The organism is Mesorhizobium sp. M0833 (assembly GCF_040319905.1).
Taxonomy (GTDB): domain Bacteria; phylum Pseudomonadota; class Alphaproteobacteria; order Rhizobiales; family Rhizobiaceae; genus Mesorhizobium.
This window is the reverse complement of record NZ_JAMYOQ010000013.1, coordinates 1-115,343: the sequence shown is the minus strand read 5'-3', so window position 1 is coordinate 115,343 and position 115,343 is coordinate 1. Positions and strand designations below refer to the sequence as shown.

The 115,343-nt window shown below is 61.4% G+C and carries 101 protein-coding genes and 4 pseudogenes (1 of these 105 running past the window's edge); 38 read left to right on the top strand and 67 right to left on the bottom strand.

Annotated elements, in window-relative coordinates; translation table 11 throughout:
• A protein-coding gene (locus NKH98_RS16980) for a TIGR02281 family clan AA aspartic protease (RefSeq protein ID WP_352801607.1) crosses the window boundary here: on the top strand, positions 1 to 159 show its final stretch. 546 nt of this gene lie to the left of the window's left edge; only the last 159 of its 705 coding nucleotides appear in the window; the start codon falls outside the window, past its left edge; the stop codon is at positions 157 to 159.
• Positions 160 to 165: 6 nt separating this feature from the next.
• On the opposite strand, the gene dusA is transcribed toward NKH98_RS16980, so the two are convergent.
• Positions 166 to 1,161 (bottom strand): tRNA dihydrouridine(20/20a) synthase DusA, encoded by a 996-nt coding sequence (gene dusA, locus NKH98_RS16975; protein ID WP_352801609.1) that lies wholly within the window; start codon positions 1,159 to 1,161, stop codon positions 166 to 168.
• 115 nt (positions 1,162 to 1,276) lie between these two features.
• On the opposite strand from dusA, the gene NKH98_RS16970 reads away from it, so the two are divergent.
• From NKH98_RS16970 to NKH98_RS16955, 4 genes are all read left to right on the top strand, one after another.
• A complete protein-coding gene (locus tag NKH98_RS16970; protein WP_352899941.1) occupies positions 1,277 to 2,338 on the top strand; it encodes a tyrosine-type recombinase/integrase in 1,062 nt (353 codons plus the stop codon).
• 413 nt (positions 2,339 to 2,751) lie between these two features.
• Positions 2,752 to 3,858 (top strand): anti-phage 6A-MBL system MBL-fold protein, encoded by a 1,107-nt coding sequence (mblB, locus tag NKH98_RS16965; protein ID WP_352899939.1) that lies wholly within the window; start codon positions 2,752 to 2,754, stop codon positions 3,856 to 3,858.
• Positions 3,855 to 6,062 (top strand): anti-phage 6A-MBL system cap2_3 protein, encoded by a 2,208-nt coding sequence (gene cap2-3, locus NKH98_RS16960; RefSeq protein ID WP_352899936.1) that lies wholly within the window; start codon positions 3,855 to 3,857, stop codon positions 6,060 to 6,062. Before mblB ends, cap2-3 begins: the two co-directional genes overlap by 4 nt.
• The gene (locus NKH98_RS16955) at positions 6,049 to 7,260 is read left to right on the top strand and encodes a patatin-like phospholipase family protein (protein WP_352899934.1); all 1,212 of its coding nucleotides are present in this window, start codon (positions 6,049 to 6,051) and stop codon (positions 7,258 to 7,260) included. The genes cap2-3 and NKH98_RS16955 overlap by 14 nt, the downstream gene beginning before the upstream one ends.
• Before the next feature lie 166 nt (positions 7,261 to 7,426).
• On the opposite strand, the gene NKH98_RS16950 is transcribed toward NKH98_RS16955, so the two are convergent.
• Entirely contained in the window at positions 7,427 to 10,330 is a 2,904-nt protein-coding gene (locus tag NKH98_RS16950; protein ID WP_352899931.1) for an SEC-C metal-binding domain-containing protein, read from the bottom strand.
• A 14-nt stretch (positions 10,331 to 10,344) separates the two neighbouring features.
• Positions 10,345 to 10,938: a hypothetical protein gene (locus NKH98_RS16945; RefSeq protein WP_352899928.1), complete on the bottom strand. Its 594-nt coding sequence runs from the start codon at positions 10,936 to 10,938 to the stop codon at positions 10,345 to 10,347.
• 985 nt (positions 10,939 to 11,923) lie between these two features.
• Here NKH98_RS16945 and NKH98_RS16940 point away from each other — a divergent pair.
• Both NKH98_RS16940 and NKH98_RS16935 read left to right on the top strand, forming a co-directional pair.
• A pseudogene (locus NKH98_RS16940) lies at positions 11,924 to 12,430 on the top strand (transposase); the annotation flags it as partial.
• A 68-nt stretch (positions 12,431 to 12,498) separates the two neighbouring features.
• Entirely contained in the window at positions 12,499 to 12,942 is a 444-nt protein-coding gene (locus NKH98_RS16935) for a hypothetical protein (RefSeq protein ID WP_352899926.1), read from the top strand.
• Between the two features lie 49 nt (positions 12,943 to 12,991).
• Here NKH98_RS16935 and NKH98_RS16930 read toward each other — a convergent pair whose 3' ends face one another.
• Together NKH98_RS16930 and NKH98_RS16925 are read right to left on the bottom strand one after the other, a co-directional pair.
• Positions 12,992 to 13,513, bottom strand: a complete 522-nt coding sequence (locus NKH98_RS16930; protein ID WP_352899924.1) for a helix-turn-helix domain-containing protein — start codon at positions 13,511 to 13,513, stop codon at positions 12,992 to 12,994.
• Positions 13,514 to 13,620: 107 nt separating this feature from the next.
• Positions 13,621 to 14,199 carry a hypothetical protein gene (locus NKH98_RS16925; protein WP_352899921.1) on the bottom strand — a complete coding sequence of 193 codons (579 nt, stop codon included), beginning with the start codon at positions 14,197 to 14,199 and terminating at the stop codon, positions 13,621 to 13,623.
• Positions 14,200 to 14,869: 670 nt separating this feature from the next.
• Between NKH98_RS16925 and NKH98_RS16920 the strand changes: the two genes are divergently transcribed.
• A complete protein-coding gene (locus NKH98_RS16920) occupies positions 14,870 to 17,104 on the top strand; it encodes an adenylate/guanylate cyclase domain-containing protein (protein ID WP_352899919.1) in 2,235 nt (744 codons plus the stop codon).
• Between the two features lie 1,570 nt (positions 17,105 to 18,674).
• Here NKH98_RS16920 and NKH98_RS16915 read toward each other — a convergent pair.
• Both NKH98_RS16915 and NKH98_RS16910 read right to left on the bottom strand, forming a co-directional pair.
• Positions 18,675 to 19,763, bottom strand: coding sequence for an IS110 family RNA-guided transposase (locus tag NKH98_RS16915; protein WP_352899917.1), 1,089 nt, complete (start codon positions 19,761 to 19,763; stop codon positions 18,675 to 18,677).
• A gap of 415 nt (positions 19,764 to 20,178) precedes the next feature.
• Entirely contained in the window at positions 20,179 to 20,427 is a 249-nt protein-coding gene (locus NKH98_RS16910) for a DUF736 family protein (RefSeq protein ID WP_352900013.1), read from the bottom strand.
• A gap of 304 nt (positions 20,428 to 20,731) precedes the next feature.
• Here NKH98_RS16910 and NKH98_RS16905 point away from each other — a divergent pair.
• Positions 20,732 to 20,947, top strand: a pseudogene (locus NKH98_RS16905) (MucR family transcriptional regulator); the annotation flags it as partial.
• Between the two features lie 159 nt (positions 20,948 to 21,106).
• Here NKH98_RS16905 and NKH98_RS16900 read toward each other — a convergent pair.
• Positions 21,107 to 21,418, bottom strand: a complete 312-nt coding sequence (locus NKH98_RS16900; protein WP_352850563.1) for a DUF736 domain-containing protein — start codon at positions 21,416 to 21,418, stop codon at positions 21,107 to 21,109.
• A gap of 904 nt (positions 21,419 to 22,322) precedes the next feature.
• Between NKH98_RS16900 and NKH98_RS16895 the strand changes: the two genes are divergently transcribed.
• Positions 22,323 to 24,539, top strand: a complete 2,217-nt coding sequence (locus NKH98_RS16895; protein ID WP_352899915.1) for an adenylate/guanylate cyclase domain-containing protein — start codon at positions 22,323 to 22,325, stop codon at positions 24,537 to 24,539.
• Between the two features lie 6 nt (positions 24,540 to 24,545).
• Here the strand turns inward: NKH98_RS16895 and NKH98_RS16890 are convergent, their stop codons facing one another.
• The 4 genes from NKH98_RS16890 to NKH98_RS16875 form a co-directional block, all read right to left on the bottom strand.
• Complete coding sequence (locus NKH98_RS16890) at positions 24,546 to 24,986, bottom strand: YHS domain-containing (seleno)protein (protein ID WP_352899913.1); 441 nt, start codon at positions 24,984 to 24,986, stop codon at positions 24,546 to 24,548.
• Positions 24,987 to 25,011: 25 nt separating this feature from the next.
• On the bottom strand, positions 25,012 to 25,566 hold the full coding sequence (locus NKH98_RS16885) for an ankyrin repeat domain-containing protein (protein WP_352899911.1): 555 nt from the start codon (positions 25,564 to 25,566) through the stop codon (positions 25,012 to 25,014).
• Positions 25,567 to 26,146: 580 nt separating this feature from the next.
• On the bottom strand, positions 26,147 to 28,075 hold the full coding sequence (locus tag NKH98_RS16880) for an adenylate/guanylate cyclase domain-containing protein (RefSeq protein WP_352899909.1): 1,929 nt from the start codon (positions 28,073 to 28,075) through the stop codon (positions 26,147 to 26,149).
• A 1,362-nt stretch (positions 28,076 to 29,437) separates the two neighbouring features.
• The gene (locus tag NKH98_RS16875) at positions 29,438 to 29,590 is read right to left on the bottom strand and encodes a hypothetical protein (protein ID WP_352900019.1); all 153 of its coding nucleotides are present in this window, start codon (positions 29,588 to 29,590) and stop codon (positions 29,438 to 29,440) included.
• A 6-nt stretch (positions 29,591 to 29,596) separates the two neighbouring features.
• On the opposite strand from NKH98_RS16875, the pseudogene NKH98_RS16870 reads away from it, so the two are divergent.
• Positions 29,597 to 29,774: pseudogene (locus tag NKH98_RS16870) on the top strand (ATP-binding cassette domain-containing protein); the annotation flags it as partial.
• 552 nt (positions 29,775 to 30,326) lie between these two features.
• Here NKH98_RS16870 and NKH98_RS16865 read toward each other — a convergent pair.
• From NKH98_RS16865 to NKH98_RS16850, 4 genes are all read right to left on the bottom strand, one after another.
• The gene (locus tag NKH98_RS16865; protein ID WP_352899907.1) at positions 30,327 to 31,364 is read right to left on the bottom strand and encodes a phosphatidylglycerol lysyltransferase domain-containing protein; all 1,038 of its coding nucleotides are present in this window, start codon (positions 31,362 to 31,364) and stop codon (positions 30,327 to 30,329) included.
• Positions 31,365 to 31,590: 226 nt separating this feature from the next.
• Positions 31,591 to 32,313 carry a glycosyltransferase gene (locus NKH98_RS16860; RefSeq protein WP_254817270.1) on the bottom strand — a complete coding sequence of 241 codons (723 nt, stop codon included), beginning with the start codon at positions 32,311 to 32,313 and terminating at the stop codon, positions 31,591 to 31,593.
• A gap of 108 nt (positions 32,314 to 32,421) precedes the next feature.
• The gene (locus NKH98_RS16855) at positions 32,422 to 33,195 is read right to left on the bottom strand and encodes a glycosyltransferase family 2 protein (protein WP_352899905.1); all 774 of its coding nucleotides are present in this window, start codon (positions 33,193 to 33,195) and stop codon (positions 32,422 to 32,424) included.
• Between the two features lie 113 nt (positions 33,196 to 33,308).
• A complete protein-coding gene (locus NKH98_RS16850) occupies positions 33,309 to 34,472 on the bottom strand; it encodes a glycosyltransferase family 4 protein (RefSeq protein ID WP_352899904.1) in 1,164 nt (387 codons plus the stop codon).
• Between the two features lie 225 nt (positions 34,473 to 34,697).
• Here NKH98_RS16850 and NKH98_RS16845 point away from each other — a divergent pair, with 225 nt between their 5' ends.
• Entirely contained in the window at positions 34,698 to 35,678 is a 981-nt protein-coding gene (locus NKH98_RS16845) for a glycosyltransferase family 2 protein (protein ID WP_352645679.1), read from the top strand.
• A 29-nt stretch (positions 35,679 to 35,707) separates the two neighbouring features.
• Here the strand turns inward: NKH98_RS16845 and NKH98_RS16840 are convergent, their stop codons facing one another.
• The 10 genes from NKH98_RS16840 to NKH98_RS16795 all read right to left on the bottom strand — a co-directional run bounded on the left by NKH98_RS16840 (position 35,708) and on the right by NKH98_RS16795 (position 45,067).
• The gene (locus NKH98_RS16840; RefSeq protein WP_352899902.1) at positions 35,708 to 36,403 is read right to left on the bottom strand and encodes a sulfotransferase family protein; all 696 of its coding nucleotides are present in this window, start codon (positions 36,401 to 36,403) and stop codon (positions 35,708 to 35,710) included.
• A gap of 14 nt (positions 36,404 to 36,417) precedes the next feature.
• On the bottom strand, positions 36,418 to 37,197 hold the full coding sequence (locus NKH98_RS16835; protein ID WP_352899901.1) for a sulfotransferase domain-containing protein: 780 nt from the start codon (positions 37,195 to 37,197) through the stop codon (positions 36,418 to 36,420).
• A 301-nt stretch (positions 37,198 to 37,498) separates the two neighbouring features.
• Positions 37,499 to 38,677 (bottom strand): glycosyltransferase family 9 protein, encoded by a 1,179-nt coding sequence (locus NKH98_RS16830; RefSeq protein WP_352899898.1) that lies wholly within the window; start codon positions 38,675 to 38,677, stop codon positions 37,499 to 37,501.
• Complete coding sequence (locus NKH98_RS16825) at positions 38,667 to 39,851, bottom strand: glycosyltransferase family 9 protein (protein ID WP_352899896.1); 1,185 nt, start codon at positions 39,849 to 39,851, stop codon at positions 38,667 to 38,669. Before NKH98_RS16825 ends, NKH98_RS16830 begins: the two co-directional genes overlap by 11 nt.
• A 9-nt stretch (positions 39,852 to 39,860) precedes the next feature.
• The gene (locus NKH98_RS16820; protein ID WP_352899895.1) at positions 39,861 to 41,042 is read right to left on the bottom strand and encodes a glycosyltransferase family 9 protein; all 1,182 of its coding nucleotides are present in this window, start codon (positions 41,040 to 41,042) and stop codon (positions 39,861 to 39,863) included.
• 6 nt (positions 41,043 to 41,048) lie between these two features.
• Positions 41,049 to 42,836 carry an ABC transporter ATP-binding protein gene (locus NKH98_RS16815; protein WP_352899894.1) on the bottom strand — a complete coding sequence of 596 codons (1,788 nt, stop codon included), beginning with the start codon at positions 42,834 to 42,836 and terminating at the stop codon, positions 41,049 to 41,051.
• 236 nt (positions 42,837 to 43,072) lie between these two features.
• Positions 43,073 to 43,615, bottom strand: a complete 543-nt coding sequence (locus NKH98_RS16810; RefSeq protein WP_254817280.1) for a class I SAM-dependent methyltransferase — start codon at positions 43,613 to 43,615, stop codon at positions 43,073 to 43,075.
• Between the two features lie 427 nt (positions 43,616 to 44,042).
• Entirely contained in the window at positions 44,043 to 44,228 is a 186-nt protein-coding gene (locus tag NKH98_RS16805) for a DUF6894 family protein (RefSeq protein WP_502894267.1), read from the bottom strand.
• Positions 44,229 to 44,412: 184 nt separating this feature from the next.
• The gene (locus NKH98_RS16800) at positions 44,413 to 44,637 is read right to left on the bottom strand and encodes a hypothetical protein (protein WP_254817282.1); all 225 of its coding nucleotides are present in this window, start codon (positions 44,635 to 44,637) and stop codon (positions 44,413 to 44,415) included.
• A gap of 262 nt (positions 44,638 to 44,899) precedes the next feature.
• On the bottom strand, positions 44,900 to 45,067 hold the full coding sequence (locus NKH98_RS16795) for a hypothetical protein (protein ID WP_254817283.1): 168 nt from the start codon (positions 45,065 to 45,067) through the stop codon (positions 44,900 to 44,902).
• A 198-nt stretch (positions 45,068 to 45,265) separates the two neighbouring features.
• Here NKH98_RS16795 and NKH98_RS16790 point away from each other — a divergent pair, with 198 nt between their 5' ends.
• Entirely contained in the window at positions 45,266 to 45,862 is a 597-nt protein-coding gene (locus NKH98_RS16790) for a hypothetical protein (RefSeq protein ID WP_254817284.1), read from the top strand.
• Positions 45,863 to 46,103: 241 nt separating this feature from the next.
• Here NKH98_RS16790 and NKH98_RS16785 read toward each other — a convergent pair whose 3' ends face one another.
• Positions 46,104 to 46,406: a DUF982 domain-containing protein gene (locus NKH98_RS16785; protein ID WP_254817285.1), complete on the bottom strand. Its 303-nt coding sequence runs from the start codon at positions 46,404 to 46,406 to the stop codon at positions 46,104 to 46,106.
• Positions 46,407 to 46,660: 254 nt separating this feature from the next.
• Between NKH98_RS16785 and NKH98_RS16780 the strand changes: the two genes are divergently transcribed.
• The 5 genes from NKH98_RS16780 to NKH98_RS16760 all read left to right on the top strand — a co-directional run bounded on the left by NKH98_RS16780 (position 46,661) and on the right by NKH98_RS16760 (position 54,315).
• Positions 46,661 to 47,722 carry a glycosyltransferase family 4 protein gene (locus tag NKH98_RS16780; protein ID WP_352899892.1) on the top strand — a complete coding sequence of 354 codons (1,062 nt, stop codon included), beginning with the start codon at positions 46,661 to 46,663 and terminating at the stop codon, positions 47,720 to 47,722.
• Between the two features lie 48 nt (positions 47,723 to 47,770).
• A complete protein-coding gene (locus NKH98_RS16775; protein WP_352478897.1) occupies positions 47,771 to 49,933 on the top strand; it encodes an amylo-alpha-1,6-glucosidase in 2,163 nt (720 codons plus the stop codon).
• Between the two features lie 176 nt (positions 49,934 to 50,109).
• Complete coding sequence (locus NKH98_RS16770) at positions 50,110 to 51,891, top strand: alpha,alpha-trehalose-phosphate synthase (UDP-forming) (protein ID WP_352806680.1); 1,782 nt, start codon at positions 50,110 to 50,112, stop codon at positions 51,889 to 51,891.
• Positions 51,888 to 52,730, top strand: coding sequence for a trehalose-phosphatase (otsB, locus tag NKH98_RS16765; RefSeq protein WP_352899891.1), 843 nt, complete (start codon positions 51,888 to 51,890; stop codon positions 52,728 to 52,730). Before NKH98_RS16770 ends, otsB begins: the two co-directional genes overlap by 4 nt.
• Before the next feature lie 127 nt (positions 52,731 to 52,857).
• Entirely contained in the window at positions 52,858 to 54,315 is a 1,458-nt protein-coding gene (locus NKH98_RS16760; protein ID WP_352899889.1) for an NCS1 family nucleobase:cation symporter-1, read from the top strand.
• A 29-nt stretch (positions 54,316 to 54,344) separates the two neighbouring features.
• Here NKH98_RS16760 and NKH98_RS16755 read toward each other — a convergent pair whose 3' ends face one another.
• The 5 genes from NKH98_RS16755 to tpiA form a co-directional block, all read right to left on the bottom strand.
• Positions 54,345 to 54,884 carry a DUF1697 domain-containing protein gene (locus NKH98_RS16755; protein WP_352899888.1) on the bottom strand — a complete coding sequence of 180 codons (540 nt, stop codon included), beginning with the start codon at positions 54,882 to 54,884 and terminating at the stop codon, positions 54,345 to 54,347.
• An 11-nt stretch (positions 54,885 to 54,895) separates the two neighbouring features.
• Positions 54,896 to 56,524, bottom strand: coding sequence for a CTP synthase (gene pyrG / locus NKH98_RS16750; RefSeq protein ID WP_254817292.1), 1,629 nt, complete (start codon positions 56,522 to 56,524; stop codon positions 54,896 to 54,898).
• A gap of 147 nt (positions 56,525 to 56,671) precedes the next feature.
• Positions 56,672 to 57,787, bottom strand: coding sequence for a L,D-transpeptidase (locus NKH98_RS16745; RefSeq protein WP_352688346.1), 1,116 nt, complete (start codon positions 57,785 to 57,787; stop codon positions 56,672 to 56,674).
• Between the two features lie 199 nt (positions 57,788 to 57,986).
• Positions 57,987 to 58,439: a preprotein translocase subunit SecG gene (secG, locus tag NKH98_RS16740; protein WP_352815646.1), complete on the bottom strand. Its 453-nt coding sequence runs from the start codon at positions 58,437 to 58,439 to the stop codon at positions 57,987 to 57,989.
• Positions 58,440 to 58,601: 162 nt separating this feature from the next.
• Entirely contained in the window at positions 58,602 to 59,369 is a 768-nt protein-coding gene (gene tpiA / locus NKH98_RS16735; RefSeq protein WP_352507308.1) for a triose-phosphate isomerase, read from the bottom strand.
• Between the two features lie 141 nt (positions 59,370 to 59,510).
• On the opposite strand from tpiA, the gene NKH98_RS16730 reads away from it, so the two are divergent.
• From NKH98_RS16730 to NKH98_RS16710, 5 genes are read left to right on the top strand one after another with little or no spacing between them, the layout of a single operon-like run.
• On the top strand, positions 59,511 to 61,403 hold the full coding sequence (locus NKH98_RS16730) for a SurA N-terminal domain-containing protein (RefSeq protein WP_352899886.1): 1,893 nt from the start codon (positions 59,511 to 59,513) through the stop codon (positions 61,401 to 61,403).
• Complete coding sequence (gene trpD / locus NKH98_RS16725; RefSeq protein ID WP_352507310.1) at positions 61,400 to 62,410, top strand: anthranilate phosphoribosyltransferase; 1,011 nt, start codon at positions 61,400 to 61,402, stop codon at positions 62,408 to 62,410. The genes NKH98_RS16730 and trpD overlap by 4 nt, the downstream gene beginning before the upstream one ends.
• Before the next feature lie 4 nt (positions 62,411 to 62,414).
• Positions 62,415 to 63,227, top strand: coding sequence for an indole-3-glycerol phosphate synthase TrpC (gene trpC, locus NKH98_RS16720; RefSeq protein ID WP_352645657.1), 813 nt, complete (start codon positions 62,415 to 62,417; stop codon positions 63,225 to 63,227).
• A 1-nt stretch (position 63,228) separates the two neighbouring features.
• The gene (gene moaC, locus NKH98_RS16715; protein ID WP_352899884.1) at positions 63,229 to 63,729 is read left to right on the top strand and encodes a cyclic pyranopterin monophosphate synthase MoaC; all 501 of its coding nucleotides are present in this window, start codon (positions 63,229 to 63,231) and stop codon (positions 63,727 to 63,729) included.
• Complete coding sequence (locus tag NKH98_RS16710) at positions 63,729 to 64,934, top strand: molybdopterin molybdotransferase MoeA (protein WP_352899882.1); 1,206 nt, start codon at positions 63,729 to 63,731, stop codon at positions 64,932 to 64,934. Before moaC ends, NKH98_RS16710 begins: the two co-directional genes overlap by 1 nt.
• A gap of 7 nt (positions 64,935 to 64,941) precedes the next feature.
• Here the strand turns inward: NKH98_RS16710 and NKH98_RS16705 are convergent, their stop codons facing one another.
• Both NKH98_RS16705 and kynU read right to left on the bottom strand, forming a co-directional pair.
• On the bottom strand, positions 64,942 to 65,772 hold the full coding sequence (locus tag NKH98_RS16705; protein ID WP_352806655.1) for a hormone-sensitive lipase: 831 nt from the start codon (positions 65,770 to 65,772) through the stop codon (positions 64,942 to 64,944).
• Between the two features lie 96 nt (positions 65,773 to 65,868).
• Complete coding sequence (gene kynU / locus NKH98_RS16700; protein ID WP_352899880.1) at positions 65,869 to 67,116, bottom strand: kynureninase; 1,248 nt, start codon at positions 67,114 to 67,116, stop codon at positions 65,869 to 65,871.
• Between the two features lie 447 nt (positions 67,117 to 67,563).
• Between kynU and lexA the strand changes: the two genes are divergently transcribed.
• Complete coding sequence (gene lexA, locus NKH98_RS16695) at positions 67,564 to 68,298, top strand: transcriptional repressor LexA (protein WP_023674949.1); 735 nt, start codon at positions 67,564 to 67,566, stop codon at positions 68,296 to 68,298.
• Here lexA and NKH98_RS16690 read toward each other — a convergent pair.
• Entirely contained in the window at positions 68,292 to 70,757 is a 2,466-nt protein-coding gene (locus NKH98_RS16690; RefSeq protein ID WP_352899877.1) for a ComEC/Rec2 family competence protein, read from the bottom strand. The genes lexA and NKH98_RS16690 overlap by 7 nt on opposite strands.
• Before the next feature lie 96 nt (positions 70,758 to 70,853).
• On the opposite strand from NKH98_RS16690, the gene gltX reads away from it, so the two are divergent.
• Both gltX and gltA read left to right on the top strand, forming a co-directional pair.
• Complete coding sequence (gltX, locus tag NKH98_RS16685) at positions 70,854 to 72,275, top strand: glutamate--tRNA ligase (protein ID WP_352899875.1); 1,422 nt, start codon at positions 70,854 to 70,856, stop codon at positions 72,273 to 72,275.
• A gap of 179 nt (positions 72,276 to 72,454) precedes the next feature.
• A complete protein-coding gene (gltA, locus tag NKH98_RS16680) occupies positions 72,455 to 73,783 on the top strand; it encodes a citrate synthase (RefSeq protein WP_254817305.1) in 1,329 nt (442 codons plus the stop codon).
• Between the two features lie 59 nt (positions 73,784 to 73,842).
• On the opposite strand, the gene lpxB is transcribed toward gltA, so the two are convergent.
• The 16 genes from lpxB to NKH98_RS16600 form a co-directional block, all read right to left on the bottom strand.
• Positions 73,843 to 75,024, bottom strand: coding sequence for a lipid-A-disaccharide synthase (lpxB, locus tag NKH98_RS16675; RefSeq protein WP_352899873.1), 1,182 nt, complete (start codon positions 75,022 to 75,024; stop codon positions 73,843 to 73,845).
• Positions 75,014 to 75,916, bottom strand: a complete 903-nt coding sequence (locus NKH98_RS16670) for an LpxI family protein (protein WP_502894266.1) — start codon at positions 75,914 to 75,916, stop codon at positions 75,014 to 75,016. The genes lpxB and NKH98_RS16670 overlap by 11 nt, the downstream gene beginning before the upstream one ends.
• 6 nt (positions 75,917 to 75,922) lie before the next feature.
• Entirely contained in the window at positions 75,923 to 76,756 is an 834-nt protein-coding gene (gene lpxA, locus NKH98_RS16665; protein WP_352899872.1) for an acyl-ACP--UDP-N-acetylglucosamine O-acyltransferase, read from the bottom strand.
• A 13-nt stretch (positions 76,757 to 76,769) separates the two neighbouring features.
• Positions 76,770 to 77,234, bottom strand: a complete 465-nt coding sequence (gene fabZ, locus NKH98_RS16660) for a 3-hydroxyacyl-ACP dehydratase FabZ (protein WP_023674942.1) — start codon at positions 77,232 to 77,234, stop codon at positions 76,770 to 76,772.
• Positions 77,227 to 78,285, bottom strand: coding sequence for a UDP-3-O-(3-hydroxymyristoyl)glucosamine N-acyltransferase (lpxD, locus tag NKH98_RS16655; protein WP_352899870.1), 1,059 nt, complete (start codon positions 78,283 to 78,285; stop codon positions 77,227 to 77,229). The genes fabZ and lpxD overlap by 8 nt, the downstream gene beginning before the upstream one ends.
• Positions 78,286 to 78,464: 179 nt before the next feature.
• Complete coding sequence (bamA, locus tag NKH98_RS16650) at positions 78,465 to 80,816, bottom strand: outer membrane protein assembly factor BamA (RefSeq protein ID WP_352478917.1); 2,352 nt, start codon at positions 80,814 to 80,816, stop codon at positions 78,465 to 78,467.
• A 217-nt stretch (positions 80,817 to 81,033) separates the two neighbouring features.
• Positions 81,034 to 82,176, bottom strand: a complete 1,143-nt coding sequence (rseP, locus tag NKH98_RS16645; protein ID WP_352899869.1) for an RIP metalloprotease RseP — start codon at positions 82,174 to 82,176, stop codon at positions 81,034 to 81,036.
• Positions 82,177 to 82,280: 104 nt separating this feature from the next.
• A complete protein-coding gene (locus tag NKH98_RS16640) occupies positions 82,281 to 83,114 on the bottom strand; it encodes a phosphatidate cytidylyltransferase (RefSeq protein ID WP_352899868.1) in 834 nt (277 codons plus the stop codon).
• A 3-nt stretch (positions 83,115 to 83,117) separates the two neighbouring features.
• Entirely contained in the window at positions 83,118 to 83,840 is a 723-nt protein-coding gene (locus tag NKH98_RS16635; RefSeq protein WP_352899867.1) for an isoprenyl transferase, read from the bottom strand.
• Between the two features lie 32 nt (positions 83,841 to 83,872).
• Positions 83,873 to 84,427 carry a ribosome recycling factor gene (gene frr / locus NKH98_RS16630; RefSeq protein ID WP_084640965.1) on the bottom strand — a complete coding sequence of 185 codons (555 nt, stop codon included), beginning with the start codon at positions 84,425 to 84,427 and terminating at the stop codon, positions 83,873 to 83,875.
• A 96-nt stretch (positions 84,428 to 84,523) separates the two neighbouring features.
• On the bottom strand, positions 84,524 to 85,246 hold the full coding sequence (gene pyrH, locus NKH98_RS16625; RefSeq protein ID WP_023674934.1) for a UMP kinase: 723 nt from the start codon (positions 85,244 to 85,246) through the stop codon (positions 84,524 to 84,526).
• A 410-nt stretch (positions 85,247 to 85,656) separates the two neighbouring features.
• On the bottom strand, positions 85,657 to 86,580 hold the full coding sequence (gene tsf / locus NKH98_RS16620; protein WP_352471655.1) for a translation elongation factor Ts: 924 nt from the start codon (positions 86,578 to 86,580) through the stop codon (positions 85,657 to 85,659).
• A gap of 119 nt (positions 86,581 to 86,699) precedes the next feature.
• Positions 86,700 to 87,497, bottom strand: a complete 798-nt coding sequence (gene rpsB, locus NKH98_RS16615; protein WP_031211288.1) for a 30S ribosomal protein S2 — start codon at positions 87,495 to 87,497, stop codon at positions 86,700 to 86,702.
• A 204-nt stretch (positions 87,498 to 87,701) separates the two neighbouring features.
• Positions 87,702 to 87,980: a DUF4031 domain-containing protein gene (locus NKH98_RS16610; RefSeq protein ID WP_352899866.1), complete on the bottom strand. Its 279-nt coding sequence runs from the start codon at positions 87,978 to 87,980 to the stop codon at positions 87,702 to 87,704.
• A gap of 43 nt (positions 87,981 to 88,023) precedes the next feature.
• Positions 88,024 to 89,322, bottom strand: a complete 1,299-nt coding sequence (locus tag NKH98_RS16605; RefSeq protein ID WP_352899863.1) for a lysophospholipid acyltransferase family protein — start codon at positions 89,320 to 89,322, stop codon at positions 88,024 to 88,026.
• Positions 89,323 to 89,456: 134 nt separating this feature from the next.
• Positions 89,457 to 90,284 carry a cell envelope integrity EipB family protein gene (locus NKH98_RS16600; protein ID WP_352807070.1) on the bottom strand — a complete coding sequence of 276 codons (828 nt, stop codon included), beginning with the start codon at positions 90,282 to 90,284 and terminating at the stop codon, positions 89,457 to 89,459.
• 138 nt (positions 90,285 to 90,422) lie between these two features.
• On the opposite strand from NKH98_RS16600, the gene NKH98_RS16595 reads away from it, so the two are divergent.
• From NKH98_RS16595 to NKH98_RS16580, 4 genes are all read left to right on the top strand, one after another.
• Positions 90,423 to 90,887: a RidA family protein gene (locus tag NKH98_RS16595; protein ID WP_352898938.1), complete on the top strand. Its 465-nt coding sequence runs from the start codon at positions 90,423 to 90,425 to the stop codon at positions 90,885 to 90,887.
• 14 nt (positions 90,888 to 90,901) lie between these two features.
• Positions 90,902 to 91,630 carry a glycerophosphodiester phosphodiesterase gene (locus NKH98_RS16590; protein WP_352898941.1) on the top strand — a complete coding sequence of 243 codons (729 nt, stop codon included), beginning with the start codon at positions 90,902 to 90,904 and terminating at the stop codon, positions 91,628 to 91,630.
• A gap of 40 nt (positions 91,631 to 91,670) precedes the next feature.
• Complete coding sequence (locus NKH98_RS16585; protein ID WP_352898942.1) at positions 91,671 to 92,885, top strand: GNAT family N-acetyltransferase; 1,215 nt, start codon at positions 91,671 to 91,673, stop codon at positions 92,883 to 92,885.
• Between the two features lie 119 nt (positions 92,886 to 93,004).
• Positions 93,005 to 93,436, top strand: a complete 432-nt coding sequence (locus NKH98_RS16580; RefSeq protein WP_352478928.1) for an HIT family protein — start codon at positions 93,005 to 93,007, stop codon at positions 93,434 to 93,436.
• 94 nt (positions 93,437 to 93,530) lie between these two features.
• Here NKH98_RS16580 and clpA read toward each other — a convergent pair whose 3' ends face one another.
• The 3 genes from clpA to NKH98_RS16565 all read right to left on the bottom strand — a co-directional run bounded on the left by clpA (position 93,531) and on the right by NKH98_RS16565 (position 96,935).
• On the bottom strand, positions 93,531 to 95,999 hold the full coding sequence (gene clpA, locus NKH98_RS16575) for an ATP-dependent Clp protease ATP-binding subunit ClpA (protein WP_023674922.1): 2,469 nt from the start codon (positions 95,997 to 95,999) through the stop codon (positions 93,531 to 93,533).
• Positions 96,000 to 96,005: 6 nt separating this feature from the next.
• A complete protein-coding gene (gene clpS, locus NKH98_RS16570; RefSeq protein WP_023717744.1) occupies positions 96,006 to 96,332 on the bottom strand; it encodes an ATP-dependent Clp protease adapter ClpS in 327 nt (108 codons plus the stop codon).
• 273 nt (positions 96,333 to 96,605) lie between these two features.
• Positions 96,606 to 96,935 carry a phasin family protein gene (locus NKH98_RS16565; protein WP_023674920.1) on the bottom strand — a complete coding sequence of 110 codons (330 nt, stop codon included), beginning with the start codon at positions 96,933 to 96,935 and terminating at the stop codon, positions 96,606 to 96,608.
• Between the two features lie 300 nt (positions 96,936 to 97,235).
• On the opposite strand from NKH98_RS16565, the gene NKH98_RS16560 reads away from it, so the two are divergent.
• Positions 97,236 to 98,624 carry an SPOR domain-containing protein gene (locus NKH98_RS16560; RefSeq protein WP_352899860.1) on the top strand — a complete coding sequence of 463 codons (1,389 nt, stop codon included), beginning with the start codon at positions 97,236 to 97,238 and terminating at the stop codon, positions 98,622 to 98,624.
• Between the two features lie 48 nt (positions 98,625 to 98,672).
• Here NKH98_RS16560 and NKH98_RS16555 read toward each other — a convergent pair whose 3' ends face one another.
• The 4 genes from NKH98_RS16555 to NKH98_RS16540 all read right to left on the bottom strand — a co-directional run bounded on the left by NKH98_RS16555 (position 98,673) and on the right by NKH98_RS16540 (position 102,153).
• Complete coding sequence (locus NKH98_RS16555; RefSeq protein ID WP_352899858.1) at positions 98,673 to 99,371, bottom strand: DnaJ domain-containing protein; 699 nt, start codon at positions 99,369 to 99,371, stop codon at positions 98,673 to 98,675.
• Complete coding sequence (locus NKH98_RS16550) at positions 99,371 to 100,102, bottom strand: vWA domain-containing protein (RefSeq protein WP_352899857.1); 732 nt, start codon at positions 100,100 to 100,102, stop codon at positions 99,371 to 99,373. The genes NKH98_RS16555 and NKH98_RS16550 overlap by 1 nt, the downstream gene beginning before the upstream one ends.
• Before the next feature lie 123 nt (positions 100,103 to 100,225).
• Positions 100,226 to 100,663 carry a DUF1489 family protein gene (locus tag NKH98_RS16545; RefSeq protein ID WP_352899854.1) on the bottom strand — a complete coding sequence of 146 codons (438 nt, stop codon included), beginning with the start codon at positions 100,661 to 100,663 and terminating at the stop codon, positions 100,226 to 100,228.
• Positions 100,664 to 100,749: 86 nt separating this feature from the next.
• On the bottom strand, positions 100,750 to 102,153 hold the full coding sequence (locus tag NKH98_RS16540; protein WP_352899853.1) for an L-serine ammonia-lyase: 1,404 nt from the start codon (positions 102,151 to 102,153) through the stop codon (positions 100,750 to 100,752).
• A 170-nt stretch (positions 102,154 to 102,323) separates the two neighbouring features.
• Here NKH98_RS16540 and NKH98_RS16535 point away from each other — a divergent pair, with 170 nt between their 5' ends.
• A complete protein-coding gene (locus NKH98_RS16535) occupies positions 102,324 to 103,067 on the top strand; it encodes a DUF599 domain-containing protein (RefSeq protein ID WP_352899851.1) in 744 nt (247 codons plus the stop codon).
• Here NKH98_RS16535 and NKH98_RS16530 read toward each other — a convergent pair.
• The 6 genes from NKH98_RS16530 to NKH98_RS16505 all read right to left on the bottom strand — a co-directional run bounded on the left by NKH98_RS16530 (position 103,016) and on the right by NKH98_RS16505 (position 107,381).
• On the bottom strand, positions 103,016 to 103,810 hold the full coding sequence (locus tag NKH98_RS16530) for a YdcF family protein (RefSeq protein ID WP_352899849.1): 795 nt from the start codon (positions 103,808 to 103,810) through the stop codon (positions 103,016 to 103,018). The genes NKH98_RS16535 and NKH98_RS16530 overlap by 52 nt on opposite strands.
• Before the next feature lie 28 nt (positions 103,811 to 103,838).
• Positions 103,839 to 105,404: an amidase gene (locus NKH98_RS16525; RefSeq protein ID WP_352899847.1), complete on the bottom strand. Its 1,566-nt coding sequence runs from the start codon at positions 105,402 to 105,404 to the stop codon at positions 103,839 to 103,841.
• A complete protein-coding gene (locus tag NKH98_RS16520) occupies positions 105,404 to 105,862 on the bottom strand; it encodes a GNAT family N-acetyltransferase (protein WP_352899846.1) in 459 nt (152 codons plus the stop codon). Before NKH98_RS16520 ends, NKH98_RS16525 begins: the two co-directional genes overlap by 1 nt.
• A 7-nt stretch (positions 105,863 to 105,869) precedes the next feature.
• Entirely contained in the window at positions 105,870 to 106,157 is a 288-nt protein-coding gene (gatC, locus tag NKH98_RS16515; RefSeq protein WP_352899843.1) for an Asp-tRNA(Asn)/Glu-tRNA(Gln) amidotransferase subunit GatC, read from the bottom strand.
• 76 nt (positions 106,158 to 106,233) lie between these two features.
• Positions 106,234 to 106,650 carry a hypothetical protein gene (locus tag NKH98_RS16510; protein WP_352478939.1) on the bottom strand — a complete coding sequence of 139 codons (417 nt, stop codon included), beginning with the start codon at positions 106,648 to 106,650 and terminating at the stop codon, positions 106,234 to 106,236.
• A gap of 23 nt (positions 106,651 to 106,673) precedes the next feature.
• Positions 106,674 to 107,381, bottom strand: a complete 708-nt coding sequence (locus NKH98_RS16505) for a metal-dependent hydrolase (RefSeq protein ID WP_352899841.1) — start codon at positions 107,379 to 107,381, stop codon at positions 106,674 to 106,676.
• A 116-nt stretch (positions 107,382 to 107,497) separates the two neighbouring features.
• Between NKH98_RS16505 and ruvX the strand changes: the two genes are divergently transcribed.
• Positions 107,498 to 107,983: a Holliday junction resolvase RuvX gene (gene ruvX, locus NKH98_RS16500; protein WP_352899838.1), complete on the top strand. Its 486-nt coding sequence runs from the start codon at positions 107,498 to 107,500 to the stop codon at positions 107,981 to 107,983.
• Here the strand turns inward: ruvX and NKH98_RS16495 are convergent.
• The 3 genes from NKH98_RS16495 to NKH98_RS16485 form a co-directional block, all read right to left on the bottom strand.
• Entirely contained in the window at positions 107,950 to 108,261 is a 312-nt protein-coding gene (locus NKH98_RS16495) for a DUF6105 family protein (RefSeq protein WP_352899836.1), read from the bottom strand. The genes ruvX and NKH98_RS16495 overlap by 34 nt on opposite strands.
• Positions 108,261 to 108,815 (bottom strand): hypothetical protein, encoded by a 555-nt coding sequence (locus NKH98_RS16490; RefSeq protein WP_352899833.1) that lies wholly within the window; start codon positions 108,813 to 108,815, stop codon positions 108,261 to 108,263. The genes NKH98_RS16495 and NKH98_RS16490 overlap by 1 nt, the downstream gene beginning before the upstream one ends.
• A 158-nt stretch (positions 108,816 to 108,973) precedes the next feature.
• Positions 108,974 to 110,602 (bottom strand): DNA alkylation response protein, encoded by a 1,629-nt coding sequence (locus NKH98_RS16485; protein WP_352508461.1) that lies wholly within the window; start codon positions 110,600 to 110,602, stop codon positions 108,974 to 108,976.
• Positions 110,603 to 110,757: 155 nt separating this feature from the next.
• Here NKH98_RS16485 and NKH98_RS16480 point away from each other — a divergent pair, with 155 nt between their 5' ends.
• The 5 genes and pseudogenes from NKH98_RS16480 to NKH98_RS16460 all read left to right on the top strand — a co-directional run bounded on the left by NKH98_RS16480 (position 110,758) and on the right by NKH98_RS16460 (position 115,211).
• Positions 110,758 to 111,723: an aspartate carbamoyltransferase catalytic subunit gene (locus NKH98_RS16480; protein ID WP_352688303.1), complete on the top strand. Its 966-nt coding sequence runs from the start codon at positions 110,758 to 110,760 to the stop codon at positions 111,721 to 111,723.
• Positions 111,720 to 113,006 carry a dihydroorotase gene (locus NKH98_RS16475; RefSeq protein WP_352899831.1) on the top strand — a complete coding sequence of 429 codons (1,287 nt, stop codon included), beginning with the start codon at positions 111,720 to 111,722 and terminating at the stop codon, positions 113,004 to 113,006. The genes NKH98_RS16480 and NKH98_RS16475 overlap by 4 nt, the downstream gene beginning before the upstream one ends.
• A 57-nt stretch (positions 113,007 to 113,063) precedes the next feature.
• A complete protein-coding gene (gene plsY, locus NKH98_RS16470; protein ID WP_352899829.1) occupies positions 113,064 to 113,651 on the top strand; it encodes a glycerol-3-phosphate 1-O-acyltransferase PlsY in 588 nt (195 codons plus the stop codon).
• Positions 113,648 to 114,770 (top strand): annotated as a pseudogene (dprA, locus tag NKH98_RS16465) (DNA-processing protein DprA). The gene plsY and the pseudogene dprA overlap by 4 nt, the downstream one beginning before the upstream one ends.
• Before the next feature lie 45 nt (positions 114,771 to 114,815).
• Positions 114,816 to 115,211, top strand: a complete 396-nt coding sequence (locus NKH98_RS16460; protein ID WP_352508456.1) for a hypothetical protein — start codon at positions 114,816 to 114,818, stop codon at positions 115,209 to 115,211.
• Positions 115,212 to 115,343 lie beyond the last annotated feature (132 nt).

Below are 115,343 nucleotides of genomic sequence, written 5' to 3'. Positions count from 1 at the left end.
CGAAGCGACGAACTGTCGATCGGCGGCATCGTGCGCAAGGACATGCCCATCATGATCGCCGCACCCGGCACCCTCGGTCAGAGCCTGCTCGGCATGAATTTCATTAGCTCGCTGTCGGGTTTCGACGTGCGCGGCGACCGCATGATCTTGCGGGATTGAGTTCGCTCAGGCCGCCTCTGCGGTCCTGCCGAAATCGACCTCGGCGAAGGCTGACTTCAGCACCTCCGGTCCGGCACCCGGCCGTGTCGCCTCGGTGGAGAGGATCTGCCGGTAGCGGCGTGCACCGGGCAGGCCGTGAAACAGCCCGACCATGTGCCGGGTGACATGCCCGAGCCGTCCACCCTGTTCGATATGGCGTGCCGCATAGTTCGCCATGGCGTCGATCAGCGCGGCAAAGTCGAACGACTCAGCCGTGCTGCCGTAAAACGCGGCATCGATGCCGGTCAGTATCCCTGGCGTGTGATAGGCGGCGCGGCCGAGCATGGCGCCATCGACATGGTCGAGATGCGTCAGCGCCTCTGCGAGAGATTGAATGCCCCCGTTGATGCCGATGAATTTGTTTTGTTTTCTGGCTTTCAGCCGATAGACGCGGTCATAGTCGAGCGGTGGGATGTCACGATTTTCCTTTGGGCTCAGTCCTTCCAGCCAGGCCTTGCGGGCGTGCACCCACAGCGCGTCGGCGCCGGTCGCGAAAACACCATCGGCCAATGCATCGAGCGCCGGTTCCGGATCCTGCTCATCGACGCCGATGCGGCACTTGACGGTAACCGGTATTTTCACCGCCGCCTTCATCGCCGCAACGCAATCTGCGACGAGCACAGGCGCCTTCATCAGGCAGGCTCCGAAGGTGCCCGACTGGACGCGGTCGGACGGGCAGCCGACATTGAGGTTGATTTCATCATAGCCGAAGGCTTCGCCGATGCGCGCCGCCTCGGCCAGCTTTCCCGGATCGGCGCCGCCGAGTTGCAGCGCCACCGGATGTTCGCTGTCGTCGAAGCCAAGCAGGCGCTCGCGTGCGCCGTGGATGACCGCATCGGCCACCACCATCTCGGTGTAGAGCAGCGCCTCGCGCGTCAGCTGGCGATGGAAGAACCGACAGTGCCGGTCCGTCCAGTCCATCATCGGGGCCACGGCCACTCTATGATCTTGATTTTTCAGCATTTTTTCTTTAACATCAAATCGTTACAACCTGCCGAGTGCACACGAATTTACGCCAGAATACGACCCTTTTCGCCACGTTTTGATCTCTCAGTGCACACGGAGCGCACACGAAAAAATGGCCACCTATACAAAGCTCTCCTCCGGTTCCTGGCGTGTGCAAGTCCGTCGCAAAGGTCGCTACGTCAGCGAGACCTTCCTGCGCCGAGACGACGCACGCCGCTGGGCGACCGAAACCGAGCGCCAAGTCGATCGCGGTGAGACGCCGACTAAGTCCCGCATAGCGCGCCTTAAGACTTTCGGCGAACTCATCGACCTTCATATCGACGACATGTGCGATGTAGGCAAGTCCCCTCGCCGCTCCAAGGCCGCAGCGCTGGATATGCTCCAAAGACATCTGGGGAAGTGCAGCATCGCGGCCCTCGATCGCGAACGGCTCATTCGTTTTGGTCGTGACCGGGCCGCACAAGGTGCTGGACCGATGACGCTCGGTATAGACATCGGCTTTATAAAACTTGTCCTGTCTCATGCTGCAGCCGTCCACGGCCTACCCGTCAAGGTGGAACCCATCGATCTCGCGCGTTTGGCACTTAAGCGCCTCGGTCTTGTCGGCAAGGGGTGTGAGCGCGACAGGCGGCCCACCCAGGATGAACTCGATAGGCTAATCGCACACTTCGATTCAAACCCTCTTCAGAAAGCGCCGGTTGGCCGGATCATACGTTTCGCCGTTGCAACCGCGATGCGTCAGGAGGAAATTTGCAAGGCGCGTTGGTCCGATCTGGAGTCTCGCACGCGGATGCTTCTCATCCGCGACCGGAAAGACCCACGCAACAAAAAGGGCAACAATCAGCGCATACGGCTATTTGCAGCAACTGGATACGATGCGTGGGCCATTGTTGAGGAGCAGCGCGCAAAGCGAAGCAATGACGATGATCGAATTTTCCCGTTCAATCATAGATCAGTCGGGACGGCCTTCCGCCGAGGGTGCTCGGACCTAGGCATCCACGACCTTCATTTTCATGATTTGCGCCACGAAGGCACGAGCCGCCTATTCGAAGCTGGGTTCACAATCGAACAAGTAGCGCTGGTTACAGGACACAAGGATTGGAAGATGCTGCGACGCTACACACATCTAAAGCCCGAGATGCTTCATACTATCCACGCTGCGAAGGCTGCATAATTGAGGTGCGAGGGGCGGCATCAATAGCTGGGCCACCCTCAGCGCAGTGTGCGCGCAACCACGGCAGTGCTTCGAAGGAGCGGCGGTTTTGGAGACCGAATAGCCTTTGCGCATCTCATTGTTTAATAAATGGTATTTGGCATTTTTTGGGATGTTGTGCAAGGATTTGTGTAACGGAAGCTGGCTTTTCAGCCGAACTTTTGGTGCTTCTCATTCACTTTTCGCACCGTGAACGGTGGGATCAGGTGGAATAGGCTCCGTAGGCCGGGTAGCTTCCCCTGAGAAAGCGACAGGCAGCTAAAGTGTCGACTACGGCAGTTTCTGCACAGTAGAATTACGAAAGAAAAGGACTTCGACATTTGTTCCTGCTATGTTCGCTACTCCCCACCCAATTTTTGAGGTCATAGAAAGCAATGCATACTGTTCGTTTTTTCCCGATAGGCAACGCGGACTGTTGCTTCATCCAACTTGAAAATGGGCGTACCGCACTTTTCGATTTTGCGGACATGCGCAATCCTGATGACGCGGCTGACAAACGCTGTGACTTGGAGAAGGAGTTGCGCGAGTGCCTAGGCGACAAAAAAGAGATCGATGTGGTCGCCTTTACGCACCTTGATACTGACCACACCAAGCGCGCCAAAGAAGTATTCCATCTGAACCATGCTGATAAGTACCAAGGCGACGGTCGGATTCGGATCAAGACGCTGTGGGTGCCTGCAGCCGCTGTTCTCGAGGTGGGGGTCGAAGGTGAGGCGCGGACCTTGCGTGCGGAAGCCCGCCATCGGTTCCTTGAGGGTGAAGGTGTGCGGGTGTTTTCGCGCCCTGATCCCTTGAACCAGTTTTTGCTTGATCGGGACATTGACCCTGCGAAACGCAGAAATCTAATTAGTGACGCGGGGACGCTGTGCCCAGAGTTCAACCTCGACGCAGACGGGGTCGAGTTCTTTGTCCACTCTCCCTTTGCCGAGCATTGTGAAGGTGACCTGATCATACGGAACTCCTCCGCTCTCTTTATGCAGGCCACCTTCCGGGTAGCGGAACGCCTGACTCGTCTCATCCTGTCGGCGGACGTCGAACACGGTACGATCGACGACATTGTGCGCATTACGCAATTCCATGGTCACGATGACCGGCTGTTGTGGGATATCAACAACGTGCCTCACCACACCAGTTATAAGTCATTGGCTGATGACAAGGGTGACGGTGAGACGGTGCCGGTAGACCGGTTAAAGTGGCTTTATGGAACTCAAGGCGCCGAAAAGTGCCTGCTGATTTCGACTAGCTCTGTCATACCCGAAACAGATACCACGCAGCCGCCACATAGGGAGGCAGCAGCCTACTATGAAAGCGTCGCCCAAGCCAAGGACGGCCAATATCTGGTGACAATGGAACATCCGACCGCTTTAAACCCCAAGCCCCTGGTCATCGAAATTGGCGGCAGCGGATATATCATCAAGAAAACGGCGGGCGGTTCGGCAACCATTATAAGCAGTGCGGCCCCCCGGGCCGGAGGAGCATGACGGTTTTGAAGTCGGCCAGAGCTCGCGCGATCGTCGCCTATCTGGCAGCCCATGACTATCCCTATGCCCGCCTGGAGAACGTTGAAACGGGCTCCAGCCATGATCTGATCGATCTGGTGGTCGAACCGGAATTGCCCCAAGACCGAGCCGTGGCAATCATTGATGCGGAGCCTATCCGCCTCAGCGTCCCTGTAGACGATTCCGCCTCTCCCTACGTGTTTTCTCGGCGAGCCGACTTCCCACACGATCAGGTGCACACAAACGCCGCACCAGATTCGAACGGAATCTGTCTTTGCATATGGGAAGAGAATTGGGCAGACCTCCGCCGCGGGCTCACGGCGCAGGCGCTTATTGAGCGCATCCGCAATTGGTTCACACGTATGGCAACGAATACCTTGCACCAGGAAGGGCAGGCGCTGGAGCCATTGCTGCGGGCCACCACGAACAGCCTCATTTTGCCTGCAGCCACTTTACCCACGAATTTGGCCGTTTGGAGTGCGGACAAGTACAACGGTCAGTGGACAATCCTACTGGGGCCGCCGACGGCGAAGTCGCGAGAAGAGCAGTTCGAGATTTCCGTATTGCCGATCACGTTCCCTCCACAGGTTCAAGGTGCCCTGCACCAAGCACCGCAAACCCTCAGTGAGCTTATTGAATTTGCGGCGGCCCACGGTGTCCCTGATTCTCTTACCCAAATTAGGAGTTGGCTATTGCAGCCGGAGCAGCTTCAGCGAGCTGACAAACGCCACCTGCTGTTGATGTTGAAAATCCCAAAACTCAAGCAGGTCGGCGGCGAGGTTGAGGCCTGGGAAGTCCGGGCTTTCATGCCTGACGAAAAACTCTCAGAGCTGGGTGAGCTCTTGGGAAGTACCTATTTCCAGCGAGGTACAGTCGTCGCACGAATCCCTGCCGGTGCAGCTGGCGATCTCAGCAAAACCTATCTGGATCAATGGCGTGTAATTCGGAGACTCGACCGTGCAGCCGCACGCCTTTTTGCTGCGTCACCAACAGGAAAGGACCGGCGCTTGGTGGCAATTGGCGCTGGTGCGATTGGGTCAAATGTCGTCGTCGGCACGACGCGCGCCGGGATCGGTATATGGACGATTATAGACGACGATATTGTGCTTCCCCACAACACCGTACGTCAGTTTCAAGACAACCGTGCCGTGGGGGTTGGCAAGGCCCTGGCCCTAGCGCTTGATGCGAATTGTATTCTGGCTGACCATGACTCCGCGAACGAGATTAGGGCCAATATCCTTGATCCCGGAGAACTGGGTGCAGAGATCGACGAAAAATTTGAACAGGCCGATTTGGTCGTAGACTTCAGCGCATCACCGGCTGTCCTTGGGTATGTAGCGGACCACGGTCGGGTTCAGCGCGCCGTAAGTTGCTTTTTCAATCCCTCAGGCAGCGATCTTGTCATTTTGGCGGAGGATCCGGGGCGAGCCTTGCACCTGGATGAGATTGAGGCGCAATATTTCTTGGCAGTCGCCAGCGATGACCGCCTGCAGGGGCATTTAAGCGGCGGTCGCCTCGACTTTATTCGCTACGCCAATGCGTGCCAGGATTTGTCCCGTCCTCTCCCACCTTGGCAGGTACAGACACTGACTGGCCTTGCAGGGGGGCAGTTGATCGGCTTATTCGAACGGTCGGTTGCTTCATCTCAAGTCTGGCGCCTTGATCCTCAGAATGGCGCGGTTGCGCCGGTTAACCTAGAACTTTCAGGCGTCGAGCGTCACACCATTGAGGATTGGCGCTTTACGATTAGTCACTTCGCCCTCAATGAGATGCAACGGCTTCGTGGTGAAGCGGCTCCCAATGAAACCGGCGGAATTCTGATTGGCACCTTTGATCTGAGCCGGCGCATTGTACACATTGTTGCTGCGCTGAGAGCTCCGCCCGATAGTGCCCAGTCCCCCACCTATTTCATCCGTGGAGCAAAGGACCTGAAGCCTATGGTCGACCGCCTTGGCGTCGCTAGTGCAGGAAATCTTGGTTACGTTGGAGAATGGCATAGCCATCCTGACGGCACCGCAGTGCGGCCCAGCAACGACGATGAACAGGTTTTTGCGCATCTCGCCAAGCACATGGGCCCTTCCGGCGGCCCATTTCTTATGGCGATATGTGGGAGGAAGGAATTCTGGTTCAGACTGGGAGCCGACGGGCGTACGTGTGGCGAAGCTGTGACACATGGTAGAGCCTAGTACGAGTACGGCTACCAGCGATGCAAACCAGCCTGAAAGGGTAGCGCTAGCCCTGTCTGGCGGTGGTGCACGCGCCATGGCGTTTCATCTCGGCTGTTTGCGAGCCTTGCATTCCTCAGGTGTTCTGGGACGAATCGAGGTTATTTCATCCGTATCCGGCGGCAGCGTGCTAGCCGCGCTTTATTGCCATCATAAGGGCGATTTTTCTGACTTTGAAAAGACCGTCAGGCAGGTTCTGGCGAGAGGTTTCTCACGGCCTGCGATCTTCAAAATGTTTGCTACATTGGAGGGTGTCAAGGCAGCGCTGCATTTCGTGCCAATTGCGCTGATCCAATTTTGCAGGCTTTTGATCCGGGTTCTCTTGTCACTTCTGCCTATACCGGCGCGAGTGCGGCTGTATCTTAGTAAGTGGCTCCGTTCGCCATTGTTCCGGCGTAAGGCAAGCCGGACTACGATTTTGAGACGAGTCCTATCCGAAGACGTCTTCAATAAAGAGACACTGGCCGACTTACGAACTGATCGCCCAAAACTCATTATCGTAGCTTGTGAGCTTCAGACGAAATCAGCTTTCTATTTTGCGCGCGACAGTGTCGGGTCTTGGCGGCTTGGCAGGGGACAGCCGCATGGAATCGAGATTGCTCATGCCGTCGCAGCTTCCGCTGCATTTCCCGTCCTTCTGCCCGCCCTCGACGAGTATCTGATGTTAGAAAAAAACGGCGTATCGAGCTCTCAGCGGGTAATCCTGACGGACGGCGGTGTCTACGATAATCTTGGCCTAGCGCCGCTGTGGCCGGACCGCGATCCCGCCATCAGCCTTCATGCTGGAAAGTTTGACACCATCATTGCTTGCCGTGCGGGCTACGGTCTTGATCTTTCTCCTCCGTCGATGCTCTGGCCATCTCGTATGATCGCAGTGTTGGGGAGCATCCACGGTCGTGCCCAAAATCTTGCGATGAACCGCCTTTTTGACCTGAAGAAAGGCGGGACGTTAAAGGGCTTCATCATTCCCTATCTCGGCCAATCTGACGATAAATTGGCATTTCCCCCTGTAGATCTCGTGACGGCAAAAATGGCTGCGAGCTACCCCACGGATTTCTCTGCGATGCCGGTCGAATGGATTGATCGGCTGTCGAAGCGAGGGGAGCAACTGACATTGGCCCTGCTACAGGAGCATTTGCCACGCCTTTTGAAGGTTTGAAGAACTTTTTTGTGGTGCCTCGCCAAGGCGTTCTTCCAAGGTGGAACCAGCATCAATCAGCCGATGCCGGCGGCGCTTTCGACGGCCAGTCTGGCGGTTGCGAGCTTGGATATCCGATATCCACCTCAACGGGCGAAGCCACTCTCAAGAAACCAGCAGCGATCTATTAAGTGAGCCGCCCATGGCACCGTTTGTACTTTTCGCCTGATCCACATGGGCATCGTTCGTTACGACCTACCTTCCGCACTGATGCAGGGCCCCGCACAGTTGGAACGCCCCCGTTGCTCTTCAGCATTGCCGCGGCTTGCTCCAAGGCGCCCGGTGGCGGGACCCACTTGGGTGGCGGCCCGAATGCACGAAGATTTCTGATCAACTCCCTTTGATGGGCCAGTTCCTTTTGTACCAGTGGCTTAAGCCCAGGCTCGTAAGGATCAAGCCGGGCCATTTCTGCCTCTGCATCATCAAATCGGCCGCAATATGCCAAGACCACGGCGTAGTGCGAGCGAACGGTGATAAGGTAATCCGCCAACTTCCATTGCTGAAGTTGCGGCAGAACAATCGACTCCATGATGTTTAATGCGCCGTCAAAATCCCGGCGACCGAGAAACTGGTCGACAAGATCCTGCGCAACACGGAACATTGAGTTCGGCGCATGTGCCAGATCGTAGAACTTCAGGGCATGAATTCTTGCAAAGGGCAAAGGCTTGCCCTGTGCATCTGTTGCCTTGGCTAGAACGTCGAGGGAATCCGCGAGATGCTTGATGTCGTCAATATCCGCACCCTTTTTCAACATCTTGGCCAGGTCCGGCGCATTGTTGCCTATGACCAGTGCGGGCGTTAGCCCGATGAGATCATAGTATTCTCCCACCAAAGGCTCAACCCGCTCGGCGGCCGCCGTCGGCTCTCCAAGTGCGAGTTCCGCACAGGCAATATTGTATGAAAAGATGCGTCGATGCGCGGCGGGCAGTTCTTCGACGATTGGGGTTAGGCTTGCTATCAGGCGCACTGCCCCCCGACGATCACCATCTTTCGCCAAGAAGTTCATGCGCTTCATGCCCACACGAAGCCGCTCTTCTGCGCCGAGATCATGAGTCGTGATTAACGCGTCCATCTGATCGAGCCAAACGGCCGCCCGATCCGATTCGGCTTTCATGTCTGCAAAGGCCAAAGCATCGAGAGCCTTGATGCGCTGGTCTGGAGGAACTGTTGCATCCTGGGCACCGTGCTCAAGATAGGCTTCAACCTCGGGCCAGACGCCCATCTCGTGAAACAGTTCTTCCGTCGCCATCTCGACCAGTAGGTCGAGCCGACCAACCTCACCGGTGAGCCGCAAGAACAAAGAGAGCCTCGCCGGGCTCCAGCTCGCCGGAAGGCTTTCCTGGATTACTGCTCTTAGTGCCTCCTGACGCGCCCTCATCGGCTCCGCACCGTGCAGACCGAGCCGCCCCTTGCCGACGACACGGGCCGCATCATGCAGCTTGATCTTGTCGCCAGCGAAGGCCTGCAACAGACCCTGGCTCAGGAGATGGCGAAGAGCCTGCGAGAAGATCGAACGTTCTGGCCCCCGGGCTGCGGCGACATATGAACCAGCTTCAACACGCGTGATGGGCACATCACAAAGACTGAGCAGATCCGCGACCTCGGCCGCGGCGGCCGGCAACCGTTCAAAGACGCGGCCAAGAATATGTTCTTGCACCATCTCTCGGGTGTGGGTTGAGCGCGCCAAGTCTGCACAAAGGCGCTTCACCGAACCCTCGTAGTCGGATCCCGCCACAGACAGAGCATTGAGGACGAAAAGCGGGAGGCCACCCGTCAAGTCGATCAAGTGCTGATAATCCGCCGCATCGCCATGAGATCCTGCTTCATGCGCGGCAGTAGCAACGGTATCAGGCGCCCACCCTGATAGATTTTCGCGTGGAACGCCGACAATCGCTTCGATCGCAGCGACTTCACCCTCCGGCCGGCCAAGAAGTACGAAACGAAGATCCTTGCCCGCTTGAATCACACCGATCAGGTCGTCAGCGGTCAGTTTATGGACATTGTCTAGGGCGACCGTTACGACCTCCCCGCGTTCATTCATGCGACGAGAGAGAAGCTGCAGGATTTCGCGGCCAGAAGCCCCAGGAAGAAAGATCTCGCCAAGGCCCTGCCCGCCTCCGAGCACCCGCCCAGCGACCTCGCGCGCGACGGCATTGGCCAGAGCCGCGCCTGGCAGGTCAGCAACGTCGAGATAGACCAGAGGATTTGGAGCATGCTGGGCGGCTTGTGCCAGCCATGACGTTTTGCCTGAGCCCGAATAGCCAACGATCAGGCGGACGCGTTCGCCCGTTGAGAGAACCGGTTCATCCTGTTGCACCCGATAGGGGACCGGCGGCACCGGCAGATCCTGCAATTGCAGCACCAACTGCTCAAAAAGGGCCGGAAGGTCCGGTACAGCAAACACATGGTCGAGCGTCGCCCTTTCTCCCGTGGCCGCCAGCGTCACAAGCCCAGCCAACTTCCAGACAAGGGTCTCGGGCGCCAGGGTTGCAAACGGCAAGGTTTCTGCCAGTCCACAAGTTGCCTGGACTGCTTCCATCAAAGAGGGTTGCGGGACAGGAAGGATCCGCCTGGCCGGTTCGGCCACCGGCCAGTCGATGGTTACGTCCGCGGGCCAATCGCCTGCAGCAAGCCTTTCCAACAAAGGGCCGTTTGGCTCCGCATTGCAGACGATGACGAAACGCGCAGTGCCGTCACGCTCTCCTCTGGCATGGGCCGCACGCAACTCCGCAAATCGCGCCATGGCGCTCTCGATATCATCCCAGGCAAGGGCTACCTTCCGGTGCTTCAACTGGACATAGATACGGGTGCCGTCGAGTTGGACCTCGACATCTTCGTCGCTTTCGACGGAAACGGTCTGCGCCTTCAACGTTGCAGCCGACAACAAGCATTGAGCGGCGTAAAGGTGCTGGAAAAGGAAGCCACGATGCACAGCTTCAATTCGCCCCAGCTGCGCGGGATCCAGAACGCTGGCTTCGGCTCGCGTTGACTGCGTCAAGGGCGGCGCGTCCTCCCCGTTTACAGCGTCCATTGCAGCTTCCATTTTCATTGTGCGACTAGAAACGGGACCAGCACGTTGCCCATGCCTCGCCGGATTTCGATGCAGTCCTCGCAGAGGCGCAGGGATGGCACTCCTGGCATGGTCTCCGCGCCATTGACCAACCGATAGTCCAGGGTTGGTTGGTCGCCACATGATGAGCAGACAGTCGCCTCGCCCTCCCTTTCGACGGAGTTACGGGACAGCGCCGCCAGGGTTGGTTCGATGCGGTCAACAATCGAGTACCAAAGGGCGCTATGAGGCTCGATCTGTTCCATATGTCGTTTCAGGTCATCTGGATAGTGTTTGGACAGCCATGTGTAGGCGACTTCCCGGCGCATCTGGTCGTTCCGAACCAGGGTATCATAAAGCTCTACCTCCAGCCGAAGCGACTCGCGCGGGTATTGGACATGCAAGGCACGCAACAGAACGAGATTGACAGCAAAACGGATCTTGCCGCTGTAGGCCTCCCTGACTGTGCCGATGCAATAATCCCTCAGATCCTCGGACGACCCGGAAAATCTTGTCGATGAGGCCCGGAACGTAGCGCCAGGGGTGCAAATCAAATTCCGTTCGCCACAAATCAAGGTAACCGCTCTCATGAAGGGCAGCTGCTATAATTGGGTCTGCATCAGGCCTCTTGACGAGCAGCGAATGGAGATCGTTGAAGTTCTCCACGCCCGGATCAACAGAACGCGTGGCATCAAGCACAGCATTTTGCGCGCGATGCGTAGCGCTGATGGGATTGTCGCGTGCTCTCGACCATTCCAGTTCCTCCGCAGACACCGTCTCTGTCGAGACCGGCACCTCCACCAGCAAGGGGCTACGCCGTAGATCTTCCGGGGAGCAATAGTCGGGGTCCGGGACAAGATCGATGCCGGCCCTCTTATAGACCCTCGCGACCAGACGGGAGCAGAACTGGCGGTTCGACCTCGGTTTACGCACTCCCCCACTGATCGGATGGCCTCTGGCAGGGAATACCGCGCACCGATTTCGGCGCGGGCATAGTCGATAACATTCGACAGGATTTCAGGAGCAACCGGCTCCTTCAGGCGGAAGTGAAACACCTTTTCGTCGTCCTCGAACAGCTCGCGCTGCAGATTCCGCGCTTGGACGCCATCCATCGTTGAGTCGATGAAAGAGCCATGCTGTACGCAAATCATCGCGTGGGACACGATGCCGTGTGTCGCGATGCGGATCGCTTTGCTAGTGCTTGGTCGAGCCGTGAACAGAATGTCTCCCGGCTCCACACTATCGATCTTGATGCGTTTCATACTCTCCTTCCAACCTACACTGCTTGGAATCCCGTTACATGAAAGCTACATGGAGGCAATCGACTTGAATTATAGGCGATGTAACTATTTGAAAAACATGGTGCCGGCAGAGAGGATCGAACTCCCGACCTTCGGTTTACAAAACTTGTTTGTGCAGAGGCGGGTCGTGTCCCATCAGGTGGTGTAGGTAAGGGTTATGAAGCCGCTCGCGAGCGCGCCGTTAGTAGCGCTGTAGCGAGCGAGCGGCCTGTCGGTGGTCACTTTCCGGTAGGGTTTGGTTGTTGACGCCAACCCATTTCGGAAGGAACCACCGATGACCGAAGACATGATGAACCTGCGCGCGCTCGTGGAGAAGACCCCCGATGCCGATCTGCTGCGCGAGATGATCGGCTTTGCCGCCGAGCGGCTGATGGAGCTGGAAGTGGGTGCCGCCACGGGCGCCGGCTATGGCGAGAAGACCCCGCTGCGGACCGCCCAGCGCAATGGCTACCGCGACAGGGACTGGGAAACGCGAGCGGGAACCGTCGAACTTCGCATTCCCAAGCTTAGGAAGGGGTCCTACTTCCCGGGCGTGCTCGAACCGCGCCGCATGGCTGAGAAGGCGCTGACGGCCGTCATCCAGGAGGCCTACGTGCAAGGCATCTCGACCCGCTCGGTCGACGACCTGGTTAAGGCGATAGGCATGAGCGGCATCTCCAAGAGCCAGGTGTCGCGGCTGTGCGAAGAGATCGACGGCAAGGTGAACGCCTTCCTCGAACGGCCGATCGAGGGTGACTGGCCGTATCTTTGGATCGATGCGACTTATCTCAAGGTTCGTCGCGACTACCAGGTGTGGGCTTGGGGCGGCGGGTGTTGATGTCCCTGCTACCTGACGCAAAAACCTAGGGAATGACAATCCGAAAAAAGGCAACCCGTCTTCAGCTGCCGCCGATTGTTGCAGGCGAATGGCGTGGTGAGATCGTGGGCTCAGCCAACATCAGTTTTGGCCAGGTCGTCCAGCCAGGCCCGCCGCGCCAATCAGTCGAGTTCACCTATGTCATACTGGCCGCCTCGCTCATCATGCCGAATGCAGCATTCAGATGGCCTGGCGTCGTCATGATCATGGCCCCGACTCCCATGAAGACAGAACATCCCGACGCGGGCGCTCTTTTTGAAGCCGATCAACTGGCGTCTCTAAGCCTCTCCCTTGAGGTCACCAGGGCGCAATTTTCCGACATGCTGCCTCGGTTCGAAGCGAAACGATTCAGAGATTTTCACTTCACGGTAGAGGAAAAGGAGGGAGGCAATAGATGGCCGGTGCGAAGCTGGGGCATGGGCACTGCCCAGCTTTGAATCCCGCTGACGAACTCGCGGATTGCTACGAAGCCGCTGCACCCACTTATCAAGCGGTCTTTCGGTCAGCAGGAATTGCTTCGCCGGCTGCGTTGATGTCCCTATTCGCGTCGAGCTCAGCCAATTCCTCCCCCAGTGCGGCGATTACGGCTGCCACGCGACCACGCACCCGCGAAGGAAGCAGCATCAGCCCCGCAATCAGACGGCGGCCTTCCGCGCTGGCGATAAAATCGATGCGCTCATCGACCGGCAGAGGTGGAGCTTCACGGCTAGTCTCATTACTAGGCAGGCCTTCGAAGAAGCGGCTGACGGGAACGTCCAAGGACCTGCTAATCTCGTAGAGCATGGAAGCGCTGACGCGGTTCCTCGCGTTCTCGTACTTCTGGAGCTGCTGGAAGCTGATTCTTATGGATCGCGCAAGCTGAGCCTGCGATATGTCCGACTGGACGCGAACGATCGCGATCTGCTTGCCGACGTGCCGATCTGCGGGATGCGGGCTACACTCGGATTCAGGCTTTGGCCACGTTTGGGTGACGCGGGGGCGCGTTGAGTCCACCAATGCCTTTCGCAATCGCATCACTCCCTCATAGAGATTGGTCGCGGTAGGCTTCCCTAGCGACACCCTCCAAAGATCCGAATGATAGGAAGCTACCGAGTGCTTGAAACGGCCTCGTGCGGTCAGCTCGGCCCTGGCTGCCCGCTGATCCGACCAATATCTTCCAGAACAGAACGGATTTGTGGCCAGGGAAACTCGGCATCGCCTTTCGACGGCTGTCCTTCCCTGAGTATGGCATCAAGCTTCGCTGCCACACCGGCAAGGGAGGTGGCCGGCGTTTTCGACAATGCCTCAAGCAACGCCTCCGCCCGATCGGCTGCCTCACTTTCAGCGCGCAGCGTGGCGGAATACCCAATCGCCCGGTCGCAGGCATCCCAGCGCGCCTGATGGGCCGCCAAATCGACCTCGGCCTTTGCGCTGACCGCCGGGTCGACAGAACCTACGCAGAGCACGTCGCGAAGTGCCTCATGTGAAGGCGGCGTAGCGGTCCTATCAACTGACAATCGGGGCAAGACTTTGGGAAAGCCGACTTCGTCTACGAGCTTACGCTCCAGACGCTGCTGCTCGCGGCTCAACCGATCGGTCTCTTCATGAGCAGCTTGCCATTCGCGCCACACTTCAACGGCAGCGTCGGCTGTTGCGCGAAATAGTCTCCTGCGGATGACGGAAGGCAAAGTCGTGCTATTGTCGGAATCAGCCATGATCCGAGCTCCAAACAGCTTGGGTTGTGGTCAGGCCGAGCGACGTGTTCGAGCACGTCGGTCGGCTGCAAAGCGCGAACCACAAATTACGTACATACCGTACATTACGGACATAGCCATTGTCAAATACGCCCGATCCTGTTGATAACAAAACTGAGCGCTTCGACCTCCGGCTCTCGAGTGACTTGCTTGCTCGCGTTGACGAATGGCGCCGCAATCAGCCCGATCTTCCCACTAGATCGGAGGCGTTCCGCCGACTGGTGGAGGCTGGTCTAGCCTCTAAGTAACTGAGGCCCAGCGCAAGGCTCAGCAAAGATGTGCTGTTCGGTTGATCTTTATCGACTTATATGTCGCAGCCACTCCGCATACCCATTCGATTGTCTGGCGTGCGCCCTTCTGCCCGGCAGCTATAGGGCCGCAAACAGACTAACAGTTTTCGGCCGTGGAAGAGCGGAAGTGGACGTACGCTGTGCTCAAAAGGTGGTCTCGATGTGACCCAAACGAGCCATTCCGGCAGGCAAGCTCTAATGTCTCGAATGTGGTGACTACGACATTGGTTACACCTCGCCGTATCAGCGGTCCATTAAACGTGCGGAAGAAGGGATTTGCTGGTTAGGTCGGTTTCCTTTCAGAACAACCAATACTATGATCCGCTAGGGCAAGGCCGACAATGGATCGCAAGCTTTCCGCGATTTTAGCCGCAGATGTAGTGGGCTATTCGGCTCTGATGGAGCGCGATGAGGCCGGTACATTCGAACGCCTTCGTGCCGGGCGCAAAGAACTGTTCGAACCCGAAATTGCTCGCCACCACGGCCATATCTTCAAGCTGATGGGCGATGGGATGCTGTCCGAATTCGGCAGTGTCGTCGATGCCGTCGAATGTGCGGTGTCGCTGCAGCGCGGCCTGTCCGAGCGCAACGCCTCGCTTCCCGAAGCGGAACAGATTCAGGTGCGGATCGGGATCAACCTCGGCGAGGTGATCGTTGACGGCGACGACCGGTATGGCGATGGGGTCAACATCGCGGCCAGACTTCAGCAGATGGCGGAGCCAGGCGGCATCTGCGTCTCGGGAAAAGTGGCCAAGGAGGTCGAGAGGAAGCTGGCGTTCACATTTGAGTCAATGGGCGAACAGAGGGTCAAGAATATCACCGAACCAGTTCGGGCTTATCGCGTACTGCTCAATCCAGCGGCAGCGGGCAAGGCCCTCCATGCTCACCGCCATTCGCGCGCCTGGCGTTTTCCGGCCGCGGCGGGAATTCTCGTCCTGGCTCTCGGCCTTGCAGCAGCATGGTGGCAGCGATGGGAGAGGCCTGCACAGCCTGCCGTTCCGACCGTCAGCGAGGCAGCCGACGCTCGGCCCTCGCTAGTCGTCCTGCCCTTCGACAATCTCAGCGACGACAAGGAACAAGAATATCTCGCCAACGGCTTCACTGAGGATCTGACGACCGCACTGGCGCGTGTGCCGGGTCTTTTCGTCTTCTCCCCCAACGCGGCCTCCGCTTACAAGGACAAGGACCCGAAGCCGGAGGAGATAGCGGCGGCATTGGGCGTCCGGTACCTGCTGAAAGGCTCGATTCGCCGCGTTGGCGACGACATGCGCATCAATGCGCAGCTGATCGATGGCTCGACTTCCAGACATCTCTGGGCGCAGCGTTTCGACGGCCGGTGGGCAGACGTATTCGCGCTGCAGGACGGCGTTGTCAGCAGCATCGCGGGTGCGCTCCAGCTCCGCCTGGTGAGCGGCGCGCCGGCTACCCGGGCCGGAGGCACCAGTAATCCCGAGGCCTATGAGGCCTATCTCAAGGGGATGGACATCTACAACCGTATCAACACGCCCGAGGAGTTTGCGCAGGCTGTGAAGTATTTCCAGCAAGCCGTGCAACTCGACCCCGATTTCGGCGCGGCGTACGCCCAGCTCGCCTGGGCCTACTGGGACGCGGATGTCGGTCGGGTCGTAGTAATGGGGCTTACGACCGACGTGGCCCAGGGCAAGATCTATGAAACCCTGGAAGCGGCGGCCAGGGATCCTTCGCCGGGCTACTATCAGCTCGTCGCCGAGTTGATGGTCCGCGAGCACGACTCGGACGACGCAGTTACCGTTCTTCTGAAGTCGGTGGCGCTCGATCCCAGCGATACTTGGAATTATCTCTCGCTGGCCAATGCTCTGAATTTCAACGGCAGGCCGAAGGAAGTGCTTAGCTATCTCGATGCGGCTGCGCGCGTCGACCCAAACTCGTGGATGGACTACAGGCGCTACCAAGCCGGACTGGCCGAGTTCGGCCAGGAGAAGTTTGAGGACGCGGTTCGCTCTATCGAGAAGATGGACCTTATATCGGCCGATCCACGGGCGAAATTTTATGCCCTGCAGGTCCTTATTTCGGCTTATGGGCATCTTGGGCGCACAGACCAGGCCGCGGCGGCTTTGGAAACGCTTAGGAAGGTTGTTGGGCGGGTGGACAGGGGGCCGAGCCAGTTGATGACCCAGGATTACATGGTGTTCAAGAATACGGCCGATATCGAACGCCTTTTGGCTGGGCTGACCAAGGCAGGTGTGCCAGAGCTGCCGGCATTGGCAAAGGCAGGCATGAATCCGAAGGACCGGCTCACAGCGGCGGAAATAAGGTCTCTAATGTTCGGCCACGAAACGCGCGGAAAATTGGTAATGCCCACGTTCCTGCCGATGCAGCGCACAACCTCGGTCGACGGCGCCGTCAGCGAGACCGTTGGCCAGAGGAGCCGCTCAGGAACCTCCTGGGTGCAAGGCAATTTCCTGTGCAATGCCTTTCCAAGAGAGCTGACAAGCTGTGGAGCAATTTATCGCAATGTGTTCAGGACGCCGGGGCGCGACGACGAATACAAGGCCGTTTACCGCGGGCACCAGTTCGAGTTTTCGGTCGTCAAGTGAGCTCCCAAATGCCGCAAGGCCGTAAGTCTGCTTGCCGAGTAGACGCGACGTTGTTGGCATAACTGCAAACGTCGACAATTGGCGCACCCTCGACCTCCAGCGTATCGCCGACAATGTCTGCTTTCAGGAAGCGGCAAAGCTGACCCCTACGGCAGACATGCGGCGCACACCAGGCATTCAGTAGCTGACCGAAACCGCGCCTCGGTCGCCTCATCCCCTCCACATTGTAGAGTGGAGAACGGCCCGCATATGCTCTGCCAGGTCGAGCTCACCGCGCGCCTCGATCTCTAAAAGGTACCGACCCTTCGCTAGGCGGTCCGCTTCCCCCACCGCAGGGTAGCCGCAGATGGCGAGCAGCGCCCTCTCCTCCTCCCGGCTGGCTCTATCGGATTCGCTGCTGCCACCGCCCATGTCATGCAGGGCTTCACCGAACGCAGCATAACCTACCTTGTGCGCCTCAATCAGCGCTCGCAGACTATCGGAAGGTCCTCGGTCTCCACCTGCCGGCTCAGCACCGAGCGCCGTTGCCGCAACTGTCGAGGCGACTGCGCTGCCAGAGTGGAGGAGCAAGGCGCGGCGGTTGATCCGAGACGTGGCGAACTCTCCCATTTGCTTTGATGGCGATCAGGCCAGTGACGTAAAACCATCAGACCGTAACACGACACTTTGCGCATTCGTGTCAGCATGGAGCGATCCCTGGCGGCGGCGCTAGCACGGCTGGACCGCCCGCAGCGCAGGCGGATGCCGGCCCGACGAGCCCTCCGGTGGACGCGCCAGCCGACAAGCCTGCGCTCGGGCGCCATCCTACGGCCGACGCTGGCGGCGTCGGCACTCGGGGCAGCGGCGAAAGATCGCTGCGGCAGCCGTGCCGACCGCCCAGCGAGTCACCGCAAGGCAGGTCGACGAGGTGCTGACGTCGACTATGCGCCAGTTCGTTATCTGCCGACGACAGGCTATCTCAGCGGGTCGTCTCTGACCACGCCCCCCTTCCCGGCCCCACCCTCCTCAAGCGCTGACAGAGCCCTCGCACATTGCACTAAGCCACGGAAACAGCTGACAATTCGCGATTCTGGCAATGTGCAGTAGACATGCACACATTGCGAAACCACCTCATAACCCATTGAAAGACAACAACCCGACCGCCGCGCAATGTGCGCCCTTTTATCCTGCCATCTTAATCGGTTGTGTTTGGCGATACTTTGTAACCATCGTCGTTCCTCCTTCAGGATGCGATAATATACGAATCTATGCTCTGCGCTACGATTCCGCTTTTGAACGTCGAGTTCCGATGCGCCGTGCAATCTTCCGCGCTCTGCGACGGTGTGGTTCGGCTGCATGGTTGCAGCGCTCAAACCGTCGTGGCGCACTTTTCCATCGGACTGACGGAGCATCGTCACAGGCAATCGAGCGCGGTCCGGCCGGCTGTTCGTCGGCGCGGCCGCAGGCAAGATAACGTGCGTTCCGTCGTTCCTGGTCTGCATCGGTTCTCATCCGCCAGGGCGGATCTCCTTGTGTCAGATGGCGTCCGTCAGCGTGCGGGCGCCAGGCGTTTCAACCGCCGTCGCGCCGCTCATCGATGCGCTCCGAGGAGGCGTCGATCCTTGATGTGGGCGCGTTGCGCGGCGTCGGTGTCACTCATGGCCGCGTCGCCGACATAGAACGTGCCGTCGCTCCACATCGCGTGCATGATCACCGCCAGCTTGCGCGCCACAGCGACACAGGCCTTGCGGTGGCAGGAGCGTTTGGCGATCTCCCGGCCCCAGCTCCTGACCTTGTCCTTGCCCTTCAAGCGCGTCATCAAACCCGACGCCGCCTCGTAGAGCGCGCGCCGCACGTCGGCATCGCCAGCCTTCGAGATGCGGCCCTGAACGTCGATCGACGTCCCCGACTGCCAGCGCCGCGAGGTCAGCCCGAAGTAGGCCGCGACGTCGCGTGAGCGGCGGAAGCGCGTTGGATCGTCGATCGCCGTCATGAACGAAAGCGCCGTCACCGGGCCGACGCCGGGGATCGCCATGAAACGCCGGCACAGCTCGCTGCGGGCCACCATTTTGACGACGAGATCGTGCAGCCGGCAGTACTGTCGCCACAGCGCCGCGCGCGCCGACAGCATGGCGTCCATCAGTTCGGCCGACAGCGGATCGTCCGCCACGGCCATGCGCACCCCCTGCTCGAAAGCCCCGCGTCCGACCTTGCCCAGGCGGATGCCGAATGACTTCAGCGAGTGCCGGATGGCGTTCTCCAGGTCGAGAAACTTGGCCTTCAGATTGCGCCGGTGAGTCAGCAGAAGCTTCGTCCGGTAGCAGCTCTCCGACTTGATGTAGGCTTGGCGGAACCAGCCGGTGCGCATGATGTGGGCGATGCCGAGCGCATCGGCCTTGTCGGTCTTGTTGCGCTGCGCCGACAGCGCGGCGCGCACGTGCTGCGTCTCCAGGCAGATCGCCGGCAGGCCAAGTTTCTTGAGTTCCGGATGCAGCCAAGGCGATAGCGAGCCGGCCTCGTGGCCGACGCGCCGCAGTCGCGCCAGAAACGGCTTCAGCACCGCAAACAGTGCCTCGGGATCGGTCATCACCGCTGCCTCCAGATGCACCGCGCCCTGATCGTCGACGACGCAAACCGCCGTCTCGTCCATCGCCACGTCCAGTCCACAAAAGAATTCCATCGTTCGCCTCCTGCGCTGTTTGACAGACGCAGAATGTGCCGCCGAACTACCGGCCGTCCGATGCCGAGATCTACTTGATGCGCAGTTCTTCCCATGTCGCTGGCATGATCTGCATCAGCCCCATCACGCCCTTCGCGACACGGCATGAACATCGTGAACGCACTCGACGTGTATGACGGCGCAAGCAATCTCCCCGGAATGGTGGAGGCTCTGCGCACTCGCGAATATACGCTGGCCACGGACCGCCGGATGAGATGCTACTGTCAGAGCGAGCCGTGCGCTCACCACGCGATTGCGAATCGGCCTAGCTTGCCGACACAACCGCCTGACGGGACATCGGCCGAAGGGTTTGACCGGCGCCCAAGCGATCTGGCACAGAACGCTGACTGAGCCGCAATTGGAGCATCCGATTGCCTCACTCGTGGCGCCTTGATGGGTGGCTCATCGCGAGGCCCAGGTACTTTTCTCGGCGTCGAACTGGAAATAGGTTGGCGCGGATCGGTCGTTTGAAGGACGGATCGTTACGGCGAGATGGGCGCCGGCCTTGCCAATGCGATCCCACGCCGCGCCGGTCTCGATGCTTTCGCAAGACGACGCGATGGTGTGGCGCTTTTTTGCCTCCGACTTTCCCCAGGAAGAGCGAGAGGTTCGCGTCCAGCGTCAGCGTTGAGATGTGCCGAACAAGCCGTTATCGTTAGGGAATGGTGCCACTCAGTTGCACCTTTCATGAGCGTTGACGACTGTCGCGCGCCGTCACAGCTCGCCTCCACGCGATCTTGGAAATCTCTGGCTCTGGCGGGGTGCGGTTGCTGGTTCAGACCGGCACCGCGCCGCCGATGATCGAAGTCCGCGGGAGCGAGCCGAAATAATGGCCGTCAAAGTGTCCCCGGTTCATGAGAAAGACTTCGTCACTGGCGGCCGCGCCGCACTCCTGCCAGACGGCCAGTGCTCGGCCGCGCGGTCCCGCTCAGAAATTCAAATCCTTGAAGCGACATATCGGAACGCATTACAATCTGAGCCCTGACCAATACCGCCAAAAATGGAACCTTCCCTCAGATTATCCGATGGTGGCGCCAAACTACGCGGCCACCCGCTCGGCCCTGGCAAAATCAATAGGGCTGGGGCGCAAGACGGCAGCGCCGGCAACAACTGCGGCGGAAAAACCAAAACGAGCTGCTCGCGCGGCGGCAGCGGCGACAACAACCCCATCGGCCGCCAAGTCGCCGGAAGGAAGGCACGCAAGGCACTCGTCAAAGCGTAGCGTGCTGCACCAGGCAGTGGTGCCGTGGCGAACCTGGAGTGGCGAAGCCCCGCCTTGCGGCGGGGCTTCGTGTTTAGTCGGATCACTCAGCGGAGCGGCGGGACCAGATGAGCGAGAACTCGCCCCCGGTGTCGGTTTCGACCAGGCTCGCATAGATCGGAGCGGGAAAGCTCGGATCGTCGAGCTTGACGGAGTGGTAGTCGCGGCCCTCGCGCGAGGTCTTCCTCCATGCCGCTCCGAACTCGGTGGCTCCGGCGAAGATGCGGAAGTCCGGACCTTTCTCGTTGTCGCCTTCGGCCGGTGCCAACGTCACCGTCTTGACGTTGAGGTTCAGGGTCTTGACCGAGCCGGAGAAGCCGTTCGCGGTGCGGGAGAAAGTGCCGATGGTAGCCATTTTGGTCGTTCCTTCTGTTTTCTCGGGCTGCGCCTATCGCGGCCTCGATGGTGGTCGTGAGACCGGGGACGATCGTTCCGCACCCCAAAGTGGCTGAAACGAAGTGGAAGACGGCGGCGCGAGGCTTTCTTGAGCCGCGAGGAATGGACGCAAATCGGGGTCCCCGCCACCGCCTGGGTGGTGGGGTGGTACGGCAAGGGGAAGAAAACGAAGCGCCGTCGTTTCGGGAAGACGATCGAGGCGCAGCGGAGCGAAGAGGATCCTTGGTCAGACCCAATCCATTCGAGGGCGCCATGGGCGTGGCTTGAACGCTTGAACGAACGGATGGCAGGAACCGCTATGACGGCGATCGCCTTGGTCGCGCCATAAGCCGCCGTTCCCGACGGTTCTCCGGACCGGACGTTCACGCTCCGGTAGGTGTCGATCCCCTTCCGGACCTTCCGCTTTAGAAATCAAACTCCTTGAGGAGGAGCGAAAAAGCAGTTCACGTCTTCCTCCGTGGGGTGAAGGCAGAGGTGATAATCTCCGTCCCCGGACACGATTTTGTTGCCATACGGAATCAGAAACTTATGCCTTCTGGTGATCCGGTGGTGGTCACCGGGATAGTTCATCTTGCGGGCGGCAGCCCACCCATTTGACCACTTACCCGTCTTGTAACATGCGGTCGAGTTCGGCCGGAAGGCGGATGGAAGAGTATTTCGCGAACCAGCCGGGAAAAGGGCGGGTGCGTTGGCTTCAGTAGAAAACTGGTGAATCGTGTTGCTGATGGCCGATAACGGAACTCATTCGAGACTACTGGGATGGAAATGGCTTTGGATGGGCTATCATGGTAAATACCGGAATGACGCAGCGTTCGCCGCAAGTGTAGCGAAAAATCGGCAGAAACTCTCGAACGTCCATCGCAATGGCCGAAGACAAATTGGAACGGCGGCTCGCCGCGATCCTAGCTGCCGACATCGCCGGCTATTCGCGGCTGATGGGGGAGGACGAGGAAGGAACTCTGCGAGATCTCAGGGCCGTGGACGAGGAGGTTCTGTCTCCCCAAACCGCGCAGCACCAGGGGCGCATCTTCAAGCGCATGGGCGATGGCTTCCTCGCGGAATTTCCCAGCGTAGTCGAGGCGATGCGCTGCGCGCTCGCCATTCAAGGCGATATGGCGGCGCGCGCCGCGGCCAGCCCCGATACCCGCAAGCTCTCGTTTCGCATCGGCGTGCACCTGGGCGACGTTATCGCCGATAGTGGTGATGTGTTCGGCGACGGCGTCAATGTAGCCGCGCGCCTGCAGGCGCTGGCGGAGCCCGGCGGCATCTGCGTGCATCGTTCCGTCCGTAACGAGGTGCGCGATCGCTTGCCTGTCAGGTTCGTCGACATGGGCGAAATCGAGGTCAAGAACATCGCCCGGCCGATCCGCGCCTTCCGGGTGGCGCTTGACGGCGTGGCGGCCGGCACCCGAGCGGCCCAAGCTCGCAAGCCGAAGTTCGCCCTACCGGTAATCGCCGCGGCACTGCTCGCGTTCGTCGGGTTGGCCGTGGCGGCCCTCTGGCTGAGCGGCGCGCCTCGACCTGATGCCACCGATCCGGCAGGGGCCGGCAAGCGGTCGATCGCCGTCCTGCCCTTCGCCAATGTCAGCGGCGATTCCGACCAGGACTACTTCGCCGACGGCCTGAGCGACGGTCTCATCACTCAGCTCACCGGCCTTTCCGGCCTCTTCGTCATCGCCCGCGGCTCGGTGCTACCCTACAAGGGAAAGACCGTCAGCCCCCAGACGGTCGCCGGCGAATTGGGCGTTCGCTACGTCCTCGAAGGCAGCGTGCGCAAATCCCAGGACCGCTTGCGCATCAGCGCCGACCTGGTGGAAGCAGAGACCGCCCAGCAAATCTGGGCCAAGCAGTTCGACAGGCGCCTCTCGGACATCTTCACCGTGCAGGACGAGGTGATCAACGAGATCGTGGGAGCGCTTGCGGTGGAGCTCACCTCGGCGGAAGCGGCCGGGCTGACGCGCATTCCGACCGCTAATCTCGAGGCCTACGATTGGTTTCTGCGCGCCGAAGCGCAAAGCTATTATGTCGTCGACGCCACGACGCAAGCCCGGGCCTTGGCCGCCTACGACAAGGCGATCGCACTCGATCCTTCATTCGCCGATGCCTATGCCGGCTATGCGCGGGCATTAGCGGAGATCTGGCGGGCCGTGGGGGACCAGATCCTCTCAGCGACGGTCGCCCGCAAGCGCGCCTATGAGGCCGCCGGCAAGGCACTGGAGCTCGATCCCAACAATGCGCGGGCCTTCGCGGCGCTTGCCACCTTCCAATTGGCCGACGGCCGCCATGACGATGCCATCGCCTCGGTGCGACGCGCAGTCGCGCTCAATCCCGGCGATGCCGAGGCCAAGGCGAACCTCGCCATGGTGCTGGCCTATTCCGGCGAACTCCACGAAGCGGTGGACACCTTTGCCCAGGCGATGCGCTTGAACCCGAAACCGCCGCCCGGCTTTCTTCAGGTTGCGGGAATCGTGCACACGCTGGCTGGGAAATACGATTTGGCACGGGTCGAGCTCGAGACGGTGATGGCTGCCTGGCCGACCTCGGAAAACACCCATGAATATCTGGCTGCCACCTATGCCGCGCTCGGCCGAACCGACGAGGCGCGGGAGCTCGCTGCCTTCTTGACAAATTTACCATTCGGCAACTTGGCCGCCATTCGCATTCTCTACACTGGCTTTTTTCGCAATCCCTCCGATCTCGCACGCTACCTCTCTTTGCTCGCCGAGGCCGGCATTCCCGAATTGCCTCTCGGCTACCGGGGCAACGAGCAGGTTCGCGTTCGTGGCGAAGCCCTGACTGCTTTGGCCGTAGGTCGTAGCTGGCAGGGAGTTACGGCCATCCGACGCAGCGAAAAAGTACCATTCTTTCTGCAGGTCACCAAAGACTACCGTGTCGCCTATCGCGGCGCCAACACCTTTCTGACCGGGCTGGCGCGAATCGAGAACGACCAGCTCTGTCTGCAATTTGAGGCGAGCTTCCGCGGGCACTGGCACTGCGGCGCGGTCTATGCGGACAAGAGCGCCGGCCTGGACTACGCGCTGGTTCTGCCCGACGCGCTTCGCTATTTCTCTGTCAAATAGCGTGTTCTATTTCTGCAGCTCGGCATGCACGGCCGGCCAGTTGGCGTCCGCCTTGGGCCGATTTGCGGCAAGATCCTCGAAGCCCGCGCCGGCGGAAAGATAGAGCTTGCCATCGATGATCTGCCAGACCTCCGGTTCGATGTTGACCGTCATCTCGTTAAAGGCGACGCCCTCGCTGCACAGGCCACCATATTGCGGCGCGTAGTCCATCGGACTAGCATCGAACTTCTTCCGGTTTTCGTCGCTGGAGAACTGCCAGGTGGCGCCGAGCCATTCCGATTGGAACTTCTCAGAACCCTTCACCGCCCGTTTTTCGGTGAAGTAGGCAACCGTGTCGTAGCCCTCGATGGCGACGTTGCCGAAATAGCCGGTGTTGACCTCGCCGGCCAGCGCCGGCATGGTCCAGACGGCAGCGATGCAGAGACACGTCAATCCGAGGCGTTTCATGGTGCTCGTCCTTTCATTTGGAGACTTAAGGTAGACGCGCCGTTTCGGCCGCCAGCTTCAGGCACTCCCCACTCCACCCACCCGCTACCTTCGCCGGCTGGCAACGGCCACCGCGCGCCAGCAGGAAGGCGATTGTCTCCTTTCGCGCCTTGAATCCGGCTCGGGTTAACGCCGTAAAGCCGTGCCGCTCGGTTGCTTCCGAATCCGCACCGGCCGCCAGCAGCATCGCCAGTATGTCCGGATGGTTTTCTTCGGCGGCGACGATGAATGGCGTCGTCTTGAATCGGTTCTCAGCATCGCCAGGCGAAGCCCCGGCCACCAGCAGCTGCCGCACACATTCCGCGCACCCCGCATAGGATGCGCCGTGCAAAGCCGTCATTCCCCGGTTGTTCCTTGCCATGACATCGGCACCGCGTTTGATCAGAAAGGCGACTGCTTCCGGCCGGCTGGCGAGGCAGGCTACGACCAGCGCCGTCTCACCGGTGGGGTTTTTCTCGTCGATGGCCGCGCCGCCATCGAGCAGGGCCTTGAGTGCCGTTTCATCACCGGATTGCGCCGCATCATGAAGGGATCCGGCCATCGCGGCTGTCGCCGTCAATCCGAACCAGAACGCCACCGCAGACAGTGGTCTGAGCATATCGCTTCCTGCTGAATGAACAATACTAGCACGCTGACCGTTTCCTGGTCCAGCCCGGCGCTGCGGAGCTGGGGTTCCGTTCACAGCTGTACGAGTGATGCAGGCCATCGCCTCGCAGAACCAGGACGCTGGAACCATCTCACCTTTGAGCGATGATCCCTTCATCAGCCTGCCAGCCGCGGCGCGCTGATCTGCCCGGCCTGTGCCGGAGAGCACAGCGATCGAGCCGTCACCTAACCCACGTCACGGGCGCGATCCACTCGACTCGAATGCTGCTCTGGCTAAGCCGACGGTCTGCTATGGCACGGCACGCGACGTTGATGTCTCAACACGCGAGGTCCGGATTGGGTCAAACTTTGCGGTTTAAGGCGGCGCCCCGGAACGGGCAACTTGCGCCACTTGCCGCCATTCATCGTTTGGCCAGTGAACTGTCGCTTTCGATGCACAGCGGTCGTTCCTGGCAACGCGCGCCGTTCGCGCGCTGGCGAGCAGCGGCCCTCGCCTTTCTTTGCACAGGGGTGTTCTATGGCTGCCCGAGAGGCTTCGCCTCCCCCGCCTCGCATTCCGACAGTCGCACAGGTTTGGCGAGTTTTGCCAGCGCCTCGGGCTTGGCGCAAGCCGGAAAGCCGGCGAGCGGCATTGTTTCAATAAACCGGCTGCGCTCTTTAGTGCTCAAGCCGACTTCATTAATCATGCTCTCGACGGTCAGGTCCGGGTACTGCTTGAGAGTTTCCCTAACCGAAGCATTCGCCTCATCCATTCGACCCAGAGCCGCAAGAGAGCTGCTAAGCACCACCCACTTCCACTTGTCGTAGTTGTTAGGCGTCATGCGCTCCAGCATCTTCAACGCGTCCTCATACCGGCCAGCCATAAAATAGGCAGGGGCGAAGAAGTTGGACGTCCACATCGGGTAGTTCGGGTCGAGCCGCATTACTTGGTCGACCATCTGAGCGCCGCGTTCGGGTTCACCGAAGCGTGCCGCATAGCCGGTATAGAATGTCAGGATTTCGGACGAACCGGGAGCGAGACGAAGGGCCGTGTCCAGCTCAACCTTGGCGCGGGCGTTGTCGCCCTTTTGGCTGAGGCTCATACCAAACACGGCGTGTGCCTCAGCGTCACTTGGATCGAGCCGCACCGCGCGTTCGGCCACATCGGCAGCCGCCTTGATCTCGCTCTCGGGATTGATACCGAAGCCTGCCAATATACCATGAGCATGATAAAGTTCTACCCAGGCGCGGGCCAGTCCGGGGTCCAGCTCAACGGCGCGGTTGAGAAGCGCGATGGCCTCCTCCTCATCCGCTATGGTGATCTTTTCAATCTTCTCGGTCCCGAGCAGATAATAATCATAAGCATTCAGGTTTTCAGGTCGTTTACGTTTGGCCGCGGCCCGCCCGGCCGCCTGAATTAACCCTACGCCGCCGCCCAGACGGTTGGTGACTTGCTCTGCGATCTCGGACTGGACGGCGAAAACGTCCTCAGTGGGCCGGTCCCAACGATCCGACCAAAGATGATTGCCGGTTTGTGCATCGATCAACTGCGCGGTGACCCGCACCCGCCCATTTTGCCGCTGGATAGAGCCTTCCAGTACGAAGCCGACATGGAGCGCACTTGCGACCTGGCGGGCATCCACCGGCTTGCCTTTGTAAACTTCCGTCGAATTCCGGGCCACGACCTCAAGTTCGGGAAACCGCGCGAGGTCGGTTATGATATCCTCAGTCAAGCCATCGGCCAAACGCCCCGTGGCCTCGTCGCCGCCGTAATTATTGAAGGGCAGCACCGCGACCGACGGCTTGGCCCCCTGCGGCGCGGGCTGAAAGAACCACCAGGTCCCTCCACCCGCCAGAGCCAGCACGACGATGGCCGCTGCAGTCGTCCTGGTCCAGCGCGGCATCGCCTTGCGTAAGGTCCTACGCACCCGCTTGCCCTCGAGCCTCAGTCGGTACATCCGCACGGGGCGGCTGATGTTCTTGACCTGCTGCTCGCCGGCGAAATCGAGGGGCAAATCAAGCTTGCCCTGCAGATGGTCAAAAGCCGTGCCCGATACGATCACGCCGCCCGGCTCAGCGAGTTGCTGCAACCGCGCGGCGACATTGACGCCGTCGCCATAGACATCGCCGTCAACCAGCGCAACGTCGCCCAGATTGACCCCGATGCGGAACACGATGCGCTCAGGCTCTGGCAGACCTTCATTGCGCGCGGCCGCCGCGCTTTGGATTTCCGCTGCGCAGGCGACTGCGTCGACCACGCTGTCGAAGGCGACAAGCGCGCCATCGCCCATCAGCTTGACGACGCGGCCATGGCGCTGGGAGATGGTGGGATCAATCAACTCGGCGCGCATGGCCTTCAGTCGCGCGATGGTGCCGGCCTCATCAGCCTCCATCGCCTTTGAGTAGTCAACCATATCGGCCGCCAGGATCGCCAGCAGCTTCCGATTGAGAGGGGGAACCGCCATATGCGCCTCTTTATGGCACAAGCCTACACCCATGGAGGCGCCGGAGCCAGAACGCGCCGTTGGCCGCGCGGTGAATGACCGCTCGTCAGCCGATCCTGACTTTCGACCGGGTGCGGATGAACGTCTTCAACGGGTCACAACTTCTTGACCGGCGACCGTCGGCGAAGGTCCGAGAAAGATGGAAGACTGTCCTTTGAGTTGAAGCATCGAGAGGCTTAGGGCTCCGCCCTCGGCGCGCTTCGGAGCGCCTTCCGCCCAACTTCGGTCGCTTCGCTCCCTGCAGCCGGTTCCCCGCGAAGGCGCCCACTCCGGTTGCACACCCGCTGCTCGCCGCGAGGCAGGGCTGCAGCGCAGTGCTGCGCCGCACCCCGACCTCAAGACCGGCATGGACGAGAGTGGTGGCTGGGTGAAAATCAGCCTTGCAAGAAGGTGGGGAGTCCTCCGCCAGCCCGCTCTTGTCCTCTGCTATCTTGGTCTCGGCGATGGCCAGAAGATTATTGCTCAGCTGCGATTTGTGCGGCAATCGGCGGTCTAGAGGGCCGGGAGGGTTTCGAACTCCGCGTTAGGAAGAGCGTGCTTCTCGTCTTCACCGTGCAGGCTGGTTACTCTGGGCGGCAGAGTGCCCTTCCGCGCTTCGCAAACCTGCCGTGGGAAAAGCCTTGCCGTTTTTTCCGGCGGGGCTTTGATCAGATCGCGACTATTAGTGATTTATGCTGGAACTGGTTGCGGAGGTTGGAGTCGGACCAATTTGCACCGATTAAGAAGCCCCGTCAGCAAACGAACTCGGTCACAGCACTGTATTGGCGGTATCCCTCTACCGATTCGAACCCCCACAGATGCTTGAGTCAAGGTTGCACCACAGCGGATCCACGCATCCCAACCTCCTTTGCGAGCGCTCGCAATTCGGCTGGCGGAGCAAGGCAGAAAGTTCGAAAAGCTTCCAAGAACCCCAGGCAAATTGGACGCCGCATCGGACAATAAGGGGCACGGATATCGCAGCGAACGTCCGCGATGGAACGGTCAATATCATCGGCAAAAGAGCGTCCGAATAGGGCTGTCGGCGTCTCCGTCGTGGGAACGAAAAAAGAAGAAAAGCAGAACTTTCGTGTGCGATTTTTGCACACGTTCTCCCACAACTATCTGATATTACTTATCTATCGGCCCCATCCATCATGGGCGCCACGGCAACTTTGTGGCGTAACATATTCATTTTTCTAGTTTCTCTGTCTCAATCCGTCCGACACTCCGTTCGAATGACAGAGCAATTTGGCAAGAGATACAACACCTAACTAACGCGATATACGATTTTGCCGCCGCAACTGAAAGCAAATTGGCATGTCACAATGTCACTGTACGCACCAGTTAGATGCCTGCCGTGGAACGATGCACCGCCGGCGGCATACCAGTCAGCCAAGGCGAAGCGTGTTGCGGGCGATCTGCCACGCGTTCGACATGCCGCCGCGCCGCCGCCTCGTCCGGCTTGCGCGACCGGATTGCATCCATGATTTCGGTCATTCGGCGATCGCCGGCTTTCAGGACCCGACTTCCGGCGATGTCTTGCTGGAAGGAAAATCACTGCTTGCAGTGCCTTCACAAGCGCAACATCGGCATGGTCTTCCAACGCTACACGCTGTTTCCGCATCTGACGGTGGCCGAAAACCTCGCTTTTCCGCTGCGGGTTCGCCGCCGGCCGGACGCTTCGCAGCGATGGAGGCGTGCTTAGGATGTGGTTCGGTCCATCATCAGCTTCGGTCGGCAAGCGCGTAACGTGTTCGACACTACCGGCTGCTGATTGGATGGCGGGGGTAGCTCCTGTATCCATTGACAGTCGTCATGCTCGGTTGGAAGATGAAGAAGGTCAGCGGCGATAGCCATACGGGAAGGCAATGGTCCAACCGCCAGATACCGGACACCATCCTGGCAGCGTCGTCGCGGTCATCGTCATTTGTTTGATCATCGTTGCTTTGTTCTTCATAGGCTTCAGATACTCAAGGCCGGGCCAGGGTACTCTCGTTATTCCTGGCGGTACTCAGCAGCAACCGTGAATCCGCCCCTTGGCGCGCGCTGATGCGGAGCCGCTCTCGGGCTGCCAAAAGTAGCCGGCGGGACTGGGGGACGCAGCAGAATGGTCCGGCGCTTCGCAGCCGGTCCTTTGCTTCCCGACACGGCTTTCCTTTCCCACCTAAACAACCAAGCCTGGCCGTTGTGAGGTCGACCATGCTGGGACACGACGAGCCCTCATCTCCAGGCACTAGACGGCCCTGATCAGCCGGAGCAAAGAAAGCGCTTCGAAAAAGGTCCCGTTGCGAAAGGCGAGATAGGTCGGTTCTTCGACACCATGGAACCGGCGCTTGAAGGCCGCCTGCCCCTGCAGGTTGAAGCGGGTGCGATTGACCCACGGCGATTCATAGGCACGCTGGAAGGCGCGCCGCCAGAAATCGCTTTCGGCAAACCCGCTAGGTTCGATTTCGACAAGCGGCGACAGGCCGAGGGTGACCACGGAAACACCTTCGTCGCGAAAGCGGTCGACCGCGAATTTGGTCAGGCCGACCTCGGCATGCGCCGAGGCATCGATGTGCTTGCGCTTAAATGAGGTGCTGTAGCCGATGACCTTGCCGTCGCTGAACAGCGGATCGAAATCCAGCAAGGCCACGAGCTCTCCATCCGGACCGTGCAGGACGAAACGGCGCATATCGACGCCAAGGTGATCGGCAAAAGGCCTGTTGAGAAACCTCATCTCCCAGCGCTTGACGATGCGGTCGGCCCGCCAATTCTGGGAGAGCCTGGCAATCTCGTCGAGGAAGACGGTCCCGTTGTCCTCCGCGAAGGAAAACCCCTTCCTCAAGAGCCAGCGTTCGGAATAACGCACTGTCTCATTGCGCTTTCCGGAAAAGTCGTGGCCGGGCAGGACAAGCCTGGTGTCGACGCCGAGGCGGTTGACCTGATAGCCAAGTCCGGCAAGCACGCGCGCCGTCTGTTCGCCGATCTGCACGAACCACGGGCTGCCGGCAACCTCGATGAAACGTTCGATATAGTCGCGCCGATCGGCCGGGGCAGCCATTGGATCGCCGAGCGCGAAGTGATGTCGCGTTTTGGTTCCGTAAGCGATGTAGCCCTGGGCATCGCCGAAGTAGTGAAGCCCCTTCTGCACGGCGGTCGAATAGGCAAGGGAAAAATCACCATGGCGACGGACCAGCGCCAGGCGCTCGACATGGTTCAGCTGCAGCCGCGGTATTCTAGGCCCGCGGTTTTCCAGGAAACGATCGAGGCGTCTTCGCAGTGACGACATGGTCGACTTTCGCGTGCCGGCTAGGCGGATGAAAGAGCTGACGGACCCCAAATCGATCATATTGCCGCGAGCTGATCCTTATCTCAGCACGGCATGCTTCCCAGCCGGAACTGCCAGATTCCTAGGCGCAATATGCCCCGATCCCGCCCCGAGGCGGCACCACGCGTTGTTGCCGACGCCGATGCCACTTCGGAAGCGCCCAGGTCACCCGCCAAACACGATGCTCTTATCGAACCGCGCTCTGAGAAGATTCTGCCTGATCGGAAGCCAGGAACTCGTCGCGTTCTGCTATCCACAAGTCGGCATAGTCGACATTCTGCCACTCGGCAAACCACGGGCCGCCGCTCGTATAGTGGACCGCCTTAGGTGTGCCGACAGCAGGCTTTTCGTTCCAGCCTTCGAGCCAATTCCACTCTACCGGCAATGAACCCAAATCTTTGTCGGCAACCCACTGCATTCGGTGAAGATAGGCGCCACTTTCCTGATTCACGACCTCTGGCGTGAGCGATTTGACCGAAGGATGCGCGCAGTTGAACAGCATCAGCGACGACCAGTTTTTCCGAGGATAGGATGTCTGGACCACGCCATCCATCTTGGTTGTGGCCTTCGGCGTATAGTCATGCTGGACGCAATAGACCGCCTTGTCCGAGTCCGTATATTTCAGCAGGCCAGCGACGTCACCAAGCCACAGAAAATCGCAATCACAAAACAGGGCCCAACCCGTGTAGTCGGCGAGAAAAGGCGTGAGGAAGCGCGTGTAGGTGAACTCCGTCGAGGCGAGTGGATCTTTTTCCCGCCAATACAGCCTGCGGGCACGCATCTCGTCCTGTTTGATCGGAATGACGGAGACAGGCGCCGACGCATGTTTGAGCAGCGAGTGTCGCGCGACGTCGTACGCGATCGGCTCACGGCTGTCCCATCCGATAAATACCCTAAACGCATCAGTCATATTCACTACCCTGGCTTTCGATTTTAACGGTCGTACACTAACTAGTTGGCGATGGCTCGGCAACAATTGCGGTCAACCGAGCCGGTTTCTCACAGATTTGTCCTGGCCTCAGCCTTGCTTTTTTGGGTGGACCTGGCCTCGCATTCCCAATGCGACACGCGCCCATTTCTGATAGGTGTAGCTGGCCGAATACGCGGCCACCATCGCACCAATGGAACCGTCCAGAAATCCCAGCCGGAAAATATAGCTGCGCACATAGGCCCAGACGGAACGCAAAACTGCCTTGCCTATCGAGCTTTTTTTGCCCTCGGCAAGCAGCTGCGCGGCGGATGCTTCTGCGTACCGGCCGATCTTGTCGTGGGCATCTGCCAGGTCGGTGATCGAATCGTGCTCGATCGGCTGGGACAATCGCCCGACCTTTCCGTTCAGCACTACTTTCTCGTGCACGGTGTCGTCGCTGAAGCGCCCGGAGCGGCGACGGAAGAGCCTGAGCACCAGATCGGGCGACCAGCCACTATGGCGGACAATGTGCCCGCAAAAGCGCGATCTTCTCGGTATTTCGAAGCCGTCATAGGCTTTTGGGTCGGCGATTGCGGCCCTGATTTCCGTGCCGAGCGGCGCCTCCACCCACTCATCGGCATCCAGCGAGAGGATCCAATCCCCCGTTGCCGCGGCCAGCGCACGGTTTTTTTGCGCGCCGAAACCGGGCCAATCAAGGGTCATCAAGACCTTGGCCCCCAAGTCACCGGCAATCTCCCTGGTGCTGTCGCTGCTGTCATTGTCGAGAACGATGATTTCGTCTGCAAAATCCACCGAGCGAAGGCAGCGCGCGATGGACGCCTCCTCGTTGCGGGTGATGATAATGACCGAGAGCGCCGGCACGGTCAGAAGGTTCCGGCATCAAAGCTGCCACTGTCATTCGAATGCATCTGCAGCATCGGCTCCCGGCCCGTTAGCACATTGAGGGTACTAACCTAATTCAACAAAGTCGAAAATCATTTCAGATCAAGGCTTTCATACAGCGCCATCATTCGCTTGATCATGACATTGAAATCATAGTGTTCGGCCGCCGCTCTCACCCGGGCTCCGGTTTCAGGTCGTGACGCCAACTGCAGCGCGTGGGCGAGCGCTGCTGCGAGGTCACTTTCGCTGGCCGCATCGCAAACGAGCGTCGGCTCGAACCGCTCGACAAGCTCGCGCGCTCCACAGCCGGTGCTTACCACGACGGGCAAGCCGCTGGCCATCGCTTCGATGACCACTGTGCCGAAAGGATCATAGATGGAAGGCAGCACGGCAATATCGGCCGCGCCGTACCACGGCAGCATGTCTTTCTGCGGCCCCAGCATCTTGAGCCGTGCGCCGAGACCGAGCCTGTTACCGGCCTGCCTGAAGGCGTTGGCGCGCGAATCGTGGCCGATGACCCACAATTCCGGCTCGCCATCGAGCGTGGCGACAGCCTTCATCAGTGCAAGCAGTCCTTTTCGCGCAAAGCCCGAGCCGACAAACAGGACGACCCGCCTGTTTTCGTCGACGTCGAGCCGCGCGCGGACCGCGGCCCGATGCTGTTGGCGCAGTTGCGGATTGAAGCGGTCGAGGTCCACCCCGTTGGGAATATGGTGCACATTTTCGGCCGGATAATCATAGTGACGGACAATGTCCTCGGCGACCATCTTCGAAATCGCTATGACAGCTTTGAGCCGTGGGCTGGCATAGGTTGCGCGCTCGAGGCGCAGCGTCTGGCGGTGAAAGGGGCTCAGCGCCATTGCCGCCCTGCCAAGCCGCGTCTCGAAACGCCGCCGTTCGGCAAGATAGGCGGCATGAACGCCCTCCCCGGCCCGGAAAACATCGCAGCACGGGAGGCGATCGTTGCTCTGCACCAGCGCCGGTGGCATCTCGGCGATCTTGCGGCAAGCGGCTTGAGCAAAGGACGCCGCCCGCAGCGAACGCGGAAAGCGGCGGCCGGCGCAATGGATGAATTCTATGCCTTCATAGCGCGGCCAGTCACCGGAGAGCACGGCCACCGGCCGCTGACGCGCGGCGAACGCGGCCATGATGTTTTCCAGCATGATCTCGCCGCCGCCAAAGGGCGCATAACGCTGGCGCACGAACAGGATCGGCCTGTCGAATTGATTTTCGATGCCACGAATGCCGGCATGCATTGGGTCAGGGCTCCGGCCTTGTTGCCATCGGACGATGTCTATAGAGGCCAGCGCGCATCGGCAACAGTTGGAAAGCTCACTCGCGGAACTCAGAACAGGTCTGTGTCCATTGTCCGCGACTGCTTGCGATTTGCCTGACGGTGCTGCATGTAGAAATTAACTGCAAACAGCGGATCAGCGCCAGCTCCAGCCGGGTAGTGACCGCTATGAGGGGGAATCGACGGCTTGAGCAAAGCAACCTGGCCCGCCATTGTCCGCCGGACGATTACCGACACCGCCATATATCGGCTGAGACGCACCTTCGGAAGGCGGGCAGAAGTGTCATCGCTGCGGCCGATAACGCCCCTCAAAGTGAATGATCTGCCTTTGATCCTCGTCATCCGCAACGAGGCGGACAGGCTACGCCCGTTCCTGAAGCACTACCGCGAGCTCGGCGTCACCAGATTCGCCGTCCTTGATGATCGCTCGACCGACGGAACAGCTGAGCTTCTGGCCGAGCAGCCAGATGTCGATCTATTCAGCTCGCCGCTCACCTATTCTCAGTCGGACCTGGGAAACCTTTGGCGGCAGCGTCTTGTGCAGATTTATGGTCAGCCTCGCTGGTATCTGACCGTCGATGCGGACGAATATCTTGTCTATGACGGCATGGATCAGAATCCGCTCGGCGCGATGGCCGCCTGGCTCAAGCGGCGCGGAATGACACGCCTGCTGGCGCCGATGATCGACATGTATCCGAGCGGAAACATCTGGGACGTACCCTTCGATCCCATCGTGCCGCCATGGCAGGTTGCGGACCATTTCGACGGCAGCGGCTATGAGGTGACGAGGAGCCCCCGGCATCTCAAGATCACAGGCGGCCCGAGAACCCGGCTTTTCGCCAGGCAGCACAAGTTGACCAAGTTTCCTCTGATATATGTTGATCGCCAGACGATTTTTACGTCAATTCACGCACCGCTGCCCTACTGGCGAAACTATATAAAGGGATTGGCCGGCCTGCTTCATTTCAAGTTCTTCGCCGATTTCAACGACAAGGCGCAGGTCGCGGTGGCGGAAGGTCAGTATTGGAACGGCGCTTCCAAATATCGCCAGTATCATGAGGTATCGAGCGGTAAAGCCGCTCTCAGCGCGATGAGCGAACAGTCAATGCTGTACGAAGGCGCTCACAGCCTGTTCCAAACGGGTTTGATCGACAAAATTGATTGGTAGACGGCACTCCAGCAGATGCCGAACCAACATCATGCATAACCGAACGCTTTCATGAGCTGGGCACCTCGTCCTTGTACCAGGTCCTGTAACTCGGCGTTTCCAAGTTCGGAGCGCCATCTCCCGCTCCCGTCATAGATTGGCTGATTGACCTGTTGGTTCCGGAGCACCTCGTGTGGCGTCTCGACGCTGGCGTCGGTCGGCTTGAACCATTGCTGCGGGTTCTTGTGGTAGTCGAGGAGATCCGGGCTGAAGGTCACATCAAGAAAGCCGCATATCTGCTCGACGACTTTGGCCGGATTCTCGACCAGATCCTCATAGCGATAGATCAGCACATCCGGCTTTCCCCGTTCCGCGAGAACCAGCGCATTATCGTTGATCCAGCGGTCGAGAGCCTCCTGTGGGTCGTCAAGTCGTTTGGTCAGCGACGCCACGACGTCGCGCCCATCTCGCACCGGCATGATGAAACGCGCGCCGGGCACGAGCCGGCGGATGCGGGCCACACGGCGGATATGCCGCGGTGTCTTTTCAAGCAGCACGTTCTTTCCAGCCTCGCGCGCCGCCCGCTTCAGTTTCCAGAAGCGGAACATGGCCAGTGGCGTCCACTTGAAGAAAATGTTGGTTTCCTGAAGCGGCAGGTAGACGTCAGGATGCGACGCAAGGATCGTCGCAATCAACGTCGTCCCGCTATGGCCGCAGCCGCAAATGAATCCGGTCCGCATCACCATGTCGGCAATGCCCCCTAACCCAAGGCGACCCGGGCGCGGTTATCGACGCGAGCGTAGCACAAGCCGTTCGTGCTAAAGACCTTGTCCAGCTTCTCCCAATATTCGAACTTGGCCAACTGCTCGTCACAATAGGCCACGTCGTTCTCGGAAAGATATTCGCCGTAACCGCCTATCTTACCCTTGCGCACCTTGAAGCTTTCGGGATCATTCGCATCGCGCGGCTGTAATATCTTGCCGTATCGATCGGACAGATCACCAGTCGATTCACTCACTTTCATCTTGTCGAAGGTTCGGTTGTTCGCCACCTCGACAAGCGTCTGATCGTCAGCCTGCTGGTTCAGGAATCCAAGGATCGCGCGAAGGACACCAGCCGTATCCCGATGCATATCTTCATATTGAAGATACCGGATTTCGCGCATCCGGGGCATGGCCGCGAACCAATGCAGATTGAATCTGATGATCTTTTCAATCCCATGATTGTCGCTTCTGATAAAATCACTGAACGATCCCGCTGGAAGCATGTGGCGTTTCTGAACCTGAAAGTACCCTGAGACCACCGTATCTCTTGGGTCGCGAACAAGCATTATTGTTCTTCTCTTTTTGTATCGAGATTTATTCTCCTTGAGGCTCGATTTTGGTCGAAGTAACTTGTGGTCGGTTCCGTCGTGAATGTATTGAACTTCAACTCCCAGATCGTCCAGCATGACACGCAGCCACGTGCGCCCTGATTTTGGAAAGGATACGATAAGAGGAAGAGGCGGCGCTTTGGCCTGGAAAAATTTTAGAAAGGACATGGGAGAGACCTCCTTTAGATTATCAGAGCTGGCGCCCGAACCGCTGCCGGCCAGACCAACCCCATTACTGGGCGCCTAAGCCTACGGCTGATTCGAACACAAGGCAGAAATGCCGGCAAGAATTGCGATCCTCTGCGGGGCGAATTGGCCTTTACTATATCCCGGTTCGGAATGCCTTATGTTTTTTGGCCTGTTGCGACGAGTGTTCGACACGGGCGCTCCATTCCGCGATCCGTCGGCCGACCGCTTAATGCGGATCGCGTCGATGCGTATTCAGTGACGCGCTTTCGGACGACATGCATTAGCCACTCACTTTTGTGATCCATGGCGCAAGGATGGCCTCAGCCTCGCTCATCACCACGGACCAAGGGCGTTCCCGTTTCGAGACCAGCACGGCCGATGGATAGTAGGGCGTGCGGTCGCCCTCGACCGGCCAGGAGCGCTTGAAGCCGTCGCCTAGAATGAAAACCGAGGGGATGCCGAGCGCGCCCGCCAGATGCGCTCCGGTATTGCTGATGGTCACCACGGCGTCCATCGCGGCAACCTGCGCGGCGAAAAGGTCCATGTCGACGAGCTGATCGACCGATCTGTCATGAAGAATGCGCTCCGGCTCACCGTCGGTCAGGATCTTCAGATCGGTCTCGATCTGGCCGTACTGCAGCGAGACGAACCGGAGGTCCGGGCGGCCGATCAGGTTTCGCCAGGCGGCAAGCGGCGGCAGGTCTTTGCCAGGATTGGAGCTGCCCCATGCGATACCGACCAAGGGCCGCCCTTCCTTCCGGTAGCGGGCGCGAAGTTCAGCGACCCGGGCCGGATCCGGCTTAAGGGGCACGAAGTGCTCGCGGATCGTTGCCTCGTCAGTCTCGAAAACGGCAGTCAGATGCTGGACGCCGGCGAAGGCCTGCGCCTCGGCATAGACGGCCTTGCCGCCAGCGCCGACCGGCCGCACATCGGCAGTCGGAAAAGTGCGCTGAAAGAGCGGTACCAGGCGGCGCTCGACGAGGACGATCGAACGGGCGGCGCGCGCCAGGGCACAGCCGACGGAGCTGGCATGATGGATCGCGGTGGCCAGACCCTGCTTTTCGGTTTCCATCAGATCGATCAGCAGTGTCTGGCCAGAAATATCCTGGCCCAGCCACTCGCCATCGACGCGGCCGTTGACGATGTGGCGTCGTGCAATCCTGAGCTCGGCGGCTGCGCCATAGGCGCCCATCCGCATCAGCGCCTTGCTGAGCTCGTCGATCAGGTGGACCTCGCCCCTCGATTTTGCAATGGATCCAAGAGCCAGGGCTTTCGGCAGTGCCGCCGGCCAATCGCGGGACTCGACGCTTCGCCGATAATCCGCCATCTGATCGGCAATGTCGCCGTCACGCCAGCGAAGGAAGAGCTGCCGCCGGTGACGTCGGAACCAGACCTTGTATTTGTAGCCTGCAAGCGCGACAGCGCGGCGCAACCGGCCGAGAAGTAGGCTACCTTCCATCGCCAGCTCCGCCGATGATTTGCATGACGCGTCCGCCTGCTTCCTGCACTGCCGACGCCCAGGTTCGGCCGCCTTTTCGGACCAGTCGAACGCTCGGATACGCGGCGACGGTCTCGCCGAAGGCAGGCCAGGACAGTCGAAACCCGTCGTCGAGCATGACAACCGTCGGCACGCCGAGCGCTCCGGCCAGGTTGGCACCGGTATTGCTGATCGTCACCACCGCGTCGAGCGCCGCGATTTGGGCGGCAAAGCGGTCCATGTCCGTCAACTGGTTGACGGAAGCGTCATGGATGATGCGCCCCGGCGCGTGGCGCTCGAACTCGGAGAGGGCCGGCCCGACATCGCCATATTGCAAGCTGACGAGGCGCCCCGGCAGGCTGGCGAACAGCGTCCGCCAGTCATCCAGGGCCGGCAGATCCTTACTCTTGTTGAGGCTTCCCCAGGCAAATCCGATCAGGGGACCTGGGCCGCCATCGAGATAGGTGCCGCGCAGCTCGGCAACCAGTCGGCGGTCCGGCTCCAACGGAACGAAGGGCGCGCGTGCCGCCGGGTCGTCCGGCCAGAAATGCTTTGCGAGTGTCTCGAAACCGGCAACGACATCGGCGTCCACCGCCGCCATGTCCTCTTCCCCTTCAATCCTGACATCGAGCCCAGGATATGTTCTGCGATAAAGCGGTGCCAGTCGCGGCTCGACGAAGACGATGCATCGACCGGCAGCCGCGACGACTGGACCAAGCAGCGACGCGAACTGGAAAAAGATTGCCAGGTCGCCTTCGCGACGATCGACTAGAAGCGTGCGACCCGCAAGATCACTGCCATCCCAATCGGGTCTGCCGCGCTGCTTGCTCGCCGCCATCAACTGCCAGATGCGATTTCCTCCGTCGAGACGCCTCAGTCCGCGCCCCGCTTTCTTGATCAGGCCGAGATCGCCAAGCTGCTCACCAAGCGCGCCAAGCGCCAGTGCATGGTCGCGAGCAGTTTGCCAGTCACCACGCTGCACGCTTTCCTCCATCAGCCTCATATGCCTTTCGGCACTTTCGTCGGGGTGGCGCGAGGGACGTCTAAGAAGTTCCTTTGCCCGCTCGAGAACCTTCTGCAGCCGCTTGCCGACGGCGCCCTGCGGGCGCAGATCGGCGGTTTTTGCTTTCTGAAGGATGGTTCGTCTGTTCTGCACGGCGATGTTCTATCGTCCTGGGGGAGCGTCGGAAAGCGTCGTCAGGATCGATGAGAGCCGCCGGCCGGCCTCGTCGAGCACCAGCGACCAAGGGCGCCCCTCCTTGCGAATGACAATGCCCTTCGGATACCAGGGTGTCCGGTCGCCGGTCACCGGCCATGCCGTCTGAAAATTATCGTCGATCAGGAAAACAGTCGGCACGCCAAGGGCTCCGGCAAGATGGGCTGCCGTATTGCTGATCGTCACGACAGCATCGAGTGCGGCGACCTGTGCCGCGAAACCGTCCATGTCGACCATCTGGTCGACGCCGTCGTCAAAGATCAGACGCGCGTCATTGCCGTTGCGAAGGCGCCGCAACGCCGGCTTGATCTGTCCGTACTGGAGCGAAACGAAGGTCGCTTGTGTCTGGGCGATGAACCGTGCCCATTCAGGAAAATCAGGCACGTCCTTGGTGTGGGATTTGCTGCCCCAGGAGAGGCCGACCAGCGGCAGATCCGTCATCGCCCGATAGCGCTTGCGGAATGTCTCGACGTGTTCAGGATCTGCCCGCAGCGGCACGAAGTCGGCAGCAAGCTTTTCGGCATCGCGTCCGAACACCCAGGCGAGATCTTCGAAAGTCGCACGTTTGTTGGCGACCACATCCCGCTGCGCCGGGACCACGGTCGCCTTCGGGAACGTTCGCTGCAGAATTGGTACCAGGCGCGGCTCGACCCGGATTGTTGCGCTTTGCGCATAGGCAGCGGCAGCGCCGGCCAGTCGCGCGTGGCGGATAACCCGGCCAAGGCTGCGCGGGTCATCCTCCACAAGGTCGATCAGCAGTGTATCCGATCCGAGATTCTCGCCGGTCCACTCGTTCGCGCTTTTCCCTTTCCGCAGCCGGCGAGCGGAAAGCCGAAGCTCAGCTGCCCGCGCAAAGTTGCCAAGCCGTTCGAATGCCTGGCCCGCCTTCTGCATCAGCTCCGGGTCGCGATTATGATCGGCCGCGACAGCTATCTCATCGGTACCGGCTTCAAGGCCTTTCCAGTCCCTGCGAACGATCAGGGCCTCAACCTTGGCTTGCAGCTCAAGAATGGATCGCGGTTGCTTGGGGCCGGAAAACAACCTGCGCACCGCCTTTTTGTACCGGCGCACCTGAAGGCCCAGTCCACCAATCACATACCGGACATAGGAACCGTGATAAAAGCTGGTCATCGGCCTTCAGCGCAATACGCTCTGCCGCAGCTTTTTGCCGCTTTCGACCATCGGATCGGGCGTCTCCAGGTGGAATATCGAACGATATATCTCGCTGTGCTTGGCAAGCTGGTCATGCGTTCCAGCATCGACAAGCTGTCCGGCGTCAAACACGAGAATACGATCGGCCGCCTTGATTGTAGACAGCCTGTGCGCAATGCAGATCACTGTGCGCTGAAATGTGTTGTCGAAGGCTGCCTCCATGACTGCCCGTTCGTTTTCACCGTCAAGCGCCGATGTCGCTTCATCATAGACGATTACCGCAGCATTCTTGAGCAGGGCGCGTGCGATGGCGACGCGCTGTTTCTGCCCGCCCGACAGATTGGTGCCGCTCGGCCCGACAAGCGTGTCGAGCCCGTTTTCGAGCGCCGAAGCAAAGCTGGTGACCCGGGCGAGGTTCGCAGCGGACTCGATTTCCTGATCCGTGGCGTTCGGGCGGCCGTCGCGAATGTTGTCGCGGATCGAGCCTTCGAACAGGAAGACGTCCTGTGACACCAGTGCGATGTTATCGCGAACGTCGGCCAGGCTGATCTTCGAAATGTCCTTTCCGTCGATCAGGATCCTGCCCTTGTCCGGCTCCATCAGGCGCAGGATCAGATTGACGATGGTGGTCTTGCCGGCGCCGGAGCGGCCGACGATCGCCAGCTTCTCACGAGGTCGCACGTCGAAGGAAACACCCTCCAGCGCCGGGCTGTTGCCGTCATAGGAGAAGGCCACATCTTCAAAGCGGATACCACCATCGACATCGGCCAGGCGCTCGCCCGCGATTGCAAGTCGCCGCTGCTCGGGCGTGTCGATCAAATCATACATCTGCTCGACGGCGACCATTTGCTTCTGGATGTCGACGTTGACCCGGGCCAACCGCTTGGCAGGCTCATAGGCAAGCAGGAACGCGGTAATGAAGGCCATGAATTCGCCGGGCGTCTTGCCGTTGCCGAGGGTCTGCCAGCTGGCGTACATAACGAAAAGCCCGATGATCACGCCGCCGCCGGTCTCCATCAATGGGCTCATCAATGCTGACGTCCGGTTGATCTGGATGCCACGTCTTTCCATCTTGCGGACGGCCTTTGCAAAGCTGGCAACCGCCTTGTCCTCGAGCTGGAAGGACTTGATGGTGCGGATGCCTTCGACGGCTTCCGTGCCGATCGACTGGACCTGTGCGGCCAATTCCGTCTCGCCCCTCGCCAGCGCCTTGAGCTTCCTGGTTATCGCGCCGACCGATAGGAACAGCATCGGCAGAACCGCCACGGATATCAGCGACATTACCGGGTCCTGCTTGACCATGACGCTGGCCAAGGCAATCAGGGTCAGCAGATCAGAGACGGCGCTGCTCGTGAGGGTGAGAATAACGGTCGCCCCGGCGCGCGCGTTGAACATGATCTTGGAGATAAATTTTGCCGGATGCTGGTTCGCGAAACGGCTGATGTCGAAATACACCATTCGGGAAAATTGACGGTTTTGAAGGTCTGAAACGATAGCCCGGCGAATCTTGCCCGTGGTGATGGTCTGGCAGTAGGCAGCTATGCCCTTGACCAGGAAAATGCCGATGATGACGACGCTGATACCCGATACAGCGGCAGCGTCTCGCTCGACATAGATGGTGTTGATCATGACTTTCATGATCCAGGCCGCTGCCCCGGTCGCCGCAGCAGCAGCGATCGAGCACAGCAAACCTGTCACATACAGCATCTTGTGCGGCGGCAGATTTTCGCCAATCAGACGCTTGATCAGCGGATATGCTGGGCCCGTTGACACTCGTTTCTTTGCAATCATCTCGTCGCCGCCCGTTGCGATCCCGTCCGGTCTTCGTGTTGTCTTGAAGCGCGAAACGGTTTCGATCACCTGTCTGTGGCTTCGTTCCCGACCGCAGTCAATGCCGAACCGGATCCTTGCACGTCATCGGCTTACGACCGTCGGTTCCTCGCATACGAGCATAGCGGACCCAGCCACGCGGCTCTTGCGCCATTCGCCGTCGGCCGCGCTATGCCCGGTCAGTGTTTCGCGAGGACCATGAGATGGCTTCCAAGAGGCGAGGTGTGATTGCTTTTGATTGAAAAGCCCACATCCGAAAGCACCGCGATCATCTCTCTATCCTTGCCAGGAGGAACGCGGGCAACGATCGTTTGAGCACGCCTGGCGATATCGCACAGCACGCGTCGCGCCTTGTCCGCGCCGAGGCTCCACTGCATGTGATGGTAGACCGCCAGCAGCATGACGATGTCATACTGCGGTTGGAGAACATTTTGCAGCTTCCGGCTGCCAAGATCGAGACAATCGAACCGGCTTTGAACCGGACAACCCAGGAAGATCATCCTGGCCGTCTCGATATGCGGCTTGAGAATGTCGATCCCATGGATCGAACTTGGTCCTAGCTTGGATATCTCATAGGCGACAACACCCATGTTGCAGCCAACATCGAGAATGGACTTCCCGGCGTAGTCGACCTCTGCTGAGAATAGGCCGTCCAGTCGGTCGTCCCACGTTCCCTTGAATCTCTTTTGCTTATTTGACCACCACAAATCATTGTTCTCCAAAAGCGGCGCCGGACTGGTTTCCTTGACGGAGGACGACTGTGCGCTGGGCCTTGGCCCCGGACCAGTTGCTGGCGCGCAAACGACACTGTCCAGAACGTCCTGTAAACGTAACCGCGGGAGAAAGGAACTCCTGATCACAGCATCCTGCGAAGACGTTTCGGGAAGCTGACGAACACCAGCCCGACAGATCGACACATCGGTTGGAAACCGCAATGTCGCTTGGCGCCCCCTACCCGGGCCTGCCCTCGAGTTCCTGAAACGTACGCCCTTTCGGCAAGGCAAGCCATGTTTGTTCTTGCTTTGTGCCGGCAGCTATGCTACTAATTTGCCTATGGTGCTGATTTGCACCAACGACCGTCTTGCCGCGAGATGCGGTTTTTCAGCCAGGCTCGATCAAAGCTCGCCCGCATTGCGGGGTCTTGGGCGATCAAGGTCGAGCGCCAGCCTTTTCGGCAGCTTCCGAGAAGGGAAATCGGAAAAGCAGCTTCCGGTTCTCCTCGCAGATTTCGAAGGAAAGACCTGTCAGGACTGGGCTGCCGCTGAGCAGACCCTCGGCCAGGGTTTCCTTGGCCGAAGCCATGGCGTTGTCCTGGGCGGCAGACAGGCCATCCACCTCCTGCCTCTCGAATCTTCCGTCAAGCGGCCGTCATTGTTTCGGAAATGAAAAAAATATCTCGGCGTGCCTGCTCCGGCTGGTTGGTTATGTCGTCGCGAGCGGTCTCAGGAACAGCGTTGAATTCGTACGTACAGGACAGCACTGTACGATTTTGACATCGGGATTCATGGCGTTCAGGCCTTCATGCGTCAGGTCGATCGAACAGCACCCCCAGCCCATGTTCGAACGCACATGCCGCAATCATGTCGTCCAGGGCTTTTCCGGAGACCGGGCAATTCGGCATGACTGCCATGATCGCGATCTCAGCCGCTGCGGTAGAAACCTCATCGTGGCGCCTCTTCCTGGTCTCGATATATTGCTCGATCAGAATTTTCAGGCGCCGCGCTGCAATCTCGTCGACGACCATCGTTCTCCCTCGATTCGGCACAATGTCCGTCTTCCGGGGGCGGTCCTCCGGGTGAAGGTCCGCTGCCGTTGGCTAGCAGCGGACCTCTCGGCTGGGTGAGCCAATGGGCCGAGGCGGGGGTCTCGGACCGTCACACAATAGCTTCGAGAGGCCACTCGTTCCACAGAACGCTGTCGTTGGTAATTTTCGTACACTGAGCATTGCCGCCGTCAGTCTGCGGCCGTGGGATTTTTGGGCTATGCCGCGTCGCCGGGGTACCGGATCAGATCCGGCTTCGATCGAGATAGCTGTAGATGCCCGCGCCGATCGCGACCGCTCCGACGGTGATCAGAATCGATGGCACCCCCATCAGCGTCGCGACGATCCCCCAGACGATGGCGACGGCGATTGCGCCGGCAGTTCCCAGGACCAGTCTAAGCCGTTTCGACATTATCTATTCCCCCAAAAGTGCATCTCTGGCCTTTCCGGTCGAAATACCGCAATGCGGCACCATTGTCTGCGCTTCGTTCAACTTTCTATGCCGCCCCTGAGCCCGACCGCTGAGAACGCGTCGTGCGCAAGCTCATCGGCGTCATCGTTACGCTCACGACCATTGCCGCAGTCTACTGGATAATGCCGGAATACCGGCGTGAGTTTGCCGCAACGGACCGGGCAGATACGCCAGCATGTGCGGGGCTGGATCGTCAAAGGCTTCTTCCTGCCGCTGATGTTCGTCTATCTGTGCTCCACACTGGGTTCGATCCTTGCCGGGCTTGAACAACCGTATCAGCTCGACATCATGCGCTGGCACGCTTTTGCAATCGATCTCCTGTTCATGGTGGATGTTCTTGTCGCGATCGTCAGCTATATCTTCACGCTGCGCGTACTCGACAACCATATCCGCAGCGTCGAGCCCGCCGTGTTCGGCTGGCTGGTTTGTCTTGCCTGTTATGAACCCATCAACACCGCCACCCGTGCCTACCTGAACTACGAAACGGGCGCCAACTGGACGGCGGTGATTCCCTCACCGGCGCTCCAAGTTTTCTGGGGATCGGCTGTCCTCTTCTGCATCTTGATTTTTGTCTGGTCCACCGTGAGCTTTGGCCTGAGATTTTCCAATCTCACCAATCGCGGAAATCATTACCAGGGGACCGCATCGCTGCATCAAGCATCCGGCCTATGTTTCGAAGAACCTCTCCTGGTGGCTGATCTCCGTACCTTTCCTCACCGCCGCAGGACCCGCTGAAGCGCTACGGCACTCCGCACTCCGCCATCCTGCTCGGACTCAACGCCTTCTACGCACTCCGCGCCATCACCGAGGAACGCCATCTGTCACGCGACCCCGCTTACGTTGCCTATTGCGATTACATCGCCGAGAACGGTGCTGTAGCCCAGCTCAAACGCCTGTTCGCAAAAGCGCATCGGTCGCCGATCGGGCGCTCCGGCTGAATGCCACCCGTGCTCTGACGATCAGCGGCAGTTGGCGCCTATCGCCTCAACGCGTGATCGCGATGCCGATCCTCGCCGCTCATCGGCAACGGCCGATCGCCCTCGAGCAGGCGGGTGATCCGGGCAAAGCCGGTAAAAGCCTTTCGCGCTTCCTCGGCCGACATCCGGCCGGCCATGGCCGCAGCGCAGCAATTCACGGCGCACTGGTAAACGGGCCCGCGCCGCCCGGCCGGCCATTTTCGCAAGAATGCCATTGCTTCGGCAACGCTGTCGATCTCCTCCACGGGCTGTCCCTGTCCGCGCAAAATCCGCACGGGTGAAAAGAATTGCAAGCGGTCCATCATTTCCTCCCCGTCGACCGGATGCGTGCGATCGAACCCCACTAAACTCGCGAACCGGGCTTTGGTTCCCGGCAAAGAGGGCTTGGCTTGGAAAATGTTGGCGGACCAGACGAGCAGCGGTGGAAACGCCCCGCAGCCCTTATCGGATGACATCTTGCCCCAATTGGATGACATCTTGCTATGGTACGGGAACGTTAGCGCGGCTGATGCATTTCGATGCCACGAGCAGTCTTTTTTGAGGGAAATGCCAAAACATGAGAATAGCCCATGTGGCGCCGCTCCATGAATCCGTGCCACCCCGGTTCTATGGAGGGACGGAGCGCATCGTCTCCTATCTGACCGAAGGATTGGTCGAGCTTGGCCATGACGTGACCCTGTTCGCCAGCGGCGATACCAAGACATCGGCAAAATTGGTGGCGTGTCGCGAGCGCGCGCTCCGTCTCGATCCGCGCCCGCACAAATCCGAAACCGCGGCGCATCTCGCGATGCTCGCCGAGGTGAGGAACCGGGCGCAACAGTTCGATATCATCCATTTCCATCTCAGCCACTTCCTGCATTTTCCTTTCTTCGAACACATGCCTGACCGGACGGTGACGACACCGCATGGCAGGCTCGACTATGTCGACCTGGCCCCGGCCTACGAACGTTTTCCGCGCTTTCCGATGATCTCGATTTCGCGCAGCCAGAGAACCGGGCTACCCATGGCCAATTGGCTGGCGACCATCCATCACGGGCTGCCGATCAATATCTACGAGCCGACTTTCGAGACGGATGCGGACGAGCCGTATCTGGCCTTTCTGGGCCGGCTGTCGCGCGACAAGCGCCCGGACCGTGCCATTGAGATCGCCTTGCGCTCCGGGCTGAAACTGAAGGTTGCGGCAAAGATCGGCGACGACGACCGCGCTTTTTTCCACAGCACGGTCGAGCCGCTGATCGACGGCGACCGTGTCGACTACATCGGCGAGATCGAAGAGGACAGAAAAGCGGAATTCCTCGGCAAGGCGGCCGGCCTGCTGTTTCCGATCGATTGGCCGGAGCCGTTCGGTCTTGCCGCGATAGAGGCTATGGCCTGCGGCACGCCGGTGATCGCCTGGAAATGCGGTGCCCTGCCAGAGATCATCGACCACGGCGTGACCGGTTTCCTTGTCGATTCAGTCGATGCTGCTGTCGCCTCGATACCGGAATTGCTGCGCCTCGACAGGCGACAGGTGAGAGCCGTATTCGAAAACCGTTTTTCTGCCACGAGAATGGCCCACGACTATGTGACTGCCTATGCGCGCCTGATCGGCACTCCCGGTGAAGCGAGAGCGTCCTGATCGGCGTCATTGTGGACGTTGGAAACGAAACGACAGAGCTTGTGACGTATGAATCAACTCGACGAGCGTAAGCTTGATCCCGCTGTAGCCCTTGCCTCGCTCGACGAGGTTGCGCCCCGGGAGCCGCACCGACTGTTCGCCCTCAAGCAAGGCGACTGCTTCGCGGTGGCCGACGCTTATGGCGACATCCGCGGCGCCGGCGACGGCTTTTTCCGAGACGACACGCGTGTGCTTTCGGAATTCCGGCTGACGATCGGTGGCCGGCAAATGTCGCTGCTGGGCGCATCGCTCAGCCAGGACAATGTGCTTTTCACCTCGAACCTGACCAATCTGCCGATCCAGAGTGTCGGTGGCCGCGACATTCCGCAGGGCGCGATCCACATAGAACGCGTCAGGCTGCTTTGGCAGGACCGGCTGTTCGAGCGCATCACACTTTCCAACTACAGCCAGGAATCGTCGGCCATTCGGGTTTCGTTGCATTTCGCAGCAGATTTCCGCGACATGTTCGAGGTGCGCGGTTCGACCCGGCTCAAGCGCGGAATAGCCCACGCCGCCGAGACCAGTCCGACATCCGTGGTGCTTCGATATGACGGGCTGGACCAGCTCGTACGCCTGTCGGCGATCTCGTTCTCGCAGGCGCCGGACAATTTGACCGCCAGCCGCGCGGATTTCCTGGTTGCGGTGACGAAGCGCAGCAGCGAGGTCCTCTATATCGAGGTCGGCCCGGAGGTGGCGGAGACACCCGACCGTGACCGTTTTCGGGCTGCCGCCGCCCGCGCTCGCTTTGGCATGCGCGCCAAACGCCGCCACGGCGCGACGGTGCACAGCTCCGGCCGCGTCTTCAACGACTGGATCGAACGCGCGCGCGCAGACGTGGCGTTGCTGACCACCGAGCTTGCAACCGGACCTTACCCCTATGCCGGCATACCCTGGTTCTCGACGGCATTTGGCCGTGACGGGGTGATTTCCGCACTGCAGATGCTGTGGTTGAATCCTGGGCTGGCCCGCGGCGTACTCGCCTTTCTCGCCCAGCATCAGGCAACCGAAACGTCGCCGTTCAGCGATTCGCAGCCGGGCAAGATCATGCACGAGACCCGCAAGGGCGAGATGGCGGCGCTGCGGGAGCTCCCGTTCGGCCGCTATTACGGCGGTGTCGATACCACGCCGCTCTACATTCATCTCGCTTGCGCCTATGCGGATCGTACCGGCGACATGGCGTTCGTCGACAGCCTGTGGCCGTCGCTCTGTGCAGCGGCCGAATGGACGGAAGAGACAAGCCGCGCGACCGGCTTCGTTACCTACCAGCGCGGCGCCGAGACCGGCCTCGCCAACCAGGGCTGGAAGGACAGTTTCGATTCCGTCTTCCATGCCGATGGCCGCATGCCCAAGGGGCCGATCGCCCTGGTCGAGGTGCAAGGTTACGTCTTTGCCGCGTTCCGCGGGCTGGCGGCGCTCGCCCGCCGCCGCGGCGAGGACGACAAGGCCGATCATTGGGAGGAACGCGCCGAAACCATGCGCGCCGCGGTGGAACGCCATTTCTGGATGGACGATCTCAATTTCTATGCACTAGCGATCGATGGTGCAGGCGAGCTCTGCAAGGTACGGACGTCGAATGCCGGCCATCTTCTCTATGTCGGGCTGCCCGAGCCGGAACGGGCGCAGATGGTCGCCGATCAGCTGCTCTCCGCGTCGTTCCACTCTGGTTGGGGAGTGAGGACGCTGGCCGACGATGCGATATTCTTCAATCCCATGTCCTACCACAATGGTTCGATCTGGCCGCACGACACCGCCATGTGCGGTGCCGGCCTGGCACGTTACGGCGTGCGCGACAGCGTGGTCCGGCTGATGAGCGGCACGTTCGAATCGGCTGTCCATTTCAACATGCGGCTGCCGGAACTGTTCTGCGGCTTTACCCGGTCGCCGGGCGAAGCGCCGATCGCCTATCCCGTCGCGTGCCTGCCGCAGGCCTGGTCGGCGGGATCGGCCTTCATGCTGATGCAGGCCTGCCTTGGCCTCGAAATCGACGGCTGGAAGAGCGAAATCCGGGTCACCCGCCCAAGGCTGCCGATCGGCATCGACACGCTGACATTGCGGCATCTGGGTGTCGGCTCGACGGTGGTCGACCTCACATTCCAGCGTGTCGGCGACCGGGTCGTCGCCTTTCTCGCCGATCGGTATGAGGGGATGGTGCCGCTCATCGTGCGCACTTGATACCCGCCGCGCTGCGGCGCATCGAAATGACGCCCGGCATTACAATCGTCCGGAACCGATAGCCTCTTTGTGCGTTGCAAAAATGGGCAGCGGGGGATGCTGTCGTCGGCACACGGCAGCGAACCAGAAAAAAAATAGAAACGGCTATCGGCCGGCCGGAGGCGAGATCACATTCCATGTCAGATTATACTGTAAACCTGCTCTGGGTTTTGCTGATTGCAAGTTTTGGCTTTTCCGCTTTTGCCATTCTCCTATCGATATCCCGCCAGCGCCGCGGCCGCGCAACGGCGGCCGCATACACGCCGAGCGAGGATGTCGCGTCGGAAGCGGCACGCAAGGTGCTGCGCGAGTTCGAAAAGAATGGCCAATCGGCCGATGCGGCACTGGTCACATGGTCGCCCGACACCTTGCGCAAGATCCTGGCCGACGACCTGCCGGACGCACAGGTCATCGTGGTGTCCAACCGCGAACCCTACATCCACAACATCAAGGATGACGGCGTGCAACTTTTAGTGCCGGCCAGCGGGCTGGTTTCGGCACTCGAGCCCATCACCCGCGCCTGTGCCGGCACCTGGATCGCCTATGGCGGCGGCACGGCAGACCGCCTCACCGTCGACAAGGACGACCGGGTGCAGGTGCCGCCAGGCAATCCGTCCTACACGCTGCGCAGGGTTTGGCTGACGGAGGAGGAATATCAGGGCTATTATCTGGGTTTCGCCAATGAGGGGCTATGGCCGCTTTGCCATATCGCCTTCACCCGCCCCGTGTTTCGCGCCGCGGACTGGGACGCCTACGAGGCCGTCAACCGCAAGTTCGCCGATACGGTGGTTGCCGAAGCCCGCAACGAACGGCCGATCGTGCTTGTGCAGGACTACCATTTTGCGCTGCTGCCGCGCATGATTCGCCAGCGCCTGCCGGATGCGATAGTCATCACCTTCTGGCATATTCCCTGGCCCAATTCGGAAGTGTTCAGCATCTGTCCGTGGCGTGAGCGGATCCTGGAGGGACTGCTCGGCAGTTCGATCATCGGCTTTCATACCCAATTCCATGCCAACAACTTCACCGAAAGTGTCGATCGCTTTCTGGAGAGCCGGATAGAACGGGCAGACGCGGCAATCTCCTATGGCGGACAGACGACCTTGGTCCACGCCTATCCCATTTCCATAGAATGGCCGGCCCAATTGCTGGCAAGTTTGCCGTCTGTCGAGGAGTGCCGTGCCCGTGTCCGCGACAGATTCGGCCTGTCAGCGGATACCAAACTGTGCATCGGAGTCGAGCGCCTCGACTACACGAAAGGCATTCTCGATCGCTTCCATGCCTTGGACGAATTGTTCACGAAATATCCCGAATGGATAGGCAAAGTGGTTTTCCTGCAGATCGCGGCGCCGAGCCGGGGGACATTGCCCGCCTACCAGCAACTCCACGACGAATGCCGCCGCTATGCCGACGAGCTCAACCGACGCTATGGCAGCGAGACATACAGTCCTATCCTGATGGTCGCCGAACATCATCGGCAGGAGCAGGTCTACGAGGTCTATCGCGCCGCCGACATCTGCATGGTCACCAGCCTGCATGACGGCATGAACCTTGTCGCCAAGGAATTCGTCGCAGCGCGCGACGACGAACAAGGCGTGCTTTTGCTCAGCACCTTCGCCGGTGCCTCGCGCGAACTGCTGGAAGCACTGATCGTTAACCCTTACGATGCGGCCATGATGAGCGAGGCGCTGTTGCAGGCGCTGACGATGACGCCGGAAGAGCAGCGCGAACGTTTGCGGCCGATGCGCGAGATGGTCCGCGACAACAATGTCTACCGCTGGGCCGGCAGCATGCTGCTGGACGCCGCGCGCCTGCGCAAACGCGGCGATCTCGACAGGGTGACCGGAACCGGCGAGCGCCCGCCATCGAACACCAACAACGTCATCTCGATGTTCGAGCGGGCACGGAAGGCAGCATCGTGAAAAGCTTTGAACAACCGCCGGCTTTGAACCTGCCGCTAGGGCAATGGGCGCTCTTCCTCGACATCGACGGAACCTTGCTGGAACACGCTGCCCATCCCGACGCGGTGTTCGTCGGCGAGGAATTGCGCAATCTGCTTGGACGCATCGAGCGGGGGCTGGATGGTGCGGTCGCTTTCATCACCGGCCGATCGATCCCCGCCGTGGACAAGCTGTTCCATCCGCTGAAGCTGCGGATCGCCGGGCTGTATGGGCTGGAGCACCGGCTGACGCCGACCGGTCCGATCGATACCGCCGACGCGCCGGCCGACATCGCCGCCCTTGCCGACGAGATCGAGGCCGAACTGGGCAGCGGCAAGGTCTATGTCGAGCGCAAGGGGCCGGTCCTTGCCGTTCATACAAGAGCAGCACCGCAACTGCTTGCGCCCGCAATCCAGCTCGTCGAACAGGCATTGGCCCGGCTTCCGAAGGGTTATCGGGTGCTTCCGGGAAACGCCGGCGTAGAGCTCATGCCCCTGGAAGCCGTCAAAGGTGCAGCCATCCGGCGTTTTATGGACATTCCGCCCTTTGTCGGCCGGCGGCCGATATTCCTCGGAGACGATACATCGGACGAACACGGTTTCGAGGCGATCAATGAAATTGGCGGCATCTCCATCCGCGTGAAGCCGAACGGGCCGACGGCCGCAAACTATGCCCTCGACGACGTGACCGGCGCAATAGCCTGGCTCGAGGCCAGTTTCGAGACGTCGGCGGTCTCCGGTGCTCTACCGGCCGACAAGCAGGCAGAGACCGAATCAAGGGCGAAGATCAACGTCGCAGCCACGGCATCGTCCGGTCGATAAGCGCGGTTCTCATTGAATGTCTTTAAGGCCAAAGCCGGCAAATCGTCTGCTTGCCGGTTCCCCTGCGTCAGGCTTAACCTGCTGCCATGCGTGGAGGCGCGTGCGGTTGCAAGGGGAGGACATAGCAATGACCATACAAGGCGCATCACCGGACCTGTACAATGACGATCTCGCCCCGGCGAAGGTTCGAAACTGGGGACCGTTCTCGATCTTCAACGTCTGGACGTCGGATGTCCACAGCCTGTGGGGCTACTATCTGGCGGCCAGCCTGTTCCTGTTTTGCGGCGGCTTCGTCAACTTCATCATCGCCATCGGTATCGGTTCGCTGATCATCTATGCGTTGATGAACATGGTCGGCTATGCCGGCGTGAAGACCGGGGTGCCCTACCCTGTCCTGGCGCGTGCCTCCTTCGGCATCTGGGGCGCCAACATACCGGCGCTGGTGCGCGCCATAGTCGCCTGCTTTTGGTACGGCGCGCAGACGGCGGCGGCCTCAGGCGCGATCGTAGCTCTGCTGATCCGCTCGCAATGGTTCGCCGACTTCAACCAGAGCACACATTTCCTCGGCCACTCCGGGCTCGAGGTGATCTGCTTCGCCGTCATCTGGGCGCTGCAGCTCCTGATCATCCAGAAGGGCATGGAAACGGTGCGCCGCTTCCAGGATTGGGCCGGACCGGCGGTGTGGGTGATGATGTTGATCCTGGCCATCTATCTTTGCATCAAGGCAGGCACCTTCGCCTTCACCAGCGACATACCGATGGATGTGCTGCTGGAAAAGACGAAGGACGCGGGCGTGCCGGGCACGCCGGGCTCCTGGACCTCACTGTTTGCGGTGGCGGCTATCTGGGTGACCTATTTCTCCGCGCTCTATCTCAACTTCTGCGATTTCGCCCGCTATGCGCCGGACAAGGCATCGCTGCGCAAGGGCAACATCTGGGGCCTGCCGGTCAATCTCATCCTGTTCTCGCTTGTCGCCGGCGTCACCACGATCGCCGCCTTCGACGTTTATGGCGAAGTGCTGCTGCATCCCGACCAGATCTCGGCGAAGTTCGACAGCTGGTTCCTGGCGGCGCTCGCAGCGCTGACCTTTGCGGTGGCGACGCTCGGCATCAATGTGGTCGCGAACTTCGTGTCGCCGGCCTTCGACTTCTCCAACGTCTTTCCACGCCAGATCGACTTCAAGAAGGGCGGTTACATCGCGGCGTTGATAGCGCTTGTGCTTTATCCTTTTGCGCCCTGGGAAGGCAGTGCTGCCTCCTTCGTCAACATCATTGGCGCGACGATGGGGCCGATCTTCGGCGTGATGACGGTCGACTATTACCTGATCCGGAAGGGCGAGGTCGATGTCGAGGCGCTCTACAGGGAGAATGGCGAATTCCGCTTCCAGGGCGGCTGGCATGTCAATGCCTTCATCGCCGCCGGTATCGGCGCGGTCTTCTCCTCGATCCTGCCCAACTTCACCAGCCTGCTGCCGTCATGGTGGGGCGTCTATGGCTGGTTCTTCGGCGTGGCAATTGCCGGCGTCATCTATTACGTGCTGCGCACGATGGCACTCGGTGCCGGAGCCAGGATAGCCAAGGCTTGAGCGATTCGGGGCGGCGCAAGCCGCCCCGTTCATTCTGCGACCATCTCGGCCAGGCGGCGTACGGTGTTCCAGTTGCGCGAGGTGCCGATGCCCAGGCGTTTGTGACTGACCGCTGCAAGCAGCCGCGAACTCGGCGTCTCGCGGGAAAAGACGATCCAGATGTCGCCGCCGACAATCCGCAGCTTCTCGCCTTTGCCGGCATAGGCCTCAAGCGCCGCGGCAGCCTCGGCGGGAACGGGCGCCCGCATCACGCGCACCGCCACCTGGTCCGCGGCCTCAGCCGATTCGGCTAGGAACGGATTGCCGGCCGCCAGCCTCAGCCAGCCGTCGGCGCGGCGCACGATGATGTCGACGTGGCGGCCGAAAGTCTTTGCGAACGCCGCCTCCAGCCGCTGCTCCAACGCCGCAAGTTCTGTTTCTTGCGCCTCGAAAACAAGATTGCCGGTCGCCACCAGCGTGCGCGGGTTATTCAGGCCCAGGCCTTCGGCCATCGCCTTCAGATCGGACATGACGACCCGCCGCCCCTCGCCCAGGACAATGCTGTAGAGCAGCGCGACGTAAGTTTGCATGGGCGGCTAGTCTAGACCAGCCGCGACTGCTCTACCGCCGCCTCGATGAAGCTGGCAAACAGCGGGTGTGGATCGAGCGGCCGGCTTTTCAGCTCGGGATGGTACTGCACGCCGATGAACCAGGGGTGGTCTGGATATTCGACCGTTTCCGGCAGCACGCCGTCCGGCGACATGCCGGCAAACACCAGGCCGCAATTCTCGAGCCGCTCCTTGTAGTCGACATTGACCTCGTAGCGGTGACGATGGCGTTCGGAAATCTGGGTATCGCCATAGATCTCAGCGATCTTCGATCCCTTGGCGAGGTCGGCCTGGTAGGCACCGAGCCGCATGGTACCGCCAAGGTCGCCGGTTTCCCTGCGCTTTTCCAGCATGTTGCCCTTCAGCCATTCGGTCATCAAGCCGACGACCGGCTCCTCGGTCGGGCCGAACTCGGTCGATGATGCGTGCTCGACGCCGGCCAGCGAACGCGCCGCCTCGATGCAGGCCATCTGCATGCCGAAGCAGATGCCGAAATACGGCACCTTGCGCTCGCGCGCGAACTTCGCCGCCAGGATCTTGCCCTCCGAGCCGCGCTCGCCAAAACCGCCGGGGACGAGAATGCCATGGACCTTCTCCAGCCACGGCGCCGGGTCTTCCTTCTCGAATATCTCGCTTTCGATCCAGTCGAGCTTGACCTTCACCCGGTTGGCAAGGCCGCCATGCGACAGCGCCTCGATCAGCGATTTGTAGGCGTCCTTGAGGCCCGTATATTTGCCGACGACGGCAATGGTCACTTCGCCTTCCGGATTGTGGATGCGGTTGGACACCGCTTGCCACCGTTCCATGCGCGGCTTCGGCGCCGGATCGATGCCGAAGGCGGCCAGCACTTCCGAGTCGAGCCCTTCATTGTGATAGGCCATCGGCACGTCGTAGATGTGCGGGACGTCGAGCGCCTGGATGACGGCGCTTTCGCGGACATTGCAGAACAGCGACAGCTTTCTGCGCTCTTCCTTGGGGATCGGCCGGTCGGCGCGGACCAGCAGTATGTCGGGTGCAATGCCGATGCCGCGCAACTCCTTGACCGAATGCTGCGTCGGCTTGGTCTTCAGTTCGCCTGCCGTCGGAATGTAAGGCATTAAGGTCAGGTGGACGTAGACGGCGTTGTTGCGCGGCAGGTCGTTGCCGAGCTGGCGGATCGCCTCCAGGAACGGCATCGCTTCGATGTCGCCGACGGTGCCGCCGATCTCGCACAGTACGAAATCGTAATCGTCATTGCCGTTGAGGACGAAGTTCTTGATCTCGTCGGTGACGTGCGGAATGACCTGCACGGTGGCGCCGAGATAGTCGCCGCGCCGCTCGCGCTCGATGATGTTCTTATAGATCCGGCCGGTGGTAATGTTGTCTTGCTGGTTGGCCGAGCGGCCGGTGAAGCGCTCATAATGGCCAAGATCGAGATCGGTCTCGGCCCCGTCATCGGTCACAAAGACTTCGCCGTGCTGATAGGGCGACATCGTGCCGGGATCGACATTGAGATAGGGATCGAGCTTTTTGATGCGTGCGCGATAGCCCCGCGCCTGCAAGAGAGCCCCAAGGGCCGCCGCAGCAATGCCTTTTCCAAGTGAGGAAACCACGCCGCCTGTGATGAATACATATCGCGCCATGGGAGTCATCGCTTAACGCGGCCGAATTGATTCCGCCAGAGAAAAAACCGCCGCGAAGGCTTTTTCCCAAGAAGGCGCTCTGGTCGTTGGCTTATCAAAACAAAAGGGCCGGCGAGGCCGGCCCTTTTGGCACGATCTGTCAAAGCGTCAGATGATGACGACTTTGGTGCCTACTTTCACCCGGCGGTAGAGATCCATGACATGCTCGTTGATCATACGGAAGCAGCCATTGGAGGCGCTGGTTCCGATCGACTGCGGCGCGATGGTGCCGTGAATGCGCAGGTGGGTATCCTTCTTGCCGTCGTAAAGATAGATGGCGCGCGCACCGAGCGGATTGTCGCCGCCGCCGGGCATACCGTCCTTGTATTGGCCATAGTGCTTGGGTTCGCGCTTTTGCATATCCAGCGTCGGAATCCAGCGCGGCCATTCCTGCTTGTCGCCGACGGCAACCGTACCCTTGAACTGCAGGCCTTCCCGGCCGACCGCGATGGCATAACGGCGGGCGGTTGACGATGATTCGACGAGGTAGAGACGGCGAGCGCTGGTATCGATGACGATGGTGCCCGGGTTGTAGCCAGTGAATTCGACCTCCTGCGGCACGAATTCCGGCTTGACCTTGAACTGCCGCTTGGCCTGCTTCCTTTCGAGCGCGGCGTCGAGCGCGCGTGTTTCCGGAAGCAGCGACATTGACGAAGAAGATGTGCCGCCGAACAGTCCCGCGAACAGCCCGACGCTCTGCGGCTTCTGCCCCACCGGTTCGCTGCGCAACTCGCCATTGTTGCCGGTCAGGGCAACGTTCATGGCCTCGGCCGGGATCGGCTCGGCCGACTGGATCGGCGCAATCGGTTCGATGATGTTGAGGGTCTTCTTCTTCTTGGCTGGCGTAGCGTCAGCCACCTTCGCCGCCGCGAGCGGCTGGCTCTTCTTGGCAAGGAATGCCTGCCGTTCCGCATCGGCTTTGGCTTTCGCCGCCTCCCGCATCGCCAGCTTCCTGGCTTCGAGTGCTTTGGCGCGAGCGGCTTCCTTGTCGGCTGCGATCTTGGCTTCGATCTTGCGGATCTGCGCAAGGTCGTCCGGCGTCGGATCTTTCTTCTTCTTGAGAAGCTTCAATTGCGCCGCATCGCTTTTGGCAGCGACGTTGACGACGTCGGTTGTTGCTGCGGCTTTATGGGCCGAGTTTGCCGTCGGCATGGCCGCGTAAGCGGGCGCACCTAGGCTGAGCACGGCACAAAGGCCGGCAAAAATGAAGCTGCGAAGCTGCATGGGGAAGATCCGATCGTTCAATGCTTGTTGCCCACGGCGTCGCCCGGCGCCCCCCAAGGACGCCGAGAATGCCGCGTGCAACCTATAATCGATTAGCCGGAAGCGCCTCAAGCGCGCGGTGCGGTCGAATCTTCGTGATCGTGCAGCATTTGCCGCGACTGTGTTCAAACGACAACAGATCGCGGCATAAGATGCCCGATTACTGGTTGGGGACCTGCGGCGTGGCCGGCGCGGTGGCGCCGTTTGTCGCTGGCGGCGTCGCCGGAGCGGTTGCCGGCGGCGGCGTTGCCGCGCCATTGCCGGACGGCGGGGTCGGCGCCGTGGTGCCCGAAGGCGGCGTCGGCGTCGTGGTTCCGGGCAACTGGTTGAGTACGCCCTTGCCTGCCCCGTCCGAAGTCGCCGGCACGCGATCGAGAATGTCGATCGGCTTCTCGCCATAGCGCGCTACGATCGACAGTGTCAGCGAAGTGACGAAGAAAGCTGCGGCCAGGATCGCCGTCGCCCGCGTCAGCGCATTGGCGGCGCCACGCGCGGTCATGAAGCCCGATCCGCCGCCGATGCCGAGGCCGCCGCCTTCGGAGCGCTGCAGCAGCACCACGCCGACAAGCGCGAGCACGACCATGAGGTGGACGACGATCAGTACGGTTTCCATAATTTATCCTGGCAAGGCCTGGTGCGGCCGCTGATTTGGAGGCGGCTCAATACAATGCTTTGACGGCATTTCCAAGCCCGTGGCCGGAATATGGGAAGCAATGCGTCCTTTGCAACGATTTCGGCGCCGGCCGTCCGCTCAAATGCAGCAAGCAGCCTTGTATCAAGCGATGTTTCGATAGGCTTCCGCGATGCCGAGGAAGTCCGCCGCCTTTAGGCTGGCGCCGCCGACCAGCGCGCCATCGACATTCCTGACGCCTAGCAACTCGACGGCGTTGGACGGCTTGACCGAGCCGCCGTAGAGAATGCGCATCTTGGCCGCCGTATTGCCGAGCTTCCGGGCCAGTTCTTCGCGGATATGCGCATGTGCCTCGGCGACGTCGGCGGCGGTCGGGGTCAAGCCGGTGCCGATCGCCCATACCGGCTCATAGGCAATGACGGTGTTGGAAGCCGTGGCGTTTGGAGGGACCGAGCCAGCGACCTGGCGCGACAGCACGTCGAGCGTGGCTCCTGCTTCGCGTTCGGCTCTTGTCTCACCAATGCAGATGATGGCCACCAGCCCGGCACGCCATGCGGCGGAGGCCTTGGCCTGCACTAAGGCATCGTCCTCCTTGCGATCGGCGCGGCATTCGGAATGGCCGACAATGACATGGCTGGCTCCTGCATCCTTCAGCATCTCGGCCGAAATGCAGCCGGTATAGGCGCCGCTTTCCTCGGTGTGGCAATCCTCTCCGCCGGCCCGCACCGGTGTGCGCGACAGAATCTCGGCGGCGTGCGCAAGTAAGGTCGCCGGCACGCAGAGCACCGCTTCGGTCTCGGCGTCGAGCCCGCTCATGAAGCCGTTGCCGATCATCCTGAGCTCGTTGAGCGAGGCGCTGGTACCGTTCATTTTCCAGTTGCCGGCGACGAGCGGGCGGATTCCAGGCGTCATGGGATTGTTTCTCCGGGCAATTTCCAGCTGGCCCTCACTATCAAAATCAGGCCACAAAGCAATCGACAGTGAGCAGGAAGGGCGCTATTGCGCTTGTTTCAGACTCGGCGCATGCGAAATGCGCAAAAATCGGAAGTACTCATGCTTGGTATGTTGAGAAGTGCGGCGGGGACCTGGGTCGCGAAATTGCTGCTGTCATTGTTGGTGTTGAGCTTCGCCGTCTGGGGTATCTCGGGACGGCTGATGGGCGGTCTTGCCGGCCATGACGCCGTGATCACGGCCGGAGGCACCAAGGTCTCTATCAACGAATACCGCCTCGCCTACGATCGCCAGCTCAGCGTCATGTCGCAGCAATTCGGCCAGCGCATCAGCCGTGAGCAGGCGACGGCGCTCGGCATCGACAACCAGGTGCTGGCGCAACTCGTATCGGGTGCCGTCCTCGACGAGCAGGCCCGCAAGCTCGGCCTCGGCCTGTCCAAGGACCGGCTCGCCGAACTGACGCGTGAAGACCCGGCGTTCAAAGGGCCTGCCGGAACCTTCGACAGGAGAACGTTCGAGTACCTGCTTCGGCAGATCGGCATGCGGCCGGAAGACTATTTGAAGAACCGCGCCCAGGTCGCGGTCCGCCAGCAGATCGTCGAGGCGGTTTCGGACGGCCTCAAGGCCCCTGATACATTCTTCAAGGCGGTCGCGCTCTATCGCGGCGAAGATCGCACCATCGACTACCTGACCTTGCCGAAATCGCTTGTCGAGCCGGTAGAAGCGCCGTCCGACAGCGTGCTTTCGGCCTATTTCGAGGAAAACAAGAAAACCTACGCCGCGCCCGAATACCGCAAGTTCTCCTATGTCAGGCTTGAGCCGGAAGACATCATGGATTTGAGCGCGGTGACCGACCAACAGGTCAGCGACGACTACAACAAGAACAAGGCGCGCTACACCACGCCTGAGATGCGCACCATCGAGCAGCTTGTATTCAAGACGCCTGATGCCGCAAAGGCGGCGCTCGATTCGCTCAGGACCGGCGCGACCTTCGACAAGATCGTCGCCGCCGAGGGCAAGACCCCGGCCGACACGCTGCTCGGCACGCTGGCCAAGGACAAGATCGCCGACAAGTCGGTCGCCGACGCTGCCTTCAAGCTCAACGTCAATGAGGTCAGCCCCGTCGTACAAGGCGCATTTGGTCCCGTTCTGCTGCGCGTCACCGAGATCAAGCCGGAAGTGGTGAAGCCGCTGGCCGAAGTATCCGAGCAGATCCGCAAGGACCTGGCACTGGGCGAGGCAAGCCGCATCTTGCTGGACGTGCACGACAATTACGAGGACACGCGCGCCTCGGGCAGTTCGCTCGCCGAGGCAGCCGCCAAATTGAAGCTGAAGGTCGTCACCATCGACGCCATCGACCGCACCGGCCAACGGCCGGATGGAAGCATCGTCAAAGACCTGCCGGAATCGCCGGCGCTCATCAAGGCGGTGTTCGAATCTGAACCCGGAACCGACAATGAAGGTCTCACCACCGCCGATAACGGCTTCGTCTTCTACGACGTGAGCGCGATCACGCCGGCCCGTCACCGCACGTTGGACGAAGTCCGCCAGAAGGTCGTGGCCGACTGGACCGCGGCGGAGACCACCAAACGGCTCACCGCAAAAGCACAAGAGCTCGAGAAGCGTCTCAAGGCCGGCGCCACGCTCGAGGTGATCGCCGGTGAGCTCAAGCTCGAAAAACAGACCAAGCGCGGCGTCAAGCGCGATGCTGACGACGTCGATTTCGGCAAGGAAGGGGCCGCCGCCATGTTCGGCGTCGGCGAAGGCGGCACCGGGCTGATCCCCTCGCCCACCGGCGACGGACAGATCCTGTTCAAGGTTGCCGAGGTATTCGAGCCCGCCGGGGCCGACGCCAGCTCAGTACCCCAGGACGCACAGAAATCCTTCACATCCGGCATGTCCGACGACCTGCTCGACCAGTTAGTAGCGCAGTTGCAGACGCAATATGACGTCCGCATTGATCAGACTGCCGTAACCCAAGCCCTGGCCAGATGAGCGCACTGAAGATCCACATCGCCAAGGTCGCCGCCGGCAGCGCTCTTTCTTTCGAGGAGGCGCGCGAGGCCTTCGACATTATCATGTCGGGCGATGCTACTCCGGGCCAGATAGGCGGCTTCCTGATGGCATTGCGCGTGCGCGGCGAGACCGTCAGCGAGATCGCCGGCGCTGTCGCCACCATGCGCGCCAAGATGCTGCGCGTCGAAGCCCCCGAGGGCGCCATCGACATTGTCGGCACCGGCGGCGACAATTCGCACAGCGTCAACATTTCGACCGCATCCGCCTTCGTCATCGCCGGCAGCGGCGTGCCCGTCGCCAAGCACGGCAATCGCGGACTGTCCTCGCTGACCGGCGCCGCCGATGTGCTGATCGCATTGGGCGTCAAGATCGACATCCCTCCGGAGACGATCGGCCGCTGCATTCACGAGGCCGGGGTTGGCTTCATGTTCGCGCCGGCGCATCACCCGGCGATGAAGCATGTTGGCCCGACCCGGGTCGAGCTCGGCACCCGCACCATCTTCAACCTGCTGGGCCCGCTTTCCAATCCGGCCAGTGTCAGACGGCAGATGGTCGGCGTGTTCCTGCCCGAATGGATCATGCCGGTGGCAGAAACGTTGAAGGAGCTTGGCGCCGACCACGCCTGGGTCGTCCATGGCGACGGCTATGACGAGATCACCACCACCGGCGAGACGCAGGTCGCCGAATTGGCCGGCGGCGAGATACGCAGCTTTGTGCTGACCCCGGAAGCAGTCGGGCTGACGCGTCACACCAAGGACGAGTTGCGCGGCGGCGACGCCGCCCACAACGCCCAGGCACTGCGCGACATGCTGGGCGGCGCCGCTGGCGCCTTTCGCGATACGGTGCTGATGAATGCCGGCGCCGGGCTGGTGGTAGCCGGCAAGGCGACGACGCTTGCCGACGGCATGGTAACGGCGGCGCAGGCCATCGATAGCGGCCGCGCGCTGAAAGTGCTCGACAGGCTGGTCGAGATTTCGAACGGTTAAAACCATGTCCGACATCCTGCGCAAGATCGAGGCTTACAAGCGCGACGAGATCGCGGCGGCCAAGGCACGCGTGCCATTGGCCGAGATCAAGGCACGGGCGACGGATGCCGACGCGCCGCGCGGATTTCTTTCCGCCCTTGAAGCAACGCGCAAATCCGGCGGGTTTGCGCTGATTGCCGAAATCAAGAAAGCTAGCCCATCCAAAGGCCTGATCCGCGCCGATTTCGATCCGCCGGCGCTGGCCAGGGCCTATGCGAAAGCCGGTGCCGCCTGCCTTTCGGTGCTGACCGACACACCCTCTTTCCAAGGCGCGCCCGAATTCCTCACCGCTGCGCGCGCTGCCGTCGAGTTGCCTACCTTACGCAAGGATTTCCTGTTCGACCCCTATCAGGTCTACGAGGCCAGGGCATGGGGCGCCGATGCCATCCTGATCATTATGGCCAGCGTCGACGACGCGTTGGCAAGAGAACTCGAAGCGACAGCTTTCGGGCTCGGCATGGACGCGCTGGTCGAAGTGCATGATGAGGCGGAAATGGAACGTGCGCTGCGGCTGTCGTCGCGGCTGATCGGCATCAACAATCGCAATCTCCGGACTTTCGAAACCAGCCTCGAGACCTCGGAACGGCTGGTACCGATGGTGCCGGGCGGCCGCCTTCTAGTCAGTGAGAGCGGAATCTTTTCGCATGACGATTGCCGCCGGCTGGAGCGGAGCGGCATCGCTACTTTCCTGGTCGGCGAGAGCCTGATGCGTCAACAGGACGTGGCTGCGGCAACGCGCCTGCTGTTGACGGGCAAGGCGCCGGCTGAGGCGGTCTGAGATGGCGGCCGCCCTCACCCATCTTGGCGCGCAGGGCGAAGCCAACATGGTCGATGTCGGCGACAAGGCTGAGACGGTGCGCACGGCAGTCGCGGAAGGTTTTGTCGCGATGCGGCCCGAGACGCTGGACGTGATCCTCGCCGGCGACGCCAAGAAGGGCGACGTGCTGGGCATCGCGCGCATTGCCGGCATCATGGCGGCCAAGAAGACGCATGAGCTGATCCCGCTTTGCCATCCGCTGCTGCTGACCAGGATATCTGTCGATATCGAGCCGGACGTCGCACTGCCCGGCCTGAAGGTGACGGCATTGACCCGCGTCACTGGCAAGACCGGCGTTGAAATGGAGGCCTTGAGTGCCGTCTCGGTCGCTTGCCTGACCATCTACGACATGGCCAAGGCGGTCGACCGCGCCATGGTCATCTCCGGCATCAGGCTGGTTGAAAAGACCGGCGGTAAATCCGGCGACTACAAGATCACCGGGGCCACCGAGGCAGGCCGCTAATGGCGCTGGTCCCAGTTGCCGAGGCGCTCGAGCGCCTGCTGGACGGAGCAGTTGCGCTGCCGGGCGAACGTGTCGCGCTGCTGGATGCCGCCGACCGCGTGCTGGCGGAGCCGGTTGTGGCGCTCCGCACCCAGCCGCCGTTCAACGCCTCCGCCATGGACGGCTATGCCGTGCGGGCGGCTGACATCGCGTCCCTACCCGCAAGGCTTTCGGTGATCGGCATAGCGCCGGCCGGACGCGGCTTTGCCGGAACGGTGCAGCAGCGGCAGGCCGTGCGCATCTTTACCGGCGCGCCGCTTCCCGAAGGCACCGACACTATCGTCATCCAGGAGAACGTCCGCGACCTCGGCGGCGGCAGCGTCGAAGTGACAGAGCCGACGGTGCAGGGGCGCAACATCCGCCGCCTTGGGCTCGATTTCGCCAAGGGCGATGTCCTGCTGCCCAAAGGCCGCCTGCTCGATCCGGCGGCCTTGTCGCTGGCGGCATCGGCCAACCACCCCGAGGTCGACGTGGTCAAACGGCCGCTGGTCGCCATCATCGCCACCGGCGACGAATTGCTGCCGCCGGGCAGCGAGCTTGGCCCCGACCAGATCATCTCCTCTAACGCCTATGGTGTCGCTGCCGCCGCACAGTCGGTCGGTGCGCGGGCGCTCGACCTCGGTATCGCGCCGGACCGCAGGGAGGCGATCGCGGCATTGGTTGAAAAGGCCGTGAAGGCTGGCGCGAACGTCATCGTCACGCTGGGCGGTGCCTCGGTCGGCGACCACGACTTCGTCCATGACGTGCTGATCGGGCAAGGCATGACGCTCGATTTCTGGAAGATCGCCATGCGACCGGGCAAGCCGCTGATGTTCGGGCGGCTGGGCGACATTCGCTGCATCGGCCTGCCCGGCAACCCCGTGGCGAGCCTGGTCTGCGCTCAGCTCTTCCTGAAGCCGCTGCTGGCGCGGCTCGGCGGCCGCGCCTTTCAGCAGGATATCCGTCGGGCACGGCTCGGTGCTGCCATGCCGGCCAACGATCTCAGGCAAGATTATGTGCGGGCTGTTGTCACAGACGACGCTGGTGCGCTCGTGGCGACGCCGTTCGGCATCCAGGACTCCTCGATGCTGAAAATGCTGGCCGATGCCAACGGGCTGATCGTCCGCGCGCCGTTCGCGCCTGCTGCGGCGGCGGGCTCCCCCTGCGACGTGCTGATGCTACGCTGAACCTGCCTCACTCCGAGATCAAGGTCCGGGTCAGCGGATGGTCTGGATCGGCCAAACCGTCGATGATGTTGAAATGATGCCGGTCGGGCTCGACTACGGAGCTGGTCGCGGCACCCAGGCCGATCCAGATGTTGGCCAGCAACGCGCTCTGGCGCAGGAATTCGGCGCGCTCGCCGCCGCCGGCCCAGCAGGTCAGGCGGGCCTTTTCCATCGGGCGCAGCAGCACCGGACTTTCGGCCTGCGCCTCGGCCTCATCGATGGCCAGCGTCTCGTTCATGCCGGTGCGCATGATCGGGCGCAAATCATGCACCCCCGAGATCGACACCACGTGACGAACGCGCCGGACCACTTCGGGCGCCAGCGGCGTCGTCCTGGTAACCATCCGGCTAACAAGATGGCCGCCGGCCGAGTGCCCGGTCAGCATCAGCGGCCCTGCGACCATCGCCGCCGCCTTGCCTATCGCCGCGCCGACTTCCTTGACGATGCTGCCAATGCGTATCTGCGGACAGAGCGTGTAGGACGGCATGGCAACTGCATAGCCGCGATCAACAGCGCCCGCGGCAAGATGTGACCAGAAACTCTTGTCGAATGCCATCCAGTAGCCGCCATGGACGAACACCACGACCCCCTTCGGCTTGGTGGCCGGCAGGAAAAGATCGAACCGGTTGCGTGGGTTATCGCCATAGGCCAGGTCGAGCCGCGCCCTGCCCTCGGTCGAAAGCGCCTCGCGGAAAACCTGCGCGGGCTCGACCCAGGCCGCCGGCCAGCGATCGCTGCCGGCTATGTTGGCGCCGTTGGCATAGGCGTTGTCCCAATCGGCAATGTGACGTTCGAACACCCGGCGCCCTCCCTTGCAATATGGCCTTGCAACCTAGCCGCGAGCATCGCGCGGCGCGTCGTCGCCAGCCTCACGATTCCAGCTCTCGCATGAATCTCAAGTGACAGCCGCCTTGATGGCGAAGCGCGCATCCTTCCACGCACCGGTGCGCAGGATGTCCTCAAGCACTTCGACGGTCTGCCAGACATCGGCATAGCCGACATAGAGCGGGGTGAAGCCGAAGCGCATGGTCGATGGCGCGCGAAAATCGCCGATCACGCCACGTTCGATCAGCGCGCGCATGATCTGATAGCCATGCTCATGCATGAATGAAATCTGGCTGCCGCGTTTTTCCCCATCGCGCGTGCTTTCGAGCGTTAGCCCGTAAGCGCCGCACTTTGCCTCGACAAGCTCGATGAACAGATCGGCCAGTGCGATGCTCTTCTTGCGCACCGCAGTCATGTCGACATCGTCCCAGATGTCGAGCGCGCCCTTCAGCGTGCGCATCGAAAGGATCGGCTGGGTGCCGCACAGAAACCGGCGGATGCCGGTGCCGGCCGCATAGCCTGGCTCGAAGGCGAAGGGCCGTGCATGGCCCCACCAGCCGGTGAGCGGCTGCTGGATATCGGAAAGATGCCGCTCAGCCGCATAGATGAAGGCAGGCGCGCCCGGGCCGCCATTCAGATATTTATAGGTGCAGCCAACGGCAAAATCGGCGTTGGCTTTGTCGAGTTCGACTGGCATCGCGCCGGCGGTGTGGCAGAGATCCCAGACGATCATCGCCCCGGCTTCCTGGGCCCTGCGCGTCAGCGCCGGCATGTCGCGCAGTTCGCCCGATTTGTAGTTGACGTGGTTGACCAGCACCACGGCGGTGCGTTCGTCGATCAGCTCCTCAATGGTCGGCGCGTCGACCCCCGAGAGGTGCAGCAGCGCATCTTTTCGCGTCGAAACCACACCCTCCGCCATGTAGAGGTCTGTCGGAAAACTATCGCCCTCGGCGACGATGGCCTGCCGCTCCGGTCGCATGGCCATGGCTGCGTGCAACAGCTTGTAGATGTTGACCGACGTCGTGTCGCAGACCACCGTCTGGCCGGCCGCGGCGCCGATCAGGCGCCCGAGCTGGTCGCCAAGTTCAAGCGGCATGTTGAACCAGCCGGCCGTGTTCCATGCGCGGATGAGATCATGCGACCATTCTTCGGTCGCGGCCTTGTACAGTTCATCGAAAGCGGCACGTGAAGCAGCTCCTAGCGAATTGCCGTCGAGATAGATCACTCCTTGCGGCAGCACAAAGCGGTCACGTATCGCGCGCAGCGGATCCGCGGCATCCATCGCCTTTACGGCCACGAGATCGGGAATTCCCGTCATGATTTGCCTGCTCCCCCAAAATCCAACGCAACGCCGGACACGCATCAACTGTTCTTCCATTACCGGGTAGCGCGTAGCAAGGCTCCACCGGCGAGAAGCAGCCTGACTAGGCGGTGGAAACCGGGACTTAACCCCGAGGTTGGCGCTTTGAGTTCGTTTCGTTCACGGTGCATTGACCAAACCGCACATTCGATAGGGGTTCACTTCCGTGCCCTTTGCCGGCGGACGGCCGATGCCAATGCGCCCTTCCGGGACGCCAGAAGGGCGCAAACGAAAGCAGAATCAAGGCGATGAGGCTCGCGGCGGCGAAAATACGGTACGCCGGTAGGGGACGTCGTTTGTTTCCCGAGCCTTAACGTATTCATTAAACTTTAAACAGTTGCGGAACACAACTGGAACAGATAGTGTCTGTTCTGGGTTTGTTTTCTGATTCTGTTGGGGGTCGCTATGCTGACACGCAAACAACACGAACTGCTTATGTTCATCCACGAAAGGTTGAAGGAAAGCGGTATCCCACCTTCCTTCGACGAGATGAAGGAAGCGCTCGACCTGGCTTCCAAATCCGGAATCCACCGACTGATTACGGCGCTGGAGGAGCGCGGCTTCATTCGCCGTTTGCCCAACCGGGCCCGTGCGCTGGAGGTACTACGCCTGCCTGACTCGATCGCCCCCGGCCTCAATGCGGCACGCAAGTTCTCGCCGAGTGTCATCCAGGGCAGTCTTGGGCAAGGTGCCCCTCGGCAGGGCAAGCCGACATCGTCGCGCGTCCCTGCAGCCGGCAATGACGACGATGTCGTCGCCGCCGTTTCGATCCCGGTAATGGGCCGCATCGCCGCTGGTGTGCCGATCGATGCTATCCAGCACCAGACGCATTCGATTTCGGTGCCGCCGGATATGATCATGGGCGGCGAGCATTATGCGCTCGAGGTCAAAGGCGATTCGATGATCGAGGCTGGCATTTTCGACGGCGACACGGTGATCATCCGCAACGCCGATACGGCGAGCCCCGGTGAGATCGTGGTGGCCCTGGTCGACGAGGAGGAAGCGACGCTGAAGCGGTTCCGCCGCAAGGGCGCCTCGATCGCCCTGGAGGCCGCCAATCCGGCCTACGAGACGCGCATCTTCGGACCAGACAGGGTCAAGGTGCAGGGCAAGCTCGTTGGGCTGATCCGCCGCTACTGAGTTGCGCCCTTGGTGCCGGCTTTTGGATTGTCGGCCCTGCGGTATGGCGGCAGGCCGCGCGCCGGGCGTGAAAATTTCCGCTGCACGTGCCAAGGCCGGTATGATTTTTCGACGGCGAAGCGGATTTCGGCGCGTGTTGCCGCTTGTGGATCGAAATAGACGGCCGCACTTCCCGCGCGCGCCAGTTGCCGTTTGGTGACGACGAGGACCAGCCGGTCGTAGTAGCAAGGATTATGGGCTGTGGCGTCGTCGATGACGATCAAGCTGGCGAAGGCGCAGGCTGGCCGTGCGGTATCGCGGTCCTTGGCTTGCGCAATGATCGCGCCGGATGGATGCCTGGCGAGGCAGAGACCGTCCGTGCAAATGAACGGCATGCCCGGCGGTAGGTCGGCCGGATCGGCAATGTCGAATTGCGGATCGTTCTTTCCAGGTGTTTCCGGCGCGACGATAGCCTCTGATGTGAGCGCGCGTTTCCAGTTGTCGATGGTGAACTCATTCGGGCGTGCCCGGTTGACCGCGAGCTCACCGCTGCCGATCGGCAGCGCGACCAGCCGTGCGTCCTCCGAGATCAATACGTCGGGTACGCGCGTCTGCGTTGTCGTTAGCAAGCCGGCGAGCGCAAAAGGAAGTGCCGCGAGCCGCAACCAGGTCGTCGCCATGCTGGCAATGACGAGGGCGATCGTCACCAAAAGGACAGATCTCAGCGAAATCAGTCCGACCGCATCGATCGGCGAGCGCTCGGAGATCCACCCGGACAGGGCGATCATCGCCGTCAGCCCCTTGCCCATCACGTAGAGGAAAGGCCCATCCGCGCCGAACGGCATCGCCAGCGCGCTGAGCACGGCGAAGGGCATGACGACCAGTGAGACGATAGGCATGATGGCCAGATTGGCGAACAGGCTGAGCGGCGCTACGCGCTGGAAATGCCATATGGCGAAAAGCGCCGTGGCGCTCCCTGCAATGATCGAGGTCATCGCCAGGCCGCCCATGCCCAGCAGGACCTTTCGAGTGGCCAAGCGTAGCGGCGATCGCCGGGGCGGCGGCGTGGTGGCCCTGCCGGTGCGGTAATCGGACCAGCCGGCATAGGCGCCGACAAGGGCCGCCGTCGCGGCGAAGGACATCTGGAAGCTCGGACCGACCACCTCGTGCGGCGACACTACGATGACCGCGATGGCCGAGATCGCCAGATTGCGCATGGTGAGCGCGGCCCGGTCGAACAGCACGGCGATGAGCATCACCGCCAGCATGATGAAGCTGCGTTCGGCCGCCACCACAACGCCGGAAAAGACGAGGTACGCCGCAATCGAAAAAAGCGCGGCGGCTGCGGCATATTTCTTGACCGGCCGTCGCGATGAGAAGTCGGGAAACAACGCAAAGGCGCCGCGCAGCAGCGCCATGATGGTGCCGGCGACCAACGCCATATGCAGCCCCGAGATGGAGATGATGTGGTAGATGCCTGTACGCCGCATCGCTTCGTTGATCTCCTCGGGAATGCCGGCGCGCACGCCAACGATCAGCGCAGCAGCAATCTCGCCCTCGGCGCCGCCGATGCGGCTGCGGATATGGTCGGCGATGGATTCGCGCGCGTCTTCGATCGCGGAAGAAAGCCGCGCGGCAAGCGGCATGCTGCCCGAAGCCACGACTTTCGGATTGCCGAGAAAGAAGCCGCTGCCGCCGATACCGGCGAAATAGCTGTCGAAGGAGAAATCATAGCTGTCGGGCCGCACCGGGCCGGTCGGCGGCAGCAGCCGCACATTGCCGGCGATCTCGGAACCAGCGGCCAGCTCAGCCGGTATCTTCATCGCCGAAATGCGGACCCGTTCCGGCATGTAGCGCAGCGTCGGCCTGGCGGTTGAGATCACATCGATTGTCAGTCTGATGCGGCCGCTCGCCATGGGCTCGTACGATACGACACGACCCGTCAGCCGCGTCGAGATTTCGGAACCGAGCATATGCGTCCCGACACGCCAGGTCTCGAACTTGGCGGCAAGCACGCCAAGCGCGCAGAGCAGCGCCACCATGAAGCACAGGCGGGTTCTGGGCCATGACCGCGACATGACGGCACAAAGGGCCGCGAGGAGCACGATTGCGATCGGCTGCGGAAAGGCTGGCTCCACCGACAGCGCGAAATATACGACCACCCCGCATGCGAGGAACACCGGCACCAGCAGGAAGGCGACGCCACGGTCGAGTTCCAGGCCGGCTGCCGAGGTTACGCCGTTGCGGATACGGGACGGTGACGGGAGGCGGAAACGACGGCGTAGGCGCACGATGGGCTCGCCCGCGGGCACGAGAACCGTTGCTGGGTCGCTGGCCGGCAGCGACGGAGCATCGAAGCGCGGAGCGGGCAGCAATGCCGATACCGGCAGGGCAGGCGGGGGAGCGGCAAACAGCAAGCGTTCGCTGACGCCGCTACCAGCGTCCTCGCCCTCGCCCGCACCACGGCCTCGCACAGCCATCGGGTCTGCCCCTTGCGCCCTCGACCTCCTATGCTACATGAACGCGCAACGCGCGAAAGTCCGCAAACCCACTTCCTTCGTCCGCCTGAGAGTTCCATGCCCGATAAGGTCGTCACCCGTTTTGCCCCCTCGCCCACCGGTTATCTGCATATTGGCGGCGCGCGCACGGCGCTGTTCAACTGGCTGTATGCCAAGCACACAGGCGGCACGATGCTGCTGCGCATCGAAGACACCGACCGCGAGCGCTCCACCGATGCGGCAACCGCAGCCATTCTCGACGGGCTTTCCTGGCTTGGCCTGACATGGGACGGTGAGCCGGTGTCGCAGTTCGAGCGTGCGCCGCGCCATCGCGAGGTGGCCGAGGAGCTCGTTCGCATGGGCAAGGCCTATTATTGTTATGCGACGCCTGCCGAGCTGGAAGCAATGCGCGAGAGCGCACGGGCCAAGGGGCTGCCTCCCCGCTATGACGGACGCTGGCGCGACCGCGACCCGTCGGAGGCGCCGCCCGGCGCCAAGGGGGCGATCCGCATCAAGGCGCCGACAGACGGCGAGACGGTGGTGCATGACCGCGTCCAGGGCGACGTGCGTTTTCCCAACAAGGATCTCGACGATTTCATTATTCTGCGCTCGGACGGCAATCCGACCTACATGCATGCCGTCGTCGTCGACGATCACGACATGGGCATCACCCACATCATCCGCGGCGACGATCATTTGACCAACGCCGCACGCCAGACCGTAATCTACCAGGCCATGGGCTGGGAGGTGCCGTCGATGTCGCATATCCCGCTGATCCACGGTGCCGACGGCGCCAAGCTGTCGAAGCGGCACGGTGCGCTTGGCGTCGAGGCCTATCGCGCCATGGGCTACCTGCCGGAGGCGCTGCTCAACTATCTGGCGAGGCTTGGCTGGAGCCACGGCGACGATGAGATCATGTCGATTGCCGACATGATCGCATGGTTCGACATTGGCGATGTCAACAAGGGCGCCGCCCGTTTCGACTTCGCCAAACTCGAGGCGCTCAACGGCGTGCATATGCGCCGGATGAACGACGCGGCGCTGCTCGACATCTTCATCGCCACTCTGCCCTATCTCGAAGGTGGCCCGGCAATCGCCGGCCGCCTCGACGACAGACGCAAGGCGCAACTGCTGGCCGCTTTGCCCGGCCTGAAGGAGCGCGCCAAGACGCTGGTCGAACTTGTTGAAGGGGCTGCATTCCTGTTCGTCGAGCGGCCGCTGCCGGTCGACGAGAAGGCGGCGGCGCTGCTCAGCGGTGAGGCGCGCGCGATCCTGCGGGGCGCTCATGCCGCACTGGCCACGGTTTCGGACTGGTCTGCCGCCTCGGCTGAAGCCGCGATCCGCGACTACGCGCAGGCCGGCGGCCATAAACTCGGCGCCGTGGCCCAACCTTTGCGCGCCGCGCTCACCGGCAAAAGTACCTCGCCAGGTGTCTTTGATGTGCTTGCCGTGCTGGGCCGCGAGGAAAGCCTGGCGCGGATCGCTGATCAAATCGATTAGCGAACTGGCCCAAGAAGATTGGCATTGAAAGGTGTGTTTCGCAGTGCAACATTGGGCCTTGGCCTAATCTGGCGCGCAGATACAATTGCGGGCGCAAATGTGCATATTCCGATGCTTTTGACGTGTTGGGTTCAGATATTTTGCCTTTGCCGGCCTGAGGAAACAAAAAGGAGTTTGCTATGACCGAACCTGCGACGAAAATGGAATTTGGCGGCAAAACCCAGGCATCGACGGCAAAGCTGGAGCTCGGCGGCAAAACCCATGAATTCAAGATCCGAAGTGGTTCGGTAGGACCTGACGTCATCGACATCGGTTCGCTCTACAACACCGCCGGCGTCTTTACCTACGATCCCGGCTTTACGTCGACGGCGAGCTGCGAATCGGAAATCACCTTCATCGATGGCGATGCCGGCATTCTTTTGCACCGCGGCTACCCGATCGACCAACTGGCCGAGCACGGCGACTTCCTCGAAGTCTGCTATCTCCTCCTCTATGGTGAACTGCCGACCAAGGCGCAGAAGGACGATTTCGACTACCGGGTGACGCGCCACACCATGGTGCATGAGCAGATGTCGCGCTTTTTCACCGGCTTCCGCCGTGATGCGCATCCGATGGCGGTGATGTGCGGCGTGGTCGGCGCACTGTCGGCCTTCTATCACGATTCCACCGACATCTCGGATCCTTATCAACGCATGGTCGCCTCAATGCGGCTGATCGCCAAGATGCCGACAATCGCGGCGATGGCGTACAAATACCACATCGGCCAGCCGTTCATCTATCCGAAGAACGAGCTGAATTTCGCAGCCAACTTCCTGCATATGTGCTTCGCCGTGCCTTGCGAGGAATACAAGATCAATCCGGTGCTGGCGCGCGCGATGGAGCGCATCTTCATCCTGCACGCCGATCACGAACAGAACGCCTCGACTTCGACCGTCCGCCTGGCCGGCTCGTCGGGCGCCAATCCCTTTGCCTGTATCGCTGCCGGCATCGCCTGCCTGTGGGGTCCTGCACATGGCGGCGCCAACGAGGCAGCCCTGAACATGCTGGGCGAGATCGGCCATGTCGATCACATCCCGGAATTCATTGCGCGCGCCAAGGATAAGAACGATCCGTTCCGATTGATGGGCTTTGGCCACCGCGTTTACAAGAACTACGATCCGCGCGCCAAGATCATGCAGAAGACCGCGCACGAAGTCCTGGGCGAGCTCGGCATCAAGGACGATCCGCTGCTCGACATCGCCATGGAGCTGGAGAAGATCGCGCTGACCGATTCCTATTTCATCGAGAAGAAGCTCTACCCCAACGTCGATTTTTATTCCGGCATCACCCTTAAGGCGCTGGGCTTCCCCACCACCATGTTCACCGTACTGTTCGCGGTCGCCCGCACCGTCGGCTGGATCGCGCAGTGGAAGGAGATGATCGAGGATCCGCACCAGAAGATCGGTCGCCCGCGCCAGCTCTATACTGGCGCGCCGGAACGGGATTACGTCCCGATCGCGAAGCGGTGAAGATAGCGAGTAGTAGCTGAAGCAGCTTGGCCGTTACCGCCAGCACCATTTCCTACTCACTATTCACTATTCACCCACTTCCTCACCATCCCCGTCACCACCCCCGCAGCAATCTCGCCTGACGGCTTGGCGGTTGCCATACGCCCGGCAATGTCGGCAAAACCGTGCTTCTGCCAGGTGCGGTAGGCGGTATCGGAGAACAGCGCTTCCAGTTGCCGCGCCAGATAATGCGGCCGCACATATTGATTGTAGTGTTCCGGCACAACCGGCCGGTCGGCAATGAGATTGGGCAAGGCTGCGCTCCATACTTTGATCAGCGGCTGCGCCATGCGCATGACCGGATCGAGCCGGTAGCAGGAGATCATCGGCACACTTGCCAGTGCAAGTTCCAGCGATACCGTCCCCGACGCGATCAGCGCCGCATCGGCCTTGCCGAAGGCCTGCCATTTGCGTTCGGCATCAAGGATGATCTCCGGCTTCTCGTCCCAGCTCGCAACCGACGTCCTGACCAGGTCGGCGACGTGCGGGACCGTCGGCAACAGCAGGCGCAAGCGGTGCCCCCGCGCCCGCAGGATCGACACCGTCTCGCCGAACGGCCCGACCAGGCGTCGCACCTCGCCGCGACGCGAACCGGGCAATACGAGCAACGTTTTGACGTGATCTGCGGACAGGTCACGCGGCTGCGCCTGCGCCCTGGCGGCACTGACTATGCCCGGATCGTGTGCAAGGCGATGCCCGACATAGGTGCCGGGCGGCCCGCCCAGGCGAGCGAGTTCCTTCACCTCGAACGGCAGGATGCAAAGAATGTGATCGACATACGGTTTCATCGCCGCCGCCCTGCCCGGCCGCCAAGCCCACACGCTCGGGCAGACATAGTGGACGATCGGGATAGTCGGATCGGCGGCACGCACCTTTTTGGCGACGCGCAGCGAGAAATCCGGACTGTCGATGGTGATAAGGCAATCGGGCTTTTCTCCGGCAATCGCGTTTGCCGTCTGGCCGATCCGCCGCATCAGGCGCGGCAGGTCGCGCAGGATAGCGCTAAGCCCCATCAGCGCGATCTCGCTGCCGTCGAACAATGGCGCCAGGCCGAGTGCCTGCAAATGGCGGCCGCCGATGCCGACAAGCCGAACGGCGCGCCCGGTCATGCGTTTTAACGCCTGCACAAGGTCGGCGCCAAGCAGGTCGCCGGATTCCTCGCCGGCGACGACGGCTATCTTCAACGGCCGCTCATTCGCCATGCGCCGGCTCCGCAGCAGGCAGCCCGATCACGAACAGGCCGAGCGCATTGGCACGCCCGATGGTGGCGGGACCTTCGAGCACCAGCGAGCGGCCGGCTTCTACGGCAATGCCGGCCAGTCCGGCGGCATGCGCCGCCTCGACGGTCAGCGGGCCAATGGAGGGCAGATCGGCACGCAGTTCCTGACCGGGCTTGGCGCATTTGACCAGGACACCGCGCGTCCTGCCAGCCAGCCTGCCGTGCCCGCGCAACTCCCTTGTCCGCTCGAGCAGCCCGTCAGTCCCTTCGACGCCTTCCAGCGCAATGGCGCGGCCGCCGACCGCAACAGCCGCTTGGCCGATATCCAGCGCGCCGATGGCTTTTGCCGCCGCGTGCGCCGCCTCGATGTCGCGCCAGTCGGATTTGCGTGGCGCCGCCTTGGTCAGCAGGCCTTCGGCGGCGACCAGCTCCGGCACGATCTCGTGAGCGCCGACGACTTTGATGCCGCTGCGCTCGATCCTGCGCACGAACAATTTCAGCACCGTATCGTCTCCCCGGGTTACACCGACGAAGAGGCTGGGCAGCCAGGCGAGCAGGCCCAAATTGAGGCGCATGGCGCTCAGCCTGGGGCGGCGCGTGATATGACCCGCGGTTACGAGATGCGTAACGTGATGCCGCTTGAGGATCGGCAGCAGCGAGCCGACGTCTTCCAGCCTCAAGGTTGCCTGCTCATAGGGCTCGAAATCGGCTATGCGGTCGACCTCGCCCGCCGCCATCACGACGAAGGGCAATTTGCCTTGCCGGGCGAGCGCTCGGGCAACTTCGACCGGGAGGCTGCCGCCGCCGGCGATGATACCGACCTTGGCATCTGGCGCGAGATCAAGGCCCTTTCCGGCAGCCTCAATCTTCGTCATCTGCTCTCAGTCTTCATCATCGGCATCGTCGCCGTCGCCACCCTTGAGCGACGGCACGGCATAGTGCCGCTTGCCGCGACCGGCGATGAAATCGACGATCTTCATGGCAGTCGGCGACGAGGCGAACTCCGCCTTGGCGAATTCGATGTTTTCGCCGACGGTCCGGGAGCGATCGAAGATCGCCTTATAGGCTTTGCGCAGCAAATGGATCTCCGAACGTGGCAGGCCGGCGCGCTTCAGCCCAATGATGTTGAGGCCGCGAAGGCTGGCACGGTTGCCAACGGCGATGGCGTAGGGAATGACGTCGCCGACGATCGCCGAGCAGCCGCCGAGAAAGGCGTTATCGCCGATGCGGACAAACTGATGAACCGCGGTAAGGCCGCCGATGTAGACATTATCACCGACTTCGCAATGCCCGCCTAACGTCGCTTGATTGGCGAAGGTGGCGTTCTTGCCGACCACGCAGTCATGGGCAATGTGGGCATAGGCAAGGAAATTGCCGTTGTCGCCGATCGTCGTCTCGCCGCGGCTGGAATCGGTGCCGACATGCATGGTGACGCCTTCGCGGATCGTGCAGTTCTCGCCGATCACCAGCGTGGTACGGCCGCCCTTGTGCTTGGTGTTCTGCGGCGGTCCGCCCAGTATCGCCATCGGATAGACCTTGGTCGATGCACCGATGGTGGTCGCGCCAATCACCGAGACATGGCTGACCAGTTCGACGCGGTCGCCGATCACGGCCTCGGGGCCGACGTGACAGAAGGGCCCGATGCGGGCGCCTTCGCCGATTTGGGCGCCTGCCTCGACGACCGACGATGGATGGATGACTGTCTGGATTTTCATTAGGATTCGTTTGTCAGCCGCTTGCGACCATCATCGCCGAGATCTCGGCTTCCGCCGCCTTGGCGCCATCGACGAGGGCCTCGCAAGCGAATTTGAGAAGATTGCCGCGTTTCTTGATTTTCTTTACATGAATTTTCAACTGGTCGCCTGGAACGACCGGCTTGCGGAACTTGGCATTGTCGATGGTCAGGAAATAAACCAGCGACGGCTTTTCCGTACCAAGGCTGCGGATGCAGATGGCGCCGGCCGTCTGCGCCATCGCCTCGATGATCAGCACGCCGGGCATGACCGGCTGGTCAGGGAAATGACCTTGGAAATGCGGCTCGTTTATGGTGACGTTCTTGATGCCGATTGCGGATTCGTCGCCATCTATGTCGACGATACGGTCGATCATCAAGAACGGATAGCGGTGCGGCAGGAGCTTCATCAGCCGCATTATGTCAACCGCTTCGAGCGTCGCCGCTGCGATGTCAGCCATTTCCCCCCTCACCCTGTCTGCGCGTCCGTGCAAGTCTGCGCAAGGCCGCTATCTCGCGCATGGCTTCCGCCATCGGCTGCGCCGGATATCCTCCCCAAATCTCACCGGCAGGCACATTGCTCATAAACCCGCTTCTTGCCGCAAGCTTGGCGCCGGGCCCGATGGTCAAATGATCCGCAAGGCCGACGCCGCCACCCATGGTGACGTTGTCGCCTATCGTCACTGAACCGGAAATACCCGAAAGCCCGGCTATTATGCAATTGCGGCCGATGCGAACGTTGTGCGCGATCTGCACCAGATTGTCGATCTTGGTGCCCTGGCCGATGATCGTGTCGGACATGGCGCCGCGATCGACGGTCGTATTCGACCCGATCTCGACGTCGTCCTGGATGATGACGCGGCCGATCTGCGGAACCCGCTCAGGACCCTTTGCCCCGGCCACAAAGCCGAAGCCATCCTGGCCGATCCTGGCGCCGCCATGAATGATAACGCGATTGCCGATCAATGCATATTGCACGCTGGCACCTGGACCGACATAGCCGTCGCGGCCAATCTGCGAGGAAGGACCGATAACCGCATGAGGGGCAATGACGGTTCCGCTGCCGATGGCAGCGCGCGGTCCGATGACCGCGCCCGCTTCGATGATCGCACCGGGCTCGACATGGGCGGTCGCATCGATATGGGCGTGCGGCGAGATACCGGTTTCGCCGGTCATCGGTCCAGGCGTCGCAGCCGCCGGGAAAAGCAGGCGCCCGACCATTGCGAAAGCCTGCTGCGGGCGCGGATGCACCAGAACCGCGATGCCCGCTGGCGCCTTGGCGGCAAATTCGGCAGGGCAGAGAACCGCTGCCGCCCGCAGTGACTGCATCAGGGCGAAATTGCGCCTGCCATCGACGAAGACAAGGGCGTTCTCGCCGCCTTCGTTGGCGGGAGCCAGAGCGTCGATCGAAACATCGGAGAGAGCGGAATCGACAAGCATCGAGCCGGTCAGATTCGCGACTTCGCCGGCCGTATACCGGCGTGAGGGCGCGAAGAACACCGGATCGGTCATTCCAGAAGCAATATCCAGCTAGCGCATGACCCCGAAATCGGAAATCGATCCTCGGAAAGGATCATGCGCAAATCAAATTGCTACAACGTTCTTTGAGCGTCCGATAGGACGCACTGCGCTGTAGTGTCGGATCACTGACATCCGGATCCAAACGAGCCGGAAGCATCGTTACCCGCACATTAGAAGCGGGTCGATATGCCGAAGTTGAATTCCTGCACGTCGTCGGTCTTTTCCTTCTTGACCGGGATCGCATAGTCGATGCGGATCGGGCCGAAAGGCGATGCCCACATCAGACCGACGCCGACAGAAGCGCGCCATTCCATGCCGGTCGTCGACTGATTGACGAGGTTGGAGGCAATCTTGCTGCCGTAGAGCGTTGCCGCATCGGCGAATACCGCGCCGCGCAAACCGAAGCTTTCCGGGATGACCGGCAGCGGGAACTGCGCTTCCGCCGAGGCATTGAAGTAAGTGGTGCCGCCGAGATGGTCATTGCTGTTGTCCGAGGCAACCGGACCGATGCCGCCATATTCGAAACCGCGGATCATTCGATCGCTGCTCTGGAAATGGTCGAAGACACGCAGGTCGCCGCTGCCATATCCCTGGACATGGCCGGCACCGCCAGAAATGAGGCCTACCAGATCCAATTGTTCGGACAACGTCTGATAAATGCTGCCGCGCGCTGTCACCTTGATGAACTTGGCGTCGCCGCCCACGCCAGCCACTTCCGTGCCGACGTTGGCAAAAATGCCTTCATGGGGATTCTTCATGTCGTCAATGGTATTGTAAACTAGGCCGAGACTAACCGACGATTTGAGCCACGGACTCTCTTCGACACCGTTTATAATCGCCTGGGAGACATCGCAGGTGGCAGGGTCGCAGTTCTCGTCGAACTCATACTTCTCCTGAGCGATATTATACGCGAGCTGAGTCGAGATGTTGTCGGTAATCGGCAGGCCGAAGCGCACTGTCGCGCCCGTCGTGTCGCTATCGTAATGGTCATAGTTTCGAGTCTGCTTGTAGATGTCGAATCCGGCAGCGATACGGCGACCAAGGAAGTACGGTTCGGTAAACGAGAAGCTGTAATCGCGCGAGTTCTTGCCGCCGCCAGCCGCCACCTTGATGAATTGGCCGCGGCCGAGGAAGTTCCGCTCACTGATTGAACCTTCGACGGACGGACCAGCCGTCTCGCCACCAGTCGAATAACCGGCACCGACCGAGAACTCACCGGTCGATTTCTCGACCACGTCGACCACCAGCACGACTTGATCAGGCTCAGAGCCCGGAACGGTGGAAATCTCGACTTTCTCAAAATAATCGAGTGCTTCCAGCCGCCTCTTCGCGCGCTGGATGAGAACCTGATTGAAAGCGTCGCCTTCGCTGACATCGAACTCGCGGCGAATGACGTAGTCGCGCGTCCGATCGTTGCCGCGGATCTCGATGCGCTCGATATAGGCCTTGGTGCCCTGGTCGATCGTATAAACGACAGAGATGGTGTGGTTTTCGAAGTTGCGGTCACCGCGCGGCGTCACCTGGGCAAAGGCATAACCAGAACCGGCGACCTTTTCGGTCAGCGCGATGATCGTGTCCTCGACATCCTTGGCGTTATAGACATCGCCCTTGTGGGTCTCGACCACCGATTCAAGCGACTTGCTGTCGACCTCGGGGATCGTGCTTTCGACGCTGACGTCCCCGAACGTATACCGCTCGCCCTCCTGCACCGTGATGGTAACGGTGTATTTGTTGGTTGTGTCGTCGAGTTCGCCGACAGCCGAGACGACCTGGAAGTCGGCATAGCCGTGATTATAATAGAAGCGGCGCAGCAGCTCCTGGTCGGCGCGCAGCTTGTCCTCGTCATAAACATCGTCGCGCAGCACGAACGACAGGAAGGACGAGCGCTTGGTGGAGATGATGTCCGACAGACGGCGGCTCGAATAGGCGCTGTTGCCGACGAAATTGATCGCCGCAATCTGGGTGCGGCCGCCTTCGTTGATGTTGAAGACCACGTTTACCCGGTTGTCGCCGAGATCCATGATCTGGGTGGTCACGGCGGCATCGTCGCGGCCGATACGCCGGTATGCGGCCTTGACCGCCTCGACATCGGCGTCGAGCTGTTGTTGCGAGAAGGTGCCGCGCGGCTTCAATTGCACCGCGGCTGCAAGCGCGTTGTCCTTGAGCTTCTTGTTGCCCTGGAACAGCACCTGGTTGACGACCTGGTATTCGGAAACCTTGATGACCAGCGTCGATCCGACCTGGTTGATCTGCACGTCCGAAAACAGCCCGGTGCCAAACAGCGCCTTGACCGCATCGTCGATGTCGGAGCTGGAAAACGCCTTGCCGGGCTTGATTGTCACGTAATTGCGGATGGTGTCCGCGTCGACACGCTGATTGCCGGTGACTTCGACTCTGGAGACGACAGCCGCCTCGGCGGCCGATGTGGCAACGAACTGCACTGCGAGCGCGCCTGGTACAACCAGAGCAGCGGACATAGCCACCGCGGACGCGGCGCTCAGAAACTTGGATGCTGCCTTCATCGGGCTTTTGTACCTTTTCTCGAAGTCCCCACGGCGAGAAAACCGGACGTGCGGTAATTTCCCCTACCGTATTAACCGGATTTTCCCTACACGCAAGGCTTCTGGTTAATTTGTATTTACTTAACCCTGTGGCGTGGCTTTCGCGTCACGCATATCCCCACGCATGGTAAACGGCGTCTCAACATTGGTCGCGCTGAAGCCAAATTTCTTCATGATTTCAGCACCCAAACAGATCGTTCCAGAAAACAAAGCCCATGAAGCCGAGCACCAGGATGAGGCCGCTCCGATAAGCCATTTCCATCATCCGTTCGGACACTGGCCGTCGGATGACAGCTTCCACGCCGTAGAACAGAAGATGCCCTCCGTCGAGGGGGGGAATCGGCAGAAGATTGAGAATTCCTATCCCGACTGACAGATATGCAACAAGCTGGACGAGCAATTCGAAGCCGAGCTTTGCCGCCTGGCCCGACATCTTGGCGATCTTGATGGGCCCGCCCAGCTGGCACTTGTCCTCGCGGCCAACAACGAAACGCTGCAGGAACTGGCCGGTGCGCTGGATGACGTGTCCGGTTTCCTGGACGGCCGCCCCGACTGCCCCGGCCGGGCTGTAGGTGATCAGCCGCGGCTGGCCGAGTTCCTTGTTGTTGACGACGCCGATCACGGCCACCTGGGCTTTGTTGCCCAATGCGTCTTGTTGTTCCATCAAGCGCGGCGTCGCCGTGACGGTGATTTCCTTGCCGCCGCGTAACATAACGAAGGTGATGCTGTCGCCGGCGCGGCCCGAAACCAGACGCTGGACGTCGGCAAAGGTCTCGACCTTGCTGCCGTCGACGCTGACGAATCGGTCACCGGGCATGATGCCGGCCGCCGCTGCCGGACTGCCTGCGGTGACTTCAGCCACCATCGGCTCGTATACCGGCCGGCCATATATTGAAAACAGCACGGCAAAGACGGCGATCGTCAGCAGGAAGTTGAACAGCGGCCCCGCCACGACGGTCGCCGCCCGCTTCCAGATCGGCTGCGTGTGGAAGGCAACCTTGCGTTCGTCGTCGCTCAGCGCCTCGACCTCCTCCGAGCTGGGCTGGCTCGACGTCGCGTTCATATCGCCGACGAACTTGACGTAGCCGCCGAGCGGTATGGCGCAAAGCTTCCAGCGGGTGCCGCGGCTGTCGTTGAAGCCGATGATCTCAGGGCCGAAACCGATCGAAAAGGCTTTTGCGCCGATACCGCACCAGCGGCCGACGAGGTAATGGCCCATTTCGTGGACGAACACGACCACGGTCAGCACGAACAGGAAAGGCACCAGCGTGCCGAGGACAAGGCCGTCCGTGCTGAAAACCGCGTGAAGAATCTCGTTCAATTCATGCCCTCAAATTCATCCACGGCGCAGATCACGCCGCGACTGTGACATCAATCCAGGCGAATCCATGACGCAGCCTCGCGCCGGCCCACCGACGATGCCGTTCAAACCGGAAACAGCCCCTGTGCCGGATGGTCGGCGGTCGCGGAAATCCAGCCGATGACGTATAGGGCGAAAGCCGCCGCGACAAGCCCATCGACCCGATCCATGATGCCGCCATGGCCGGGTATCAGCGTGCCGGAATCTTTACGGCCGTGGCGTCGCTTGACCCATGATTCGAACAGGTCGCCGGCTTGCGCGACGATCGAAAGCACCAGTGCGACCACGCCAAGCACGGCGAGGTTGCCCGTTCCGGCTACTGCGGCCAGAAGCAGACCGGCCACTACGCCGCCGACCACCCCACCGAGCGCCCCGCTCCGCGTCTTGCCCGGCGAGATCGACGGCGCCAGCCTTGGGCCACCGACGGAGCGGCCGACGAAATAAGCAAAAATATCGGTCGCCCAAACCACGGCGAATAGGAACAGAATGGCCAGCAGCCCTGAATGGTCGCCATCACGCAAGAAGGCCAGCGAGAAGCCCGACACGGCCGCATAGGCAAGGCCGGCTGCTTCCCACGGTCCTGCCTTGCGCATCGACGCCGCGATGGCAGTGACAGCAACCAGAGCCGCGACGAGCGGCAGCAGCAAAGACGCAGGCAGGCCGGCGACGAGGGCACCAATAAAGACCACGATCAGCGCCTCGGGCAGAAAGCCGAGACCTGCCATAGCACCAGCACCTGCCGGGGTAACGGGGCGGCTCATCCGCGTCCACTCGTAGAAGATCACCGCCGCCATGGCAGCGCAAAGCAACCGGAAGGGCAGTCCGCCGAGCCAGGTCAGGCCAAGCGTGACGATGGCAAGCACGACGGCCGAAATGACCCGGAGCTGGAGGTTGCTCATTCCTCAGCCTGAGGCGACATCTTGGGCGGCAAGTCCGCCGAAGCGGCGCTCGCGGCCGGCGAAATCGCGCAGTGCATCGGACAGGTGCTCGCGACTGAAGTCGGGCCAGTAGCAAGGCAGAAAAACGAGTTCACTATAGGCAGCCTGCCATAACAGGAAATTCGACAACCGAAGCTCGCCGCTGGTGCGGATGACCAGTTCCGGATCCGGAATGCCCTCTGTATCGAGCGAGCTGGCAAAGGACTCGGCCGTGATCGCCTCGCTGTCGATCTCACCGCGCGCCGCCGCTGTGGCGAGCTTGCGCGCGGTGCGCACGATCTCGTCGCGCCCGCCGTAATTGAAGGCAATGACCAGCGTCAGCGCTTCGTTGCGGAGAGTGAGCGTTTCGGCTTCCTCAAGCAGGCCCCTTATGTCGGGCTGCAGCCCTGCCCTGTCACCGATGACCCTGATCCGCACCCCACTCTGGTGCAGCTCGGCGAGGTCACGTCGGATGAAAAGCTTCAGCAGGCCCATGAGGTCGCTGACTTCAGATTTCGGTCGTGACCAGTTTTCCGACGAAAAAGCGTAGACGGTCAGGAAGGAGATGCCGAGGCCTGGGGCGGCGCGCACTGTCTGGCGCAGCGCCTCGACGCCGGCGCGGTGACCAGCTAGCCGAGGCAAGCCGCGCGCCTTGGCCCAGCGTCCGTTTCCGTCCATGATGATCGCGACATGCGCGGGCGTTGCCATGTTCTCACTTCCGGGCCAGCCGTGGCCAGACCCTAGACCTGCATAATTTCCGCTTCCTTGTCGGAAAGCAGGTGGTCGATGGTGCTGATTGTCTCGTCGGTCAGTTTCTGAACCTGGTCGGCCCGTTTGCGATGGTCGTCCTCACTGATGTCGCCGTCCTTTTCCGCCTTTTTCAGAAAGTCCATGCCGTCCCGGCGAACGTGTCGTGCGGCGACGCGGGCATTCTCGGCATAACCGTGCGAGATCTTGACCAGCTCCTTGCGGCGCTGTTCGTTGAGCTCGGGCAGCGGAATCCTGAGATTGGTACCGTCGACGATAGGATTGAACCCGAGATTGGCTTCACGGATGGCACGGTCGACCGCGCTGACCATCGACTTGTCCCACACCGAAACTGAAATCATGCGCGGTTCCGGAACCGACACTGTTGCCACCTGGTTGATCGGCATGGTGGTGCCATAGGCCTGCACCTGGACGGCATCGAGCAGGTTGCTCGACGCGCGGCCGGTGCGCAGCGAAGCCAGATCATGCTTGAACGCGGCGATCGCCCCGTCCATGCGCCGTTTGAGATCGTCGTATTCGCCACTCATCATCGTCTCCTCGACCCGTTAACCCGGGTTCACTGCTTAGGGTAAGCCCTGTTCGAGCCTCATCCGCAACCAATCCCTTTCGGGTTCATGGTCCGGTCAATCATCTGCGACGACCGTGCAACGGCCGCCGCCCCTCAGGATATCGCCGAAACCACCCTTCTCGTGGATCGAATAGACGATTATCGGAATGTTGTTTTCGCGCGCAAGTGCAATCGCCGCCGTATCCATGATCGAAAGCCCGCGTTTGATGACTTCGTCATGGCTGATCCGCTCGAAACGTGTCGCGTGCGGGTCCTTCTTGGGATCAGCCGAATAGACACCATCGACCTGGGTGCCTTTGAACAGAGCATCGGCTCCGATCTCGGCGGCTCGAAGGGCCGCAGCCGAATCGGTGGTGAAGAACGGATTGCCGGTGCCGCCGGCGAAGATGACGACCTTGCCCTGGTTCATGTAGGCGGTCGCCTGACGCTGCGAAAAACTTTCGCAAAGCTCGGGCATGGCGATCGCCGACAGCACAACGGCGTCGACGCCGATCTTGTTGAGCGAGGTGCGCAGCGCCAGCGAATTGATGACGGTGGCAAGCATGCCCATATGGTCGCCGGTGACGCGGTCTCCGCCCTTCGAGGCAACCGCGACGCCCCGGAAGATGTTGCCGCCGCCTATGACGACACCGACTTCGATGCCCAATGCCCGGGCCTCGGCGATGTCGGCGGCGATGCGGTCGACCACCGATACGTCGATGCCGAAATGCTGCTCGCCCATCAACGCTTCGCCCGATGCTTTCAGCAAAACACGTCGGTAGAGGGGCTTCACCGTCATCTGGTCCTCGTCATCGTGCGTGTGACGCGTTTCGGCGCGCCCCGAAACACTGGGCGTTCCGATACACGAAGGGCGCCACGATGTCACGCGGCGCCCGAGCCGGAAAACTCTCTTCCAGCTTCAGCTTACACGGCAAAAGCACCTTGCATGAACAGGTTCGGCAGGTAGCCAGCCGGCTTGTCACCGACTGTCTGACCTCCGGTAAGGCCACCCTGTATTTCCGAGCCGAAGAACGAATACGAAAAAGGGGGTGAATGACCGGCTCACCGCATCGAGCCGTGCCCGAACGTCCTGCGCAATGTCGAAATCGAGCGCGCCGAGATCGTCTTTGAGTTGATCCTACACCGCGCAAGAAATCGGCCGGGCATCCTCGCGGACACCCGGCCGAAAAAGCCTTTTAAACGAATAGTTTACTTCTTGACCGCTGCCGCGACTTCCGCCGCGAAATCGGTCTCTTCCTTCTCGATGCCCTCACCGAGCGCGAAGCGCAGATATGCAGCGATTTTGGCTGGCGCGCCGATCTCGCTTTCGGCATCCTTCAGCGCCTTCTCGACGGTGATGTCGGGATTGAGCACGAAAGCCTGCTTGAGCAGCACGACCTCTTCGTAGAACTTGCGCAAACGGCCCTCGACCATCTTCTCGATAATCGCTTCCGGCTTGCCGGACTGGCGTGCCTGGTCGGCGAAGATCGCCTTCTCGCGCTCCACCGCGGCCGGATCGAGCTCTTCGGTGGTCAAGGCCATCGGATTGGTGGCAGCGACATGCATGGCAACCTGACGGGCGAAGGCGTTCGCGGCATGCGCGTTGCCTGTCGTCTCGATGGCCACCAGCACGCCGAGCTTGCCAAGGCCGTCGGCGACCGCATTGTGAACGTAGGTTGCGACAGCGCCGTGCTCGACGGTGAGCTTGGCCGAACGGCGGAAGCCCAGATTCTCGCCGATGGTGCCGACAGCGTCCTTGATGGTCTCGGCGACCGACTTGCCCGAGCCCGGATAGGGAGCAGCGGCAACGGCCTCGGTCTTGCCGCCATAGGCAAGCGCGACCTTCGCGACGTTGGCGACGATCTCCTGGAACGCAGCATTGCGGGCAACGAAGTCCGTCTCGGAATTGACCTCGACGATCGCTGCCTCGCGGACGCCCGAATCGACGCCGATCAGGCCTTCGGCAGCGGTACGGCCAGCCTTCTTGTCGGCCTTGGAGATACCCTTCTTGCGCAGCCAGTCGATGGCTTCTTCCATGTTGCCGTTGGTCTCGTTCAACGCCGCCTTGCAGTCCATCATGCCCGCGCCGGTCAAGTCGCGGAGTTCTTTGACCTGTGCAGCCGAAATGCTCATTGTCGCCTCTTTGTCTAAATGCACTGACGCACCATCGATTTTCGATGATGCGCCTGATGCCGGTAGCGCTTACCGCGCCAACATATTGGAAAGATGAAGGCCGCAGCCGGCCTTCGCTACTATGCTTCCGGGGTCTGGGCTGCCGGGCTCTCGGCGGCCGGGGTCTGATCGAGCGCCGGCTCGACCGGAGCCTCGACCGACGCGCCGATATCGACACCGAGCGCGCCCTGCTGACGGGCGATGCCGTCGATAGCTGCCTTGGCGATCAGATCGCAATACAGCTGGATGGCGCGGGCCGCGTCGTCATTGCCGGGGATCGGGAAGTCGATCTTGTCCGGGTCGCAGTTGGAATCGATGATGGCAACGACCGGGATGCCGAGACGCTTGGCCTCGAGAATGGCGATCGCTTCCTTGTTGGTGTCGATCACGAACATCAAATCGGGCGTCGAACCCATATCCTTGATGCCGCCCAGCGCCTTGTCGAGCTTTTCACGCTCGCGGTCGAGGTTGAGGCGCTCCTTCTTGGTCAGGCCCTGAGCCTCGCCGGCCAGCATCTCGTCGAGCTTGCGCAGGCGCTGGATGGAATTCGAGATCGTCTTCCAGTTGGTCAGCATGCCGCCGAGCCAGCGCGAGTTGACATAGTACTGGGCCGAGCGCTGCGCGGCATCGGCGACGATGTCGGAGGCCTGGCGCTTGGTGCCGACGAACAGCACGCGGCCGCCCTTGGCAACCGTGTCGGAAACCTGCTTCAGCGCCTGGTGCAGCAAAGGCACCGTCTGCGAGAGGTCGATGATATGGATGTTGTTGCGGGCGCCGTAGATATAGGGCGCCATTTTCGGGTTCCAGCGGTGGGTCTGGTGGCCGAAGTGAATGCCAGCTTCCAATAGCTGGCGCATGCTGAAATCAGGCAGAGCCATTCTTATTTCCTTTCCGGTTAGCCTCCACGGACACAGGCATTTTTGGACTTTGTCCTCAAACGCCACCGGAGGTTTCAGCCGGATTTCTCCCGGGCAGACACCAAAGTCCGTGTGTGGAATGAGCGCGCATATAGAGGGGAAGCGCGACAAACGCAAGCGCTGTGGCGTCTTGCGGCTCAGCGTGCGGCGATCAGCGCACCGGTGTCATTGTCCCATCGTCCCCTTCCGCACCCGCACACGCCGGAAAACAGCGACGATCTCCTCGCGGGTGCATTCGATGGCGCCTAACCGCACTGCGCGGTCACGCTCCAGCCCGGTTATGTCATAATGCGGCGCCGATGTCTTGGGCGGCCCTTGATAGGACGAGCGCTTGATGCCGAGTTGCGCGGCGAAGCGATGCAGCTCGTCGGTATCGTCTGCCAGCAGATGACACCAGCGGTGGCCGACCCATTTCCAGATCGCCGCATCGACATAGACCGCCATGAGGTTTGCCGCACTCCTTCATCTTGCGCCGACCAGCACGCCGTTAACGATGATAGAAGGGATTGGCATAGAAAATGAAGGCTCCGCCGGCCTCGAGTTGCGTCATCGTCCTGGTGACGGTCTCCTGCATCCGGTCGTGCAGTTCGGCGAGTGCCTCCTCGACGGAGCCTTGATAAGCGTGCAACCCTAGCGGCTCCGGTACCCGGACATAGGCGCGGCGTGGGCCTGCCGGCTGCGGCACGAAACGGTTGATCGTATCGCGCAGCGTACCCTTGCAATAGTCGTTGCGGATCCGCTTCAAATGTTCGGCGATCTCCTCCTGCGTGATGCGCGGATTGGCTGAGGCCCACGGCCCGACACGCCGCAGGCGCTGGATCGTATCTGCCAGCGTTCGGACCTGCGCCTGGTTTTCGGTGCCATCCGTGTTTTCCCGCAGCCGGCGCCGCGACCGGCGCAAAAGCTCGGCAGTGTCGAGCGTGTCGGCGTCGACCGAGACAAGTTCAGCAAGGCGACGGCCGAGTTCCGCGAGCAGGTCCTTTTGACGTGCGTCATACGAAACCCGCTCATCTGACCGCAGGCCATACGCAGCCTCATCGCGCGACAGCAACGTCGCATAGATATGATGGATGCGCTCCGGCAGCGTATTGCCGGCACGGCGTTCGATCTTCAGGCTTTGCTCGACATAGGCGCATTCCTTTGCCAGCGCTGCCTCGACATTCCCCGTGAAAACGAGCTTCCAGATCACGGGCGCGATCCAAACCTTGAAATCCGGATCCATCAGGCGGCCGCGCTTCAGCGCCTCGAACCCCATCTCGACCGCCCCCGGCAGCAGCGGAGCAATGATGTTGGCATGCCAGCCGACACCGCCTTCGGGATGCAGGAGCACGCCGTGCCCCTTCAGCGCCCAGGCCACCGAATGTTCCTTGGCGGCCGCGCTGTTGCCCGGGATTTGCGCGATCAGATTGTTGGCCAACCAGAATTTCTGCATCAGCCGGCCAAGCCCGTTGACGACGCCGTGCGTGGCCCAGGATGCCGTCAGCGGGCTTACCCGCGAGACGACCTCCTTGTCGATCATCCAGTCGGTAAAGAATTCGGGATGGTTGGGCGTGATGAACGTCGCCTTGCCCGCACCGCAACAAGCCTTCAGCCTTTGCCGGTCATCCTCTGGAAAATAGATGTGGCGGACATTGGCGACGCCGCGCAAACCGGCCAGACGGTTGAACGGCAACAGGTCGCGAAAGCCTGGAATGCCGTGCAGCATGACAATTCGGTTGACGAACGTCATGGCCTTGATCAGCGTCGCATTGGGCCGCGGCGCCACAAAAACGTCGATCCTGCTCAACCTGCTCCCCCACGGCGCTTACCGTCGTTAGACGATGATGGGCAATTGCGGCATGCTCAAGTCGATACGACACGCCCGCAAGATCAAGCGCTACTATCCCGGATAGCGGCCGGCGGCTTGTCGTTGGTTCCAGCCTATTTCGACGGGCAGGTCTTTGGCTGATCGAACAGCGACAGATTGACCAGTTTGCCGGTCATCGAGAACTCGCCATAGTCCATGACGAGATCGCGCGTGATGCCGTTCTTGTGCAGCTTGAAGCTGATCCGGTATTCCGGCACCTCCTCGCCGCCTTTGTCGGCATCATCGAAATAGGCGATGTCGACCGGCCAGTATTTGTCGGTGGCGAGCTTGGCCAGCGCCGGCGCTTCCGGATCGGCGTTGTCGGCATCGGCTTGCTTGCCGACGACGACGGTGGTGGTCACCACCTTGTTGGCATCCTCAGAGCCGTCGAACAGGTTGGTTTCGTAGAAGCGCTCACCCTTTTCCGCCTTGCCGATCATTTCGACCATTTGCTGGGTCGGGAACTGGGTCGGCGCGAGTTCCAGGCTGTTCTTCTCGGGCTTGTCGATATCGACCTTGAGACCGTTGGCCTCCTTCGTTGCGGTACCCTTGACCTCCTTGTCGAGGTTCTGGTCGACAAAGGATTTGTTCACGAAGGAGAAGGTCTTGCCCTCGGCGTCCTCGAAGGTGGTCATCTGCTGGTCGGTCAGCCTGGTGTTGTCGCTGGTTACGATCTGGGTCACCAAACGGAACTTTACCGTATAGCCCTCGCAAGGCGAGCCGTTGAACTCGTAGACCATGCGGCCGGTGATGCCGGTGATGCCGGAGCGGTCGGAGGCTTTGTCGAGTGAAATGTCGTAAACCGCGCGATGCGCCTGCAGCGCCGGCACCGCAAAAGCGGGAGCCGCCCAGGAAGCCGCTGTCAAGAGAACGGCGTTGAATACGAGGCGCGTTGCGCGCATGGGGTGCTCCGATCATCGCGGCTAATGGCAGGCCGCATGGAAAGATGGTCCAGCTTAAAAAAAGTCGTGGCGGAAGCGAGGCAAAAATAGCAATTTCGGCCCGGCCTGCGCGGCACCTTCAAGCAATAGGGAAATAGCATGAGCGAAACAATCGAAAAGCGGCTAAGCGGTCTCGGCGTGACGCTACCGGCCGCCGCCGCGCCCGCCGCCAATTATGTGCCCTATTGCAGGACCGGCAATCTGCTGTTCACCGCCGGGCAGTTGCCGCTCAAGGACGGCAAGCTCCAGGCGAGCGGACTACTTGGCCGCGATGTCGACACCGCGACCGGCAAGGAAGCCGCAAAATACTGTGCGATCAACATATTGGCGCAGGCCCAGGCAGCACTTGGCGATCTCGAGAAAATCCGTCGCTTGGTGAAGATCACCGTCTTCGTCGCCTCGGCACCGGATTTTGTCGAACAGCATCTGGTTGCCAACGGTGCCTCGGATTTTCTCGCCGCGGTGCTCGGCGATCGCGGCAAGCACGCTCGCTCCGCCGTCGGCACCGCCTCCCTGCCGCTTAATGCCGCAGTGGAAATCGAAGCGATCTTCGAAATCGAATGACCGGGACTGCAACCATGACCGATCTTTCCTGGCTGACCGCCCGGCCCGTCGCCCATCGCGGCCTCCACGACATGAACAAGACGCGCTGGGAGAACACCCTTTCCGCCTTCGCCGCGGCGGCCGAGCGCGGCTACGCGATCGAATGCGACGTGCACCTGTCATCCGACGGCGTCCCCGTCATCATCCACGATGGCGATCTGCGGCGGCTAACCGGCGAAAACGGCTTCGTCTGGCAGCGTACGGCTGCCGAGATCACCGCGCTGAAGGTCGGCGGCACCGCTGACCATTTGCCGACGCTGCAGCAGGCGCTTGATCTGGTCGACGGCCGTGTGCCGATGGTTGTCGAACTGAAAGGAGCTGCCGGGCACGACGAAGGCCTGGTCGAAAGCGTCGGCAAGATGCTCAAGCAATACAAGGGCAAGACTGCGATCATGTCGTTCGACCATTGGCTGATCCGTGAGTTCCCGAAATATGCCCCCGGCATACCCGGCGGGTTGACCGCCTACGGCAACGACAACCACCTGATCGAGGCGCATTTCGCCATGCTGGCGCATGACATCGCCTTCACCTCCTACGCCGCCGGCGACCTGCCGAACCGGTTCGTCTCCTTCGTGCGAGAAAAACTCGGTATGCCGGTGATCACCTGGACCGTGCACGACCAGCCTGCCGTCGAGCTGACCTTCAAATATGCCGACCAGATGACGTTCGAAGGATTCGAGCCAGATCTGGTACGGCTTGCTTGAGCGGGCTTGTATGGGTCAGCAGCGAGCTTAAGTAAGCCCCATGGATCAAGGGGACGACTGCGAAAGACAAACGGCGAACGCGGAGCTGTCGATCCGCATCGCGGCGGGCATCGGGGCCTTTACCAGCGCTGAATGGGACAACCTCGGCGGCACTACGCGCGGCGATGCCGAAAACGGCTACAACCCCCTTGTTTCATTAGCTTTTTTGAGCGCGCTGGAAGATTCCGGCTGCGCTGTTCGGCGTACCGGCTGGCAAGGCCATCACCTGAGGCTGGAAACCGCCCGAGGCAAGCTGCTCGGGGCGGTCCCCTGCTATTTGAAGTCGCACAGCCAGGGCGAATATGTATTCGACCATGGCTGGTCGGACGCATTCGAACGTGCCGGCGGGCGCTACTACCCGAAGCTGCAATGCGCGGTGCCGTTCACGCCCGTCACCGGCCCTCGCCTGCTGGTCGGCAAGGGCGAGGACAGTCCCACCGTCAAGGCCGGTCTTGCGGCCGGCCTGAAGGCGGTGACGGATAAGCTCGGCGTGTCTTCCGCCCATGTCACCTTCGCGCCGGAGGACGATGTCCAGATATTGGCGGCGGCCGGTTTCCTGCATCGCACCGACCAGCAGTTTCACTTCTTCAACGAAGGTTTTTCGAGCTATGACGATTTTCTCGCGACGTTAGCGTCGCGCAAGCGCAAGGCAATGAAGAAAGAGCGGCGTGAGGCGCTCGCCGACGGCATCTCGATCGACTGGCTGACCGGCAAGGATCTGACCGAAAAGGCCTGGGACGACTTTTTCGCGTTCTACATGGATACCGGCAGCAGGAAGTGGGGCCGGCCCTACCTCAACCGCGATTTCTTCTCTCTAATCGGCGAGCGCATGGCCGACGACATCCTGCTGGTCATGGCCAAACGCAACGGACGCTACATAGCGGGCGCCATCAACTTCATCGGCTCAGACGCGCTCTACGGCCGCAACTGGGGCTGCATCGAGGACCACCCATTCCTGCATTTCGAAGTCTGCTACCATCAGGCAATCGATTTCGCCATCTCGCGCAAGCTGAAGGTGGTTGAAGCCGGTGCTCAGGGCGAGCACAAGCTGGCGCGCGGCTACCGGCCCGTGACGATGCATTCGGCGCACTATATCGCCCATCCAGGTCTGCGCAATGCAGTGGCCGACTACCTCCAGCGCGAGCGGCGCGAAGTCGAGCGGATGAGCGAATATCTGGAAGAGCACACCCCGTTCCGCAAGGACATGGCGGAGTAGGGTAGCGAGCCCAATCGCTCAGCCGTGCGAGCCCGCACGGCCGATGTCGATCGATCATCTTGCCCGCCCGGAACAGCTTCGCTACACGAGACAGCGAGCCAAGAACCGGAGCGCGCGCCATGGCCGAAGCAACCTACGACAGCAGCAACATCTTCGCCAAAATTCTGCGCGGAGAAATCCCTTCGCACCGCGTCTACGAGGATGAAGCGGTCATTGTCTTCATGGATGTGATGCCGCAAGGACAGGGTCACACGCTGGTGGTGCCGAAAGCGCCGTCGCGCAACCTGCTTGACGCGGATCCGGCGGTGCTTGGCCCGCTCTTCGCTCACGTCCAGAAAGTTGCGCGGGCCGTAAAGAAGGCCTTCGATGCCGATGGCGTCACGGTTATGCAGTTCAACGAACCAGCTTCGGGGCAGACTGTCTTTCACCTTCACGTCCATGTCATTCCGCGCTTCGAAGGCATTCCCCTGAAACCGCACAGCGGACAGATGGAAAAGCCTGAAATCCTGGCCCAGAACGCCGGCAAAATACGGATGGCGCTGGCAAGCTGAACCGGCGCAAACCGCTCCGGCGGGCGCCGGGTGCTTGACCGGAGGGTGTCACAAAAAAAGCCCCGTTTCCGGGGCTTTTTTACTGGCTGGTTCGTCAGTTCTTGCGCGGCAGTTGCGGCACGAGACTGCGCTTGCCCCCGTCCTTACCTTTGGGCTCCGGCTTCTGCGCCACCGCCTTTTTCGCGGCGGGCTTCTTTGCCACCGCCTTCTTGGCCTTCGGCACGTCGTCCGGCTCTTCCTTCTTCGGCTTCACCGGCGCCTCGTCGGCGAGCGATTCGAGCTTCAGGCCGGTCTCGCCGGTTTCCTTCTTCTCGACGGTGACACGCACCGTGCCGCCCTTCTTGAGCTTGCCGAACAGCACCTCGTCGGCCAGCGGCTTCTTGATGTGCTCCTGGATGACACGGCCAAGCGGCCGGGCGCCCATGCGCTCGTCATAGCCCTTGTCGGCCAGCCATGCGATTGCATCCTGCGACAAGTCGAAGGTCACACCACGCTCGGAAAGCTGCGCTTCCAGCTGCATGACGAACTTCTGCACCACCTGATGGATGACCGGCACCGGCAGCGAGCCGAACGGAATGATCGCATCGAGACGGTTGCGGAACTCCGGCGTGAACAGCCGGTTGATCGCCTCGACATCGTCGCCTTCGCGCTTGGTCGAACCGAAACCGATCGCCGCGCGCTGCGCATCGGATGCGCCCGCATTGGTGGTCATGATCAGGATGACATTGCGGAAGTCGATCTGCTTGCCGTTATGGTCGGTCAGCTTGCCGTGGTCCATGACCTGCAACAGGATGTTGAACAGGTCCGGATGCGCCTTCTCGACTTCGTCCAGCAACAGCACGCAATGCGGATGCTGGTCGACGCCGTCGGTCAGAAGGCCGCCCTGGTCGAAGCCGACATAGCCGGGAGGCGCGCCGATCAACCGCGAAACGGTGTGGCGTTCCATATATTCCGACATGTCGAAGCGGATCAGCTCCACGCCGAGCGAGGCGGCGAGCTGCTTGGCCACTTCCGTCTTGCCGACACCGGTCGGGCCCGAGAACAGGTACGAGCCGATCGGCTTTTCCGGTTCCCGCAGGCCGGCCCGCGCCAGCTTGATGGCCGAGGTCAGCGCTGTGATCGCAGTGTCCTGGCCGTAAACGACGCGCTTCAACTCGATGTCGAGGCCTTGCAGCACCTTCTCGTCGTCGGCGGAAACCGTCTTCGGCGGGATGCGCGCCATGGTGGCGATCGTCGCTTCGATCTCCTTGATGCCGATGGTCTTCTTGCGCTTGGCTTCCGGCACCAGCATTTGCGAGGCACCTGTCTCGTCGATCACGTCGATCGCCTTGTCCGGGAGCTTGCGGTCGTTGATGTAACGCGCCGAGAGTTCGACCGAAGCCTTGATCGCCTCGCTCGTGTAGCGGACCTTGTGGAACTCCTCGAAATAAGGCTTGAGGCCCTTCATGATCTCGATGGCGTCCTCGACCGTCGGCTCGTTGACGTCGATCTTCTGGAAGCGCCGCACCAGCGCGCGGTCCTTCTCGAAGAACTGGCGGAACTCCTTGTAGGTGGTCGAGCCGATGCAGCGGATGGCGCCGGACGACAGTGCGGGTTTTAACAGGTTCGATGCATCCATGGCGCCGCCGGAGGTGGCCCCTGCCCCGATCACGGTGTGGATTTCATCGATGAACAGCACGGCGCCGGGATAATCCTCGAGCTCCTTGACGACCTGCTTCAGCCGCTCCTCGAAATCGCCGCGATAGCGGGTGCCGGCCAACAGCGTGCCCATGTCGAGCGCGAAGATGGTGGCATTGTGCAGCACTTCGGGAACGTCGCCCTCGACGATGCGCTTGGCGAGGCCTTCGGCGATAGCCGTCTTGCCGACGCCGGGATCACCGACATAGAGGGGGTTGTTCTTGGAGCGGCGGCACAGCACCTGGATGGTCCGGTTGATCTCGCTCTCGCGACCGATCAATGGATCGATCTTGCCGGCCTTGGCCTTGTTGTTCAGGTTGACGCAATAGGCAGTCAGCGCGTCCTGCTGCTGCTTCTTCTTGCCGCCTTCCTCTTGCGGCTCGGCTCCGCTCTGGCTGCCTTGCTCGTCGTCGGCGCCGCGCGGGGTACGGGTCTCGGAAGCGCCGGGGCGCTTGGCGATGCCATGCGAGATGTAGTTGACCGCGTCGTAGCGGGTCATCTGCTGTTCCTGCAGGAAGTAAGCGGCGTGGCTTTCACGCTCAGCGAAGATGGCGACGAGCACGTTGGCGCCGGACACTTCCTCGCGGCCTGACGACTGCACATGGATCACCGCGCGCTGGATGACGCGCTGGAAACCGGCAGTCGGCTTGGAATCTTCATCGTAACCGGTGACGAGATTGTCGAGCTCGGTGTCGATATAGGTGAGAACCGTATGCTTCAACTCGTCGAGATCGACGTTGCAGGCACGCATGACGGCCGCCGCCTCGGTGTCGTCGATCAGGGCGAGCAGCAAATGTTCAAGGGTTGCATATTCATGGTGCCGCTCATTGGCGAGCGTCAGCGCTTGGTGAAGCGCCTTTTCCAGGCCTTGGGAGAAAGCCGGCATGTTACCTCACTTCTTCTCCATCACGCATTGCAGCGGATGCTGATTCTGTCGGGCGAAATCCATGACCTGAGACACTTTGGTCTCGGCCACCTCGAATGTATAGACCCCGCACTCGCCCACCCCATGATTGTGAACATGAAGCATTATGCGTGTGGCGGCTTCGCGGTCCTTCTGGAAAAAGCGCTCCAGCACGTGGACCACGAATTCCATGGGTGTGTAGTCGTCGTTAAGAATGAGGACCCGATACAGACTGGGCTTCTTGGTCTTGGTTTTTGTGCGCGTGATGACGGCCGTGCCGCGACCGGCCTCATTGCCGTTGCTGCCGTTCTGCATTCGCACCACGTAGCTCGTGGCAGTCAAACCTGTAGTCACGTAGTCCTGCCTCTTTCGAATCCTCATGCATGCTCGACATGTAGGTGTTCGATGGACGATTTTAAGCCCTTCTGTTTAGCTGACAATATGGCTAGGTGGCCAAACTTGACCGATTTTTCAAATCGTGAAGACCGTAGCCTCCGATTTCGAGCTGGCATGAAAAAACCCGGCCGTGCGTTCGCGACCGGGTTTGTCTTTGCAAGCCCAGGGGCCGGCTCGGAATGTTCGTCGAATTTACTTCGCCTTGGCGACGATCGATTCGAACGGCTTGTAAGCTTCCTTGGCGAGTTCGGCATAGAGATCGCCAAGCTTGGTGGCCTCGGTGACGAAGCTCTCATAGGACTGCTTGGCATAATCGGACTGGATCTCGATCGCCTTGTCCAGCGACTTGGCGGAAAAGAGCTTCTCGACAGCGGCGCTACCAGCTTCGAAGCTTTTCTTGGTGTACTCGCCCGCCTCGGCGGCGATAGCCTGTGCACCCTTGGACAGCGAGGCGAAGCTCTTCAATCCGGTGTCCGCAAATTCCTTGCCGTATTTGCTGAAATCTTCATAGGTCTGGGTCATTTCACGCTTTCCCTTGAACGGTTGCCTTGGACGATAGACGCGCCTTGTCCGGGCCGCGTTGTGCAATGCGTGTAAATATATTGTGCAGTGCACAAAAAGTCAAGATTCCCGCGGCAATGCGCATCGTGAGCTGCCGGTAATCGCTAAGATTCGAATAAAGAGAAGCTCAATCCCGCAGAAAATGGTGAACGCGGCGGTTACCATAAACGGATTGGTAACGCTGCCCGCGTTAGCGTGGCCGAAGGTGAGGCAGGACCCCTTTGCCGCCTCCAAGGCAACGGAAATTCAAAGGAACTATCAGTGCGTAAGGCGTTGTCGGGCTTCGTTTCCAAATCCGCGTCCCCCCTCAAAACGATCATGATCCTCGCTATGGCGATGAGCTTCGTCGTCGCGGACGCGGCTTCATCCATGGCGGCCAAGTCGGCGGCCATCGTCATCGATGCCAAGACCGGCAAGGTGCTTTATTCGTCCGATGCCGATGGCCGGCGCTATCCGGCCTCGCTTACCAAGATGATGACGCTTTATCTGACGTTCGAGGCATTGGCGAAGGGCAGGATCAGCAAGAATTCCCCGGTCGTGTTCTCGGCCAATGCCGCTGCCGAGCCGCCGACGAAGCTAGGCGTCAAGCGCGGCGGCTCGGTCACGGTCGAGACCGCGATCCTGTCGATGGTGACCAAATCGGCAAACGATTCCGCAACGGCGCTTGGCGAGATGCTCGGCGGCAATGAAGCCAATTTCGCCCGCATGATGACCGCCAAGGCGCGGGCGCTGGGCATGAGGGGAACCGTTTTCCGCAACGCCAACGGCTTGCCTGATCCCGGCCAGTTCACAACCGCGCGCGACATGGCGATGCTCGGCATCGCCCTGAGAGAGCATTTTCCGCAATATTACGGCTATTTCTCGCAGCGCTCCTTTCTTTATGGGCGGCAGCGCATCAACGGCCACAACCGTCTGCTCGGACGCATCAAGGGCGTCGACGGCATCAAGACCGGGTACACCCGCGCCTCCGGTTACAATCTGGTCTCCTCGGTCTCGGATGGCGATCGGCGGATTGTAGCGGTGGTCATGGGCGGCAGATCCGGCGGCAGCCGCGACAGCCAGATGGCCGGGTTGATCAATGCCTACATGCCGAAGGCCTCGTCGAGCGGCGGCGGCGTGCTGATTGCCAAGGCTGGCGGTGGCAATCCGATTTCAGCCTTGGCCAAAGTGTTTCTACCGAAGCATGACGCGCCGACACCGGACAGTAAGCCGAACGACGATGCCGTTGCCTCTCTTGTCGAGGAAAATGCGCCCGTCGTTGAAGAAACCACTCCGGTCGTTCAGGCCAAGAGGGTCAAGACGACGGCCGTGGCGACGGTGGACGACGTGGCGACAGCCCGGGTCGCCGCAGCCTATGCCGAACCGGCGGCAGAGGTCGATCCGGTCAGCACGGCCTCAGTGCCATCCGGCTGGGCAATACAGGTCGCCTCGTCGCCAAAACAGACCGAAGCGAAGGCTTTCCTCGACAAGGCGACGAAGCAGGCACCCTCCGTTCTGGCCGATGCCTCCGGTTTCACCGTCGCCTTCGACAAGGACGGCGTCACCTACTACCGCGCCCGGTTCGGTGGTTTCGGTTCGAAGACCGCTGCCTGGAAGGCCTGCAACGCTTTGAAAAAGAAGAAGATCGAGTGCTACGCCGTCCAGCAGTAAGCGGCGCGCGAAACGATATCTTTCCCGAAAGTTCTGCGTCGAAGGAGACTAGTTGTGATTGGAGAGCAAGACGTCCTTGGCTTCATTGATCCGCGCCGCCAGGAAAGACGTGCCACCGATATCGGGGTGCAGGCGCTGCATCAGGCGGCGGTGCGCCTTGCGGACATCCGCCGCGGCAGCCCCCGCTTCAAGACCAAGGATCTTGTAGGCCTCCTCCTTAGTCATGGCGCCAGAACCTGGCGCAACACCCAGCCCTTCGCCGTCATTCGTATCAGCGTCTTTGCGCCAGATGGGAAATCTGCCGTCAAGATACGTCTCTAGCAATTGGCGGCTCTCCGGATCGCCGGAGAGTTCGCGATAGAGTTGCTGCAATTCGGCACGCCCCATCGAGCCAAGCATCTTGCCTTCATGGCGCCCGGCCAGCACGAGGCCTTCGAGGCCGCCGGTATCGTGATCGAGTTCCATCTCAAGCGCCGCGGTACGAACTGTCGAACGCTTGCCTTGTGCCAGTTTTGCCGCCGGCCGATTCATGCGCATGGAGGCGTACCAGGCGAGCGCAACCGACAGGATCAAGCCGCCGATGCCCTCGCGCCCGACCAGCAGCACGGCGACGCCGACCAGCCCGAGCAGTACAGGTCCAAGCGTTCTCATGCCGCCTGCAAGCTTCGCCGCATCGGCGCGCAGGAAGATGGTGAGCATGCCGAGAAGCACTAGAAGCAACGCTACAAAAGCGATAATTGCGCCCATCAGGTTCCGCCGCCCCGCATATGCTCGATCATCAGCCGGTCTTCCGGTCTGCCCCGAGCCTCCAGTGCTTTCAGCCCGCCGGTCGCAAACACGGCGACGGACGAAAGCAGGCCGGCCAAGGTTGCGGCAGCCCGCCGATCGAAGCGGAACCAGGCCCCTTTCGACAGCCGCGCAATTTCCTTGAACGCCTTTTCCGCGGCGGCATCATCGCCCTCCTGAAAGACGAAGACAGGAACGCCGTGCAGACCGAGGCTGCCGGCCGTTTCGGCCAGATCATCTATGTTTTCTTCCATCGCGTCGCCGATATAGACCAGCGCGTTGACCTTGGCCGCCGCCGTCTGTTTCAGCGCATGGGCGAGCACCTTGCCGATCTGGGTATGGCCGCTGCGGCAGTCGATGCGCGTCATCAGCTGCTTCAGAGCTTCGGTATCGGTGACGAATGCGGAGGAGCGGCACTCGCCAAGACCGCGAAAATAGACCAGTTGTACCTTGAGCGCCCCGGCCTTGCCGACGGCGTCGAACATCTCGGCCTGCAGCGCACAGGCGAGATCCCAGGTCGGCTGGCGGCTCATCGTCGCGTCGAGGGACAGGATCAGCCTGCCTGAACCGGTGGCGGATGCAGCGAGCGTCCTTGCCTGACGGAGAAACGCGTCGATCTCGCCGGTGCTCGATTGTGACTCGACCGGTGCAGGATTGGCCCTTGCACGCACGGGCTGCTTCTTGTCGCTCATGACATTCAAGATGTGGCGTTGTTCCCCGGCTTGCAAGCCCAGATGAGGCGACCTGGAGGACCGATGATGGCAACTGCGTACAAGCACTTCGGCTGGTGGTCTTGGCGTTGCGGTTTCCCGGCGTCAGAGCAGGCCGAGATCGGCAAGCTCTCGCCTGAGCTTCGGCGGGATCTCGATCAGCCCGGCTTTGCCCTTGCCGAGATCGGCCGGCGCGTCCGCCTGCTTTAGGTAGCGCCACCCCTGGAATGCGCGGCGCGGTTGCCAGTCAGTGCGCACGACCTCGGGATCGAGGATCAGATGGCAACGGCCGATGCCCTCGTCATCGGTGAAGGGGCGGATTTCGGTGATCAGCTGGCGGCATTGGACATTGCCCTTGATCACCCAGTAGAGCGAGCCGCCGTCGGTAATCTCGACGCCGCGTGTCGGCACCATGCGGGTGGTGTGGTAGTGCTCGGCCGGTTCGCCGGCGCGGCGCCGCTCGTCGAGACGGAAGGCAATCCACTCTTCCAGATCCTCGACGCTGTCACAGCCGACGCAAAGCTTTATGAGATTGAGAGACATCGTTTTAAGGTTTAGTCCAGCACGCGAACGCGTCAACGGCCTGATCGACTTCTCCACAGTGGTGGTCAAGGCCGCCAGATTGGCGCTCAGCACTCCACGACATTGACTGCCAATCCGCCAAGGCTGGTTTCCTTGTACTTTTCGTTCATGTCGAGGCCGGTCTGGCGCATCGTCTCGATCGCGGCATCGAGCGGCACGAAATGAACGCCGTCGCCCTTGATGGCCAGCGAAGCGGCGGTCACCGCCTTGACGGCACCAAGCGCGTTGCGCTCGATACACGGCACCTGCACCAGCCCGCCGACCGGATCGCAGGTCATGCCGAGATGATGTTCCAACGCGATCTCGGCAGCGTTCTCGACCTGCTCGGGCGTGCCGCCCATGACGGCGCACAATCCCGCCGCAGCCATTGCCGAAGCCGAACCGACCTCGCCCTGGCAGCCGACTTCCGCCCCCGAGATCGAAGCATTGGTTTTGATGATGCCGCCGACGGCCGCCGCCGTCAGCAGGAAATCGCGGATGCTGGGCTGGTCGGCTTCGGGATGGAAATGCAACCAGTAGCGCAGCACTGCGGGCAGAGTGCCGGCCGCCCCATTGGTTGGCGCGGTGACGACACGGCCGCCGGCGGCGTTCTCCTCATTGACCGCCATCGCATAGATCGACAGCCAGTCGTTGGCGAGCAGCGGGTTGGGCCGGTTCTGCTGCCATTGCTCCTGCAGCTTGTCGTGCAGCATCCGGGCACGGCGGCGCACCTTGAGTCCACCCGGCATGATGCCGTCTTGCGACAGGCCGCGCTCGATGCAGCCCTTCATGGCGCTCCAGATGCCGTCGAGGCCGGCGTCGAGCTCCTCGCGCGACATCTGCGTCTCCTCGTTGACGCGCTTCATCTCGGCAATGGAAAGCCCGCTTTTCGCTGCCATGGACAGCATTTCGACGGCGTTCTTGAACGGATACGGAACCTTCTTGCCTTCGGTTGTCGCCGAGCCCCTTGCTTTCATCCGCTGCAGTTCCTCCTCGGACATTACGAAGCCGCCGCCGATCGAATAATAGACGCGCCTCAGCAGCAACCGGTCGCCGGCATCATAGGCAGAGAAGGCCATGCCATTGGCGTGACCCGGCAGCGGCGTCTTGCGATCCAGCACCAGATCCATTGCCGGGTCGAAACGATAGGACGGATGGCCGGGCGGCGAGATCCGCTTCTCGGTGGCGATGCGAGCGACGATGCCGTCCGCCTGGTCGGGATCCACCGTCTGCGGCGTCTGGCCGGCGAGGCCGAGCACCACTGCACGATCGGAGCCATGGCCGATGCCGGTATAGGCGAGCGAGCCATGCAGGCTGGCCGCGATCCGGTCGACCTTGGCGCCGGCCGGGCGCGGCCAGTCGTCTCCCGCAATCTCGTCGAGAAACCGCCGCGCAGCCGTCATTGGCCCCATCGTGTGCGAACTCGATGGGCCGATGCCGATCTTGAACAGGTCGAAAACCGAAAGGAACACGTGGGCGTTTTCTCCTGGGACCTTGTTGAGGTCTACATATAGGAATTCCCATGATGTTTTCCGCTGTTTTGAAGATTGCGGCGCTGCGCCTGCCGACCTTGTTTGCTCCGGCAGCGACATTCCAGCTTCGGCCATCGAAGCGTCCCCTCCGCCTGTGGTAAAAGCAACGCATGAGCGATTCCTTTCATCTATCGATGGCTGACCTTGCGGCGCTGGGGTTCTTCCTTGCCGCGTGGGTGCTGCATACGCTCGCCGCCGACGGAATGCTGGTCAGCCGCATGTCGCTGACGAGGGCGATGAACACGCAGCGCGAGGCCTGGATGCGGACCATGGCCGAGCGCGAGATCCGCATCGTCGACACCGCCATCATGAGCGGGCTGCAGCAGGGAACCGCCTTCTTTGCCTCGAGTTCGCTGATTGCGATCGGCGGCTGTTTTGCCTTGCTCGGCGCCTCCGACCAGGTTCTGACCGTGCTGGGTGACCTGCCGTTTGGCGCTACGCCCTCACGCGCGGCGTTCCAGACGAAGGTGTTCGGCCTTGTGCTGATCCTGGCCTTTTCCTTCTTCAAGTTCGGCTGGGCTTACCGGCTGTTCAACTATTGCTCGATCCTGATCGGCGCCGTGCCGATTCCGCATGGCGAGGCGTCGCGCAATCCGGTCACCGAAACGGCAGTCTGGCGTGCGGCGCGCATGAACATGCTGGCTGGGAAGCATTTCAATTCGGGCCTGCGCGGCGTGTTCTTCTCGATTGGCTATCTTGGCTGGTTCGTCGATCCCGCCGTTTTCGTGCTATCGACGCTGCTGCTGCTGGCGGTGCTGGTGCGCCGCCAATTTTTCTCGGCGGCGCGGCAGGCGGTGCTCGGTCAGCCGCCCGGCCCGGGAAAAGGCCGATCGATGCGGCCCGACAGCCAGTAGGCGGTGAGCCCTATCCATTCGCGGATCGCAACAGTGGTGACCTCCAGCCAGTCGCCGGGATAGGGGAACGTGGCGATGCCTTCCCTACCGGAGGTGCGATAGTCGACTGGCCACGGAATGGTCGAAAAGCCGGCTTTGTCGAACAGCGCCTTGGCGCGTGGCATGTGGAAGGCCGAGGTCACCAGCAACCAGGTCTCGCCCGGCTTCGGCGTCACCAGTTCCCTGGCAAAGACAGCATTCTCGTAGGTGTTGCGGGATTTGTTCTCGAGGATCAGCCGATCGGCCGCCACGCCGAACGCGGCAAAAAGACGCGGTGCGGTATCTGCATCGCCTTCTCCGCCGCGGAAGGTTTCGATGCTGCCACCGGAGATAACGACTTTCGCTGTCGGAAACCGCCGCGCCAGCACGGCCGCCTCGACCATCCGGTCGCCACTGGAGTTCATTTCATAGCCGCCACGCACCAGATTGACGGCGCCATCCAGACTGCCGCCAAGCACTATGATACCGTCGACCTTTTCGGGCAGCGGCGGCCTGGGGAAGCGCTCCTCCAGCGGATTTAGCATCATGGGGCCGAGCGGGCTCCATGTCGCAACAACAAGGATGAGGAAGGCAAGAGTGCTGCCGACGGCCGCCAATCGCCGCCGGCCGAACATTGCCGCGATCAGCCCCGCCAGCAGCAGGAAGATCGCGAGATTCAACGGCTGAACGAAGAACCAGAGAATCTTGGAGACATAGAAGAACATCCCTCACCCCCTCAGATGAGAAACGATCCTACCACCATTTTTCCGGCTGAAATGTGCCGGCCGCCTGTTCGATGACATGGGCAGTCTGGAACAGCGTTTCCTCGTCGAAAGGCCGGCCGATCAGCTGCAGGCCGAGCGGCAGCCCCTTGGCGTCGAGCCCAGCCGGAACCGCTATGCCGGGCAGGCCGGCCATGTTCACCGTCACCGTAAAAATGTCGTTGAGGTACATCTTGACCGGGTCGGCGGCCATGTCCTCGTCGGCGATGCCGAAGGCGGCGGAAGGCGTTGCCGGCGTCAGGATGACGTCGACGCCTGCGGCAAACACATTTTCGAAGTCGCGCTTGATCAGGGTTCGAACCTTCTGCGCCTGCAGATAGTAGGCATCGTAGTAGCCGGCGGAAAGCACATAGGTGCCGATCATGATGCGGCGCTTGACCTCGCGCCCGAAGCCGGCGGCGCGGGTCTTTTCATACATGTGGACAATGTCCTTGCCGGGCACGCGCAACCCATAGCGGACCCCGTCGTAACGGGCGAGGTTGGACGAGGCTTCGGCAGGCGCCACGATGTAATAGGCCGGCAGCGCGTATTTGGTGTGCGGCAGCGAGATATCGACGATCTCGGCGCCGGCATCCCGCAGCCAGGCAATGCCTTTCTGCCACAGCGCCTCGATCTCCGCGGGCATGCCGTCGACTCTATATTCCTTGGGGATGCCGACCCTCATGCCCTTGATCGGGCGGCCGATCGCCGCCTCGTAATCCGGCACCGGCAGGTCGACGGACGTCGTGTCTTTCGGGTCGACCGAAGCCATCGACTTCAACAGGATCGCGGCATCGCGGACGTCGCGCGCGATCGGCCCGGCCTGGTCGAGCGACGAGGCGAACGCTACGATCCCCCAGCGCGAGCAGCGGCCATAGGTCGGCTTGATGCCGACTGTGCCAGTGAAGGCGGCGGGCTGGCGAATCGAACCGCCGGTGTCGGAGGCGGTGGCGCCTGCGCACAGGAAGGCCGAGACGGCTGATGCCGAGCCACCGGACGAACCGCCCGGCACCAGTTGGGCATTGTCCAACGTGCGCGCGGTCCTGGTGCCGCCCGCCGAAACGAAGCCGCCCTCGCCCTGATGTGTCGTCGGCATCACCACCGTGTCGAGGCGTGAACGCCGCCACGGGTTGATGACCGGCCCATAATACGAGGTCTCGTTGGACGAGCCCATGGCGAACTCGTCCATGTTGAGCTTGCCGAGCATGACGGCGCCATCCGCCCACAGATTGGCCGTGACCGTCGATTCGTAGCGCGGCTTGAAGCCGTCCAGCACATGGCTGCAGGCCTGGGTGTGGACGCCTTCGGTGCCGAACAAATCCTTGATGCCGAGCGGGATACCCTCGAGCGACCCGCCCTCGCCCTTGGCCAATTTCGCGTCGGAGGCCTTGGCCATGTCGCGCGCCTTGTCGTCGGTGACCGCGACATAGGCATTGAGCGCCGGATTGGCTCGCTCGATCGCCGATAGATAGGCCTCGGTGATTTCGGTGGCGGTGATCTCCCTGGAGCGCAATTTGGTGCGGGCCTGCGAAATCGTCAGCTGGGTCAGGTCGGTCATCAGGCAAGGCTCTTTTCGTAAAACACCGACCACTCGGAATCGGGATAATCCAGTACCGGGCCGCATCGCGAAAAGCCGGCGCGTTCGTAGACGGTCCAGGCGGCGGGATGACGGTCCCCCGTCTCCAGCACCAGACGCCTAAGCCCTTCTTGGCGCGCCAGCGCCTCGATACGCTCGACAATCTTCGCGCCGATCTTGCGGCCGCGATGCGACGGTCGCGTATACATCCGCTTGACCTCGCCGACCACAGCATCGTGGCGCTTCAGTGCGCCGCAAGCGATGGCAAGGCCGTTATCGCGGGCGACGAAAACGGTCGTGTCGCGATCCGCCATCTGCTCGACGGTCAAATGATAGCAATGCTCCGGCGGCGTCAGTTCCAGCAATGTGGCATTCAGCTCCTCGACCAGCCCACGCACATCGTCCTGCAGCGGCGTCTCAGCGGCGATGTCGATTGCCATCGGCCTGCTACTCCACGACCTTCGGCACAAGGAAGAAATTCTCTTCGGTCGCAGGCGCGTTGGCGACGATGTCAGCTGCCTTGCCGCCGTCGGTGACGAGGTCCTGGCGCTTTTTCATTGCCATCGGCGTGACCGAGGTCATCGGCTCGACGCCGGAAACATCGACCTCGTTCAACTGCTCGACAAAGCCCAAAATGGCGTTCAATTCGCCGGTCATACGCTCTGCATCCTCCTCGCTCACCGCAATACGGGCAAGGTGCGCGACGCGCTTCACGGTTTTTATATCAACGGACATGTTTGTGCCTCGGGGAAAACCAGCGCTATAGCGGCGCAGCGCGTGCCGCGCAACATGCATCGTGCTGACAACGGCCCTATGGCATCGTGACGCCGTCGCAGAGGAAATAACTGCCGCCGTTACCGCTCTGCTCGCCTTCGTCGGCGGCAGGCCGAACCGATACCAGGTCGATCTGCTTCGGGCTCATCTGTGTCAGTGAGAGAACATCGGGAAAGACGTAGCCCGGCTCCTGGCATATAGCGGTCACCGCCCAGCTTGGTGAGCGTGTCGCTTTGGTGATCTGCAGGAATTCACAATTATATTCGATGCTTTCCAGGCCATTTGCCGACAGCACGATATTGCCGCCCTCGATCACCGTCTGCAGTGTGTCCTTTTTAGCCTGCGCGCAGAGATCCTCCGATTGCAGATAGACCCCGTTGATGAAATCCTCGGCGGCCAGCGCCGGCGACGCGGCAACCAGCATGGAAATGCAAAGAGAGTTTCTCAGATCCATGTCGTCATTCCGGTTCGCTGTCGCTACAGCGTAATCGTCTCGCCGATCTTCGGCAACGCCACTTTCACACCCGATCCGTCCAGCCCGGCCACAAACTTATCGGCGGTCTGATCTATCATCGGAAATGTGCCGAAATGAGCGGGAACGACCGTCTCGAACTTGAAGAAACGCTGGCAGGCAAGGGCTGCCACCGCGCCGCCCATGGTGAAGCGATCGCCGATCGGCACGATGCCGATCTTCGGTTCATGCAACTCGTTGATCAGGGCCATGTCGGAAAAGATGTCGGTGTCGCCCATGTGATAAAGCGTCTTGTCCTCGGGGAAGTGCAGGACAAGCCCGCCCGGATTGCCGAGATAGGTATTCTCGCCGCCCTCGCCCGGAAACGACGATGAATGCAGAGCCTGAACGAAGGTGGTGGTGAAGCCGCCGCAATCGACCGTACCGCCGATATTGCCGGGATTGATCTGCTTGTTACCGACGCCCTTGCCGACCAGGTACATGCAAATCTCGAAATTGGCGACCACCATCGCGCCGCTCTTCTCGAGCACTTCGATGGCGCCGCTGATGTGGTCGCTGTGGCCATGGGTGAGCAACACGTGCGTGACCCCTTCGGCCGGCCCTTCCCACCCACCCGTCCACGACGGATTGCCGACCAGATAGGGGTCGATGAGGATTTTCGCGCCCTCGATGTCGATTCGGAATGCCGAATGTCCGTACCAGGTCAATTTCATCAAGGCTTTCCTCGATTTTTGCTTCGGTAGAGGATAGAACGCCGACGGCGAAATTAAAGTACCACGCACGCTTTGCGCGTATAAGACGTGCGGCGTCGCGGTCAAAGGAAAAGCCGTTGGGCATCATCACCATCGAGGAGTTGCCGGCCCGGCTCGGCGGCGGCAAGACCCTGGCCGGTCTCGACCTCGGCGACAAGACGATCGGCGTGGCGGTTTCCGATCGCGGCTTGTCCTTCGCCCACCCGCGCGCTGTCATCATGCGCAGGAAATTCTCACTCGATGCCGCAGTGCTGCTCGCTCTGCTACAGAAGGAAAATGCCGGCGCCGTGGTGATCGGCCTCCCCATCAATATGGACGGCTCGGAAGGCGCGCGCGCCCAAAAATCCCGCGCTTTCGTGCGCAATATGGCTGGATTGACCGATCTGCACTTCGTCTTTTGGGACGAAAGGCTGTCGACGGTGGCGGCCGAGCGGACGCTGATCGAGATGGATTTTTCCCGCAAGAAACGCGCCGGCAAGATCGATTCTGCGGCGGCCGCTTTTATCCTCCAAGGCGTTCTCGACCGGCTTCAGGTGCTCGGCGTCGATGCCTGGTCGAAATAGCGGTTGCGCATCGACGTGATCCAGCCACCAATCGCCTTGCGGCGGCGAAATGCCCAGAACCCCGTCAGCAGCAGCCCATCGAACACGCAAGCTTTCGCCACCATGCCCGGAATGAGTGCCGGATCGACGCCGAGCATCTGTCCATAGAGCTGGAAGACGAGATCGTGCAATTGACGGCTCAGCATGACGTAGCCGAAATTGATGTCGTTTAGCGACAGAAAGAACCAGCCCCAAAACAAGAGGAGCGGAGCCGCCCACAGCGCGAACAAGGTGCGCATCAGCGGTCGTCCCTCGAATCCAGCCGGCCGGAAATGCGGGCAAGCGAGGAATTATGCGCCGCTGCCTTGGCCATGACATGCGCGGCCGCTCGGATCTCGCCGGTCCCTGGAACTGCCGCGGCAACGGCCGTCCGCCTCTCGGCGAGCATCGCGACATAGGACGCCAGAAGTGCCGCCAATTGCACCGCGACAACCATGAACAGCCCATTGATGCCTTGCGCGGCGCCGCCGATGACTATCAGCGACAGCACGCCCAAGGCGGAGATGAAGGCGATCCGCACGACGCTGTCGGCAGGATCCGGGTTGGTCGCGTGGCTGGTCAGTGCTTCAACAAAAGCCCAGCAGAACAACACCGCGACGACAAGCAGTGCCACGGCGAGCGGTGCCACGACGACGGCGTTTTCGAGATCGGCAAATCGAGTGTTCTGGACGGGAACGCCCAGTACGCCAAGGGCCGTCGCCACGCCTCGATTCCCGTCGATGCAGATGAACGCCAGCAGGGCGAAAACGGCCGCCCAATGCAGTGCCAGAAAAGAGCTCAGAATGTGCCGCATGACGCTCCCGCTTCGCAGGGCAAAGCCGCTCAAGCTGAACAGTCCTGCCTTAACCATAACATTGGGCTTTGCCATCGGCCGCCGCAATGGAAACCATTCGTTAAGGTTAACGGCCATCCACAGGGGCGCGAGAGCGGCAGCGAATTTGGCGAGGGCACCTAGTTGATCGGCGGGTAGAGCGTATCGATGATCATGCGGGCATCATGGCGCGAATCGATCATGCCATAGGTATTGCGCCACTGGCCGGCGAGGCGCGTTTCGACGAAGGCGTCGGCGATCCGCCCTGCCCCCAGCCTGCGAAGCTCTGCCGCCGCCGCCGACAATGCCAATTGCTCGGTCAACAGCCGTGCCGAGCCCTCGTCGGTTGCCGCGACCTGCATTGCCGCCTTGAGGACGCCGACAGTGCCGCGTCCTCCGGCGCCTAGATCGCGGTCGATGCCGGCCAGCACGTCGTCGAACAGGCCTGGCGCGCGGCCGAGCACGCGCAACACGTCGAGCGCCATGACGTTGCCTGAACCTTCCCAGATCGCGTTGACCGGAGCTTCGCGATAGTAGCGGGCGAGCGGCCCCTCCTCGACATAGCCATTGCCGCCGAGGCACTCCATCGCTTCATAGAGCAGCGGCGGCGCAATCTTGCAGACCCAGTATTTGACGACAGGCGTCATGGCGCGGGCGAAGGCTGCCTCGCCGCGGTCGCCGGCCGCCTCGTCGAAGGAGCGCGCCAGCCGGAACGACAGCGCGGTAGCGGCGGCAACGTCGAGCGCCATATCGGCCAACACACGCTGCATCAGCGGCTGCTCGATCAGATTGGTTCCAAACACCTTGCGGTGGCGCGTGTGGTGGACAGCCTCGGCCAGTCCGGCCCGCATGATCGCCGACGAGGCGACAGCGCAGTCGAGCCGCGTCAGGGTCACCATATCCATGATCGTCTTCACGCCGGCGCCGGGCTCGCCGACCATCTCGCCGATGGCACTGACGAATTCCACCTCCGACGAGGCATTGGAGCGGTTGCCGAGCTTGTCCTTCAGCCGTTGAAAACGGAAGCCGTTACCGGATCCGTCGCCGAGCAAGCGGGGCACGAGAAAGCACGACAGTCCCTCCGGCACCTGTCCGAGCACCAGGAAGGCATCCGACATCGGCGCCGACATGAACCATTTGTGGCCGGTCAGGCGATAAAACCCGCTGCCGGCGCGCTCCGCCTTGGTGACGTTGGAGCGGACATCGGTGCCGCCTTGCTTCTCGGTCATGCCCATGCCGAGTGTCAGCCCTGCTTTTTCGACCGGCGGCTTTTGGCTTTGATCGTACTTGCGCGTCGTCACCCGCGGCGCCCATTCGCGAAACAGCTTCGGGCTGGCCATCAGCGCTGCCAGCGAAGCGCTGGTCATGGTGATCGGGCAGAGATGCCCGGTCTCGAGCTCAGCCGTGAGATAAAAGCGCGCGGCGCGCACCTGGTGGCGACGGCCGATCTCGGCGTCGCCATTCTCCCAGACCGACGAATGCAACCCGTTGGCAACAGAGCGGCGCATGAGCGCGTGATAGGCGGGATGGAACTCGACCTGGTCGATGCGCCGGCCCTGGCGATCATGGGTCCTGAGCTTCGGCGTCTCGACATTGGCAAGACGAGCCAGCTCCTGCGCCTCATGGGTCAGAACGAAACGGCCAAGCCCGTCGAGGTCCTTACGCACCGGATCGGAAAAGCGCTCGGCAAGCTGGATCAGCAACGGATCGCCCCGCCAGGCGTTACCGCCGGCCAGCGGCGGCGGCTGGTTGGTCACGTCGTCAGTCACGCTTCGTCCTTATCACCTGAAGGCTGCGAATCCAAAGCCAAGGCGGTTTATAGCCTATGGCCAGCGGCGCGCGACGAAAATCCCGGGGAGAACCGATCCAATCCCAAGCCGATGCTTGCAGCCGCGGAGCCTCCCCCCTATAGCAGCGACTTGAGATGACCGACGCATCGTCCCTGCCACTTTATCCCCACCGCCATCTTCTGGGCATCCGCGATCTTTCCCCCGCCGACATAGAGCTTCTGCTCGACCGGGCGGACCGGGCCGTTGCCATCTCGCGGCAATCGGACAAGAAGACATCGACGCTGCGCGGCCGCACCCAGATCAATCTGTTCTACGAAGCCTCGACCCGTACGCAATCGTCGTTCGAGCTGGCCGGCAAACGGCTCGGCGCCGACGTCATGAACATGTCCGTAGCGAGCTCTTCGGTGAAAAAGGGCGAGACGCTGATCGATACTGCGATGACGCTGAATGCCATGCGTCCCGACATATTGATCATCCGCCATCAATCGGCCGGCGCGGCAGCACTTCTTGCCCAAAAAGTCGGCTGCTCGGTGGTCAATGCCGGCGACGGCGCCCATGAGCACCCTACCCAGGCGCTGCTCGACGCACTGACCATCCGCCGCGCCAAGGGCCCGCTGTCGAAGCTGATCGTGGCGATCTGCGGCGACATCCTGCATTCGCGCGTGGCCCGCTCCAATATCATCCTGCTCAACGCGCTTGGTGCCCAGGTCAGGGTCGTCGCCCCTTCGACGCTTTTGCCCGCCGGCATCGAGAAGATGGGCGTAATTGTCACCCGTTCCATGGCCGAGGGTCTGAAGGACGCCGACGTGGTAATGATGCTGCGCCTGCAGCGCGAACGCATGGAAGGCGCTTTCGTACCGTCGGTACGCGAATATTTTCGCTATTTCGGCCTCGACGCCGAGAAGCTGAAGGCGGCCAAGGACGGTGCGCTGGTTATGCATCCCGGCCCGATGAACCGCGGCGTCGAGATCGCGTCGGAGATCGCCGACGGCCCGCAAAGCGTCATTCAGGAACAGGTTGAGATGGGCGTCGCCGTACGCATGGCGGTGATGGAAGCGCTGCTCGACCCGCGTCGAAACCACGAGGGTCGGGGCCGATGAGCATAACGGTCTTCAGCCGCGCCCGCATCGTCGACCCATCGCGCGGCATCGATGAGATCGGCACCGTCATTGTCGAGGGGCGCAAAATTGTTGCCGCTGGCAAGGCGGCCTTGAACCAGGGCGCGCCCGAAGCCGCCACGATCATCGGGTGCGCCGGCAAGGCGATCATCCCCGGCCTGATCGATGCGCGTGTCTTCATCGGCGAACCAGGCGGCGAACACCGGGAGACCATCGCCTCGGCCAGCGTGGCGGCAGCCGCCGGCGGCGTAACCTCGATTGTGATGATGCCCGATACCGACCCGGTGATCGACAATGTCGCATTGGTCGAATTCGTGCTGCGCACCGCCAAGGATACAGCCATCGTCAACATCTTTCCGGCAGCGGCGATCACCAAGGGGCTGGAAGGCCGCGAGATGACCGAATTCGGCCTGCTGCGCGAGGCCGGCGCGGTCGCCTTCACCGACGGCAGGCATTCTATTGCCAGCGCGCTAGTGATGCGCCGGGCGCTGACCTATGCGCGCGATTTCGGTGGCGTGATCGCCCACGAAACCCAGGATGCCGATCTCGCCTCGTCAGGCGTGATGAATGAAGGCCTATATGCAAGTTGGCTCGGCCTTGCCGGTATTCCGCGAGAGGCCGAATCCATCCCCCTGGAGCGCGATCTGGCGCTGGCGCGGCTGACCGGCGGCGCCTATCACGCGGCCAAGATCTCGACGGCGATGGCGGCGGCTGCTGTGACGCGAGCCAAGGCCGACGGCGCCAACGTCACATCAGGCGTGTCGATCCACAATCTGTCGCTCAACGAGAACGATGTCGGCGAGTACCGCACCTTCTTCCGGCTGACGCCGCCGCTGCGCGCCGAGGAAGACCGGCTGGCGATGATCGAAGCGATCAAGGACGGCACCATCGACCTCATCGTCTCCTCGCACGACCCGCAGGACGTCGACACCAAGCGCCTGCCCTTTGCCGATGCTGCGGCCGGCGCCATCGGGCTGGAAACGCTGTTAGGCGCAGCGCTGCGGCTCTATCACAATGGCGACGTGATGCTGCTGCGGCTGATCGAGACACTATCGACCGCGCCGGCAAGGTTGTTCAGCCTGCCCGGCGGCACGCTGAAACCGGGGGCATTGGCCGACCTTGCGCTCGTCGATCTGGACGAGCCATGGGTCGTTAGCGAGAGCGGCATCCGGTCACGCTCGAAAAACACCTGTTTCGAAGGCGCGCGACTGCAAGGCAAGGTCTTGCAAACGATGGTGGCGGGCCGCACAGTGTTTTCGGCCTAGGACGAAGCGGGTGTCACGTCTTCAAATTCGCTCAGCCAAGGAAAGTTCGGGGGAACAATGGTTTACAGTCCCGTATTGGCATTGGTGTTCGGCTATCTTCTCGGCTCGATCCCGTTTGGCCTGCTGATCACCCGTGCCGCCGGCCTCGGCGACGTGCGCAACATCGGCTCCGGCAACATCGGCGCCACCAATGTGCTGCGCACCGGCAACAAGGGCTTGGCCGCGGCCACGCTGCTGCTCGATGCGCTGAAGGGCACTGCGGCGGTGTTGATCGCAGGCCGCTTTGCGCCCGAACTCGGACTTTGGGCCGGATTCGGCGCGTTTTTAGGTCATCTTTTTCCGGTCTGGCTCGGCTTCAAGGGGGGCAAGGGTGTCGCCACTTACCTCGGCGTGCTGATCGGCCTTGCCTGGCAAGTGGCGCTGATCTTCGCCGTCGTCTGGCTGGCGGTGGCCTTCCTGTTCCGCTTCTCCTCGCTTGCGGCACTGACGGCAGCGGTCATCGTGCCCGTTGCCCTGTATTTCCTGAGCACCCAGCAGATTGCCGGGTTTTTCGCGGCGATGAGCCTCATCGTCATCGTAAAGCACCGCGCCAACATTGCGCGGCTGCTTGCCGGCACCGAGGGTAAGATCGGGGCCAAAGAGTGAGCGAGCCCGACGCCGGGCCGCGCCTCAGCGACCGGCAGCGGCTGAGCTGGCTTCGTCTGATCCGCACGCCGAATGTCGGCCCGGCTTCCTTTCGCGACCTGATCAACCGGTTCGGTTCGGCCGAAGCAGCATTATCGATGCTGCCCGAGCTGATGATTTCGGGTGGCGCCAAAAAAATCGTCCGCATCCCGTCCATTGCCGAGGTCGAGGCGGAGCTGGAGACGGCCCGGCGGGCCGGCGCCCGCTTCGTCGGCATCGGCGAGGCGGATTATCCGCCGCTGATGAAAAGCATGGATCATCCGCCGCCGCTGCTCGCGGTCAGGGGCAACAGCGCGGTGTTCCGCTTGCCAGCGGTCGCTATCGTCGGCGCTCGCAACGCATCGCTGGCAGGCATCAAGATGGCGCGGATGCTGGCGGCGGATCTCGGCCGCGACGGCTATGGCATTGTTTCCGGCCTGGCGCGCGGCATCGATACGGCCGCGCACCGGGGCAGCCTTTCGACCGGCACGATCGGCGTGCTCGCCGGCGGCCTCGATTTGCCCTACCCGCCCGAAAATGCCGGCCTGTGCGACGAGATCGCCGAGGGTGGCGGCGCCATCATTTCCGAAATGCCGTTTGGCTGGCAGCCGCGCACAGGACTTTCCGCGCCGCAACCGGCTCGTCGCCGGTGCTGCATTGGGATTGGTAGTGGTCGAGGCCGCACAGCGCTTCGGCTCGCTGATCAGCGCCCGCCTCGCCGGCGAGATGGGGCGGCTGGTTTTCGCCGTTCCCGGTTCACCGCTCGATCCGCGCGCCGCCGGCGCCAATGGCCTGCTCAAGGACGGCGCCACCCTTGTGACCGAGGCCGCCGATATCACCAGTGCCATAGCGCCGCTGGTCGGCGGCTGGTCGCCAAGGACATCGCCGCTTGAAGAGCCGCCCGACTTTTCGGCAACACCGCCGCCGCGCGAGGACGATCGCGACCGCGTCGTCGAAGCGCTCGGCCCGACGCCGGTATCAGTGGACGAGATCATCCGCCACACCGGCCTGCATCCCGCCCAAGTGTTCATGGTGCTGCTGGAGCTCGACCTCGCCGCCCGGCTCGAACGCCATGCCGGCGGCAACGTCTCACTGATTTGACCCAGAACTTGCGCATGTCCCGGCAAGCAATTCCGACGTGATCCGATGGCCGATCCGAGCAACAAACCAAAGCAGACGCTGTTCACTCGTATGACGGCCCTTGTCTGGTCAGCTCTGAGCGTCATGCTGGCGCTGCAATGGTCGATGGATCTCGGCATGTCGGGTTTTCCCGACGGCTACATAACGCCCTTTGCAAGAGCGACCAGCACGCTTCTGGGCCTTCTGACGGCAGCCTGCATGGCCCAGGGTCTCTACTTTTTCCTGGCCGGCGCGTTCGGCAGGAAGGTAAGCGCCGTCGTTCTTTTCCTGCAAATCCTTGCCGCGGCGGTTCTTACCGTGGCGCCAGTGCTTATCGTGAAGGATTGTCCGGGTTCTCAGGTGTGCAGCAGAGCCTATGAGGCGCTCACCGGCACGATGATGGACGATGGCGCGGGCGGCTAACGCCACTGCATGCGTTCGGCACGAGGCTGTCACCCATTGTAGTGCACCCCGATTCTGAGACACGAGAAGGGTAACAGTTCTCCATTAAGGAGAGCTGATGAGGAAAGAAGACCCGGGGCGGCGGTTCAGTCG

Bases quoted from the DNA above. Each gene is read 5' to 3' on its own strand.
- clpA (WP_023674922.1), bottom strand. From the start codon at position 95,999: ATGCCGGCTTTCTCCCAAGGCCTGGAAAAGGCGCTTCACCAAGCGCTG.
- NKH98_RS16830 (WP_352899898.1), bottom strand. From the start codon at position 38,677: ATGGAAGGTAGCCTACTTCTCGGCCGGTTGCGCCGCGCTGTCGCGCTT.
- NKH98_RS16460 (WP_352508456.1), top strand. From the start codon at position 114,816: ATGGCCGATCCGAGCAACAAACCAAAGCAGACGCTGTTCACTCGTATG.
- NKH98_RS16880 (WP_352899909.1), bottom strand. From the start codon at position 28,075: ATGGCGGTTCCCCCTCTCAATCGGAAGCTGCTGGCGATCCTGGCGGCC.
- NKH98_RS16745 (WP_352688346.1), bottom strand. From the start codon at position 57,787: ATGCAGCTTCGCAGCTTCATTTTTGCCGGCCTTTGTGCCGTGCTCAGC.
- lpxD (WP_352899870.1), bottom strand. From the start codon at position 78,285: ATGACCGATCCGGTGTTCTTCGCGCCCTCACGCCGGTATACGGCCGGC.
- cap2-3 (WP_352899936.1), top strand. From the start codon at position 3,855: ATGACGGTTTTGAAGTCGGCCAGAGCTCGCGCGATCGTCGCCTATCTG.
- NKH98_RS16550 (WP_352899857.1), bottom strand. From the start codon at position 100,102: ATGAGCGACAAGAAGCAGCCCGTGCGTGCAAGGGCCAATCCTGCACCG.
- NKH98_RS16525 (WP_352899847.1), bottom strand. From the start codon at position 105,404: ATGACCGACCTGACCCAGCTGACGATTTCGCAGGCCCGCACCAAATTG.
- NKH98_RS16820 (WP_352899895.1), bottom strand. From the start codon at position 41,042: ATGACCAGCTTTTATCACGGTTCCTATGTCCGGTATGTGATTGGTGGA.
- NKH98_RS16770 (WP_352806680.1), top strand. From the start codon at position 50,110: ATGTCAGATTATACTGTAAACCTGCTCTGGGTTTTGCTGATTGCAAGT.
- fabZ (WP_023674942.1), bottom strand. From the start codon at position 77,234: ATGGCTGACATCGCAGCGGCGACGCTCGAAGCGGTTGACATAATGCGG.
- NKH98_RS16775 (WP_352478897.1), top strand. From the start codon at position 47,771: ATGAATCAACTCGACGAGCGTAAGCTTGATCCCGCTGTAGCCCTTGCC.
- NKH98_RS16535 (WP_352899851.1), top strand. From the start codon at position 102,324: ATGAGCGATTCCTTTCATCTATCGATGGCTGACCTTGCGGCGCTGGGG.
- NKH98_RS16925 (WP_352899921.1), bottom strand. From the start codon at position 14,199: ATGGCTGATTCCGACAATAGCACGACTTTGCCTTCCGTCATCCGCAGG.
- NKH98_RS16600 (WP_352807070.1), bottom strand. From the start codon at position 90,284: ATGCGCGCAACGCGCCTCGTATTCAACGCCGTTCTCTTGACAGCGGCT.
- NKH98_RS16595 (WP_352898938.1), top strand. From the start codon at position 90,423: ATGAGCGAAACAATCGAAAAGCGGCTAAGCGGTCTCGGCGTGACGCTA.
- NKH98_RS16590 (WP_352898941.1), top strand. From the start codon at position 90,902: ATGACCGATCTTTCCTGGCTGACCGCCCGGCCCGTCGCCCATCGCGGC.
- bamA (WP_352478917.1), bottom strand. From the start codon at position 80,816: ATGAAGGCAGCATCCAAGTTTCTGAGCGCCGCGTCCGCGGTGGCTATG.
- gltA (WP_254817305.1), top strand. From the start codon at position 72,455: ATGACCGAACCTGCGACGAAAATGGAATTTGGCGGCAAAACCCAGGCA.
- clpS (WP_023717744.1), bottom strand. From the start codon at position 96,332: ATGCAGAACGGCAGCAACGGCAATGAGGCCGGTCGCGGCACGGCCGTC.
- NKH98_RS16875 (WP_352900019.1), bottom strand. From the start codon at position 29,590: ATGACCGAAATCATGGATGCAATCCGGTCGCGCAAGCCGGACGAGGCG.
- gatC (WP_352899843.1), bottom strand. From the start codon at position 106,157: ATGTCCGTTGATATAAAAACCGTGAAGCGCGTCGCGCACCTTGCCCGT.
- NKH98_RS16520 (WP_352899846.1), bottom strand. From the start codon at position 105,862: ATGGCAATCGACATCGCCGCTGAGACGCCGCTGCAGGACGATGTGCGT.
- pyrG (WP_254817292.1), bottom strand. From the start codon at position 56,524: ATGGCGCGATATGTATTCATCACAGGCGGCGTGGTTTCCTCACTTGGA.
- NKH98_RS16860 (WP_254817270.1), bottom strand. From the start codon at position 32,313: ATGACTGATGCGTTTAGGGTATTTATCGGATGGGACAGCCGTGAGCCG.
- NKH98_RS16545 (WP_352899854.1), bottom strand. From the start codon at position 100,663: ATGTCTCTCAATCTCATAAAGCTTTGCGTCGGCTGTGACAGCGTCGAG.
- NKH98_RS16565 (WP_023674920.1), bottom strand. From the start codon at position 96,935: ATGACCCAGACCTATGAAGATTTCAGCAAATACGGCAAGGAATTTGCG.
- NKH98_RS16585 (WP_352898942.1), top strand. From the start codon at position 91,671: ATGGATCAAGGGGACGACTGCGAAAGACAAACGGCGAACGCGGAGCTG.
- mblB (WP_352899939.1), top strand. From the start codon at position 2,752: ATGCATACTGTTCGTTTTTTCCCGATAGGCAACGCGGACTGTTGCTTC.
- lpxA (WP_352899872.1), bottom strand. From the start codon at position 76,756: ATGAAAATCCAGACAGTCATCCATCCATCGTCGGTCGTCGAGGCAGGC.
- NKH98_RS16480 (WP_352688303.1), top strand. From the start codon at position 110,758: ATGACCGACGCATCGTCCCTGCCACTTTATCCCCACCGCCATCTTCTG.
- NKH98_RS16915 (WP_352899917.1), bottom strand. From the start codon at position 19,763: ATGGAATTCTTTTGTGGACTGGACGTGGCGATGGACGAGACGGCGGTT.
- NKH98_RS16555 (WP_352899858.1), bottom strand. From the start codon at position 99,371: ATGGGCGCAATTATCGCTTTTGTAGCGTTGCTTCTAGTGCTTCTCGGC.
- plsY (WP_352899829.1), top strand. From the start codon at position 113,064: ATGGTTTACAGTCCCGTATTGGCATTGGTGTTCGGCTATCTTCTCGGC.
- gltX (WP_352899875.1), top strand. From the start codon at position 70,854: ATGCCCGATAAGGTCGTCACCCGTTTTGCCCCCTCGCCCACCGGTTAT.
- NKH98_RS16850 (WP_352899904.1), bottom strand. From the start codon at position 34,472: ATGCATGCCGGCATTCGTGGCATCGAAAATCAATTCGACAGGCCGATC.
- NKH98_RS16865 (WP_352899907.1), bottom strand. From the start codon at position 31,364: ATGTCGTCACTGCGAAGACGCCTCGATCGTTTCCTGGAAAACCGCGGG.
- NKH98_RS16530 (WP_352899849.1), bottom strand. From the start codon at position 103,810: ATGTTCTTCTATGTCTCCAAGATTCTCTGGTTCTTCGTTCAGCCGTTG.
- tsf (WP_352471655.1), bottom strand. From the start codon at position 86,580: ATGAGCATTTCGGCTGCACAGGTCAAAGAACTCCGCGACTTGACCGGC.
- secG (WP_352815646.1), bottom strand. From the start codon at position 58,439: ATGGAAACCGTACTGATCGTCGTCCACCTCATGGTCGTGCTCGCGCTT.
- NKH98_RS16835 (WP_352899901.1), bottom strand. From the start codon at position 37,197: ATGTCCTTTCTAAAATTTTTCCAGGCCAAAGCGCCGCCTCTTCCTCTT.
- trpD (WP_352507310.1), top strand. From the start codon at position 61,400: ATGAGCGCACTGAAGATCCACATCGCCAAGGTCGCCGCCGGCAGCGCT.
- NKH98_RS16935 (WP_352899926.1), top strand. From the start codon at position 12,499: ATGACAATCCGAAAAAAGGCAACCCGTCTTCAGCTGCCGCCGATTGTT.
- NKH98_RS16780 (WP_352899892.1), top strand. From the start codon at position 46,661: ATGAGAATAGCCCATGTGGCGCCGCTCCATGAATCCGTGCCACCCCGG.
- NKH98_RS16970 (WP_352899941.1), top strand. From the start codon at position 1,277: ATGGCCACCTATACAAAGCTCTCCTCCGGTTCCTGGCGTGTGCAAGTC.
- lpxB (WP_352899873.1), bottom strand. From the start codon at position 75,024: ATGGCGAATGAGCGGCCGTTGAAGATAGCCGTCGTCGCCGGCGAGGAA.
- dusA (WP_352801609.1), bottom strand. From the start codon at position 1,161: ATGCTGAAAAATCAAGATCATAGAGTGGCCGTGGCCCCGATGATGGAC.
- pyrH (WP_023674934.1), bottom strand. From the start codon at position 85,246: ATGACGGTGAAGCCCCTCTACCGACGTGTTTTGCTGAAAGCATCGGGC.
- NKH98_RS16505 (WP_352899841.1), bottom strand. From the start codon at position 107,381: ATGAAATTGACCTGGTACGGACATTCGGCATTCCGAATCGACATCGAG.
- NKH98_RS16495 (WP_352899836.1), bottom strand. From the start codon at position 108,261: ATGCGCACCTTGTTCGCGCTGTGGGCGGCTCCGCTCCTCTTGTTTTGG.
- NKH98_RS16670 (WP_502894266.1), bottom strand. From the start codon at position 75,916: ATGACGAAGATTGAGGCTGCCGGAAAGGGCCTTGATCTCGCGCCAGAT.
- NKH98_RS16785 (WP_254817285.1), bottom strand. From the start codon at position 46,406: ATGGACCGCTTGCAATTCTTTTCACCCGTGCGGATTTTGCGCGGACAG.
- NKH98_RS16510 (WP_352478939.1), bottom strand. From the start codon at position 106,650: ATGGATCTGAGAAACTCTCTTTGCATTTCCATGCTGGTTGCCGCGTCG.
- NKH98_RS16760 (WP_352899889.1), top strand. From the start codon at position 52,858: ATGACCATACAAGGCGCATCACCGGACCTGTACAATGACGATCTCGCC.
- NKH98_RS16475 (WP_352899831.1), top strand. From the start codon at position 111,720: ATGAGCATAACGGTCTTCAGCCGCGCCCGCATCGTCGACCCATCGCGC.
- rpsB (WP_031211288.1), bottom strand. From the start codon at position 87,497: ATGGCTCTGCCTGATTTCAGCATGCGCCAGCTATTGGAAGCTGGCATT.
- NKH98_RS16950 (WP_352899931.1), bottom strand. From the start codon at position 10,330: ATGGACGCTGTAAACGGGGAGGACGCGCCGCCCTTGACGCAGTCAACG.
- NKH98_RS16755 (WP_352899888.1), bottom strand. From the start codon at position 54,884: ATGCAAACTTACGTCGCGCTGCTCTACAGCATTGTCCTGGGCGAGGGG.
- NKH98_RS16840 (WP_352899902.1), bottom strand. From the start codon at position 36,403: ATGGTGATGCGGACCGGATTCATTTGCGGCTGCGGCCATAGCGGGACG.
- NKH98_RS16730 (WP_352899886.1), top strand. From the start codon at position 59,511: ATGCTTGGTATGTTGAGAAGTGCGGCGGGGACCTGGGTCGCGAAATTG.
- NKH98_RS16580 (WP_352478928.1), top strand. From the start codon at position 93,005: ATGGCCGAAGCAACCTACGACAGCAGCAACATCTTCGCCAAAATTCTG.
- NKH98_RS16900 (WP_352850563.1), bottom strand. From the start codon at position 21,418: ATGGCTACCATCGGCACTTTCTCCCGCACCGCGAACGGCTTCTCCGGC.
- NKH98_RS16890 (WP_352899913.1), bottom strand. From the start codon at position 24,986: ATGAAACGCCTCGGATTGACGTGTCTCTGCATCGCTGCCGTCTGGACC.
- NKH98_RS16920 (WP_352899919.1), top strand. From the start codon at position 14,870: ATGGATCGCAAGCTTTCCGCGATTTTAGCCGCAGATGTAGTGGGCTAT.
- NKH98_RS16610 (WP_352899866.1), bottom strand. From the start codon at position 87,980: ATGGCGGTCTATGTCGATGCGGCGATCTGGAAATGGGTCGGCCACCGC.
- NKH98_RS16640 (WP_352899868.1), bottom strand. From the start codon at position 83,114: ATGAGCAACCTCCAGCTCCGGGTCATTTCGGCCGTCGTGCTTGCCATC.
- frr (WP_084640965.1), bottom strand. From the start codon at position 84,427: ATGAGTGGCGAATACGACGATCTCAAACGGCGCATGGACGGGGCGATC.
- NKH98_RS16710 (WP_352899882.1), top strand. From the start codon at position 63,729: ATGGCGCTGGTCCCAGTTGCCGAGGCGCTCGAGCGCCTGCTGGACGGA.
- lexA (WP_023674949.1), top strand. From the start codon at position 67,564: ATGCTGACACGCAAACAACACGAACTGCTTATGTTCATCCACGAAAGG.
- NKH98_RS16945 (WP_352899928.1), bottom strand. From the start codon at position 10,938: ATGAGAGCGGTTACCTTGATTTGTGGCGAACGGAATTTGATTTGCACC.
- moaC (WP_352899884.1), top strand. From the start codon at position 63,229: ATGGCGGCCGCCCTCACCCATCTTGGCGCGCAGGGCGAAGCCAACATG.
- NKH98_RS16635 (WP_352899867.1), bottom strand. From the start codon at position 83,840: ATGGCAACGCCCGCGCATGTCGCGATCATCATGGACGGAAACGGACGC.
- NKH98_RS16690 (WP_352899877.1), bottom strand. From the start codon at position 70,757: ATGGCTGTGCGAGGCCGTGGTGCGGGCGAGGGCGAGGACGCTGGTAGC.
- NKH98_RS16800 (WP_254817282.1), bottom strand. From the start codon at position 44,637: ATGGTCGTCGACGAGATTGCAGCGCGGCGCCTGAAAATTCTGATCGAG.
- kynU (WP_352899880.1), bottom strand. From the start codon at position 67,116: ATGACGGGAATTCCCGATCTCGTGGCCGTAAAGGCGATGGATGCCGCG.
- tpiA (WP_352507308.1), bottom strand. From the start codon at position 59,369: ATGACGCCTGGAATCCGCCCGCTCGTCGCCGGCAACTGGAAAATGAAC.
- NKH98_RS16955 (WP_352899934.1), top strand. From the start codon at position 6,049: ATGGTAGAGCCTAGTACGAGTACGGCTACCAGCGATGCAAACCAGCCT.
- NKH98_RS16795 (WP_254817283.1), bottom strand. From the start codon at position 45,067: ATGTCGAAACGGCTTAGACTGGTCCTGGGAACTGCCGGCGCAATCGCC.
- trpC (WP_352645657.1), top strand. From the start codon at position 62,415: ATGTCCGACATCCTGCGCAAGATCGAGGCTTACAAGCGCGACGAGATC.
- NKH98_RS16885 (WP_352899911.1), bottom strand. From the start codon at position 25,566: ATGGCCGGATCCCTTCATGATGCGGCGCAATCCGGTGATGAAACGGCA.
- NKH98_RS16490 (WP_352899833.1), bottom strand. From the start codon at position 108,815: ATGCGGCACATTCTGAGCTCTTTTCTGGCACTGCATTGGGCGGCCGTT.
- NKH98_RS16895 (WP_352899915.1), top strand. From the start codon at position 22,323: ATGGCCGAAGACAAATTGGAACGGCGGCTCGCCGCGATCCTAGCTGCC.